The 115343-nt window shown below is 69.1% G+C and carries 104 protein-coding genes, 1 tRNA gene and 4 pseudogenes (1 of these 109 running past the window's edge); 43 read left to right on the top strand and 66 right to left on the bottom strand.

Going from position 1 to position 115343, the window contains the following annotated elements; genetic code table 11:
• Nucleotides 1–16: 16 nt before the first annotated feature.
• Genes murI through clpS form a run of 4 tightly spaced genes read right to left on the bottom strand, consistent with a single transcriptional unit; the run spans nucleotide 17 to nucleotide 2877 of the window.
• On the bottom strand, nucleotides 17–826 hold the full coding sequence (gene murI, locus QM774_RS02200; RefSeq protein WP_414976563.1) for a glutamate racemase: 810 nt from the start codon (nucleotides 824–826) through the stop codon (nucleotides 17–19).
• 52 nt (nucleotides 827–878) lie between these two features.
• A complete protein-coding gene (locus QM774_RS02195; protein WP_414974331.1) occupies nucleotides 879–1997 on the bottom strand; it encodes a P1 family peptidase in 1119 nt (372 codons plus the stop codon).
• A complete protein-coding gene (locus tag QM774_RS02190) occupies nucleotides 1994–2575 on the bottom strand; it encodes a DUF2017 domain-containing protein (RefSeq protein WP_414974330.1) in 582 nt (193 codons plus the stop codon). Before QM774_RS02190 ends, QM774_RS02195 begins: the two co-directional genes overlap by 4 nt.
• Entirely contained in the window at nucleotides 2575–2877 is a 303-nt protein-coding gene (gene clpS / locus QM774_RS02185) for an ATP-dependent Clp protease adapter ClpS (protein WP_414974329.1), read from the bottom strand. The genes QM774_RS02190 and clpS overlap by 1 nt, the downstream gene beginning before the upstream one ends.
• Here clpS and QM774_RS02180 point away from each other — a divergent pair.
• From QM774_RS02180 to QM774_RS02155, 6 genes are read left to right on the top strand one after another with little or no spacing between them, the layout of a single operon-like run.
• Nucleotides 2876–4222, top strand: coding sequence for a nicotinate phosphoribosyltransferase (locus tag QM774_RS02180; protein ID WP_414974328.1), 1347 nt, complete (start codon nucleotides 2876–2878; stop codon nucleotides 4220–4222). The genes clpS and QM774_RS02180 overlap by 2 nt on opposite strands.
• Nucleotides 4223–4268: 46 nt before the next feature.
• Entirely contained in the window at nucleotides 4269–4868 is a 600-nt protein-coding gene (locus QM774_RS02175) for an isochorismatase family protein (protein ID WP_414974327.1), read from the top strand.
• 11 nt (nucleotides 4869–4879) lie between these two features.
• The gene (locus QM774_RS02170) at nucleotides 4880–6964 is read left to right on the top strand and encodes an ATP-dependent DNA helicase (protein ID WP_414974326.1); all 2085 of its coding nucleotides are present in this window, start codon (nucleotides 4880–4882) and stop codon (nucleotides 6962–6964) included.
• Entirely contained in the window at nucleotides 6961–8796 is a 1836-nt protein-coding gene (glgB, locus tag QM774_RS02165; RefSeq protein ID WP_414974325.1) for a 1,4-alpha-glucan branching protein GlgB, read from the top strand. Before QM774_RS02170 ends, glgB begins: the two co-directional genes overlap by 4 nt.
• 33 nt (nucleotides 8797–8829) lie before the next feature.
• A complete protein-coding gene (locus QM774_RS02160) occupies nucleotides 8830–9117 on the top strand; it encodes a MerR family transcriptional regulator (protein WP_414974324.1) in 288 nt (95 codons plus the stop codon).
• Nucleotides 9110–9544 carry a carboxymuconolactone decarboxylase family protein gene (locus QM774_RS02155; RefSeq protein WP_414974323.1) on the top strand — a complete coding sequence of 145 codons (435 nt, stop codon included), beginning with the start codon at nucleotides 9110–9112 and terminating at the stop codon, nucleotides 9542–9544. Before QM774_RS02160 ends, QM774_RS02155 begins: the two co-directional genes overlap by 8 nt.
• Here the strand turns inward: QM774_RS02155 and QM774_RS02150 are convergent.
• From QM774_RS02150 to QM774_RS02140, 3 genes are read right to left on the bottom strand one after another with little or no spacing between them, the layout of a single operon-like run.
• Nucleotides 9538–10434, bottom strand: a complete 897-nt coding sequence (locus tag QM774_RS02150) for a co-chaperone YbbN (protein WP_414976562.1) — start codon at nucleotides 10432–10434, stop codon at nucleotides 9538–9540. The genes QM774_RS02155 and QM774_RS02150 overlap by 7 nt on opposite strands.
• A gap of 53 nt (nucleotides 10435–10487) precedes the next feature.
• Nucleotides 10488–10850 (bottom strand): DUF3817 domain-containing protein, encoded by a 363-nt coding sequence (locus tag QM774_RS02145; RefSeq protein ID WP_414974322.1) that lies wholly within the window; start codon nucleotides 10848–10850, stop codon nucleotides 10488–10490.
• Nucleotides 10851–10855: 5 nt separating this feature from the next.
• A complete protein-coding gene (locus QM774_RS02140) occupies nucleotides 10856–12049 on the bottom strand; it encodes an acetyl-CoA C-acetyltransferase (protein WP_414974321.1) in 1194 nt (397 codons plus the stop codon).
• Between the two features lie 180 nt (nucleotides 12050–12229).
• Between QM774_RS02140 and QM774_RS02135 the strand changes: the two genes are divergently transcribed.
• Nucleotides 12230–13198: a hypothetical protein gene (locus QM774_RS02135; RefSeq protein WP_414974320.1), complete on the top strand. Its 969-nt coding sequence runs from the start codon at nucleotides 12230–12232 to the stop codon at nucleotides 13196–13198.
• 33 nt (nucleotides 13199–13231) lie between these two features.
• On the opposite strand, the gene nucS is transcribed toward QM774_RS02135, so the two are convergent.
• From nucS to rpmE, 21 genes and pseudogenes are all read right to left on the bottom strand, one after another.
• Nucleotides 13232–13915, bottom strand: coding sequence for an endonuclease NucS (nucS, locus tag QM774_RS02130; RefSeq protein WP_414974319.1), 684 nt, complete (start codon nucleotides 13913–13915; stop codon nucleotides 13232–13234).
• Between the two features lie 294 nt (nucleotides 13916–14209).
• Nucleotides 14210–14788 carry a hypothetical protein gene (locus QM774_RS02125; protein ID WP_414974318.1) on the bottom strand — a complete coding sequence of 193 codons (579 nt, stop codon included), beginning with the start codon at nucleotides 14786–14788 and terminating at the stop codon, nucleotides 14210–14212.
• Nucleotides 14789–14922: 134 nt separating this feature from the next.
• Nucleotides 14923–16182 (bottom strand): UDP-N-acetylglucosamine 1-carboxyvinyltransferase, encoded by a 1260-nt coding sequence (gene murA / locus QM774_RS02120; RefSeq protein WP_414974317.1) that lies wholly within the window; start codon nucleotides 16180–16182, stop codon nucleotides 14923–14925.
• Between the two features lie 32 nt (nucleotides 16183–16214).
• Complete coding sequence (locus QM774_RS02115; protein ID WP_414974316.1) at nucleotides 16215–16682, bottom strand: DUF2550 domain-containing protein; 468 nt, start codon at nucleotides 16680–16682, stop codon at nucleotides 16215–16217.
• An 89-nt stretch (nucleotides 16683–16771) separates the two neighbouring features.
• Entirely contained in the window at nucleotides 16772–17149 is a 378-nt protein-coding gene (gene atpC / locus QM774_RS02110) for an ATP synthase F1 subunit epsilon (RefSeq protein WP_414974315.1), read from the bottom strand.
• A gap of 6 nt (nucleotides 17150–17155) precedes the next feature.
• Nucleotides 17156–18604, bottom strand: coding sequence for a F0F1 ATP synthase subunit beta (gene atpD, locus QM774_RS02105; RefSeq protein ID WP_414974314.1), 1449 nt, complete (start codon nucleotides 18602–18604; stop codon nucleotides 17156–17158).
• A gap of 29 nt (nucleotides 18605–18633) precedes the next feature.
• The gene (locus QM774_RS02100; protein ID WP_414974313.1) at nucleotides 18634–19587 is read right to left on the bottom strand and encodes a F0F1 ATP synthase subunit gamma; all 954 of its coding nucleotides are present in this window, start codon (nucleotides 19585–19587) and stop codon (nucleotides 18634–18636) included.
• Nucleotides 19588–19589: 2 nt separating this feature from the next.
• Nucleotides 19590–21224, bottom strand: a complete 1635-nt coding sequence (gene atpA, locus QM774_RS02095) for a F0F1 ATP synthase subunit alpha (RefSeq protein ID WP_414974312.1) — start codon at nucleotides 21222–21224, stop codon at nucleotides 19590–19592.
• 61 nt (nucleotides 21225–21285) lie between these two features.
• Nucleotides 21286–22101: a F0F1 ATP synthase subunit delta gene (locus QM774_RS02090; RefSeq protein WP_414974311.1), complete on the bottom strand. Its 816-nt coding sequence runs from the start codon at nucleotides 22099–22101 to the stop codon at nucleotides 21286–21288.
• 20 nt (nucleotides 22102–22121) lie between these two features.
• A complete protein-coding gene (locus tag QM774_RS02085) occupies nucleotides 22122–22694 on the bottom strand; it encodes a F0F1 ATP synthase subunit B (protein WP_414974310.1) in 573 nt (190 codons plus the stop codon).
• Between the two features lie 14 nt (nucleotides 22695–22708).
• On the bottom strand, nucleotides 22709–22960 hold the full coding sequence (locus tag QM774_RS02080; protein WP_414974309.1) for an ATP synthase F0 subunit C: 252 nt from the start codon (nucleotides 22958–22960) through the stop codon (nucleotides 22709–22711).
• Between the two features lie 82 nt (nucleotides 22961–23042).
• Nucleotides 23043–23912 carry a F0F1 ATP synthase subunit A gene (atpB, locus tag QM774_RS02075; protein WP_414974308.1) on the bottom strand — a complete coding sequence of 290 codons (870 nt, stop codon included), beginning with the start codon at nucleotides 23910–23912 and terminating at the stop codon, nucleotides 23043–23045.
• Nucleotides 23913–24133: 221 nt separating this feature from the next.
• On the bottom strand, nucleotides 24134–24592 hold the full coding sequence (locus QM774_RS02070) for a hypothetical protein (RefSeq protein ID WP_414974307.1): 459 nt from the start codon (nucleotides 24590–24592) through the stop codon (nucleotides 24134–24136).
• Between the two features lie 9 nt (nucleotides 24593–24601).
• Complete coding sequence (locus QM774_RS02065; protein WP_414974306.1) at nucleotides 24602–25759, bottom strand: glycosyltransferase family 4 protein; 1158 nt, start codon at nucleotides 25757–25759, stop codon at nucleotides 24602–24604.
• The gene (locus QM774_RS02060; RefSeq protein WP_414974305.1) at nucleotides 25756–26415 is read right to left on the bottom strand and encodes an L-threonylcarbamoyladenylate synthase; all 660 of its coding nucleotides are present in this window, start codon (nucleotides 26413–26415) and stop codon (nucleotides 25756–25758) included. Before QM774_RS02060 ends, QM774_RS02065 begins: the two co-directional genes overlap by 4 nt.
• Before the next feature lie 37 nt (nucleotides 26416–26452).
• The gene (locus QM774_RS02055) at nucleotides 26453–26785 is read right to left on the bottom strand and encodes a YdeI/OmpD-associated family protein (RefSeq protein ID WP_414974304.1); all 333 of its coding nucleotides are present in this window, start codon (nucleotides 26783–26785) and stop codon (nucleotides 26453–26455) included.
• A gap of 40 nt (nucleotides 26786–26825) precedes the next feature.
• A complete protein-coding gene (locus QM774_RS02050; RefSeq protein WP_414974303.1) occupies nucleotides 26826–26981 on the bottom strand; it encodes a PIN domain-containing protein in 156 nt (51 codons plus the stop codon).
• Between the two features lie 136 nt (nucleotides 26982–27117).
• A pseudogene (locus QM774_RS02045) lies at nucleotides 27118–27240 on the bottom strand (type II toxin-antitoxin system Phd/YefM family antitoxin); the annotation flags it as partial.
• 20 nt (nucleotides 27241–27260) lie between these two features.
• A complete protein-coding gene (gene prmC, locus QM774_RS02040; protein ID WP_414974302.1) occupies nucleotides 27261–28121 on the bottom strand; it encodes a peptide chain release factor N(5)-glutamine methyltransferase in 861 nt (286 codons plus the stop codon).
• Complete coding sequence (gene prfA, locus QM774_RS02035) at nucleotides 28118–29188, bottom strand: peptide chain release factor 1 (protein WP_414974301.1); 1071 nt, start codon at nucleotides 29186–29188, stop codon at nucleotides 28118–28120. Before prfA ends, prmC begins: the two co-directional genes overlap by 4 nt.
• Nucleotides 29189–29279: 91 nt before the next feature.
• Nucleotides 29280–29492, bottom strand: coding sequence for a 50S ribosomal protein L31 (gene rpmE, locus QM774_RS02030; protein ID WP_414974300.1), 213 nt, complete (start codon nucleotides 29490–29492; stop codon nucleotides 29280–29282).
• 247 nt (nucleotides 29493–29739) lie between these two features.
• Between rpmE and QM774_RS02025 the strand changes: the two are divergent.
• The 4 genes and pseudogenes from QM774_RS02025 (at nucleotide 29740) to QM774_RS02010 (ending at nucleotide 38929) form a co-directional block, all read left to right on the top strand.
• A pseudogene (locus QM774_RS02025) lies at nucleotides 29740–35047 on the top strand (glutamate synthase-related protein).
• 1 nt (nucleotide 35048) lies between these two features.
• On the top strand, nucleotides 35049–36827 hold the full coding sequence (locus QM774_RS02020; protein ID WP_414974299.1) for a sulfite reductase subunit alpha: 1779 nt from the start codon (nucleotides 35049–35051) through the stop codon (nucleotides 36825–36827).
• Entirely contained in the window at nucleotides 36828–37769 is a 942-nt protein-coding gene (locus QM774_RS02015) for a heme transporter (RefSeq protein ID WP_414974298.1), read from the top strand.
• The gene (locus QM774_RS02010) at nucleotides 37766–38929 is read left to right on the top strand and encodes a sulfite reductase flavoprotein subunit alpha (RefSeq protein WP_414974297.1); all 1164 of its coding nucleotides are present in this window, start codon (nucleotides 37766–37768) and stop codon (nucleotides 38927–38929) included. Before QM774_RS02015 ends, QM774_RS02010 begins: the two co-directional genes overlap by 4 nt.
• Nucleotides 38930–39063: 134 nt before the next feature.
• On the opposite strand, the gene rho is transcribed toward QM774_RS02010, so the two are convergent.
• The 7 genes from rho to QM774_RS01975 form a co-directional block, all read right to left on the bottom strand.
• Entirely contained in the window at nucleotides 39064–40803 is a 1740-nt protein-coding gene (rho, locus tag QM774_RS02005) for a transcription termination factor Rho (RefSeq protein WP_414974296.1), read from the bottom strand.
• A 173-nt stretch (nucleotides 40804–40976) separates the two neighbouring features.
• The gene (gene thrB, locus QM774_RS02000) at nucleotides 40977–41933 is read right to left on the bottom strand and encodes a homoserine kinase (protein WP_414974295.1); all 957 of its coding nucleotides are present in this window, start codon (nucleotides 41931–41933) and stop codon (nucleotides 40977–40979) included.
• A complete protein-coding gene (gene thrC / locus QM774_RS01995; RefSeq protein ID WP_414974294.1) occupies nucleotides 41933–43024 on the bottom strand; it encodes a threonine synthase in 1092 nt (363 codons plus the stop codon). Before thrC ends, thrB begins: the two co-directional genes overlap by 1 nt.
• Nucleotides 43017–44324 carry a homoserine dehydrogenase gene (locus QM774_RS01990; protein ID WP_414974293.1) on the bottom strand — a complete coding sequence of 436 codons (1308 nt, stop codon included), beginning with the start codon at nucleotides 44322–44324 and terminating at the stop codon, nucleotides 43017–43019. The genes thrC and QM774_RS01990 overlap by 8 nt, the downstream gene beginning before the upstream one ends.
• Nucleotides 44321–45742, bottom strand: coding sequence for a diaminopimelate decarboxylase (gene lysA, locus QM774_RS01985; protein WP_414974292.1), 1422 nt, complete (start codon nucleotides 45740–45742; stop codon nucleotides 44321–44323). Before lysA ends, QM774_RS01990 begins: the two co-directional genes overlap by 4 nt.
• Nucleotides 45743–45747: 5 nt before the next feature.
• Entirely contained in the window at nucleotides 45748–47400 is a 1653-nt protein-coding gene (gene argS / locus QM774_RS01980; protein ID WP_414974291.1) for an arginine--tRNA ligase, read from the bottom strand.
• Nucleotides 47401–47536: 136 nt separating this feature from the next.
• Complete coding sequence (locus tag QM774_RS01975; RefSeq protein WP_414974290.1) at nucleotides 47537–48388, bottom strand: shikimate 5-dehydrogenase; 852 nt, start codon at nucleotides 48386–48388, stop codon at nucleotides 47537–47539.
• Between the two features lie 14 nt (nucleotides 48389–48402).
• On the opposite strand from QM774_RS01975, the gene QM774_RS01970 reads away from it, so the two are divergent.
• Nucleotides 48403–48663 (top strand): hypothetical protein, encoded by a 261-nt coding sequence (locus QM774_RS01970; RefSeq protein WP_414974289.1) that lies wholly within the window; start codon nucleotides 48403–48405, stop codon nucleotides 48661–48663.
• A gap of 37 nt (nucleotides 48664–48700) precedes the next feature.
• On the opposite strand, the gene QM774_RS01965 is transcribed toward QM774_RS01970, so the two are convergent.
• The 5 genes from QM774_RS01965 to QM774_RS01945 form a co-directional block, all read right to left on the bottom strand.
• Nucleotides 48701–48773: transfer RNA gene (locus QM774_RS01965), tRNA-Arg, on the bottom strand.
• Nucleotides 48774–48827: 54 nt separating this feature from the next.
• Complete coding sequence (locus QM774_RS01960; protein ID WP_414974288.1) at nucleotides 48828–51419, bottom strand: AAA family ATPase; 2592 nt, start codon at nucleotides 51417–51419, stop codon at nucleotides 48828–48830.
• The gene (locus QM774_RS01955; RefSeq protein ID WP_414974287.1) at nucleotides 51416–52654 is read right to left on the bottom strand and encodes a metallophosphoesterase family protein; all 1239 of its coding nucleotides are present in this window, start codon (nucleotides 52652–52654) and stop codon (nucleotides 51416–51418) included. Before QM774_RS01955 ends, QM774_RS01960 begins: the two co-directional genes overlap by 4 nt.
• Nucleotides 52655–52717: 63 nt before the next feature.
• Complete coding sequence (locus tag QM774_RS01950) at nucleotides 52718–53902, bottom strand: serine hydrolase domain-containing protein (protein ID WP_414974286.1); 1185 nt, start codon at nucleotides 53900–53902, stop codon at nucleotides 52718–52720.
• 42 nt (nucleotides 53903–53944) lie between these two features.
• Nucleotides 53945–55456: an MFS transporter gene (locus QM774_RS01945; protein ID WP_414974285.1), complete on the bottom strand. Its 1512-nt coding sequence runs from the start codon at nucleotides 55454–55456 to the stop codon at nucleotides 53945–53947.
• A gap of 292 nt (nucleotides 55457–55748) precedes the next feature.
• Between QM774_RS01945 and QM774_RS01940 the strand changes: the two are divergent.
• The 4 genes and pseudogenes from QM774_RS01940 (at nucleotide 55749) to QM774_RS01925 (ending at nucleotide 63203) form a co-directional block, all read left to right on the top strand.
• Nucleotides 55749–56436, top strand: a pseudogene (locus tag QM774_RS01940) (hypothetical protein).
• Entirely contained in the window at nucleotides 56433–56744 is a 312-nt protein-coding gene (locus QM774_RS01935; protein WP_414974284.1) for a hypothetical protein, read from the top strand. The pseudogene QM774_RS01940 and the gene QM774_RS01935 overlap by 4 nt, the downstream one beginning before the upstream one ends.
• Nucleotides 56690–59274 (top strand): annotated as a pseudogene (locus QM774_RS01930) (ABC transporter transmembrane domain-containing protein); the annotation flags it as partial. The gene QM774_RS01935 and the pseudogene QM774_RS01930, both read left to right, overlap by 55 nt.
• Before the next feature lie 176 nt (nucleotides 59275–59450).
• Nucleotides 59451–63203, top strand: coding sequence for a multifunctional oxoglutarate decarboxylase/oxoglutarate dehydrogenase thiamine pyrophosphate-binding subunit/dihydrolipoyllysine-residue succinyltransferase subunit (locus tag QM774_RS01925; protein WP_414974283.1), 3753 nt, complete (start codon nucleotides 59451–59453; stop codon nucleotides 63201–63203).
• 11 nt (nucleotides 63204–63214) lie between these two features.
• Here QM774_RS01925 and QM774_RS01920 read toward each other — a convergent pair whose 3' ends face one another.
• Nucleotides 63215–64810, bottom strand: coding sequence for a DUF222 domain-containing protein (locus QM774_RS01920; protein ID WP_414974282.1), 1596 nt, complete (start codon nucleotides 64808–64810; stop codon nucleotides 63215–63217).
• A gap of 144 nt (nucleotides 64811–64954) precedes the next feature.
• On the bottom strand, nucleotides 64955–65599 hold the full coding sequence (locus QM774_RS01915; protein WP_414974281.1) for a TetR/AcrR family transcriptional regulator: 645 nt from the start codon (nucleotides 65597–65599) through the stop codon (nucleotides 64955–64957).
• Nucleotides 65600–65678: 79 nt separating this feature from the next.
• Here QM774_RS01915 and QM774_RS01910 point away from each other — a divergent pair, with 79 nt between their 5' ends.
• Genes QM774_RS01910 through QM774_RS01900 form a run of 3 tightly spaced genes read left to right on the top strand, consistent with a single transcriptional unit; the run spans nucleotide 65679 to nucleotide 68960 of the window.
• Nucleotides 65679–67211 (top strand): flavin-containing monooxygenase, encoded by a 1533-nt coding sequence (locus tag QM774_RS01910; protein WP_414974280.1) that lies wholly within the window; start codon nucleotides 65679–65681, stop codon nucleotides 67209–67211.
• A 31-nt stretch (nucleotides 67212–67242) separates the two neighbouring features.
• Entirely contained in the window at nucleotides 67243–68070 is an 828-nt protein-coding gene (locus QM774_RS01905) for an SDR family NAD(P)-dependent oxidoreductase (protein ID WP_414974279.1), read from the top strand.
• A gap of 47 nt (nucleotides 68071–68117) precedes the next feature.
• Nucleotides 68118–68960, top strand: a complete 843-nt coding sequence (locus QM774_RS01900) for an SDR family NAD(P)-dependent oxidoreductase (protein ID WP_414974278.1) — start codon at nucleotides 68118–68120, stop codon at nucleotides 68958–68960.
• A gap of 19 nt (nucleotides 68961–68979) precedes the next feature.
• Here QM774_RS01900 and QM774_RS01895 read toward each other — a convergent pair whose 3' ends face one another.
• Together QM774_RS01895 and QM774_RS01890 are read right to left on the bottom strand one after the other, a co-directional pair.
• Nucleotides 68980–69630: a hypothetical protein gene (locus QM774_RS01895; RefSeq protein WP_414974277.1), complete on the bottom strand. Its 651-nt coding sequence runs from the start codon at nucleotides 69628–69630 to the stop codon at nucleotides 68980–68982.
• 10 nt (nucleotides 69631–69640) lie between these two features.
• Complete coding sequence (locus QM774_RS01890) at nucleotides 69641–70285, bottom strand: MarC family protein (protein ID WP_414974276.1); 645 nt, start codon at nucleotides 70283–70285, stop codon at nucleotides 69641–69643.
• A 46-nt stretch (nucleotides 70286–70331) separates the two neighbouring features.
• Here QM774_RS01890 and QM774_RS01885 point away from each other — a divergent pair, with 46 nt between their 5' ends.
• Nucleotides 70332–71471: a magnesium and cobalt transport protein CorA gene (locus QM774_RS01885; protein WP_414974275.1), complete on the top strand. Its 1140-nt coding sequence runs from the start codon at nucleotides 70332–70334 to the stop codon at nucleotides 71469–71471.
• Nucleotides 71472–71527: 56 nt separating this feature from the next.
• Nucleotides 71528–71938, top strand: coding sequence for a hypothetical protein (locus QM774_RS01880; RefSeq protein ID WP_414974274.1), 411 nt, complete (start codon nucleotides 71528–71530; stop codon nucleotides 71936–71938).
• A gap of 15 nt (nucleotides 71939–71953) precedes the next feature.
• Here the strand turns inward: QM774_RS01880 and QM774_RS01875 are convergent, their stop codons facing one another.
• From QM774_RS01875 to QM774_RS01850, 6 genes are all read right to left on the bottom strand, one after another.
• Nucleotides 71954–72517: a suppressor of fused domain protein gene (locus tag QM774_RS01875; protein WP_414976561.1), complete on the bottom strand. Its 564-nt coding sequence runs from the start codon at nucleotides 72515–72517 to the stop codon at nucleotides 71954–71956.
• Nucleotides 72518–72587: 70 nt separating this feature from the next.
• Nucleotides 72588–73757: an ABC transporter ATP-binding protein gene (locus tag QM774_RS01870; protein WP_414974273.1), complete on the bottom strand. Its 1170-nt coding sequence runs from the start codon at nucleotides 73755–73757 to the stop codon at nucleotides 72588–72590.
• A gap of 2 nt (nucleotides 73758–73759) precedes the next feature.
• Entirely contained in the window at nucleotides 73760–74578 is an 819-nt protein-coding gene (locus tag QM774_RS01865) for a carbohydrate ABC transporter permease (RefSeq protein WP_414974272.1), read from the bottom strand.
• A 5-nt stretch (nucleotides 74579–74583) separates the two neighbouring features.
• The gene (locus QM774_RS01860; protein ID WP_414974271.1) at nucleotides 74584–75825 is read right to left on the bottom strand and encodes a carbohydrate ABC transporter permease; all 1242 of its coding nucleotides are present in this window, start codon (nucleotides 75823–75825) and stop codon (nucleotides 74584–74586) included.
• Nucleotides 75822–77285, bottom strand: coding sequence for an ABC transporter substrate-binding protein (locus QM774_RS01855; RefSeq protein ID WP_414976560.1), 1464 nt, complete (start codon nucleotides 77283–77285; stop codon nucleotides 75822–75824). Before QM774_RS01855 ends, QM774_RS01860 begins: the two co-directional genes overlap by 4 nt.
• Nucleotides 77286–77417: 132 nt before the next feature.
• A complete protein-coding gene (locus QM774_RS01850) occupies nucleotides 77418–77903 on the bottom strand; it encodes a general stress protein (protein ID WP_414974270.1) in 486 nt (161 codons plus the stop codon).
• Nucleotides 77904–77971: 68 nt separating this feature from the next.
• On the opposite strand from QM774_RS01850, the gene QM774_RS01845 reads away from it, so the two are divergent.
• The 4 genes from QM774_RS01845 to QM774_RS01830 all read left to right on the top strand — a co-directional run bounded on the left by QM774_RS01845 (nucleotide 77972) and on the right by QM774_RS01830 (nucleotide 82229).
• Nucleotides 77972–79252, top strand: a complete 1281-nt coding sequence (locus QM774_RS01845; RefSeq protein WP_414974269.1) for a magnesium transporter MgtE N-terminal domain-containing protein — start codon at nucleotides 77972–77974, stop codon at nucleotides 79250–79252.
• On the top strand, nucleotides 79249–79776 hold the full coding sequence (locus QM774_RS01840) for a DUF1003 domain-containing protein (protein ID WP_414974268.1): 528 nt from the start codon (nucleotides 79249–79251) through the stop codon (nucleotides 79774–79776). The genes QM774_RS01845 and QM774_RS01840 overlap by 4 nt, the downstream gene beginning before the upstream one ends.
• Before the next feature lie 104 nt (nucleotides 79777–79880).
• A complete protein-coding gene (locus tag QM774_RS01835) occupies nucleotides 79881–81017 on the top strand; it encodes a lytic murein transglycosylase (RefSeq protein ID WP_414976559.1) in 1137 nt (378 codons plus the stop codon).
• Nucleotides 81018–81065: 48 nt separating this feature from the next.
• Entirely contained in the window at nucleotides 81066–82229 is a 1164-nt protein-coding gene (locus QM774_RS01830; RefSeq protein WP_414974267.1) for an Mrp/NBP35 family ATP-binding protein, read from the top strand.
• A 3-nt stretch (nucleotides 82230–82232) separates the two neighbouring features.
• On the opposite strand, the gene tatB is transcribed toward QM774_RS01830, so the two are convergent.
• From tatB to sigE, 4 genes are all read right to left on the bottom strand, one after another.
• Entirely contained in the window at nucleotides 82233–82718 is a 486-nt protein-coding gene (gene tatB / locus QM774_RS01825; RefSeq protein WP_414974266.1) for a Sec-independent protein translocase protein TatB, read from the bottom strand.
• 9 nt (nucleotides 82719–82727) lie between these two features.
• Nucleotides 82728–84227, bottom strand: a complete 1500-nt coding sequence (locus QM774_RS01820; protein WP_414974265.1) for a trypsin-like peptidase domain-containing protein — start codon at nucleotides 84225–84227, stop codon at nucleotides 82728–82730.
• The gene (locus QM774_RS01815) at nucleotides 84224–84589 is read right to left on the bottom strand and encodes a zf-HC2 domain-containing protein (protein WP_414974264.1); all 366 of its coding nucleotides are present in this window, start codon (nucleotides 84587–84589) and stop codon (nucleotides 84224–84226) included. The genes QM774_RS01820 and QM774_RS01815 overlap by 4 nt, the downstream gene beginning before the upstream one ends.
• Before the next feature lie 112 nt (nucleotides 84590–84701).
• Entirely contained in the window at nucleotides 84702–85298 is a 597-nt protein-coding gene (gene sigE / locus QM774_RS01810) for an RNA polymerase sigma factor SigE (RefSeq protein WP_414974263.1), read from the bottom strand.
• 115 nt (nucleotides 85299–85413) lie between these two features.
• Between sigE and QM774_RS01805 the strand changes: the two genes are divergently transcribed.
• Nucleotides 85414–86046, top strand: a complete 633-nt coding sequence (locus QM774_RS01805) for an O-methyltransferase (protein ID WP_414974262.1) — start codon at nucleotides 85414–85416, stop codon at nucleotides 86044–86046.
• A gap of 11 nt (nucleotides 86047–86057) precedes the next feature.
• Here the strand turns inward: QM774_RS01805 and QM774_RS01800 are convergent, their stop codons facing one another.
• The 3 genes from QM774_RS01800 to rfbD are packed head-to-tail and all read right to left on the bottom strand — an operon-like array spanning nucleotide 86058 to nucleotide 88935.
• On the bottom strand, nucleotides 86058–87131 hold the full coding sequence (locus QM774_RS01800) for a sugar phosphate nucleotidyltransferase (protein ID WP_414974261.1): 1074 nt from the start codon (nucleotides 87129–87131) through the stop codon (nucleotides 86058–86060).
• Complete coding sequence (locus QM774_RS01795; protein WP_414974260.1) at nucleotides 87121–88035, bottom strand: glycosyltransferase family 2 protein; 915 nt, start codon at nucleotides 88033–88035, stop codon at nucleotides 87121–87123. Before QM774_RS01795 ends, QM774_RS01800 begins: the two co-directional genes overlap by 11 nt.
• Nucleotides 88036–88044: 9 nt before the next feature.
• Nucleotides 88045–88935: a dTDP-4-dehydrorhamnose reductase gene (rfbD, locus tag QM774_RS01790; RefSeq protein WP_414974259.1), complete on the bottom strand. Its 891-nt coding sequence runs from the start codon at nucleotides 88933–88935 to the stop codon at nucleotides 88045–88047.
• A gap of 124 nt (nucleotides 88936–89059) precedes the next feature.
• On the opposite strand from rfbD, the gene QM774_RS01785 reads away from it, so the two are divergent.
• Together QM774_RS01785 and QM774_RS01780 are read left to right on the top strand one after the other, a co-directional pair.
• Nucleotides 89060–90832: an LCP family protein gene (locus QM774_RS01785; RefSeq protein WP_414974258.1), complete on the top strand. Its 1773-nt coding sequence runs from the start codon at nucleotides 89060–89062 to the stop codon at nucleotides 90830–90832.
• Between the two features lie 4 nt (nucleotides 90833–90836).
• On the top strand, nucleotides 90837–91538 hold the full coding sequence (locus QM774_RS01780) for a TIGR03089 family protein (protein ID WP_414974257.1): 702 nt from the start codon (nucleotides 90837–90839) through the stop codon (nucleotides 91536–91538).
• Between the two features lie 57 nt (nucleotides 91539–91595).
• Here the strand turns inward: QM774_RS01780 and QM774_RS01775 are convergent, their stop codons facing one another.
• Nucleotides 91596–92762 (bottom strand): acyl-CoA dehydrogenase, encoded by a 1167-nt coding sequence (locus QM774_RS01775; RefSeq protein WP_414974256.1) that lies wholly within the window; start codon nucleotides 92760–92762, stop codon nucleotides 91596–91598.
• Between the two features lie 126 nt (nucleotides 92763–92888).
• Complete coding sequence (locus tag QM774_RS01770; RefSeq protein ID WP_414974255.1) at nucleotides 92889–93470, bottom strand: TetR/AcrR family transcriptional regulator; 582 nt, start codon at nucleotides 93468–93470, stop codon at nucleotides 92889–92891.
• Nucleotides 93471–93525: 55 nt separating this feature from the next.
• On the opposite strand from QM774_RS01770, the gene QM774_RS01765 reads away from it, so the two are divergent.
• The 4 genes from QM774_RS01765 to QM774_RS01750 are packed head-to-tail and all read left to right on the top strand — an operon-like array spanning nucleotide 93526 to nucleotide 95806.
• Complete coding sequence (locus tag QM774_RS01765) at nucleotides 93526–93912, top strand: nitroreductase family deazaflavin-dependent oxidoreductase (RefSeq protein ID WP_414974254.1); 387 nt, start codon at nucleotides 93526–93528, stop codon at nucleotides 93910–93912.
• Entirely contained in the window at nucleotides 93909–94736 is an 828-nt protein-coding gene (locus QM774_RS01760; RefSeq protein WP_414974253.1) for a dienelactone hydrolase family protein, read from the top strand. The genes QM774_RS01765 and QM774_RS01760 overlap by 4 nt, the downstream gene beginning before the upstream one ends.
• Nucleotides 94733–95428 (top strand): GNAT family N-acetyltransferase, encoded by a 696-nt coding sequence (locus tag QM774_RS01755; protein ID WP_414974252.1) that lies wholly within the window; start codon nucleotides 94733–94735, stop codon nucleotides 95426–95428. Before QM774_RS01760 ends, QM774_RS01755 begins: the two co-directional genes overlap by 4 nt.
• A gap of 9 nt (nucleotides 95429–95437) precedes the next feature.
• Complete coding sequence (locus tag QM774_RS01750) at nucleotides 95438–95806, top strand: nitronate monooxygenase (RefSeq protein ID WP_414974251.1); 369 nt, start codon at nucleotides 95438–95440, stop codon at nucleotides 95804–95806.
• A gap of 46 nt (nucleotides 95807–95852) precedes the next feature.
• Here QM774_RS01750 and QM774_RS01745 read toward each other — a convergent pair whose 3' ends face one another.
• The 3 genes from QM774_RS01745 to QM774_RS01735 all read right to left on the bottom strand — a co-directional run bounded on the left by QM774_RS01745 (nucleotide 95853) and on the right by QM774_RS01735 (nucleotide 98360).
• On the bottom strand, nucleotides 95853–96323 hold the full coding sequence (locus tag QM774_RS01745; RefSeq protein WP_414974250.1) for a DinB family protein: 471 nt from the start codon (nucleotides 96321–96323) through the stop codon (nucleotides 95853–95855).
• 230 nt (nucleotides 96324–96553) lie between these two features.
• A complete protein-coding gene (gene purE / locus QM774_RS01740) occupies nucleotides 96554–97078 on the bottom strand; it encodes a 5-(carboxyamino)imidazole ribonucleotide mutase (RefSeq protein WP_414976558.1) in 525 nt (174 codons plus the stop codon).
• Between the two features lie 46 nt (nucleotides 97079–97124).
• Nucleotides 97125–98360, bottom strand: a complete 1236-nt coding sequence (locus tag QM774_RS01735) for a 5-(carboxyamino)imidazole ribonucleotide synthase (protein ID WP_414976557.1) — start codon at nucleotides 98358–98360, stop codon at nucleotides 97125–97127.
• A gap of 165 nt (nucleotides 98361–98525) precedes the next feature.
• Between QM774_RS01735 and QM774_RS01730 the strand changes: the two genes are divergently transcribed.
• Entirely contained in the window at nucleotides 98526–99104 is a 579-nt protein-coding gene (locus tag QM774_RS01730; RefSeq protein WP_414974249.1) for a GtrA family protein, read from the top strand.
• A 26-nt stretch (nucleotides 99105–99130) separates the two neighbouring features.
• Here the strand turns inward: QM774_RS01730 and QM774_RS01725 are convergent, their stop codons facing one another.
• The 3 genes from QM774_RS01725 to QM774_RS01715 are packed head-to-tail and all read right to left on the bottom strand — an operon-like array spanning nucleotide 99131 to nucleotide 101646.
• Nucleotides 99131–100417: a sensor histidine kinase gene (locus tag QM774_RS01725; RefSeq protein ID WP_414974248.1), complete on the bottom strand. Its 1287-nt coding sequence runs from the start codon at nucleotides 100415–100417 to the stop codon at nucleotides 99131–99133.
• Between the two features lie 30 nt (nucleotides 100418–100447).
• Nucleotides 100448–101131: a response regulator transcription factor gene (locus QM774_RS01720; protein WP_414974247.1), complete on the bottom strand. Its 684-nt coding sequence runs from the start codon at nucleotides 101129–101131 to the stop codon at nucleotides 100448–100450.
• Nucleotides 101128–101646, bottom strand: coding sequence for a PH domain-containing protein (locus tag QM774_RS01715; RefSeq protein ID WP_414974246.1), 519 nt, complete (start codon nucleotides 101644–101646; stop codon nucleotides 101128–101130). Before QM774_RS01715 ends, QM774_RS01720 begins: the two co-directional genes overlap by 4 nt.
• Nucleotides 101647–101780: 134 nt before the next feature.
• On the opposite strand from QM774_RS01715, the gene QM774_RS01710 reads away from it, so the two are divergent.
• Complete coding sequence (locus QM774_RS01710) at nucleotides 101781–102410, top strand: hypothetical protein (protein ID WP_414976556.1); 630 nt, start codon at nucleotides 101781–101783, stop codon at nucleotides 102408–102410.
• An 11-nt stretch (nucleotides 102411–102421) separates the two neighbouring features.
• On the opposite strand, the gene QM774_RS01705 is transcribed toward QM774_RS01710, so the two are convergent.
• Nucleotides 102422–103228 carry a biotin--[acetyl-CoA-carboxylase] ligase gene (locus QM774_RS01705; RefSeq protein WP_414974245.1) on the bottom strand — a complete coding sequence of 269 codons (807 nt, stop codon included), beginning with the start codon at nucleotides 103226–103228 and terminating at the stop codon, nucleotides 102422–102424.
• 60 nt (nucleotides 103229–103288) lie between these two features.
• Here QM774_RS01705 and QM774_RS01700 point away from each other — a divergent pair, with 60 nt between their 5' ends.
• The 9 genes from QM774_RS01700 to QM774_RS01660 form a co-directional block, all read left to right on the top strand.
• The gene (locus tag QM774_RS01700) at nucleotides 103289–104911 is read left to right on the top strand and encodes an acyl-CoA carboxylase subunit beta (protein WP_414974244.1); all 1623 of its coding nucleotides are present in this window, start codon (nucleotides 103289–103291) and stop codon (nucleotides 104909–104911) included.
• Nucleotides 104908–105102, top strand: a complete 195-nt coding sequence (locus QM774_RS01695; RefSeq protein WP_414974243.1) for an acyl-CoA carboxylase subunit epsilon — start codon at nucleotides 104908–104910, stop codon at nucleotides 105100–105102. The genes QM774_RS01700 and QM774_RS01695 overlap by 4 nt, the downstream gene beginning before the upstream one ends.
• Complete coding sequence (locus tag QM774_RS01690; protein WP_414974242.1) at nucleotides 105102–105755, top strand: Maf family protein; 654 nt, start codon at nucleotides 105102–105104, stop codon at nucleotides 105753–105755. The genes QM774_RS01695 and QM774_RS01690 overlap by 1 nt, the downstream gene beginning before the upstream one ends.
• 82 nt (nucleotides 105756–105837) lie before the next feature.
• A complete protein-coding gene (locus QM774_RS01685) occupies nucleotides 105838–106728 on the top strand; it encodes a sulfurtransferase (RefSeq protein ID WP_414974241.1) in 891 nt (296 codons plus the stop codon).
• 20 nt (nucleotides 106729–106748) lie between these two features.
• Nucleotides 106749–107174 (top strand): SufE family protein, encoded by a 426-nt coding sequence (locus tag QM774_RS01680; RefSeq protein ID WP_414974240.1) that lies wholly within the window; start codon nucleotides 106749–106751, stop codon nucleotides 107172–107174.
• A gap of 1 nt (nucleotide 107175) precedes the next feature.
• Nucleotides 107176–108558, top strand: coding sequence for a condensation domain-containing protein (locus QM774_RS01675; protein WP_414974239.1), 1383 nt, complete (start codon nucleotides 107176–107178; stop codon nucleotides 108556–108558).
• Nucleotides 108559–108650: 92 nt separating this feature from the next.
• A complete protein-coding gene (locus QM774_RS01670; RefSeq protein ID WP_414974238.1) occupies nucleotides 108651–110435 on the top strand; it encodes an acetyl/propionyl/methylcrotonyl-CoA carboxylase subunit alpha in 1785 nt (594 codons plus the stop codon).
• A gap of 31 nt (nucleotides 110436–110466) precedes the next feature.
• The gene (locus tag QM774_RS01665; RefSeq protein WP_414976555.1) at nucleotides 110467–110832 is read left to right on the top strand and encodes a hypothetical protein; all 366 of its coding nucleotides are present in this window, start codon (nucleotides 110467–110469) and stop codon (nucleotides 110830–110832) included.
• Between the two features lie 273 nt (nucleotides 110833–111105).
• Nucleotides 111106–115343, top strand: partial view of a carboxyl transferase domain-containing protein gene (locus tag QM774_RS01660; RefSeq protein WP_414976554.1) — the 5' portion only. 1228 nt of this gene lie beyond the right edge of the window; the window shows 4238 of its 5466 coding nt (coding positions 1–4238); its start codon is at nucleotides 111106–111108; its stop codon lies beyond the right edge, outside the window.

Raw genomic sequence — 115343 nt, 5'->3', positions numbered from 1 at the left:
ACGACGGGACGGACCGTCACAGATGTTCGACGTTGCCGACGCTCGGACCGAGGAATCTCGTCGACAGTTTCCGGAAGGATTCGGGATCGCCTGTGGCAGAGAAGATTCGGGTCGCGTCACGCCCCGAATGGGGATGCAGTGTGTCGGTTTCGGTGAGCACCCGGAAGGTGTCCTTGGCCGTCTCTTCGGCACTCGACACGAGGGTCACCTCGTCACCCATCACCAGCTGGATGACGCCGGCGAGCAACGGGTAGTGCGTACAGCCGAGTACGACGGTGTCGACGCCGGCCTCCTGCAACGGCTCCAGGTACCCCTGGGCCAGACCCAGGATCTGCCGGCCGCTGGTGATGCCCTTCTCCACGAAGTCGACGAAGCGGGGGCAGGCCGCGGCGGTGATCTCCAGGTCCGGCGCGGCGGCGAACGCGTCCTGGTAGGCACGCGAGGCCACCGTCGCCTCGGTGCCCAGAACACCGATCCGGTTGTTCTTGGTGGCCACGACCGCGCGCCGGACCGCCGGCAGCACGACCTCGATCACCGGAATGGGCGCGTACCGCTCGCGGGCGTCGCGCAGACAGGCCGCCGACGCGGTGTTGCAGGCGATCACGATCGCCTTGACGCCGCGCTCGGTCAGCTTGTCGCCGATCGCGAGGGCGTGCTTGCGGATCTCCGGGATCGTCAGCGGCCCGTACGGACCGTTGGCGGTGTCGCCGATATAGAAGATGTCCTCGTCGGGCAGCTGGTCGATGATGGCGCGCGCCACCGTCAGACCGCCGACACCCGAATCGAAGATGCCGATGGGCGCGAGCTTCGTCTCGTCCGCGTCGATGACGCACCTCCCAGCATTGAAGAACCAGCTTGCCAGTATGCCCGGTATCGGTTCAGCCGCCGACAGCGGACGGCACCACGTCCCGGTAGGCGGGCACGTCGGCGACACCGGTCGCCGCCAGCACCGCCGACACGACGGCCCGTTGCACGACGATCGCCGACTGCTCGCACAACGCGGCCACGACGGGCGCGTCCGGGTCCATGCCGGGCGGCATCGGCACGGCGGCATCCGGGTCGGCCGGCGTGGCACCGGTGGCCACCGCGAACAGGGTGTCGCCGTCCATCGGCGAATGCGCCGGCCGGATCGCGCGCCCGAGCCCGTCGTGCCCGGCCATCGCCAGCCGCTTGAGCGAGGCGACCGGCAGCGCCGCGTCGGTGGCGACGACACCGATGGTGGTGTTCAGGACGGTGCCTTTGGCGTTCAGCGCCGCGTAGGCCTCGATCTCGGCGGGATCCGGCGTCGACAGGCCGAAGTGGGCGAGGTCCTCCACGCCCCAGGGCAGACCGGTGGCCGGATCGATCACCGCGCCCACCGGGTTGGCGACGACCACCGCGCCCACGGTCAGGCCGCGGGCGGGTCCGTCGTCGAGGGTCACCGACGCGGTGCCGACGCCGCCCTTGAGGGCTCCTGCGCGGGCGCCGGTGCCGGCACCCACGGTGCCGATCGTGAAGTCGGCGGCGGCCGCCGCGTACGCATCGGCGCCGAAGGTCGCGTCCGGACGGTTCTCCCAGCCGCCGACGGGCAGGTCGTAGACGACGGCGGCCGGAACGATCGGCACCGTGTGGCCGAGCAGATCCATGAACAGGCCACGGCCCTGCTTCTCCAGCGCACCCATCACGCCGTCGGCGGCGGCCAGCCCGTAGGCGCTGCCGCCGGTCAGCACGATGGCGTGCGCCCCGCGCACGGTGTTGGACGCATCGAGCAGATCGGTCTCCCGGGTGCCCGGTCCGCCGCCGCGCACGTCGACGGCGGTGGTCGCCCCGTCCGGCACCGACACCACGGTCGTCCCGGTGGCCCATCCGCTGCCCGGCTCGGTCAGAGTGCCCACGACCACGTGATCGTCGAGCCTGCCCGCATGCCCGACCGTGATCCCGGCGACCTCGGTGATGCGGTCGCCGGACCGGGCCGGAACTCCGCTGCCGACGACACCGCTGCCGACGACACCCGTCACGACGAGCCCATCAAGGCCTCGACGAGGAGTTCCTGCACCACGGTCAACCACTGGTACACGTCGTAGTGGCCGGCGTGGGGATCGTCCGGATCCACCTGGAGCGGTTCGTCACTGATCCCCAGCATGGCGCCCAAGGCCAGCCGGACGTCGTTGAGCGCGGTGAGCCACTCGTCGGCCTGCCCGGCGGTGAGGGCGACGTCGCCGCCGTCGGCGGGCAACGTGTCCAGGACGACGCGTGCGGCGGCCAGCTTGGTGTCGATGATCTTCGGTTCGTTGATGCTGCGGAGACCGCCGTTCAGGTCGGCGGCGACCGGCCCGGCCGTGGGCACGGCGTCCTGGTCGGGGCGGTGGAAGTCCGGCAGCAGCCGGCCGAGGGTCACGTCATCGGGTGCCGACGTGTGCCCGGTGCGTATCCCGGTCAGGTCGGCGAGGTCGTCACGGGGCGCCGAACCGGCCCGCTCGGTGAGCATCTCGCTGGTGGAGTTGACCATCGAGGCGATCAGCGCACACTCGTAGCTCTCCAGATTCGAGCAGATGCGGAGGTCGTCGCCGCTCCCCCTGCGGCTCCACGTTCTCATCAGTCGTCGTGCTGCATCGTCGCCCAGAGCCCCGCCGCGTGCAGCTTGCGGACGTCGCCTTCCACCTTGTCGCGATCGCCGGAGGACACCACGGCTTTGCCTTCGGTGTGGACCTTCATCATCAGTTCGTTCGCCTTGGGCTCGGGATAACCGAAGATCTTCTGGAACACGTACGAGACGTAGTTCATCAGGTTCACCGGATCGTCCCAGACGATCGTCACCCACGGGCGGTCGGTCTGGGACTCCGGTTCGGCCACCGCGGTGCCTGTACTGGTACCGGGAGCCGCTTCCTCGAGCGCCATGACCTATAGGCTAGCGAATGTGACCAGTACCGCGCTGCTGACCGATCAGTACGAACTCACCATGATCTCGGCCGCCCTGCAGGCCGGCACCGCCGACCGCACGTGCGTCTTCGAACTCTTCGCCCGCCGGCTTCCCGACGGCCGCCGCTACGGCGTCGTCGCCGGAACCGAACGCTTCCTCGACGCACTCGACGAGTTCCGGTTCGGTGACGACGAGCTGGCCGTCCTGAAAGAGATCCTCGATCCGGACACCGTCGCCTGGCTCGCCGACTACCGCTTCACCGGCGACATCGATGGCTATCGCGAAGGCGAGCTGTACTTCCCGAACTCCCCCATCCTCACCGTCAAAGGCGGCTTCGCCGAGGCCGTGGTGCTGGAGACGGTGGCTCTGTCCATCCTCAATCACGACAGTGCGATCGCCTCGGCCGCAGCCCGCATGGTGAGCGCGGCGGCCGGTCGCACCGTCATCGAGATGGGGACGCGCCGCACGCACGAGCAGGCCGCCGTCGCCGCCTCGCGCGCCGCCTATCTCGCCGGCTTCACCATGACCAGCAATCTGGAGGCGCACCGCACCTACGGCGTGCCCAGCGGCGGCACCGCGGCGCATGCCTGGACGCTCTCGTTCGCGACCCCCGACGGCTCCGACGAGAAGGCCGCGTTCCGCGCGCAGATCGATCGGCTCGGCGTCGGCACCACCCTGCTGGTCGACACCTACGACATCACCCAGGGTGTGAAGAACGCCGTCGAGGTGGCCGGCCCCGAACTGGGTGCGGTGCGCATCGACTCCGGTGATCTCGGCGTCATCGCCCGTCAGGTGCGTGAACAGCTCGACTCGCTGGGCAATCCGAACACCAAGATCGTGGTCTCCGGCGACCTGGACGAATACGCGATCGCGTCGCTGCGCGCCGAACCCGTCGACAGCTACGGCGTGGGCACCTCCCTGGTCACCGGCAGCGGTGCGCCGACGGCCGGCATGGTCTACAAACTCGTCGAAGTGGACGGCATCCCGGTCGCGAAGCGTTCCAGCCACAAGGAGTCGCACGGCGGTGAGAAGCGGGCGGTGCGCGCCGCCCGGGGCTCGGGCACCATCACCGACGAGATCATCTACTGGGCCGACACCCCGCGCCCCGACCCCGACTCGATCGGGCTCAAGGGCAAGGTGCTGACCGATCTGCAGATCCCGCTGGTCCGCGGCGGCGAGCGCGTCGCCGGCCTGCCCGACCTGCACGACGCCCGCGAGCATCTCGCCCGCGGCCTGGTGACCCTGCCGTGGGAGGGCCTCGGCCTCAGTCACGGCGAGCCGGCCATCACCACCCGTTACGTGAACGAACCCACGGCCCGCTGACCGCCGCGACAGTACCGGCCCCGACGAATCCGATGAGTGAGACCCCATGACCAAGCCCGATCCGACCCGAGCCCTGATCGTCGTCGACGTCCAGAACGACTTCTGCGAGGGTGGTTCCCTCGGCGTCCAGGGCGGCGCCGCGGTGGCCGGGGCGATCACCGGCCTGATGAAGGACTACGCGGTGGTCGTGGGTACCCGCGACTATCACATCGATCCCGGTGACCACTTCTCCGATCATCCCGACTACGTCGATTCCTGGCCGCCGCACTGCGTCGTCCACACCGACGGCGTCGCGTTTCACCCGGCGCTGAACGCCGACGGACTGCAGGCCGTCTTCTCCAAGGGCGAATACAGTGCCGCCTACTCCGGGTTCGAGGGCCACACCGCCGACGGCACCACCCTGGAGGACTGGCTGAAGGCCCACGGCGTGACCGCCGTCGACGTGGTCGGCATCGCGACCGACTACTGCGTGAAGGCGACGGCGCTGGACGCCGTGAAGGACGGCTTCGCCACACGGATCCTGCTCAACTACACCGCCGCCATCTCCCCGGACACCTGGGCGAAGGCCCGGGCCCAGCTCGTCGAGGCGGGTGTCGAGCTCGACGGCGATCTGCTGTACATCGGCTCGCCCGCCGAATCCGAGTGAGACCGGGCCGCGTGAGCCCGGACCCCGAATCGAGTGACGTTCCCGACGTCGCCACGCTCCTCCAGATCGCCGTCGATGCGCTCGGCGGCACCCGGCGCGACGGACAGGTGGTGATGGCCGAGGCCGTCGCCGAGGCGATCGACGATCATCACCACCTCGCCGTCCAAGCCGGCACCGGCACCGGCAAGTCGCTGGCCTATCTGGTCCCGGCGCTCCGGCACGCCGTCACCGAGGACGACACGGTGGTCGTGTCCACCGCGACCATCGCGCTGCAGCGGCAGCTGACCGAGCGCGACCTGCCGCGTCTGGCACAGGCACTGACAGCGCCGTTGCGCCGCGAGCCGTCGTTCGCGATCCTCAAGGGCCGCGCCAACTATCTGTGCCTGCACAAGATCCACGCCGGTGCGGCCGAAGAACCCGACGCCGAGCTGTTCGACGCCTTCGAGGTGTCCCGGATGGGCCGCGACATCACCCGTCTGCGTGACTGGGCCACCGAGACCGAGACCGGCGACCGCGACGATCTGACGCCGGGAGTCGGCGACCGGTCGTGGCGGCAGGTCAGCGTCACGTCCCGCGAATGCCTCGGCGCCGCCGCCTGCGAATACAGCGACGACTGCTTCGCCGAGGCGGCGCGCCGCAAAGCCGGCGACGCCGACGTGGTGGTGACCAACCACGCGATGCTCGCCATCGACGCGATGAGTCCGGCGACGATCCTTCCCGAACACCGGGTGGTGGTGGTCGACGAGGCGCACGAGCTCGTCGACCGGATCACGTCGGTGTCCACCGAGGAGGTGTCGGCGGCCGGCCTGCACTATGTGACGCGGCGGGCGGGCAGACTGATCGACCCGGAGACCGCCGACGCCCTCACCGGTGCGGCGACCCAGCTCGAGGAACTCCTCGACGAGGCACGCACCGGGGAATGGCTGCGCCTGCCCGGCGGTGCCGACGACGTGCTGGCGAGCCTGCGTGATCGTCTCTGGAGCGCCCGTACCGAGATCCGTCCGTCGTCGGACTCCTTTCGACAGGCTCAAGGAGCGGGCGGCGGCCCAGGAGCGGGCGGCGGACGAGGCCAGAAGGGCGGCGACCAGGATGCGGCCGCCGCCCGGCAGATGGCGGTGAGCGCGACCGAGAACCTGCACGACACCGTCGTGCGGATCCTTCAGCACTTCGCCGAACCCGATCCGGCCAAACGCCGTGACGTCGTCTGGCTGGCCGAAGACCGTCTGCGCAACGGCACCACCCGCCGCAGCCTCTACGTGGCGCCCCTGTCGGTGTCCGGGCTCCTTCGGTCGTCACTGTTCGACCAATCCACCGTCATCCTGACCTCGGCGACGCTCACGCTGGGCGGGAACTTCCAGGCCCTCGCCCGCACCTGGGGCCTGCCGACGGACGACGGTTCGGACTCCGCCGACCCGTCGAACGGGTGGCGGGGTCTGGATGCCGGATCGCCGTTCGACTACCCCAACTCGGCGATCCTGTACGTCGCCAAACATCTGCCGCCGCCGGGCCGCGACGGACTGCCCGACGCCACCCTCGACGAGATGACCGAGCTCATCACCGCCGCCGGCGGCCGCACACTCGGGCTCTTCTCCTCGATGCGTGCCGCCAAGCAGGCCGCCGAGGCGCTGCGCGAGCGACTCGATGTTCCGATCCTGTGCCAGGGCGACGAGATGACGTCGACGCTCATCGAGAAGTTCGCCGCCGACGAGAAGACCTGTCTGTTCGGCACGCTCTCGCTGTGGCAGGGCGTCGACGTCCCCGGGTCGTCGCTCAGCCTGGTGCTGATCGACCGGATCCCGTTCCCGCGCCCCGACGATCCCCTGCTGTCGGCCCGTCAGCGCGACATCGACTCCCGGGGCGGCAACGGCTTCCTGTCCGTCTCCGCCAACCACGCGGCCCTGCTGCTGGCGCAGGGCGCCGGGCGGCTGCTGCGATCCACCGGCGACCGCGGCGTGGTCGCGGTCCTCGATCCACGACTGGCGACCGCACGCTACGGCGGCTACCTGGTGGCCGGACTGCCGCCGTTCTGGCGAACCGTCGATCCCGCCGTGGTCCGTTCCGCACTCACCAGGCTCGCACCGGACGACGAACCGTGAGCCTCTGGGAGCGCCAGGGCGCGCACCCGGGCCCGGACGGCACCCGGTTCACGGTGTGGGCACCGAACGCCCGCGCGGTGACCGTCGTCGGCGACTTCGACGGTTGGGCCGGGGAGGCGTATCCGATGACCCGGGGTGCGGACGGACTCTGGGAGACGGTGGTACCGGACGCGGTACCGGGCGACCGCTACAAGTACCGGATCACCGGGGCGGACGGTCTGGTCCGCGACAAGGCCGATCCTCTCGCCCGGTCCACCGAGTGCCCCCCGGACACCGCGTCGGTGATCGCCGCCGCATCGTCGTACGTGTGGGGTGACGGCGAGTGGCTCTCCGCGCGAGGGACCGTCGATCCGGTGACCGGTCCGCTCGCCGTCTACGAGGTGCACCTACCGTCCTGGCGCCCTTCGACGGGCTCAGGGAGAGGAGGAGGCTACCGCGCACTGGCCGACCCGCTCGCCGACCACGCGGCCGGCCTCGGCTTCACACATGTGCAATTGCTGCCGATCACCGAGCACCCGTACGGCGGTTCGTGGGGTTACCAGGTCGGATCGTATTTCGCGCCGACCGCACGCCTCGGTACCCCCGACGACTTCCGGTACTTCGTCGACCGGCTCCATCAGCGCGGTATCGGGGTGCTTCTGGACTGGGTGCCCGCCCACTTCCCGAAGGACGCGCACGCCCTCGAGCGGTTCGACGGCACCCCGCTCTACGAGCACGCCGATCCACTGCGCCGCGAGCAGCCCGACTGGGGCACCTACGCCTTCAACCTGGGCCGCGACGAGATCGCCGACTTCCTGATCGCCTCCGCCCTGTACTGGTGCAGCGAGTTCCATCTGGACGGGATCCGGGTGGACGCGGTGGCCTCGATGCTCTATCTCGACTATTCGCGCGGCCCCGGACAGTGGCGACCCAACGACCGCGGCACCCACGAGAACGACGAGGCCGTCGCCTTCCTCCGCCGCCTCAACGACACCCTGCACACCCACTGCCCGGGCAGCATCAGCATCGCCGAGGAATCCACCGCCTGGCCCGGTGTGACGGCACCGACGTCGCTCGACGGGCTGGGCTTCGACTTCAAGTGGAATCTCGGATGGATGAACGACGTCCTGACGTTCCTGTCCCGTCCGCACGACGAGCGCCGTCACGCCCAGGAGCATCTCGTGTTCTCCCTGACGTACGCCGCCGCCGAACACTTCGTGCTGCCACTCAGTCACGACGAGGTGGTGCACGGAAAGGGCACGCTGTGGAGCCGCCTGCCCGCCGACTCCGATCGCGCCGCCGGCGTGCGGGCGCTTCTGGCGTACCAGTGGGCCCATCCCGGCAAGAAACTCCTGTTCATGGGCTGCGAGTTCGGGCAGGAGACCGAATGGTCCGACGTCGACGGCCCGGCGTGGGATCTGCTCGCCGAGCCCCGGCACGCCGGAATCGCGCACCTGGTGGCCGACCTGAACCGGCTGCATCGGGAGTTGCCCGCACTGCACGAACTGGATTCGGCGACCGCCGGCTTCGACTGGCTCGACGCCGGCGACATCGAGAACACGGTGATCGGCTTCCTGCGCCGGGACTCCGGCGACGGTGTGGTGGCCTGCGTCTTCAACTTCTCCCCACGTGACCTGTACGGCTACCGGATCGGTCTGCCTGCCGGGGGCCGCTGGCGCGAGATCCTCAACACCGGGGCCGTCGACTACGCCGGCCACGGCGTGGGGAACCTGGGCATGGTGACCGCCGAGGACGTGCCGATGCACGGCCGGCCGCACAGTGCGGTGCTGACGCTGCCCGCCGAGTCGGCGGTCTGGTTCGTCCCCGACGATCGGTCGCCGCGCGACGCTTGACTTCGAGCGCGCTCCAACTCGTACGCTCGCGGCATGAACGATCATGCTCCTGCCGACGGCCTCAGCATCGCCGACGTCGCGGCCGCCACCGGGGCCACGGCACACACCCTGCGCTACTACGAACGCGCCGGACTGATTCAGCCGATCGGCCGGACCTCGGCGAACCGGCGCCGGTACTCCCCGTCGGACGTGGCCTGGGTCGAGTTCCTGTTGCGGTTGCGTGCCACCGGGATGCCCATCGCCCGGATGCAGCAGTACGCCGCCTTGCGCGCGCAGGGTCCCGGCACCGGAACCCCGACCGAAGGAGAACACGATGACTGACGCCACCACCCGCGCCCAGCGCTACACCCACGGACGGGCCGTGCTCGATTCGGTCGACGGATCGGCCGGCGCCGCCGTGGTCGACGGACTCGCGGACATCTCTCCCGAGCTCGGCCACCAGGTGGTCTCGTGGGCGTTCGGTGAGATGTACTCGCGCCCCGCCCTCGCCCCGCGGGACCGGCAGTTGGTGACGCTCGGCATGCTGACCGCCCTGGGCGGCTGCGAGCCGCAGCTGGAGGTCCATGTGAACGCGGCACTGAACGTCGGTCTGAGCCCCGACCAGATCGTGGAGGCGATGCTGCATTCGGCCGTCTACTGCGGGTTCCCGCGCGCACTCAACGCGACGTTCACCGCGAAGAAGGTGTTCGGTGAACGCGGCCTACTGCCCCGCAGCGACTCGGCCGCACCGGACGGCGGACCTCAGTAGAGCGCGAGCGCCAGCTTCTTGCGGGCCGCGACCACCACCGGATCGGACGGATCGAAGAGTTCGAACAGCTCGAGCAGGCGGGCGCGGGCACGGTCCCGATCGTCACCGGACGTCGCCTTGACGGCCTCGATGATGCGATCGAACGCCTCATCCGGCTTCTGTCCGAGAAGCAGCACGTCGGCGGCGGCCAGCTGCGCGTCGACGTCCGTCGGGGCCGCCGTGTCGACGATCGACGGGTCGTGCCCGGCGGCGCGATTCATGAACTCCAGGTTCCGGACCACCGACGCGGCCTCGACGTTGTTCGGCTCCGCCTCGGCGATGGCGCGGTACGCCGCCAGGGCTCCGTCCATGTCTCCGGCGTCCATCAGCTTCTCGGCCTCGGCCATCCGTGGATCCTGCGGCGCTTCGGCGGCCGCGGCCGGAGTGTCGGGCAGCGCCGACCCGACCTTGGCGATCACCTCGTCGAGCCAGCCCTGAATCTTGTCCTCCGGCTGCGCGCCGTCGAACGCGGCGACCAGCTGACCGCCCACCACCGCGATCACCATCGGCACACCCTTGGCGCCGAACGCCTGCACGATGCCGGGGGCGGCATCCACGTCGACTTTGGCGAGGACCCAGGCACCGCCGGCCCGCTGGGCCATCGACTCGAGGATGCGGGTCACCTCGACGGCCGGCTGCGCCCACGACGCCCACAGGTCCACCAGCACCAACTGCTGGCGGGAGCGGTCGATGACCTCGGCCTCGAAGGTGGCCTCGGTGACGTCGACGACGGGTCCGGCCGCAACGGGGCCGGCCGGCGCGGGGGCACCGGGCGCGGCCGGCGCCGCGGCGGGAGCCGCCGCCCGCTGGGCCTTCTCCGCGAGGGCCGACAGGTCGACGGCGCCGGACATGGCTGCGGCCGACTGCATCGCGCGGGCCGCCTGCTGACGATCGGTGGGTCTGGTCACGCCTTCAGTGTATCGACGGTCTGCTCGTCGGCGACGGGTGCCGACAGCTCGGCGAGACGACCGTTGCGCGCCGCCCACCACTCGAACACGAGGCTGAAGAACGGCGGGATCGAGGCGACGAGCGCGAGACCGGTGGTCGGCAGCGACCAGCCGAGTTTGCGCGAGGCGTACACGGTCACCACCAGGTAGGCGATGAACGCGGCACCGTGCAGCGAACCGGGGATCATGGTCGCCGATTCCATGCCGCCGGCGTACTTGGCGATCATGCCGAGGATCAGCAGGGCCCAGGTGATCGCCTCGATGACGGCGACCAGTCGGAACAGTCTGGCCGGCGTGGAGACGTCGAAGAGGTTCTTCATCGCGGTCAGGCCTTCGGAACGCGCACGATCAGGGCGTCGCCCTGGCCACCGGCGCCGCACAGGGCGGCCGCACCGATGCCGCCGCCGCGACGCTTCAGCTCCAGCGCGACATGCAGGGCCACACGTGCACCGGACGCACCGAGCGGATGGCCGATCGAGATGGCGCCGCCGTTGACGTTGACCTTGTCCATGTCCAGACCCAGCTTGCCGGCCGAAGCCAGACCGACGGCCGCGAAGGCCTCGTTGATCTCGACCAGGTCGAGATCGGCGGGCGTGATGCCCTCCTTCTGGCAGGCCTGCTCGATCGCGGTCGCCGGCTGCAGCTGCAGGGAGGAGTCGGGGCCGGCGACGTTGCCGTGCGCACCGATCTCGGCCAGCCAGTCCACACCCAGTTCCTGGGCCTTCTGCTTGCTCATCACGACCACGGCGACGGCGCCGTCGGAGATCTGCGAGGCGTTGCCCGCGGTGATCGATCCGTCCTTGCGGAACGCCGGACGCAGTTTGCTGAGCGACTCGGTGGTGGTGTCGCCGCGCACGCCCTCATCGGCGGAGACCACGATCGGGTCGCCCTTGCGCTGCGGGATCTCGACCGGCACGATCTCGTCGTCGAACAGGCCCTTCTCCTGGGCGGCGGCGGCGCGCTGATGACTCTGGGCGGCCACCTCGTCCTGCTGCTCGCGGGTGAAGCCGTGGTCGTCGTTCTTCTGCTCGGTGAGGCCGCCCATCGGCTGATCGGTGAAGACGTCGTGCAGACCGTCGTAGGCGAGGTGATCGACGAGTGCGGTGTCGCCGTACTTGAAGCCTTCGCGGCTGCCGGGCAGGAGGTGCGGCGCCTGCGACATCGACTCCTGGCCGCCGGCGACGATGCAGTCGAACTCGCCGACGCGGATCAGCTGATCGGCGAGCGCGATGGCGTCGATGCCGGACAGACACATCTTGTTGATGGTGAGTGCGGGCACGTCCCAGCCGATGCCGGCCTTGACCGCGGCCTGGCGCGCCGGCATCTGGCCGGCGCCGGCGGTCAGCACCTGACCCATGATCACGTAGCCGACCTCGGACGCCGGAACACCGGACTTCTCGAGGGCTCCCTTGATGGCGACGGCACCCAGGTCGACGCCCGAGAGACCTTTCAGGGAACCGAGCAGGCGACCGTACGGGGTACGCGCGCCGGCGACGATGACGGTGGTGTTGTCGGACATGACGAAAGCGCTCCTTGCGACGAACTCAGGTATCGGTCCTCACGCTACCGCGAGGGGGTCCGGGGCGAGAATCCGAGGCTTCGGCACCGAGTCACATCAGTCACACGTCTACCAAATCGCAGCGCAACACGCCGAACGTGATCCATTCCATCCGCGATGTACGGGCTTACTCTGAGCCACATGTCAGTACCCGGACAGCGTCAAAGCCCCTTCCCCATCGTCATGCGCGGCTATGACCGCGATCAGGTCACCGACCACATCCGCCGGCTCGAAGCCGACCTGCAGATGATGGCCGCCGACCGCGACTCGGCGCACGCCCACGCCGACGAGCTTCTCGGACATCTCGACGACTCCCGCAGCAAGGTACGAGCGCTCCAGCAGCAGGTGGATGCGCTGTCGGTGCCGCCGACCGACGTCGCCGGCATGAGTGAGCGCGTGTCCCGCATGCTGCAGCTCGCCACCGACGAGGCCGCCGAGACACGCTCGCAGGCCAAGGAGGAGGCCGCCGAGACCGTCTCGGTCGCCCGCCAGCAGGCCGACGACATCCGCGCGCAGGCCGACGCCGACGCCGAGCGCACCCTGCAGCTCGCCCAGGACCAGGCCGACAAGTTGATCACCGACGCCGAGGACCGGACGCAGGCCGCCTTCGAGGAGGCCAACGCCACCCGCGCCCAGGCTCAGCAGGAACTGGCCGAAGCGCAGAAGGAGGCCGCCGCGATCATCGAGGCCGCCGAGACCGAGTCCACCCGGGTCCGTGGCGCGACCCATCACATCGCGTCCGCGCGACTGGATCGGTCCCGCGACCTGGCACAGGCCGCCGCCGACGCCCACACCAAGGTCCTCGACCACCTGGACGCGCTTCGCGAGCATCTCGGCGCCCTGCCCGCCGCGCTGGCGCTCACCGATGACGAGAAGTCGCTTCTGGGTGCCACCGACGAGGACGACCTGGCGCTCCTCAACCGCACGCTGGTCGGTCGTGAGCAGTTCGAGGTCCCCGCGGTCCCGCAGGGACGTCGTTCGCCGATGACGATGGAGAACACCGACGTCCTCGACGCGCTCGACGACGAGTACGCCCAGGACGAGGTGGATCGCTTCCTGGCCTCCGCACCGCGTGAGGACAAGGGCGACCACACCCCGAAGTCGGCCTAGTCCCGAAGTCGGCCTAGTCGTCAGGCGTCGTCGTCAGAAGAGCTTGAACTCGTTGTTCTCGGTGCCGCGCAAGCGGTCGTAGTCGAGGGTGACGCAGCGGATCCCGCGATCGGTGGCCAGCGTCTTCGCCTGCGGCTTGATCAACTGGGCCGCGAAGATCCCGGACACCGGCGCGAGCGTCGCGTCCCGGTTCAACAGCTCCAGATAACGCGTCAGCTGCTCCACACCGTCGATCTCGCCGCGCCGCTTGATCTCCACCGCGACCGTCTGGCCGTCGGCATCCCGGCACAGCAGGTCGACCGGGCCGATCGCCGTCATGTATTCGCGGCGGATCAGGGTGTAGCCCTCGCCGAGCGTCGTGACGTGCTCGGCCAGCAACTCCTGCAGGTGGGCCTCCACCCCGTCCTTCACCAGGCCCGGATCGAGTCCCATCTCGTGCACCGAGTCGTGCTCGATCTCGTCGATGGTGATGCGCAGCTGCTCGCCCGCCTTGTTCTCCACGACCCACACCTGCGTGCCCGGCACATCGTCGTCGGCGGCCTCTTCGACCATCCAGCACGGCGGACTCATCCAGTTCAACGGCTTGTAGGCGCGATCGTCGGCGTGAATGCTGACCGAGCCGTCGGACTTGATCAGCAGCAGCCGCTTGGCCATCGGCAGATGGGCGGTCAACCGCCCCACATAGTCGACCTGACAGGTCGCGATCACCAACCGCATGGGGCCACTGTAGCCAGGCGGCGCCGACCGTGAGCGGTCCGGTCCCCTCCCGAAAACGCCCTTGGGTTGTGATTCCGTGTCACCTGATGACACGGAATCACGGGCTAACGGTCTCGGATCTGCCCTCGGCAGAGTGGGCAATCTGTGAACTCGCCCACCCATCCCCGCGATCGGAGCACGTCGGCGATCTTGCGCGCGGTCCGGCACGGGCGGCCCACGACCTGACCCCACCCGATTCGCAGGGTCAGCGCGGTCTCGTGGATGGCCGCGTCGAGGTCCCGTTCGAGGTCGCGATCACGCGGCCCGGATGTCCTCCAGAACCCCCACCAGGAACTGTCGCCGCCTCATCCGGCACCGCCGCCGCGCCGCCGACAGCAGTCGATCGACGGTCGTCGACCGGCCACCGACGACGTCGGACAACACCGCGACCGCGTCCATGTCGTCGGCCGCAGCATCCGCCACGTCCAACGCCGCCTCCTCGACCCGCAAACGCGGCGGACTCGCATTCCACAGCACGCTGGACTCCAACCGCGTACGCCGATGCACCACGACCCCCGCACGCCTCACAACCGTCCGGCCGCTGTCGACGGCGATGTGAATCGGTCCACAACCGGGAGCAAGAACAGATCGATCAGCGAGCGCCGCCGGCTCGGCGGCGAGCACCGCAGCCCAGGCCCGCTGACGCCAGGTCGGCAGACCCGTGTGGTTCACGTATACGCCGGGAACGACCGTCGCCCACTCCCGTCGCCGGAGCAGGCGTCGCACGTCGTTGGCGGTGTGCCCGCATTCGAGCACCTGCCGTCGGCTGATCACACCGCTCTGCTGTTCCAGAACCTCGGCAGCGGCCGCGGCACTCATCCGGTCCGTGTTCATCCGGCCACGATCGTCGCCAACGCGGACCGGTGACGCCCCGACGCCCCCGGCCTGTGAACAGATCCGGGCTTACACAGTGGATCGGTGTCAGGTGTTGACACGAAACCACGGGCTAAGGCCACTCGGAGGGAGCTTCAGTCCCCTGACACTCGCTCGATGGTCGCGCCGAGGCGGGTGAGGATCTCCTCGAAATGGGGGTAGCCGCGGTCGATGTGCTCGATGTCGTGCACCTCGGTCACACCGTCGGCCACGAGCCCGGCCAGCACCAGGCCGGCGCCGGCCCGGATGTCACTGGACCACACGGGGGCACTCGACAACTGCTCACGGCCGCGGACCACGGCGTGGTGGCCGTCGGTGCGGGCATCGGCGCCCAGCCGCACCATCTCCTCGACGAACCGGAAGCGGGCCTCGAAGACGTTCTCGGTGATCACCGACATGCCCTCGGACACGCACGCCAGGCCGATCGCCATCGGCTGCAGATCCGTCGGGTAGCCGGGGAACGGCAGCGTCGCGGTGTTCACCGCCTTCGGCCGGTCGTCCTGCAGCACGCGGAAGCCGTCGGCGAAACGCTCGACGGTCGCGCCGGCCAGTTCGAGCTTCGCCAGCACCAGATTCAGGTGCGCCGGATCGATGCCCTTGATGGTCACGTCGCCGCGCGTCATCGCCGCCGCCACACCCCAGGTGCCGGCCACGATGCGGTCACCGACCACGTGATGGGTGGTCGGGTGCAGTTCGTCGACGCCGGTCACGGTCAGCGTCTCGCTGCCGGCGCCGGAGATCTTGGCGCCCATCTGCTCGAGCATCTCGCACAGGTCGACGATCTCGGGCTCGCGCGCCGCGTTGTCGATGGTGGTGACGCCCTCGGCCAGGACCGCCGCCATCAGGATGTTCTCGGTGGCCCCGACCGACGGGAACTCGAGCGAGACCTCCGCGCCCTTGAGGTGATCGGCCTCGGCGACCACGCAACCGTGCTCGATGGAACTGGTGGCACCCAGGGCACGCAGACCGGACTGGTGCATGTCGAGCGGGCGCGAACCGATGGCGTCGCCACCGGGCAGGGCGACGACGGCCTTGTGGCAGCGACCCATCAGCGGACCCAGCACGCAGACCGATGCCCGGAACTGCTTCACCGCGTCGAAGTCCGCGTGGTATTCGGGCCGGGCCGGCGAATCGATCGTGACGGTGTCGCCCTCGATCTCCACCGTCGCCCCGAGACCACGCAGGACGTCGGCCATCAACGGCACGTCCGCGATCTCCGGCGCATTCGTCAGCATCGTGCGGCCCTCCGCCAGCAAGGCGGCGGCCATCAACTTCAACACGCTGTTCTTGGCGCCCCCGACAAGAACCTCACCGGACAGGCGGACCCCGCCGGTCACCAGATAGCGATCGCTCACGCGACCAGCCTATAGCCTTCGGTCCCGCGTCATCAGGCCGGTCGGCGACGTCGCGAACGACTCGGTGACCGCGCCTCGTACCAGGATAGGAAAGCAGTGGCCACGACCGGCTCCATCGCGATCTCGAACTCCCGGAACGAGCCCGGATCCCGGGAGGTCCGCACACCTTCGGCCACCTTCAGATCGACGATCGTCCAGTCGCCGTCCATGATCTCCAGCTCGGTGCCCGTGGGCTTACGCCGTCCGGTCACCTCCATCCGTCGCCGCGAGATGTCCTCGGTCGGGCCGGGACGCAGCGAGCTGAGGCGGTAGTAGAGCAGGGCGTTGTCGGTGTAGTGCACGGTGCCGTGGCGCCAGCCTTCGTCGTTGCCGGCCGGCAGGCGACGCAGCAGCACCGGGGTACCCGCCCGTCGCACCTCACGAAGCCGGTAGAGCAGGACCAGCGTCACCACCGCTCCACCGACCGCGACGGCCAGAATCAGCCACGCCCACCAATGCACCTGCTCACCTCTTCTCCCCCGATCGGAAAACAGACAGCCGCCCCGATCCGATCGGGGCGGCTGTCTGCGTTGTTCATGACGGTCCGGTGTCAGCTCACGGCTTCGACGGCGCGGATCCGGGAACGCGCACGGAGATGCTCCGGCGACCCTTCCTCCGCGGACTCGAGCGCGGCACGCTCGGCCGCGATGTCGATGTCCTTCGAGAACTGGGCCGAATCGGCCAGCACGACGACCTCGGTACCGGACACCGACAGGAAGCCGCCCTGGACGGCCAGCGCCAGCTTGGTGCCGTCGGCCTCGGTCACGACCACCGAACCACCCGGTGCCAGCTGACCGAACATCGGTGCGTGGCTCGGCAGAATGCCCAGCTCGCCCTCGGTCGTCTGCGCGATGATGAACGTCGCGTCACCCGAGTACAACTGCTCCTCGGGGGACACCACGTCCAGACGGAAGGTCTTGTCAGCCATGACGGACTACTTTCCGGCGATCTTCTTGGCCGCGGCCTCGACGTCGTCGAGTCCACCGCAGCTGTTGAAGGCCTGCTCCGGAAGGTGGTCGAACTCGCCCTTGCAGACGCGATCGAAGGCGTCGATGGTGTCCTTGAGCGGGACGACCGAACCCTTCTGGCCGGTGAACTTCTCGGCGACCAGGAAGTTCTGGCCGAGGAACTGCTGCAGACGACGGGCACGGGCGACCGTGACCTTATCCTCCTCCGACAGCTCGTCCATACCGAGGATGGCGATGATGTCCTGCAGTTCCTTGTACTTCTGCAGGATGCGCTTGACCTCGTTGGCGACGCGGAAGTGCTCGTCACCGACGATCGAGGCCTCCAGGATTCGCGAGGTCGAGGTCAGCGGATCCACGGCCGGGTAGATACCCAGCTGCGAGATCGGGCGGGAGAGCTCGGTGGTCGCGTCCAGGTGGGCGAACGTGGTCGCCGGCGCCGGGTCGGTGTAGTCGTCCGCGGGGACGTAGATCGCCTGCAGCGAGGTGATCGAACGGCCCTTGGTCGAGGTGATGCGCTCCTGGAGCTCACCCATCTCGTCAGCCAGGGTCGGCTGGTAACCCACGGCCGACGGCATACGGCCCAGCAGGGTCGAGACCTCGGAACCGGCCTGGGTGAAGCGGAAGATGTTGTCGATGAACAGCAGCACGTCCTGCTTCTGCACGTCGCGGAAGTACTCGGCCATGGTGAGGGCCGAGAGGGCGACGCGCATACGCGTCCCCGGCGGCTCGTCCATCTGACCGAACACGAGGGCGGTGTCCTGGAGAACGCCCATCTCCTCCATCTCGAGGTGGAGGTCGGTGCCCTCACGGGTACGCTCGCCGACGCCCGCGAACACCGAGGTGCCCGAGAACTCGCGTGCGATACGGGTGATCATCTCCTGGATCAGAACGGTCTTGCCGACACCGGCACCACCGAACAGACCGATCTTGCCGCCCTTGACGTACGGGGTCAGCAGGTCGATGACCTTGATACCGGTCTCGAGGATCTCGGTCTTGCCCTCGAGCTGGTCGAAGGCCGGCGGCTTGCGGTGGATGCCCCACTGCTCGCCGTCGCGGCCGGTGCCCGGGGCGTCCAGGCAGTCGCCCAGCGCGTTGAACACGTGGCCCTTGACGACGTCGCCGACCGGAACCGAGATCGGCTTGCCGGTGTCGGTGACGGCGGCACCGCGGACCAGGCCGTCGGTGGGCTGCATGGAGACGGTGCGCACCACGTTGTCGCCGAGGTGCTGCGCGACCTCGAGGGTCAGCGTCTTCGCCACGGCGGGGAGGGTGACCTCGGTGTGCAGGGCGTTGAACAGCTCGGGAACGGCGCCACGCGGGAACTCGACGTCGACGACCGGGCCGATGACCCGGGCGACGCGACCGGCGGTGGCCGAAGCCGCGCCCTTGGTCTTGTCGGTGACTGCTGCAGTCATGGTTTCTTCTCTTTCCTCGATATGTCTTGTCAGTTCGCGAGCGCTTCGACGCCGCCGACGATCTCGCTGATTTCCTGGGTGATCTGCGCCTGGCGGGCCGCGTTGGCCTGACGGCTCAGGTTCTTTTCGAGCTCGGTGGCGTTGTCGGTGGCCGCCTTCATGGCGGTACGACGTGCCGCGCTCTCCGAGGCGGCCGCGTCGAGCAGTGCCGCGAAGATCCGCGACGCCACGTACTTCGGCAGGAGTGCGCCCAGCAGTTCCTTGGCGTCCGGCTCGAACTCCATCTCGGCGGGCACCACGCCCTCCGGCTGGGCGAGCAGGTCCTCACCGAGGTTCAGGTGCTGGGTCTCGACCTCCACGTCCACCGGAGCCATGCGGCGCACGACCGGCTTCTGGGTCAGCATGGACACGAAGCGGGTGTAGACGATGTAGACCTCGTCGACGCCCTCGATGGAACCGGCGTCCTCGGGCAGATCCACGTTCTCGCCCGAACCGGCGAGGAACGAGTCCACCAGGTGGAACACGGCCTCGTCGACGTCCTCGAACTTCGGCTGCTGCGAGAAGCCCGACCAGGAGGCCGCGATGTCGCGGTCCCGGAAGGTGTAGTAGCCGATGCCCTTGCGGCCCATCACGTAGACGACCGGCTCCTTGCCCTCTTTGCGCAGACGCGAGAGCAGTTCCTCGGTCTCCTTGAGGACATTGGAGTTGTAGCCACCGCACTGGCCGCTGTCACTGGTCACGACCAGGACCGCGGCACGCTTCGGGTTCGGATCCTCGTTCAGCAGACGCACACCGTCGATGGTCGACGCACTCGCGAGGGTGGCCACGACGCGGGTGATCTCGTCGGCGTAGGGACGAGCGGCAGCCACTCGTGCCTGAGCCTTCGTGATCCGCGAGGTCGCGATCAGTTCCTGCGCCTTCGTGATCTTCTTGGTCGACTGGATCGACCGGATCCGCGAGCGCAGCTCCCGAATGGTTGCCATGGCTACTTCTGCTTCTTCGTCACGCGGATCGTCTCGGACTCGACGTCCTCATCGGCCAGCGGGTCGGCGTCGGTCTCGACCACGGAGCTGCCGTCGCTGGCGACGAAGCCCTGCTTGAACTTGTTGGTCTTCTCCTCGAGCGACTTCTTGTCGGCTGCGGAGAGCTCGGCGCCACCGGCGATGTGCTTGTAGACGGTCTTGGCGCTGTGGTGCAGGTCGGCCAGCAGCTCCGACTCGAAGCGGCGGATGTCGTCCACCGGCACCGAGTCCATGAAGCCTTCGCCGCACAGGTACAGCGAGACGATCTGGTCCTCGACCGAGACCGGGCTGTACTGGTCCTGCTTGAGCAGCTCCACCCAGCGGGCACCGCGCTCCAGCTGCGCCTTCGACGCGGCGTCGAGATCCGAAGCGAAGGCCGAGAAGGCCTCCAGCTCACGGAACTGGGCCAGCTCCAGACGCAGCGAACCGGACACCTTCTTGAGGCCCTTGGTCTGTGCGGCGCCGCCGACACGGGAGACCGAGATACCGACGTTGATCGCCGGGCGGACACCCTTGTTGAACAGGTCCGACTCCAGGAAGACCTGGCCGTCGGTGATCGAGATGACGTTGGTCGGGATGAACGCCGAGACGTCGTTGGCCTTGGTCTCGATGATCGGCAGACCGGTCATCGAACCGCCGCCGAGCTCGTCGGACAGCTTCGCGCAACGCTCCAGCAGACGGGAGTGCAGGTAGAAGACGTCGCCCGGGTAGGCCTCGCGGCCCGGCGGGCGGCGCAGCAGCAGCGAGATGGCGCGATAGGCCTCGGCCTGCTTCGACAGGTCGTCGAACACGATCAGAACGTGCTTGCCCTGGTACATCCAGTGCTGGCCGATGGCCGAACCGGTGTAGGGGGCGAGCCACTTGAAGCCGGCCGAATCGGAGGCCGGGGCGGCGACGATGGTGGTGTACTCCATCGCGCCGGCCTCTTCGAGCGCAGCCTTGACGCCGGCGATGGTCGAGCCCTTCTGGCCGATGGCGACGTAGATGCAGCGGACCTGCTTCTCCGGGTCGCCGGTCGCCCAGTTGTCCTTCTGGTTCAGGATGGCGTCGATGCAGACCGCGGTCTTGCCGGTCTTGCGGTCGCCGATCACCAGCTGGCGCTGGCCGCGGCCGATGGCGGTCATGGCGTCGATGGCCTTGATACCGGTGGCCAGCGACTCCTCGACCGGCTGGCGCTCCAGCACGGTGGCGGCCTGCAGTTCGAGGACGCGCTCGTCGTCGGCCTTGATGTCGCCCAGGCCGTCGATCGGCTGTCCGAGCGGATCGACCACGCGGCCGAGGAAGTTGTCGCCGACCGGGACCGACAGGACGTTGCCGGTGCGCTTGACTTCCTGGCCCTCTTCGATGTTCTCGTAGTCACCCAGGATGACCGCGCCCACGTCGTCGAGGTCGAGGTTCAGGGCGACGCCGCGGATGCCGCCGGGGAACTCCAGCAGCTCGTTCGCCATCGCACCGGGCAGGCCGCTGACGTGCGCGATGCCGTCACCGGTGTCGGTCACCAGACCGATCTCTTCGCGAGTGGTCTTGCCACCCACGTCCTGCGTGTTCTTTGCGATCGCACTCCGAATCTCTTCGGAGGAGATGGTCAACTCGGCCATATCTCTGCCTGCTCTTCCTGGGCTTACTTAAGGGGTCTGGGAATCGTTGGGGTGAAGTGGACTACTTCAGGTTGCGGCGAAGTTCCGCCAGTCGGCCTGCGACGCTGCCGTCGATCCGCTCGTCGCCGACGCGGACCACCACGCCGCCGAGCAGGTCGGGGTCGACCTCGACGTGCAGGGTGACCGGCGCGCCGTAGATCGTGGGCAGCTTGGCGGCCAGATCGGTGCGCTGCTTCGCCGACAGCTCCCCCGCGGAGGAGACGTAGGCGACCTTGCGGCCGTTGACGCCCGCGGCCAGCTCCGAGAGCTGGTCCAGGGCGTCACCGGGCGCCTCGTCGGTGGAGGCGACCGTCTCCGCGGCGAGGGCCTCGGTGACCGGATCGACCTTGCCGTTCAGCAGCGTCTTCACGAGCTGCTCACGATCGGCTGCCGTGCGGGTCCGGTCCTTGAGCGCCTGCTCGAGCTCCGGATCACCCTTGACGAGCTGCGCGAATCCGAACAGCTCCTCCTCGACGGTGTCGAGGTTGCCGCTGTCCTTGGCCGACTGCAGCAGGGCCTCGCGACCCAGGGTCCGCAGTCCGCGAGCCAGATCACCGTCGTTCGACCACTGCCGGGCCGCAGCCGAGGCGACGGTGTCCCGGGTGGCCGGGGCGACCTTGCCGTCGAGAAGCGACTTGGCGATGTCCGCCCGTGCGTCGGGTGCCGTGGCCGAGTCGGCCAGGGCGGTACGCAGGGTGCGGTTGTCGGAGACGGTGTCGGCGAACGACAGCAGTTCGGTTCCGACGGTGGTGGCGTCGGCGCCCTTGGCGCCCCGGAGGGCGGCCTCCAGCTCAACGCGGGCCCCGTCGAGGGCCTCCCGGCTAGACGCTGCGTACATCTGGCTACACATTCCTTCTATTACTTCGCGGCGGTGCCGGAGACGTCGTCGAGTTCCGCGAGGAATCGATCGACGGTGCCGGCCTGCGAGACGCCGTCGGACAGCTGCGCACCGACCAGCTTCTCGGCCAGGTCGACCGACATCTGGCCGACGTGGCCACGCAGCTCGGTGACGACCTGCTGGCGCTGGGCCTCGAGCTGGGCGTTGCCGTTGGCGACGATGCGGTCGCTCTCGGACTGGGCCTGATCCTTCATGTCGGCGAGGATCTGGTTGCCCTGAGTGCGTGCATCCTCACGGATGGCGTTGGCCTCTTCCCGGGCGCCGGCCAGCTGCTGCTGGTAGGCGGCCAGGGCCTGGGCGGCCTCGTCCTGAGCGGCCTGGGCGCGCTCGATGCCGCCCTCGATGGCGTCGCGACGCTCGTCGAGAACCTTGCGGTACATCGGGATCACGTACTTCCAGAACACGAAGAGCAGCACCAGGAAGGCGACCAGCGACCACGTGATGTCGTAGATGTACGGGACCAGCGGGTTGGGCGGCGGATCCGGGTTGCCGGTGTCCTGCGCCGCTTCCGCGAGCAGATTGATGTTGATCATGGCTCGAGCCTCGATCAGAAGATGAAGCCGGCGACGATACCGATCAGCGCCAGAGCCTCAGACAGAGCGATACCGAGGAACATGGTGGTACGGATCTGACCGGCCAGCTCGGGCTGACGGGCGATACCCTCGATGGCCTTGCCGGCGACGATGCCGACGCCGATGCCGGGGCCGATGGCGGCGAGGCCGTAGCCGATGGCGCCGTAGCCCTTGCCGGTGACGGTGGATTCAGCGGCCTCGGCCAGAGTCTGGGCGATGTAGCTCATCTTGCGATTCCCTTTCTTGGTGGCTCCCCGCCCGGTCGAGCGAGTGAGTCAGTCTGTGTGTGTTTGGTGGTTGGTCGAGTGGTCAGTGCTGGTCGGCGTGCAGCGACGAGTCGATGTACACCGCGGTCAGCAGCGAGAAGATGTAGGCCTGCAGGCCGATCACCAGGAGTTCGAAGAAGGTGAAGCCCACGGCGGCGATCAGCGAGACGACACCGCCGACCGACCAGAAGCCGCCCTTGGTGACGAAGAAGAACTGGGTGGCCGAGAAGAACAGCGCCAGCATGATGTGACCGGACAGCATGTTGGCCATGAGTCGGACGGTCAGCGTGAAGGGGCGCAGGATGAAGGTCGAGACGAACTCGATCGGCACCAGCAGGAAGTGGATCGGGAGCGGAACGCCCGGCAGCACGATCGACGACTTGATGAAGCCGAAGAAGCCGTATTTGGCGATACCGACCCAGCAGTAGGTGATGTAGGCACAGAGCGCCATCACCAGCGGGAAGCCGATACGGGCGTTCGACGAGATGTTCAGACCCGGGATGATCGAGGTCAGGTTCAGGAAGATCGTCGCGAAGAACATGGTCGCGAGGATCGGCAGGTACTTGCGGCCGTTCTCCTTGCCCAGGATCTCTTCGGCGATGTTGATCCGCACGAAGTCGAGCATGGACTCGGCGACGTTCTGCAGTCCGCTCGGAATGATCTTGGCGCCACGCATGGCCACCACGAAGAAGACGGCGACCAGAGCCGCGACGATCACGCGGATGAGCATGATCCGGTCCATGGCGTAGAAGGCCGGGTGGTCCCACGGCCCGCCCCACAGAAGCGCGGGGTAGAAATCCCACAGGGTCGGCGCATGGAAGCCGTTGTGTTCAGCGGCGAGGATGGCGGCGCTCAGCGGTCTCTCCCCTTCTCGGACCCGGTGTTCCCCGGGTCGATCATCGGTCGGTGGCACGCAGACACGGAGCCGTCGCGGTAGCGAGGTTCCCTGTTCTGATTGGTGCGGTCAAAACTTTATCAAGCCTTGACCTGAATCCCTTAATCAGGGTCTTCCGCCGAGGGAGCCGTGGCGTGCCACACGGCCTACTATCGGCTGTAGTAGCAGGTCCGGGGCGGTTTCGTGGCGTCCGTCACTTCTGCGACGTGCGCCGTGTCGCCCTGAACCCGGGGTTCAGATCAGGCGTCGGTGTAGGGCTGGTTGGTGCGCAGTACGCCCCAGACCTCGGCGCCGAGGACGGCCACGATGGAGCCGATCAGCATGGTGACCAGCGCTCCGGTCGAGTAGAAGCTCATCTGTTTGAGGACGCCGACCACCACCAGCACGACCACCATCTTCAGCACCCACGACCCCATGATCATCGCCATGGTCGATGACGGCGACATGTTGACCGTCGCCATGATGACCACCACCGTGATCAGGATGAAGCCGCCGCCGACGGCGGCACCGATGAGCACACCCCACAGGCCCTTGAGTCCGTCGACCGGCACCCAGATCGCGAGCGCGATCACGGTGAGCGCGATCAGGCCGAGTACGCCGTAGCGCAGCCCCTTCTTCAGCGGAGCGAGGGAATCGAAGTCCTCGAGCTCGTTGAGCGGCGGCAGGTCGGTCCCGGTGGACTCGTCGTTGGAAGACACCCCGAAAGGTTATCGACTCGCGAGGCGGCGACTCAACCGGGGCGCGAAGGTGGCGGCGACCGCGATGAGCAGCGCGACCGCGGTGAACGGGAGCACGACGGCCGGCGAGAACAGCGTGAGCAGGGCGACCGAGAAGGCGAACATGCCGACCCACAGATAGATGAGGAGGGCGACGCGACGCTGGGAGTGGCCGAGTTCGAGCAGACGGTGGTGCAGGTGCATCTTGTCCGGGGTGTAGAAGCCGACGCCCGCGCGCGTGCGGCGGATGACGGCCAGCACCATGTCGAGGATCGGGATGAACATGACCGCCGCGACCAGGATCAGCGGCGACAGGAGCGTGAACAGGTCCGCGGTGCCGTAGGCGCTGCGCGCCGGGCGGCCCGACGCCGACGTCGAGGCCGCGGCCAGCATCAGGCCGATCAGCATCGCCCCGGAGTCGCCCATGAAGATGCGGGCCGGCGAGAAGTTGTGCGGCAGAAAGCCCAGGCAGGCACCCGCGAGCGCCCCGGTGATGAGTGCCGGCGGGTAGTAGCTGACGTCGCCGCCCTGGTCGTGCAGCAGACCGAGGGAGAAGATCATGATCGCGGTGGCCGCGATCAGTCCGAGGCCGGCGGCCAGGCCGTCGAGCCCGTCGACGAAGTTCATCGCGTTGATGGTGGTGACCGTGATGAGCACGGTGAGCAGACCGGCCTGCAGCGGGTCGAGGACCACGGTGCCGATGTCGCCGAACGGCACGTACAGGATGTTCCAGCTGACACCCATCACCACCAGGACACCGGCCGCGGTGACCTGCCCGACGAACTTGGTGAGAGCGTCCAGGCCCCAGCGGTCGTCGATCAGCCCGACCAGGATGATCACGAGTCCGGCGGCGATCACCGCCGTCATGTCGTGGGTGTAGGCGAACGCGCGGTTGAGGGCGGGCAGTTGGGCGGCCAACGCGATCGCGCAGACCAGCCCGATGTACATGCCCAGACCGCCCATGCGAGGGGTCGGGATGACGTGCACGTCGCGCTCACGCGGGACGGCGACGGCGCCGACCCGCACGGCCATCACCCGCACCAGTGAGGTGATCAGGTAGGTGACGCCGGCCGCGGTGAGGCCGATCAGACCGAGCTCGCGGAGCGGGACGCCGGCGCTGCCGACGGCGTCGAGCGCGAGAAAGGTCATGCGCGGACCTGCAGTTCGTCGGGTTCGAGGCCCAACACCTGCGCGATCTCGTCGGTCGGCACGGCACCCTCGCGCAGAACGACCGGGGTCCCGCCGCTCACGTCGACGATGGTCGAGGCCACCGCATGTTCGGCGGGCCCGCCGTCCAGGTACACCGACACCGACTCGCCCAGCTGGTCGCGGGCCTGCTCGACGGTGCTCGACGGCTGGCCGCCGGAGACGTTGGCGCTCGAGACGGCCATCGGCCCGACCTCGCGCAGCACCTCGATGGCCACCGGATGCAGCGGCATCCGCAGCATGACGGTGCCGTCGGTGTCGCCGAGATCCCACGCCAGGGACGGCGCCTGCTGCACGACCAGGCTCAAGCCGCCGGGCCAGAACGCCTCCACCAGAGCACGCATCTGCGGCGTCACCGACAGCACCAGGCCGTCGACGGTGTGCCAGGACCCGACCAGCACCGGGACCGGCATGTCGCGGCCGCGGCCCTTGGCGGCCAGCAACGCGGCGACGGCGTCCGAGTCGAAGGCATCGCAGCCGATGCCGTACAGGGTGTCGGTCGGCATCACGATCAGACGACCGCCCCGGGCGGCACCGACCGCGGCGGTCAGTCCGGCGGCGCGCTCGGCGGGATCACTGCAGTCGTACACGGCACTCACGGATTCGATCCTAGACGGCAGCCTGTTCGCTCGACCGTCAGCGGCCCAGAGCGGTCCGTCCAGCCGGTGTCATCCGGCCTTCGGCTTCAAGCCGATCAGCGATCTCGATGTTGCGGGCCGAGACGGTGCCCTGTGTCCGACGCGGGGTGAACTTCTGAAGGTGGGACGCCGAGTCGTTCGCGCGACGGGTGCTTTCGCTCCACCCGTAGGCGATCCCGGCTTCGAGGAGATCATGGAAGCTGACCGACGGCACCGGACTCGTCGTCTTCTGCAGCACCACCCACAGACCGGGATGCGTGTCGTGGTGCTCCGCGAGCCAAGCCCACAGGTCCTCGGCCGTGGCGAACGCAGCTCGTTCCAGTTCCGCCATGAGGTCGACTCTAGGCGCGGCCACCGACGCACCCGGGGAGTCAGCGGGGCGCGACGACCCGTATGCCGGCCGCAGACGCTGCGCGGCCGAGCTCCTCGTCATACGTGAGCATCTCGTCCACGCCGAGCCGGAGGGCAGTCGCGAGGTGGATCGCGTCGTTGGAACGTAGCGGCGCATGCGTGCCTGCCGCGGACATCCGCCACGATTTCAGTACTCGTCTTGGGTGACGGGACCCGACGGATCTTCGCCAACGCCTCGGCCGGCTTCAGCCGCGCCGGCCGAGCCTCGCCCCGCGCAATCAGGTCCTCGAGAACATCGCCTTCCGCTGGGACGATCACTGCGACCGGACGGCCGTTGTTGCTGATCCGGATGGACTCGCCCGCCTCCACCCTGCGCAGCACATCAGCGCTGTTGTTGCGCATTTCGCGGTGAGTGATCGTCTCCGTACCACTCATCGTAGCGCTGCGTAGCACGCTTAGCGCCGGCGAACGGCGGTGACGAACCGGGGGCGTCCGGCCAGGTCGGACAGGGCCGTGACATCGGTGAACCGGCCGTCGGCGGCGAACACCGCGACGGTCTGGGCCGCGGTGGTGTCGTCGTGTTCGACGGCGACCGCACCGCCGGGCGCCAGGGCGTCCGCGATCAGCGGCACCATCGCCGTGATGACGTCCATTCCGGTGGGACCGGAGAACACGGCCTCAGCCGGATCCTGGTCGACCTCCGGCGGCACCGGCGTCCCCTCGGGCACATACGGCGGGTTCGACACGATCACGTCGCACTCCCCCAGTTCGCCGATCACGGCCGGATCGGTCACGTCGCCGACGATCAGCGAGAGACGCCGGGTCACCGGCTCCGGGAGCGCCGCGATGTTGCGGTCGATGAACTCGACGGCCCGGGTGGACTTCTCGACGAGTGTCACCCGTGCCCGCGGCACCCGCACCGCCAGCGCGATCCCCAATGCACCGCTCCCGGCACACAGGTCGGCGACCCGTACCGGACGGTCGGCCGGCAGCGTGGCAGCAACCTTCTCCGCCCACTCCACCAGCAGTTCGGTCTCCGGCCTCGGAATGAACACCCCCGGCCCGACCGCCAGCTCGACCCCGGCGAAATCGGTCTGCTCGGTCAGATGCTGCAACGGAATCCGCTGCGCACGAGCCGTGATCAACCGGTCGTAGGCCGCACGATCGTCGGCATCGACGTCATCGATCAGCGGCAGCCGGCCCGGCTCGGTTCCCAGTACATGCGCTAGCAGCCACGCCGCGTCGGAGGCCGCCGAGTCGATTCCGGCGGCGGCCAGACGGGCGGCCCCGGCGTCACGAAGCTGGGACGCGGTCACTGTTCGAGGCGGGACTGCTTGTCGGCGTCGATGAGCGCGTCGGTCAGCGCGTCCATGTCGCCGGCCAGCACCGCGTCGAGGTTGTTCGCCTTGTAACCGATCCGGTGATCGGTGATCCGGTTCTCCGGGAAGTTGTAGGTGCGGATGCGTTCGGAACGATCGACGGTGCGGATCTGTGCGGCCCGGCCGGCCGCGGCCTCCGCGGCCGCCTCCTCTTCGGCTGCCGCCTGCAGCCGTGCCGCCAGCACCTGCATGGCGCGCGCCTTGTTCTGCAGCTGCGAACGCTCGTTCTGGCAGGTCACGACGATGCCGGTCGGCTCGTGCGTGATGCGCACCGCCGAATCGGTGGTGTTGACGCCCTGGCCGCCCTTGCCGGAGCTGCGGTAGACGTCGATGCGCAGATCCTTGTCGTCGATCTGCACGTCCTGCGCCTCATCGGGCTCCGGGTACACCAGTACACCGGCCGCCGACGTGTGGATACGGCCCTGCGACTCGGTGACGGGCACACGCTGAACGCGGTGCACTCCGCCCTCGAACTTGAGCCGGTGCCACACACCGTCGCGCGACGCCTCGCGCGCCTTGATCGACAGGGTGGCGTCCTTGTAGCCGCCGAGATCGGACTCGGTGACACCCAGGACGGTGGCCTTCCAGCCCTGCTTCTCGCAGTACTTGGTGTACATGCGGACCAGGTCGGCGGCGAACAGCGCGGACTCTTCGCCGCCGGCACCGGACTTCACCTCGAGGACGATGTCGTCGCCGTCGTGCGGGTCGCGCGGCGCGAGCAGATCGGTCAACTGGGCGTCGAGTTCGTCGACCTGCGCCTGCAGTGCGGGCACCTCCTCGGCGAAAGCCGGGTCGGCGTCGGCCAGCTCACGGGCCGCCTCCAGGTCGTCGCGCGCGGCGGTGAGCTTGGTGTAGGTCGCCATCACCGGCGCCAGCTCGGCGAACCGCTTGCCCACGCGGCGTGCGTTGGCGGGGTCGTCGTGCAGTGCCGGATCGGACAGCTGCTGCTCCAGACCCGCATGCTCGGCGAGGATGTCGTCGATCGCGGACGCCTGCCTGCTCATCCTTCGCTCCTCACTCGGTGGGCCGTCTGTCCAGACAACGACGCCCGGCTCGCGATCGTAGCGATCGCGTGAGCCGGGCGTCGAAGGAGAACTACTTGTCGCGCTTGCCGTACCGCTTCTCGAAGCGGGCGACGCGGCCGCCGGTGTCCAGAATCTTCTGCTTGCCGGTGTAGAACGGGTGGCACTGCGAGCAGACTTCGACGTTGATACGTCCGTCCTTCTTGGTGCTGTGCGTCTCGAAGGTGTTGCCGCAACCGCAGACGACGGTGGTCGGCACGTAGTCGGGGTGGATGCCCTGCTTCATGGAATGTCCTTAACTGTTCGTGGTCGCCGGGTCCCCTCGCCTGGCCGGTGAAGACCTGGGGCGAAAACACGGGGTGAACCGGTACCGGGACTGACCGATCGATTATTCCACAGGCATACGTCGTGCGGCGAATCCGCCGCCGTCGCGAACGTGACGTAGATCGCCTAGTAAGTAAGCCTTACCTAAGATATGTTCAATCCATCTGTGTGCCGCTTCACCGTCGCAGCGTCCACCCACCCCGTACGCCATGAGGAGAGCTGCGTTGCGACGAGAGTTCGAAGCACCCCGGAATCAGTCTGAGCAGGTCACCCTCTGGCGTCCCGACGACGAGAAGAGCAGCTGCGGCGTCGGCTTCATCACGCGTAAGGACGGCGTGCAGAGCCATGAGGTGATCACCCTGGCGGCCGAAGCCCTGTGCTCGGTGCCCCACCGCGGCGGCATCTCCGCCGAAGGAGTCGGTGACGGCGGCGGCGTCTCGATGGATCTGTCCGAGGCCTTCTTCCGCATGATCACCGGCGACGACGAGCTGCGTCTGGGCCGGTTCTGTGTCGGCAACTTCTTCCTGCCGGTCGACGACGCGGCCGCTGCGAAGGCCGCCGCCCTCATCGAGGGCACGATGACCGACCGCGGCTTCACCGTGCTCGCCCAGCGCGAGGTCCCGGTGGACGACTCGGTGCTTCCCCCGGCCGGCCCGGCCCACCAACTGCCGATCCGGCAGTGGGTGTTCGCCGCGCCGGACCCGTGCCCGGCGCCCGAGGCCCTCGACCTGCTGGTGCAGCAGGCGCTGCTGCACATCGAGGCGATCGGCTTCACCGACCCCGGCCTCGCCGGGCTCTACCCGCTGTCACTGTCCGCACGCACCCAAGTGCTCAAGGGCCGGCTGTCCTCGCACGAGGTGATCGGGTACTTCACCGATCTGCACCATCCCGTCCACGCCGTCCACACCCTGTACTTCCACACCCGGTTCTCCACCAATACCGATCCCCACCCGACGATGGCGCAGCCGTTCCGGTACCTCGCGCACAACGGTGAGCTGAACACCGACAAGAAGAACCGGATCGCCCAGGTGACCGCGGCGGCCGCCGCCCGTCGCACCGTCGTGCGTCCGCCCGGCCAATCCGACAGCTGCCGCCTGGATCAGACCGTCGCCACCCGCGTCATCGAAGACCGCCTGGATCTGGTGACCGCGATCGTGTCGATGATGCCGCCGGCCTGGGAGAACGACACCACCCTCTCCCCGCGGGTGCGCGCCATGTTCGAGTACTTCTCCCTCTACGAGGAGAAGAACGACGGCCCGGCCGCGGTCGTGTTCGGCGACGGCACCGTGATCGGCGCCCGTCTGGACCGCCTCGGTCTGCGGCCGCTGCGGACCGTGGAGACCACCGACTATCTGTGCGTGTTCTCCGAGGCCGGACAGATCGACTTCGACCCGGACACGGTGGTCGCGCGCGGCCGGGTGTGCGCCGGCGGGATGGTCTACTTCGATCATCGCGAACAGCGCGCCTACACCGGCGACGAGATCTACGAGCAGTTGGCGGCCGCCGCCGACTATCCGGCGCTGCTCGCCGCCGCCAAGGTCGACCTCGCCGATCTGCCCGAGGCACCCGTCGCCGGCCATGAACCGGCCGGCGGTCTCAGCGACCACCAGCGGTACCGCGCCTACTACCTGGATCAGGAGAGCTTCCGGTTCTTCGTCGACCCGATGCTCGACGACGGTGCCGAACTGGTGTCGGCGATGGGTTTCGGCCTGGCGATCAATCCGCTGACCAACCGGGAGCCGAACGTCGCCCGGTTCTTCTCGCAGCGGTTCGCGCAGGTGACCAATCCTCCGCTGGACAGCATCCGGGAGGCCGACAGCATGTCGTTCCGGGTGGCGCTCGGTCTGCGGCCCCAGGTGTTCGCGTCAGCACGCGAGAGCGGCGGCGACGTCACCGAGTCCCGGCAGATCGTGCTGGAGTCGCCGGTGCTCTCGGCGTCGCAGCTGGCTTCGCTCGCCGGACAGGAGCGGGTACCGGTCCGTGAGTTCACCGCGGTGCGCAGGATCGATCCCGGCCGGCCGGCCGCCGACGACCTGGCCGCCGCGATCGACGCACTGTGCGACGAGGTGGCCGCGTTCGCCCGCACCTCCGGCGGCATCGCGATCCTCTCGGACCGGGCCGTCACCGCCGAGACGATGGCGCTGCCCATGGTGTTCGCGGTCTCCGCGGTCAACCAGCGCCTGATCGCCGACGGCCTGCGGCTACGGGTCAGTCTGGTCGCCGACAGCGGGCAGATCGAGTCCAGTCACCATCTGGCGCTGCTGCTCGGCTTCGGCGCCTCCGCCGTCCACCCGCACACGGTGGATCGCCGCGCCGCCGAACGGTTCGGGGCCGACGGGCGGGCGGACGCCTTCGACCGGTGGCGCAGGGCCGCGCTGAAGTCGTTGGGCAAGACGATGGGCCGCGTCGGCCTGTGCACCGTCGAGAGCTACATCGGCGGCGAGTTCTTCGAACCCAGCTTCCTGGACACCACCGACGAACGTCTGCATCCGTGGTTCGCGACGCTGCGGTCGCCGGCCGGCGGCGTAGGGCTGGAGCCGATCGCCGCACTACTCGACGCCGCGCATGCTGCGGCCGTCGCCGGGCCCATCGACACCGACCGTGACCTGCCGCTGCTCGGCCTGTTCAAGGAGCGTGCCGACGGCGCAGGACACTCGTTCGGCGCGGTCGCGGTGCGGCGTTGGGAGGAGATGAACGAGGCCGGCCCGAGTTACGCCACCGCGGAGCGGCCGTCCGACGAGGCCGACGCCGTCGGCGCCGCGGACGCCCTCGGAAAGCTCACCCTCGCCGAACTCGAGAGCGCGTTCGGCCTGACCGCCGACGCGTACCGGCACAGCAGCTACGACCGGCTCACCGACGACGAGATCGACGCGTTCGCCGTCACCGACGCCTACCGGGCGTTCTCGTCGGATCTCGCGAGGGCCCGCGCCGAACGCCCCAGCGCCCTGCGTGACGTCCTGTCCGTCGCCCCGGCCGGCGATCCGGTGCCGCTGGACGAGGTGATGCCCGCCCACGACGTCACGGCGACGTTCGCGTCCGGCGCGATGAGCCACGGCGCACTGGTGGCGCCCGCTCACGAGGCGGTCGCACACGGCACCAATATGGTCGGCGGGCTGTCCAACAGCGGAGAGGGCGGCGAACATCTGTCGCGCTACGGCACCATCCGGGCGTCGGCGATCAAACAGTTCGCCTCCGGCCGGTTCGGTATCTGGGCCGGTTACCTGGCAGATCCGAACCTGCGGGAACTGGAGATCAAGATCGGCCAGGGCGCCAAGCCCGGTGAAGGCGGCCAGCTGCCGGCCCCCAAGGTGACGGTGGAGATCGCCGCCGCCCGCGGCGGAACGCCGGGCGTCGAACTGGTGTCCCCGCCGCCCCACCACGACACCTATTCGATCGAGGATCTGGCCCAGCTGATCCACGACTGCAAGGCCGCCCGGGTGCGGGTGATCGTGAAGCTGGTGTCCTCGGAAGGCATCGGCACCATCGCCGTGGGTGTCGCGAAGGCCGGCGCCGACGTCATCAACGTCGCCGGGAACACCGGTGGCACCGGTGCGGCGAACGTGACCAGCCTGCGGTACGCGGGCCGGGCCGCCGAGATCGGCCTGGCCGAGGTGCACCAGGCGCTGTGCGCCAACGGTCTGCGCCGCAAGGTGGTTCTGCGAGCCTCCGGCGCTCACCAGACAGGTCACGACGTGGTGACCTCGGCCCTGCTGGGGGCCGACAGTTTCGAGTTCGGCACCGCCGCGCTGATGTCCATCGGCTGCGTGATGGCCAAGAACTGCAACATCAAATGCCCGGCCGGACTGACCACCAATCCGGAGCTGTTCGAGGGCGACCCGCGCGCCATGGCGCAGTACCTGCTGAACGTGGCCGGCGAGGTGCGGGAGGTGCTGGCCGGTCTCGGTCTGCGCAGTCTCGCCGAAGCGCGCGGACGCGCCGACCTGCTCGGTGTGATCGATCATCCCGCCCTGGTCGGCACCATCGACCCGAGCGCCCTGCTGGCCGTGGTTCCGGAGAAGGTGATCACCGAGCCGATCTATTACGAGGCCGATTTCCGCGTCGACCACGACCTCTACCGGCAGGTGCGGGCCGCGCTGATCGAGGACGGCGCCGACTCGGTGACCACCACGCCGGTGCACCTGGGGAACCGGGACAAGAGTGTGTGCGGACGGCTCGCCATCGACCTGGAGCGCCTGCTGAACTGGGACCACGACGACGCGCAGCAGGTGGGAGCGGCACTGACCGACGACCGTGGCCGCCGCTTCCTCCCGCCGGGCACCGTCGCCGTCCCCACCACCGGTTCGGCCGGGCAGTCCTACGGCGCCTTCTGCAACGACGGCATGCATGTCGACGCATCGCGGCACCTGCAATGACGGTGTCGGTAAGTCGATGTCGGGCGGCACGGTCGCGGTGATCTCCCCCGGTGGCGGCTCCCCCGCGGTCGGCGGCAACGTGCTGGTCGGCAATTTCGCCCTGTTCGGCGCGACCGGTGGCCGCCTGTTCGTCGAAGGCGAGGCCGGCGACCGGTTCGCGGTCCGCAACTCGGGTGCGACGGCCGTCGTCGAGGGTGTCGGCGAATACGGCTGCGAGTACATGACCAACGGCGCGGTCCTGAATCTGGGCGCCTATGGAAAGGGCCTCGCGAACGGCATGAGCGGCGGCTTCCTCTACCAGTACGACCCGGCCTGCCGGGTCCAGGATTTCGTGAGCGCGGATTCGGTGATCCTCGGTTCGATCACCGGCGTCGACGATCCGTTCGCCCCGCTGCACCACGAGGCCGTCCTGCAGTTGCTGGGACGGCACGCCGAGGAGACCGGTTCGGCGCTCGCGACGCGGCTCCTGCAGAACTGGGAGACCGAACGGCACTACTTCGTGTACGCGATGCCGCGGGCTCTGCTGGCCCACCAGGATTCGGCGACCATCATGGCCGCCCTGGACCGGCGGACCCTGCTGGACGAACTGTCCGGCGCGATCGCCGTCGACCAGGTGCGGTCGCTGAAGCGCAGCGCCCGGATGGCGTCGCCGGTGCTCGACGGAGCCGTCCCGGAGCTCGGCCGGACCGACGACGAGACCACGTACCGGCTGATCAACGCATTCACCGTCTTCGAGCTGGCCCGCGAGGTGGCGGCCGCCCGGCTCACGAAGGCCCGGCACGGCACTCGCCTACCGGTCACCGAGCAGACGGTCGGGATCGCCGCCCGCAATCTGGTGCTCACCGAGGACTTCGATCTGCTCGGCAAGGTCGCCCGGTACGCGCGCGACATCCTCGCCGACTACTCGGACGATCAGCTGGCGGCGCTGATCGGCGCCAAGCGGGTCGCCGACTACAAGCGGGCTCTCGCCCTGAGGAACGTCCTGTCGATGGATGCCCCCGCCACCTACGGCTGGCTGCTGTTGCAGGACGCCCGCAACCGGGAGGTGCTGGGCGAGGTGCCGAGTTTCGCGGCCCTGTTCGCCTCCCGCGCACTCCCCGACATCGCGGCCGCGCACGCCGCCCCGACCGTGAAAGCCGGCTGATATGGAACTCCCCTACATCCCGCAGGACATCCCGTTCACCGGCGAACAGAAGGCCTGGTTCGCCGGCTTCCTCGCCGGACTCAACACCCGGATGGGCCTACCCACCGCCGGTGCCGCCGGAGACGCCGTCGCCGGGCAGGGCGCATTGCCCGCCGCCCCGGGTCTGCTGATCGCCTACGGCACCCAGACCGGCAACGCCGAGAGGATCGCCGAACAGGCCGTCGACGCGGCCGCCGAACACGGCCTGACCGCGCGGCTCGCCGAGATGAGCGATCTGACGGTCGCCGACCTCGCTGCGGCCGGTCGTCTCCTGGTCGTGGTGTCGACCTACGGCGAGGGCGACATGCCCGACGACGCCGACGACCTGTGGAGCGAGCTGGCCGACGCCTCCGCGCCGCGCCTGGAGGGAGTGAGCTTCGCGGTGTGCGGTCTCGGCGACACCGCCTACGACGGCTTCTGCCAGGCCGCCAAGAACTTCGACGCCCGGCTCGCCGAACTGGGGGCCGAACGGGTGACCGACCGGGTGGACTGCGACGTCGACTTCCAGCGTCCGGCCGACGCCTGGCTGCCCGGCGCCCTGACCTCGCTGTCGCAGGCCGCCACCGAGGCGACCGCGGTGACCACCGCTCCGCCGGCGGCCGCGTCCGACGCGGCACCGGCCGCCTGGGGTCGCAAGAACCCGTATCCGGCGACCATTCTGGCCAACACGATCCTGTCCGGTCCGACATCGGCCAAGGAGGTGCGCCATCTGGTGTTCTCCCTCGGCGACAGCGGCCTGGAGTACGCCCCCGGCGACGGCATCAGCGTCGTGCCGGTCAACGATCCCGCCCTGGTGGACCTGCTGCTGGCGCGCGTCGGCGCCACCGGGACCGAACCCGTCACCGACCGCAAGAACACGTACACGCTGAGAGAAGCGCTGACCCACCACTACGAGATCTCGACGCCGTCGAAGTATCTCGTCGACTGGGTCGCCTCGCGCACCGGCGACCCGGAGATCACCCATCTCGCCGAGACCGGTGACCCGGAGGCCCTGGACGCCTGGCTGTGGGGCAAGGACGTCCTCGACCTGCTCGACGTCGACCCGGACATGACGGTGACCGCGGACGAGCTGATCGCCGAACTGCGGCCCCTCGCCCCGCGCGTGTACTCGATCTCGTCGTCGCCGCACGCCCACAACGACACCGTGCACGTCACGATGGCTGCGGTCCGCTACACCTCCGGTGACCGTCGTCGCGGCGGCGTCTGCTCCACCTACCTCGCCGACCGCACCGCCGAAGACGACCGGGTCGGAGTGTTCATCACCCCGAACAAGGCCTTCCGGCTGCCGGCCGACGACGTTCCGGTGATCATGATCGGTCCGGGAACCGGTATCGCGCCGTTCCGGTCGTTCCTCCACGAGCGGTCCGCACGGCGGGCCGCCGGCGACAACTGGCTGTTCTTCGGCGACCAGCACCGCGACAGCGACTTCCTGTATCAGGCGGAACTGGAGCAGTTCGTCACCGACGGACTGCTCACCCGGCTCGATCTCGCCTTCTCACGCGATCAGGAGCACAAGGTGTACGTGCAGGACCGGATGCGTGAACACGGTGAGCAGCTGTACCGATGGCTCGAGCGCGGTGCGCACGTCTACGTGTGCGGCGACGCGACCCGAATGGCCCATGACGTCGATGTCGCGCTGCAGGAGATCGTCGCCGAACACGGCGGTCTGGACGCCGACAAGGCCGGCCTATATCTGGACGGACTCAAGCAGGACAAGCGCTACCTCAGGGACGTGTACTGAGTGACTCACGAATCCGAAGCCTGCGAGAGCGATCGCTGCCGTCGCTGTCCGCGCAGCGACCTCGCTCGCCTGCTCGCCGCCCCCGACCTGTCGTGCTCGGCGCTGCAGGCGCCGGTCGCCGACGTGCTGGGCGCACTGCCGCTGCTCGGTGAGGTGGCCGGGGTGGCCGCAGCCGGTCCGGTGCTGTCGAACGTGATCGGTACGCATCGCGAGCCCGTGCATCGTCGCGGGCCGCTCAGCTGCCCGGGCGGACCGATCTCGCTTCGTGTGCATCCGGAGGCGCTGGGCACCGCCGTGGTGACCGATCCCGGTGCGGGGGCACCGCCCACCCTGCGGTTCTTCGATACGGACGGGCAGGCCGCCTACGCCGCCTACCTGCTGCACCTGTCGGACCGGCTGGCGTTCGAGGCACTGTCGCTGATCGGCCCCGCCGGCAGCGGTATGCACACCGTCCACGACTACCCGTCCGACCCCGGCGTGCCCGTCGACCAGATCGGGCTGTTCGACGAGATTCTGTCCGACGGCGGCCGGACCCGGTCCGCGGCCCTGGCCGACGGTTCCCGGACGGGCTCGGCGCGGGTGGGGCCCGACGCCGTGATCGCAACGCTCACGCACGCCGCGCTGACGGCGATGCCGGTGACGACCTGTACTGCGGCCGCCGGCTGCCTGCAGTTGCGCCACGACCGGCTCGACGGCGTCCGTGAGCACGAGGGGACGTTGCTGCTGGCTTCCGGCCCGGCACGGACCCGGATCGATTTCGGCGGGATCACCGACTGCTGGCTGACCCGGTCCGACGGCGGCTTCGGGTCCACCGGGGCGCTGGAGCTGTATGACGGCGGGGGCCGGTGCCGGTTCGTCGTGACGGTGACCGGTGCGGTGGAGCCGCCCGTGTGGGAAGCCTGGGAGCACCTGATCGCCGGCATGGCAGAATCCGAGACATGAGCGAAGACAAGCGCGCGGCGCGCAAGCCGCGCTGGTCGCGGCGCAATCCCTACGAGGCGACGGTGGTGGAGAACACCCTGCTCACCACGCCGGGAACCGACAAGGAGGTCCGGCATCTGGTGCTGGACATCGCCGACTCGGGTATCGACTACGAGCCGGGCGACGCGGTGAACGTGATGCCGACCAACGATCCGACTCTGGTCGCCGCCATCATCGAACGCCTGGGGGTGCCCGCCGACACCGAGATCACCGACCGCAAGGGATCGCAGTCGCTGGAGAACGCCCTCACGCACGGTTTCGAAATCACCTCGGTGTCGCAGTACCTGCTCGCTCACCTCGCCGAGGCGCGAGGCAACGCGCGGGCACAGGAGCTTCTCGCCGGCGACAAGGACGTCCTCGAGCAGTGGTCCCGCGGTCGTGACGTGCTGGATCTACTGAATCTGGAGCCGGAGTGGCAGCCCACCCCGGAGGCCTTCCTGGCCGAGCTCAAGCCCCTGGCGGCCCGCACGTATTCGATCTCGTCGGCGCCGGACGTCCACCAGGGCACCGTGCATCTGACGCCGGCCACCGTCCGGCACTTCGCCACCGACGACTGGGGTGACGGTCGCGATCGTGGCGGCGCCGCGTCGACCTATCTGGCCGACCGGGTGGTCCCGGGCGACACCGTCGGCATCGATCTGACCCCGAACAAGTCGTTCCGTCTGCCCGAGCCGGACACCGACATCATCATGATCGGCCCCGGCACCGGCATCGCGCCGTTCCGCAGCTTCCTGCATCAGCGTTCGGTGCAGGGCGCGACCGGCCGCAACTGGCTGTTCCACGGCGCCCGCCACCGCGACCACGACTTCCTCTACCGCGACGAGATCGTCAATCTGCATGAAGACGGCGTCCTGGATCGTCTCGACGTCGCCTTCTCCCGCGAGCAGGAGGAGAAGGTGTACGTCCAGCACCTGATGGACGGTCACGGCGAAGACATCTACCACTGGCTGCGTGACGGCGCCGTCCTCTACGTGTGCGGCGACGCCGATGCGATGGCCAAGGACGTCGACGATGCGATCGTGGCGATCCTGCAGCAGTACGGAGACCTCGACGACGAGGCGGCGCGCGCCGAGGTGGAGAACCTCCGCGAGACGGGGCGTTACAAGCGCGACGTGTACTGAGCCGACAACGCTCCCTGACGCCCGCAACGCTCCTTGAGCTTGTCGAAAGGAGCTCGCTTCGACAGGCTCAACGAGCGTGGGTGGCTCGCTTCGACAGGCTCGACGAGCGTGAACTCGACGAGCGTGCGTGACGATCAGTCGTTCTCGGGCAGAGCTCCCGGAGCGTTGGACTGCACCTGCATGAGGAACTCGACGTTGGTCTTCGTCTTCTTCAGCTGCGCGATGAGCAGGTCGATCGCGGCCTGGCTGTCGAGACCCGAGAGCAGGCGGCGCAGCTTGTGCACGATCGCGAACTCGTCCGGGCTGAGCAGCAGCTCGTCCTTACGAGTGCTCGACAGGTTGACGTCGACGGCCGGGAACACGCGGCGTTCGGCGATCTTGCGGTCGAGCTTGAGCTCGGCGTTGCCGGTGCCCTTGAACTCCTCGAAGATCACCGTGTCGCCGGTCGAACCCGTCTCGACCAGCGCCGAGGCGATGATGGTCAGCGAGCCGCCGTTCTCGATGTTGCGGGCGGCGCCGAGGAAACGCTTCGGCGGGTAGAGGGCGGTCGAGTCGACACCGCCGGACAGGATGCGGCCCGACGCCGGCGAGGCGTTGTTGTAGGCGCGACCCAGGCGGGTGATCGAGTCGAGGAGGACGACGACGTCCTTGCCCTGCTCCACCAGGCGCTTGGCGCGCTCGATGGCGAGCTCGGAAACACTGGTGTGGTCCGACGGCGGCCGGTCGAAGGTGGAGGCGATGACCTCACCCTTGACGCTGCGCTGCATGTCGGTGACCTCTTCCGGACGCTCGTCCACCAGGACGACCATCAGGTGGCATTCCGGATTGTTGGTGGCGATCGCGTTGGCGATGTCCTGCAGGATCGTGGTCTTACCGGCCTTGGGCGGCGACACGATCAGTGCGCGCTGCCCCTTGCCGATCGGCATGATCAGGTCGATGACGCGGGTGTCGAGACGCTCCGGAGTGGTCTCCAGACGCAGACGCTGGTTCGGGTACAGCGGGGTCAGCTTGGAGAACTCGGGACGCTTCTTGGCGGTCTCGGGATCCATGCCGTTCACCGTGTCCAGCCGGACCATCGGATTGAACTTCTGACGGTTGCTCTGGTTGCCGCCGCCGGAGTTCTCCCCCTCGCGCGGCACCTTCACCGCACCGGTGATGGCGTCACCGCGACGCAGGCCGTAGCGACGCACCATGTTCATCGACACGTAGACGTCGTTGGGGCCGGCCAGGTAGCCGGAGGTCCGGACGAAGGCGTAGTTGTCGAGCACGTCGAGGATGCCGGCGACCGGGGCGACGGCGTCGCCCTCGTTCAGCTGGGGCTCGGCGTCGTTGTTGCGGTCACCGCGATTGCCGCGGCGACGCTCGCGACGGCGACGGCCGCGGCGGCCGCCGCCCTCACCGTCGTCGTCGTTGTTGTTGTTCTTCGGGCCGTTGTTGTTCTGCCCGTTGTTCTGGTTCTTCTGCTGGCCGTCGTTCTTCGAGCGCTGCTCGTTCCCTTCGGCAGAATCCGAACGGCGCTTGGTCTCACCGTTCTTGGTGTCGCCGTTCTTGGCCTCGCCGGTCTTGGCCTCACCGTTCCCGTCGGAGGGCTCGGTGCGGCGCTGCTCACCGCGGTCGCGCTGACGGCGCTCGCCGCGGTCGTCGGACTGCGCGGCGTCGGCGGGTGCGTTCTGCTCGGCGGGGGCCTGCGCGGCCTGCTTGCGGGATGCGCCGCCGGACTGCTGAGAGCGGATCGCCTCGATCAGCTCGCCCTTGCGCATGCCCGAGATGCCCTTGATTCCCAGGTCACCGGCGACTCCCCGCAGTTCGGGGAGCAGCATGGAGGCGAGTCCGCGCTTCTGGGTGTCGGGAGTGGTCAGGTCCGTATCGGTCACGGATGTCCTTTCGTTGCCCGGGGCAGACGCCACCGGGCCCACCTGATGACAAGTGGTGTGGAGATTCTCATTGTTCGGCCGCGGCGGTGAATACCGGAGAACTGGGATTCCCGATCAGAGAGTCGGGAGCCTGCGCGGCGTGAACGCGCTCAGTATATCACCCGACGTCGAGGTCAGGAGTGAACCTCGACACCCCCGGCGACCGGAAGGGGTCGCATCACGAATCCGTGCGTGGCCGCAAGCGCCGATTCGGCGTCGCCGAGCTCCGCTGTTCCCAGGACGACCACCGACGGTCCGGCACCGGACACGGTGGCCGCGTGACCGGCCTTGCGCAGGTCGGCGACCAGGGCGGCGGTCTCCGGCATGGACGGAGCGCGGTATCCCTGATGGAGCCGGTCCTCGGTGGCGTCGAACAGGCACGACGGGTCCGTGGTCAGGGCGACGACGCCCAGGGCGACCCGGCTGACATTGAAGACGGCGTCGGCGCGCGGCACCGAGTCGGGCAACAGACCGCGGGTGACGTGCGTCGACGACTCGCGGTCGGGAACGAATGCGGTCACGACGATCGACGGATGCAGGTCCAGGTGGCGGGCGAAGTAGCCGCCGTCGGCCGACATCCAGGTGACCACTCCCCCGCCGAGAACGCTGGCGGCGGCGTTGTCGGGGTGACCCTCGAACTCACCGGACAGCTGCACCAGCTCGGTGTCGGTCAGGGCCGGACGGCGCCCGTCGGCGGCGATCAGCCCGGAGGCGGCGGCCAGTCCACCGACCACGGCGGCGGCCGACGAACCCAGGCCCCGCGAATGCGGGATGACGTTGGTGCAGTCCAGGTGGAGTCCGGGCGCGCCGACGCCGGCGGCCTCCAGACCGCGGATCACCGCGCGCGCCACCAGATGCCGGGCGTCACGCGGCACGTCGTCGCACGCCTGCCCGGACACGTCGACGCTCACACCGGACTCGGTGACGGTCACGGCGACCTCGTCGTACAGGCCCAGGGCCAGTCCGAGGCAGTCGAAACCGGGCCCGAGGTTGGCGGTCGACGCCGGCACCCGCACCCGAGAGGTCAGGCCGGGTGCGAGAGTCAGTTCCGCGTCGGGGGCGCCGAGAACCGGCGTGGCGTCGGTGGACATCAGGACTCGTTGACTCCGAGGGCGGTGGCGACTGCGACCGGATCGACCGGGATGGCCTTCACCTCGGGCATGTCCTTCAGAGCGGTGTCGGGGTCCTTCAGACCGTTGCCGGTGACCGTGCACACCACCGTCTCGCCGGCGGTGACCCAGCCTTCCTCGCGCGCGGCGAGCAGGCCCGCGACCGAGGCCGCCGAGGCGGGCTCCACGAAGACGCCCTCCTTGCCGGCGATCAGGCGGTAGGCCTCCAGCAGCTTCTCGTCGGTGGCGGCGCGGAACTGGCCGCTGGACTCCTCCTTGGCTGCGACGGCCTGATTCCAGCTGGCCGGCGAACCGATCCGGATCGCGGTGGCGATGGTCTCCGGATTGCTGACCGGCTCCCCGAGCACCAGCGGGGCCGCACCGGCGGCCTGGGTGCCCAGCATGCGCGGCAGGGTGTCGATGATGCCGTCGGCGTGGTACTCGGTGTAGCCCTTCCAGTACGCGGTGATGTTGCCTGCGTTGCCGACCGGCAGCGAGTGCACGTCGGGGGCGCGGCCCAGAACGTCGCAGATCTCGAACGATGCGGTCTTCTGGCCCTCGATGCGGGCCGGGTTCACCGAGTTGACCAGTTCGATCTCCGGGAACTCCGAGGTCACCTTGCGGGCCAGTTCCAGGCAGTCGTCGAAGTTGCCTTCGACCTGGATCACCTGGGCGCCGTGCATGACGGCCTGGGCGAGCTTGCCCATGGCGATCTTGCCCTCCGGGATCAGGACGGCGCAGGTGATGCCCGCACGCGTGGCGTAGGCCGCGGCCGACGCCGACGTGTTGCCGGTGGAGGCGCACAGCACGGCGCGCTTGCCGTTGTTGACGGCGGTGGTGACGGCCATCGTCATACCGCGGTCCTTGAACGACCCGGTCGGGTTGAGGCCCTCGACCTTCAGGTACACCTCGCAGCCGGTCATCTCGGAGATGACCGGTGCCGAGATCAGCGGGGTGCCGCCCTCGAGGAGGGTGACGATCTTCCAGTCGTCGCCGACCGGCATGCGATCGCGGTAGGCCTCGATCAGGCCGGGCCAGGCGCGGTGGACCGGGGTGTGTGCGGTGTCAGTCATCGGTACCTTCCAGGCGGAGCACGCTGGACACCTTGACGACGGAGTCCAGCGATTCGAGTGCGGCGACGGTCTCCGACTGGGCGCGGTCGGAGGCGCGATGGGTCACGACGATCAGCTTGGCGTCGTCGCCGGCGCCCTCCTGCCGCATGGCGGAGATGCTGACGCCGTGGCGGGCGAACTCGCCGGCGAGCTGCTGGAGCACACCGGGACGGTCCTGAACCTGCATGGCGATGTAGTAGCGGGTCGGCACGTCGTCGATCGGGGCGACCGGCAGGTCCGCGTACGTCGATTCGAGCGGTCCACGACCGCTGAACACACGGTTGCGGGCCGCCATCACCAGGTCGCCCATGACGGCGGCGGCCGTCGGTGCGCCACCGGCACCGGCACCGTAGAACATGAGACGTCCCGCGTTCTCGGACTCGACGACGACGGCGTTGTAGGCGCCGTTCACCGAGGCCAGCGGATGTTCGAGCGGGATGAGGGCCGGGTACACGCGGGCCGAGATCTTCTCGACGCCGCCGTCGTCGAAGCGTTCGCAGATGGCGAGCAGCTTGACGGTGCAGTCGAACTTGCGGGCGGCGTCCAGATCCTCCGGGGTGATCTTGGTGATGCCTTCGCGGTACACGTCGTCGGCGGTCACCCGCGAGTGGAACGCGATGGAGGCGAGGATCGCGGCCTTGGCGGCGGCGTCGTAGCCCTCCACGTCGGCGGTCGGGTCGGCCTCGGCGTATCCCAGGCGGCCGGCCTCGGCCAGCACGTCCGAATAGTCGGCGCCGGTCTCGGCCATCTCCGAGAGGATGAAGTTGGTGGTGCCGTTGACGATGCCCGCGACCCGGTTCACCGAGTCTCCGGCGAGGGACTGCGTGAGCGGGCGGATCACCGGGATGGCGCCGGCGACGGCCGCCTCGAAGTAGAGGTCCACACGGTTGCGGGCCGCGGCGTCGGACAGTTCGCCGGCATGCGCGGCCATCAGCGCCTTGTTGGCGGTGACCACCGACTTGCCGGATTCGAGGGCACTGAGGATCAGGGTGCGCGGCGGCTCGATGCCGCCGATCAGCTCGACCACCACGTCCACGTCGTCGCGGTCGATCAGCGACTGCGGGTCGTCGGTCAGCAGCGACGCGTCCACGTCGCGAGGCTTCGACGTGTCGCGCACCGCGACGCCGCGCAGCACGACGGGCGCACCGACGCGGGCCTGGAGGTCGTCGGCGTCCTCGGTGAGGATCCGCACCACCTCGGCACCGACATTGCCCATGCCGAGAACGGCGACGCCGATCGGCTTCTCCACGGGGTGGTTCATTCCCCACTCACCTCCAAGGTCAGGAAGTCCTCGACGGTCTCACGTCGCAGGATCAGACGCGAGTCGCCGTCGTGCACGGCGGCGACCGCGGGACGGGCCAGCATGTTGTACCGGCTGGACATCGAGTAGCAGTAGGCGCCGGTGGCGCCGACGATCAGCAGGTCGCCGGGACCGACGTCCTCGGGCAGCCAGCAGTCGCGGATCACGATGTCGCCGCTCTCGCAGTGCTTGCCGACGACGCGGCAGACCACGGCGCGGGCCTGCGATTCGCGGTTGGCGAGCCGCACGTCGTATTCGGCGTCGTACAGCGCGGTGCGGATGTTGTCGCTCATGCCGCCGTCGACCGAGACGTAGCGGCGGGTGGCGCCGCCGTCGAGGGCGACGTCCTTGATGGTGCCCACCGTGTACAGGGTCACGCCGGCCGGTCCGGCGATGGCGCGGCCCGGCTCGACGGCGATGGTCGGCATCGGCAGGCCGAGCGCCTCGGATTCGCGGCGCACGATGGCGGCCAGCGACTCGGCGAGCACGTGCACCGGCAGCGGGTCGTCGCTGGGCAGATACGAGATGCCCAGGCCGCCGCCGAGGTCGAGGACCTCGATCTGCTTGGTCTTCTCGACGCCGAACTCCTCGACCACATCGGCCAGCAGCGACAGGACGCGGCGGGCGGCGAGCTCGAAGCCGTCGATCTCGAAGATCTGCGAGCCGATGTGGCTGTGCAGGCCGACCAGGCGAAGATTCTCGGTGGCGAACACGGCGCGCACCGCGTTCATGGCGACGTCGCCGACGATGGCGAATCCGAACTTCTGGTCCTCGTGGGCGGTGGAGATGAACTCGTGGGTGTGGGCTTCGACACCGGAGGTGACGCGGATCAGGACGTCGGCGACCACCCCGCGCCGGCCGGCGACGCGGTCGAGCCGTTCGATCTCCATCATCGAATCCAGGACGATGTCGCCGACGCCGGCTTCCAGCGCCGCCGCCAGCTCGTCCTCGCTCTTGTTGTTGCCGTGCATGGCGATCCGCTCGGCCGGGAAGCCGGCGGCGAGCGCGATGGCGAGTTCGCCGCCGCTCGCGACGTCCAGCGACAGGCCTTCGGATTCGACCCACTGGGCGACCTGCACCGACAGGAACGCCTTCGACGCGTAGTGCACGCGGCCGTAGCGGCCGAACGCCGACTGGATCTCGGCGCAGCGGGCACGGAAGTCGTCCTCGTCGTACACGAACAGCGGGGTGCCGTACCGCGCGGCGAGATCGATGACCGTCACGCCGTTCAGCGTCACCACACCGCCGGCGTTGCGGGCCGTGTTGCGCGGATAGACCTCGGCCGGGATCTCGGCCATCGCCTCGGGACTGCTGGGCCGCTCCGCGAGGTGCGGGGCGGCGAGGATCTCGGCATGCCGGGGGCCTGCGGGGTGAGCCATTCTCATCACATCCGTTCGGGGGCGCTGACGCCGATGAGGTCGAGGCCGTTGGCCAGCACCTGGCGGGTGGCCTCGCACAGGGCGAGACGTGCGGCGTGGACGTCGCCGGGCTGTTCGTCGCCCTGAGGCAGCACGCGGCACCGGCCGTAGAAGCGGTGGTAGGCGCCGGCCAGATTCTCCAGGTATCGCGGGATCCGGTGCGGTTCGCGCAGTTCGGCGGCGGTGGCGACCACGTCGCCGAAGTCGCCGAGGGTGCGGATCAGTTCGCCCTCGGCGTCGTCGGTGAGCAGGTCGAGATGGTCGTCGGACGGCGTGATGCCCAGTTCGGCGGCGTTGCGGGCCAGCGCCGACAGGCGGGCGTGCGCGTACTGCACGTAATACACCGGGTTGTCGGCGGACTGCTTGCGCAGCAGATCCAGGTCGATGTCGATGTTGACGTCGATCGACGAGCGGATCAGCGCGTACCGCGCGGCGTCGACGCCGACGGCCTCGACGAGGTCGTCGAGGGTGATGACGGTGCCGGCACGCTTGCTCATGCGGACGGGCTTACCGTCGCGCACCAGGTTCACCATCTGGCCGATCAGCACCTCGACGCTGTCCGCCGGGTGGCCGAGCGCCTGCGCAGCCGCCTTCAGACGCACCACGTAGCCGTGGTGGTCGGCGCCCAGCATGTAGACGAGGTGGTTGAAGCCGCGGTCGAACTTGTCCTGCAGGTAGGCGATGTCGCCGGCGATGTAGGCGGCGTTGCCGTCGCTCTTGACGACGACGCGGTCCTTGTCGTCGCCGTAGTCGGTGGTGCGCAGCCACCAGGCACCGTCGGCCTCGTACATGGCGCCGTCGGCCTTGAGCTTGTCCAGGCACTTGTCCACGAGGCCGCGGTCGAACATCGAGTTCTCGTGCGTGTAGACGTCGAAGTCGGTGTGGAAGTCGTGGAGGGTGCTCTTGATGTGGCCGAACATCAGGTCCACACCCTGGGCACGGAAGGTCTCCAGCCGGTCGGCCTCGGGCAGGTCCAGGACGCCCGGGTTGGCCTCGACGACGGTCGCGGCGATGTCGTCGATGTATTCGCCGGCGTAGCCGTCCTCGGGGACCGGCCGGCCGAGCGCCGAGGCTTCGAGGGATTTCGCGAAGCGGTTGATCTGCTCGCCGTGGTCGTTGAAGTAGTACTCGCGGGTGACCTCGGCGCCGCGCGCGGCCAGCACCCGGCCGAGGGCATCGCCGACGGCGGCCCAGCGGGTGCCGCCGAGATGGATCGGTCCGGTGGGGTTGGCGGAGACGAACTCGAGGTTCACCACCGAGTCGGCGAGCTCGTCGCCGCGGCCGTACTTCTCCCCTGCGGCCCGGATGGTGGCGACGGTGGCGTTCTGGGCGGCTGCGGCCAGTCGCAGATTCACGAAACCGGGGCCGGCGATGTCGGCGTCGGCGATGCCCTCTGAGCTGCGCAGTTCGTCCACCAGCCAGGTGGCCAGTTCACGCGGATTGACTCCGGCGCGCTTGCCCAGCTGCAGGGCGATGTTGGTGGCGTAATCGCCGTGCTCGGGATTGCGCGGACGCTCCACCACGACGGTCTCGGGCACGAGTGACGTGTCCAGGTCGTGAGCCTGGAAGATCGTCAGCGTCGCGGCACGGATCAATGCAGCGAGATCGGTGGGAGTCACGGCTATTCATCCTAGGGTCCGCGGCGGGTCCGTGGATAACCGGTATCCGTCCCGGCCACACGGAAATGGCAGCCACAGCGAGTCCCGGGGCAAATAGCCCCCGGAGGCCCGCTCACTGCCACTTCTGTGGACCGGCCTACTGAGTCCGCGAATACTCCGACGCTTTACGCACCAGCTCCGGTGACGGCGTGACGCCGGTGTAGAGCGTGAACTGGGCTGCCGCCTGACCTGCGATCACGACGTCGCCGCTGATGGCCGGCCGACCGCTGTCGCGGAAGGCGCGCACGAGCGGCGTGTCGGGCGGCATCGCGACCACGTCGAAGCAGGCTTTCGCCGCCGCCACCGTGTCGGCGGGAAACGGGAGCCGATCGTCGGGGTCGCCGTTGGGCCCGGCCATGCCGATCGGTGTGGCGTTGACCAGCAGCGACGGACGGTCGTCGGCGGTCAGATGACTGCGGTAGCCGTACCCGTAGGCGGCGGCCAGTTCGGGGCCGGTGTCGGTGTTCCGGGCGACCACCAGACCATCGGTGAACCCCGAGTTCTTGAGTGCCGCGACGACCGCCTTGGCCATCCCGCCGCTGCCGGCGACCGCGACCGGCCAGGACGTGTCGAATCCCGAGTCGGCGAGGAGGTCGGCGACGGCCTGATAGTCGGTGTTGTACGCGTGAAGCACTCCGTCGTCGTTGACGATCGTGTTGACCGAGCCGATGGCCCGGGCCGACGGCTCCATCACGTCGACCAGATCGATGACCGCTTCCTTGTACGGCATGGACACCGCGGCCCCGCGGATCGGCAGTCCGCGGATTCCGGCGACCGCCGCCTCGATGCCCTTCGGCGCGAACGCCTTGTAGACGTAGTTCAGGCCGAGCGCGTTGTACAGGTAGTTGTGGAAACGCGTCCCGATGTTCGACGGCCGGGCCGCCAGCGAGATGCACAGGACGGTGTCCTTGTCGAGTGCCCGCGCGTGCGGGACGGCGTCATCGGTCATGACATCATCGAAGCATGAAGCGTGTGAGTACGAGCCTGATCCTGTTGGTCGTCGTCGGCCTGATCGGTGTGGTCTGGATGATCGCCGACGTCGTGCGCGAAGGCGCCTCGAATGTGCCCGGCAGCACCTGGTTCTGCGGCGTCCTCGGCGCCGTCCTCGCGATCAGCGCGATCTACCGCGAGTTCGGCGGACAGCCGATCATCACGGTGAACCCGGATCACGAGAGCGAGAAGGACCAGTTCGAGGATCAGAAGCGCCGCGACGGCCTCGTCTGACGAGCACACCGGCCGGAGGCCGGCAGGAATTTCACTGTGCCCCCCGTAGGATTCGAACCTACGACCTTCTGCTCCGGAGGCAGACGCTCTATCCCCTGAGCTAGGGGGGCGGACCAAGCGAAAGCAACATTAGCGCACACCGCAACCGACCCCAACACCGGTGGTCAGACCGCGATCGTGGTGGCGTCCGGAACCAATGCGTAGCGGTCCGGATCGCAGGTCAGGACGATGATCTGCGCGCTGGTGGCCGCCTGGCCGAGGACCGCGGTCATCGAGGCGAGCCGATCCGGGTCCGAGTAGCCGAGAGCGTCGTCGACGATCACCGGAACACCGTCGGCGGCATCGACGATCCGGGCGCAGGCCAGGCGGGCGATCAGACCCAGCTGTTCGCGTGCACCGCCGGACAGATCCGACACCGGAACCGTGGTCCCGTCGAGGGTGCGGGAAGTGATCGTGAAGTCGTCGTCGACCTCGAAGCGGACCGACTCACCGAACACCGGCGCGGCGAGCTCTTCGAGGCATGCGGTGAACGGTGCCACGTACCGCGATCGGCTCTCCGTCCGCTTCCGGTTCAGCGTCTCGTGCAGCACCCGGGCACCCTGCGCACGCTCACTCACCCGGCGAAGGTCGTCATGCGCGGCCGACGCGGCCGCCTCGGCATCGGCGAGCTCGTCCAGGCGATTCTCGGTCCGGAACAACTCCAGCTGAGTGCGCAGCGCCACCTTCCGGTTCTCCAGCGTCCGCTCGCGCTCACGCAGCCGTGCCACGCGATCCTCGGCCTCGGCACACACCGCCTCCAGACGGGCGATGTCGGCGCACTCGGCCTCGGTCTCGGCAGCGTCCAGCTCACCCTCCACATGATCGAGATCCGCGCGGGCCGTCGCGACCGCACCGTCGAGGGCCTCGTCGGAGTATTTCGCCCGGTCGGTCAGCAGAGTCTCACGACCCTCACTCAAGTCCGCGCGAAGCCGCTCCAGGCCCGCCGCCAGCAGTTCCGCGCGGGTTCGGGCGTTGTCGGCGGCGGCGCGGCGATCGGCCGCGGTCCGCTCGGCCTTGGCGATCAGGTCACTCAGGTCACGCTCGGCCACCCGCAGTTCAGCGGCCGATAGCTCCGGTACGGATTCGTCGTCCGGGAGAGCGGCGGCGAGCTGGTCACGCATCGCCGTCAGCTTCTCCGGCGTCGAGCCGTCCAGGAGGCGCCGGATGGCGGTCTCGATCTCGGTGGCCGCACGTCCGGCGGCGGCACGTGCCTCTGCTCGATCGGCGATCTCATCGAGCGAGGCGACGCCGCAGCGTGAGATCAGCACGTCGGCGGCCCGGCGGGCGGCAGCGAGTTCGTCGGCGAGAGCCTGCGTGCTCGCCGCCCCCTGCACGACCACCCGAACCACGCCGGGCACCTCGACCACGCTCTGCCCGACCGCGGTCAGCTCGACCGTGCCGTCGATCGCGGCGCCGTCGACCTCGACCGGCCGATCGGACAGTGCCGTCACCTCGATCAGCGCGGCGGCCGCATCGACGGTGGCCTGGGCCGCGGTGATCGCATGACTGAGACGGTTGGCCTCGGCCACCTCCGCAGCGGTCACCGGGTTCTTCGCCACCTCGGCGTCGAACGCTTCACGGCGAGTGGTCGCGGCGGTCACCTCTGCGAGAATCCTGTCGATCCGCTCGATGCGCTCACGAACCGACGCGGCGGCCTCAGCGGCCACCGCGGCGTCGAGTTCACTGCGGCGCCGATCCCGTTCGGTCCGGGAGCCGTGCAGCGACGTCTCCAGCTCGGCGGCCTCGCGATCGGCGGTCTCGGCGGCCGACACGGTGTCAGCGAGGGTGGCCTCGTCGGCGGTGACGCGGGCGGCGAGCTCGTTCACCTGGCGGTCTCGTTCGGTGCGCTCTTCGCGCCGGCGCTCGACCAGTTGCAGAGCCGACTGCTTCTGCGCCACCTTCGTCCGGGCGTGCTCGACCGTCGCGACGAGTTCGCGCGCCTGCGCCCGGGCCGCGACGGCGGAGGCCACCTCTTCGTTCGCATGCAGCAGATCGTCGGTGAGGGCGCGCAGTTCGGCGTCCACCGCAGGGAGTTCGTCGGCCGCCTCGGCGACCGCGTCCCGGGCGGCGCGCCGCGCCGTCACCTCGGCGTCGGCCTCGGCGGCGGCCTGCCGTGCGGTGGCCAGCTCGCCCGTCTCGCGGCCGGTCGCCGTGAAATACCTGCGGTACTCGCTTTCGACCGCGTCGACGAGGGCGGTGTCGTCGTCAGCGGTTCCGGACGAATCCTGTCCGGACCCGACCGCGAGGTCGAGAGCACGGGACAGTGCCGAGGAGTCCGCGAGGCCGCCGATATCCGGATCGGTGGTCTGCAGCAGCCGCAACGCGTCGAACAGGGCGTTGTCCAGTGACGCGTCCAGGATCTGCTGCACGCGCTCGTGCGCGGCCCGGCCGGTCAGCTGCTCACGACGTGGTTCGAGGATGGTCAGGGTGGTCTCGGGCCGGGAGTTGAACCGCTTGAAGTACCGGAACCGGTGGTCGCCGCACGTCAGCTCGGCGGTCACTTCGGAACCGACGTCGCGCCCCGACGGCTGAACGGCCTTCACGGACTTCTTCTTGCTGTCCGCCCGCTCTCCGAGAAGCAGATCGAGGGCCTCGATCATCGAGGACTTGCCGGCCTCGTTGGCGCCGTTGACGACCGTGACGCCGGTGTCGGCGAACGACACCTCGCGGTGGTCGATGCCCTTGAAGTCGGTGATCTCGAGCCGGTGCAGCCTCATCGGCGATCACCGGCCAGCCGGAACAGCAGGGCCAGTGCCGACGATGCCGCGGCGGCGTCGTCGGGATCGTCGGCGGCGGCGCGGGCCACCAGCTCGTCGGCCGCCTGCGCCGCATAGCCCTGCAGGTCCAGCGAGTTCACGTCGGTCGGGTCGGCGACGACCGCGACATCGTGGTGCCGCTCCCAGATCTGCAGTGCCGCGAACCGGTCGGCGTAGTCGTCGAGCAGGGCCTCCAGGTCGGCGTGATCGAACAGTCCGAGAGTGCCTTGCAGGGCGAGCTTGACGACGGTGCGCGACTTGTCGGGCAGTGCGTCGAACGCGGCACGCAGCGCGGCGAGGTCCGCGGCGCCGTTCATGTCCCGCTGCACGGTCGCGAAGGTCCACTTCCCCACCCGATGCTCGGCGACGTCGACGGCGGGCTGCTCACCGCCGCGCGACAGGGTCACCTGCAGAACCGAGCCGGAGGCCTTCTCCACGTGATCGAAGTCGGTCACCTCGGGGGCACCCGAATACCGGATCCGGTCCGAGCCGGCCACCCGCGTCGCCGAGTGGCGGTCGCCGAGCGCCACATAGTCCACCAGCCCGGAGTCGACGGCGGCCCGCAGCCCGTCGACACCGACGATCGACGGATCGTCGGCGGGACTGAACTCGTCGACGATGCCGTGTCCGACGACGATCCGGATGTCGTCGCCGGCGGTCAGGCGGCTCAGCTGTGCCGTGACCAGATCGGTGTCCGGAGACTTGGTGGTCCAGGGTGCCGCGACCAGCACGATGCCGTCCCGCACGCGGTGGGGTCCGGCCTGGTCGAGCACGTGCACATTGTCCGGGCAGGCGGCGCGGAAGGTGTCGCTCGAGTAGACGCTCGTCGCGTCGAGCGGGTCGTGGTTGCCGGGCAGCAGGTACACCGGCACCGGGTAGCGTCCCAGCGCATCGAGGGTGCGCCGGATGATGCGCGAGGACACCCGCGGATCGTCGAAGACGTCGCCGCACACCACCACGAATTCGGCGCCGGTGGAACGCGCGAGCGCACCAATCGCCTCGACCGCGTCCTCGCGCGCCGCGTTGTAGGTGTGCTGTGCCTCCCCGGCCAGGAAGTGCCTGGTCATTCCGAGCTGCCAGTCGGCCGTGTGCAGGAAGGTGACCGTGCGCTCGGCTCCGGACTCCGGCGGCGTCGCCGACGCCGGACCCCGGTCTTCGGGGCCCGGGTCGGGCAGATCGAACAGTGCGGCCGTCATCGGTCCCCCTTCCTCGGTTCGACTCGTCGAGACGAGCCTACGAAGGGGGTCCGACAGAATCGGTCAGGACGCGCCGTGGATCAGCGTGTCGGCGACCGCACGGTAGGCGGTGATCGCCTCCTCCATGTTGGCGTCGGCGTCGAGATCCTCGCTGTTCTGGGAGATCACGATGTTCTTCGCCGGCCACACGTACGTGTACTGGCCGAGGATGCCGACGGCCATGAAGTCGCCGCGGTCGCCGTCGCCGACCCACCACTGGTAGCCGTAGCCGTAGCGCGAACCCTGGTAGAGGTGGCCCGGCTGCACCTGCGGGCCGGTGGCGCGGGTCGCGTCGTGCACCCAGTCGGCCGGAACGATCTGCTTGCCGAAGGCCTTGCCGCCGGTGGCGAACAGTTCACCGAAGCGGGCGAAGTCGCGGGTGGTGGCGTGGTACGACGCGTAGGCCATGGCGGCCCCGGAGTAGTCCTCGCCGACCAGCGCCGACGACGCCATGCCCGCCGGATGCCAGATCTTGTTCTGCACGTACACCGGCAGCGGCTGCCCGGTGACACGGGTGACCAGCGCGCCCAGCACGAAGGTGTCGATGGACGCGTAGTTGAACTCGGTGCCCGACGTGCGGGCCTTCTGCGACTTCTCCGCCTGGTCCATCAGCGGTTCTCCGAGCACCATCCGGATGGTGGTGCCGGTCGCGCCGTCGGTGACGTTGGCGTAGTTCGACTCGTCGTACTTCTGGCCGGACGACATCTGCAGGATGTGTTTGATCGGCACCCCGTTGTAGCCGGACTTCTTGAGTTCGGGCAGGTACTTGGTGATCGGGTCGTCGACCGACGCGATCTTGCCTTCACCGAGGGCGATGCCGACCGCCGTCGAGGTGATGGACTTGCCCATCGACCACGAGTTGAAGCGACTGTTCTCGGTGTAGCCGTTCCAGTACTTCTGGGTGACCATCCGGCCGTCGCGCAGCACCACCAGGCCACGCGCCGACGTCCGTTGCAGATAGCTGTCGAAGGTGGTGCGCCGGCCCCGGTAGACGTACGACGTGTCGATCGCGTGCTGTGCCGCGGGCGGCAGGGCCAGCGGGTGCGAGGACGGCGTCATGGTGGCCGTCGTATAGAAGACGACGTGCGGCAGCACCGGCAGCGGGTCGGCGGGTGCGGCGTGGGCGACGCCGGTCACCGCGGACAGCGATACGGTCGCCAGAGCGGCCGCGGTCAGCAGACGACGACGGGTGGGGAAAGAACCGGACACGGAACAGGACTCCTCGACACTGTGGCCGGAGCCCCCGACGGCCTACTTCACCGGCGACTTTTCGGCCGGTGCCCCCGACGGACCGGTCTGGTGACTCGGGCGCGCCAGGAAAAGCGTAGCGATCGCACCGACGAAAAGGACCGCGGCGGCCAAATAGATCGATTGACCCATCGCATCGGCGAATCCGGGGCGGATGGGCGCGGGCAGCTGCGCGGCCACCGAGCCTTCCGCGTGGTCGACGTCGATGCCCGGCAGTTCCCGGGCCAGGCGCGTCATCATGAGCGCGCCGATCGCGGCGGTACCGATGACGGCGCCGATCACCCGGGTGGTGTTGTACACGCCGGCTCCGGCACCGGCGACCTGCCACGGCAGGTTGCGGGTGGCGGTGGCGGCGAGCGGCGCCCAGATTCCCGCGCTGGCCAGACCCATCAGGCTGACCGGGATCAGCAGCTTCCACACGGGGGTGTCCGGGTGGAGCCACAGCGCCGCCAGCAGGGTGGCGACGGCGTACAGCCCGAGGCCCACCGAGACGACGTTGCGCGGATGCACCTTGTCGAGGATCCAGCCGACGATCGGCGCACAGATGCCGGTCAGGACGGCCATCGGCACCATCATCAGCGCCGAGCGGGTCGGCGACATGCCACCCACCAGCTGCAGGAAGAACATGAGCGGGATCATCATGCCGGACACCGCGAAGCCCATCGTCGCGATGCCGACGCTCGACAGCGAGAAGTTGCGGTCCCGGAACAGGCCGAGCGGCACCAGCGGCTCGGTGGTCGTCTTGGCCTCCCACAGGACGAACAGGCCCATCACGGCGCCGCCGCCGAAGATCAGCAGCCACACCCAGAGCGCCCAGTCGTAGGTCTGTCCCTCCTGGATACCGAAGACCAGGGCGGCCAGGCCGATGCCGGACAGGATCACGCCGATCCAGTCGAACTTGTGATCGTGGGTCTCGACGGTGGGCACCAGCATCTGAGCCATCACGAGTCCGATGAGGCCGACCGGCAGGTTGATGAAGAAGATCCACTCCCAGCCGAAGCTGTCGGTCAGAACGCCACCGAGCAGCGGTCCGACGAGGGTCGCGACACCGGCGACGGTGCCCCAGATGCCCATGGCGGCGCCGCGCTTCTCCGGCGGGAACATGCGGCTGATCAGCGCCATCGTCTGCGGGGTGATGAGTGCGGCACCGACACCCTGCACGGCGCGGGCGATGATCAGCATGGTGATCGACCCGGACAGGCCGCACCACAGGCTGGCGAGGGTGAAGACGACCAGACCGATCTGGTAGATCAGTTTCGGCCCGAACTTGTCGCCCAGCCGGCCGGCGATCAGCAGCGGCACCGCGTAGGTGAGCAGGTAGGCGCTGGAGACCCAGACGATCGAGTTCACGTCGGCGTGCAGCGCCGCCATGATGTGCGGCTGCGCGACCGCGACGATCGACATGTCCACGAGGATCATGAAGAAGCCGACGCACAACGAGATGAGCGCTGCCCAGGGGCGGTCGGTGACCGGCGTGAACTGCGGTGTGGCAGCCGGCGGAGCGGTTTCGGTCATATCGGACAGCCTTACGTTCGTAGGATCGGCCAGGCGACACTAGCACCGGCATCCGACGCCGCTGAAACCGTTTCCCGTCGCCCGCGCATCGTGATCCACGTCATAGTCTGGACGGGAAACAACCGCGTCCACCGCGACGTTGAACCGATGTTGTCCATGGGAAGGTTCGGCCTTCTGAGGAACGGAGACAGACATGCGGAAGAACAAGACCACCGCGGCGCAGCTGCCGGTGCACTACGACGAGGTCGCGGTACCCGAGACCGTCTCCCCCGCCTCCACGGCCGCAGCCCAGGTGCCGTCGGCGGCGGTCAAGCTCGTGACGCGCATCCTGGAGAAGGCGCAGCGGCTCCAGCAGCCGGCTGTCGCCAAGTACGTCGCGAGTCTGCGTGAGAAGTACCCGGACGATTCGCCCGAGCAGCTCATCCGCCGTCTGGAGAAGCGCTACCTGAACGCGGTGACCGCCACCGGTTCGGCCGTCGGCGCCACCGCCGCCATTCCCGGTGTCGGCACCATCACGGCACTGTCCGCGGTCACCGCCGACACCGCCGCCTTCATCGAGGCCTCCGCGTTGCTCGCTCTGGCGACCGCCGAGGTCCACGGCATCTCCGCCCGCCGACACCGACCGCCGCCGCGCCCTGGTGCTGTCGGTCGCGCTCGGCGAGGAAGGCATCGCCGCCCTCGGCAAGGTCGCCGGTGTCCGGGGCAGCGAGGCACTCGGCAAGCTCGCGGTGCCCGGCTTCGAAGCACTCAGCCTGGCCCGCCTGAACAAGGCCCTCACCAGCAAACTGATCAAGAAGTTCGCGATCCGCCGCGCGCCGGTGATGGCCGGCAAACTGCTGCCGGGCGGTATCGGCGCCGTGATCGGCGGCGCCGGCAACCGGGCGCTGGGCACCATGGTGCTGCGCAACTCGCGCCAGGCCTTCGGGCCGCCGCCACGCTTCTGGGACGTCGACGGCACCGTCCTCCCGTTCACCGGTTGAGCGGCTGGGTCGCCCGCCTCGCGGGGTGCTGCTGGGAGCACCGCCGCCTCGCCGTCGTCACCGTCGCGGTGACGCTCGGTGCGGTGGCGGTCGATCTGGTGACCCCGCTGCTGGCCAAGGCTGCGCTCGACCACGCGGTGTCGACCGATGCGGCAGCGGTGGGCCGTTACGGCCTGCCGGTGCTGATCGGACTGCTGCTGATCGCCGCGGCGGTCCGCTACGCGTGCCAGTTCGGGCGCCGGCTGTTCGCCGGCCGGCTCTCGCTCGTCGTGCAGTCACCGACGCCGACGGCCGCTCCTACGACGTGACGGCCCTGGATCCGGAGTCGCTGCGGTCGGCACTGACCCTGGTGTTCGACGAACCGTTCCTCTACTCCGATTCGATCGCCGCCAACGTCGCCCTCGGGCCCACGCCGCCTCCTGCACCGACCGACCCCCGGCTCTCCGCCGCCACCGACCGTGCCGCGGCGACCGGCTTCATCGACGCGTTGCCGGACGGTTTCGGCGCCGAGGTCGGGGAACGCGGCCTCACGCTGTCGGGCGGTCAGCGGCAGCGGATCGCTCTGGCCCGCGCCTTGTACGACCACCCGCGTGTTCTGGTCCTCGACGACGCCACGTCGGCAGTCGATGCGGTCACCGAGGGACGCATCCTGTCCGGGCTGCGCACCGCCGGCACCACCATGCTGGTGCTCGCGCACCGCAGCTCCACCCTCGCCATCGCCGACCGGGTCGCCGAACTCGACGGCGGCCGCATCATCGACATCGGCACCCCCGCCGAGCTCGAGGAGCGGTGCAGCCGGTTCCGCGAACTGATGGCGCCTCCGGGCACCGACGATCGGCGCAAGGCCATCGACGCGGGTCTGCGCCGCCAGCAGGCGATCGGCGTCGACGACCTGTGGCGCGACGACGCCCCGATCGCCGCAGAACGGGCGCGCACGTCCGTCACGGCCCGTCCCGGCGGATTCGGCGGCGGAGGTGGTCGCGGCGGTGGCGGCATGAACAACGCCCTCGGCGCCATGCCGGCGACGCCCGAGATCGAGGCGGCGGTCGCCGCCCTCCCGCCGGCCACCGAGGATCCGGACGTGGACGTCGCCCAGGCCCGCGCCGAACGTCCCGGATTCGGCCTCGCCCAGATCCTGCGTCCGGTCCGCGGCCTGCTGATCCTGGTGCTGATCGCCGTCGTCGCGGACACTCTGATCTCGCTGGCGTTCCCGTCGCTGGCCCGCACCGCGCTCAATGCGGGCGCACAGGGGCACGCCGCGGTGCTGTGGGGCACGCTCGCGGTCGGCCTGCTCCTGGTGACCGCCGGCTGGTTCGCCGACGCGGCGAACACCCTGTATTCGGCGTGGGCCGGCGAGCGGGTGCTGTACGGACTGCGGATCCGCAGCTATGCCCACCTGCAGCGGCTCGGCCTGGACTACTACGAGCGGGAACTGTCCGGACGCATCATGACGCGCATGACGACCGACATCGACGCCCTCTCGAACTTCCTGCAGTCAGGGCTCGCCTCGGCGGTGGTGGCGGTGTTCGCGGTGTTCGGCGTCTTCGCCGCCCTGCTGGTCACCGACTGGGAGCTCGGGCTGACGGTGATGCCGGTGCTTCCGATCCTGCTGGTGGCCACCTACTTCTTCCGGAAGGTGGCGGCCGCCGCCTACACCCGGTCCCGCACGCTGGTGTCCATCGTGAACGCCGACTTCCAGGAGAACGTCGCCGGCATCACCACCACGACGGCCTACCGGCACGCCCCGGTCGCCCTGGCCGCGTTCGGCCGACGGTCCGACGACTGGGTGGCCGCCCGCATGCGCTCGCAGACCGCGATCGCCGTGTACTTCCCGTTCATCACGTTCTGTGCGGACGTCGCGTCGGCCGTCGCGCTCGGTGTCGGCGCGCACCGCATCTCCGGGGGTGGTCTTGCGGCGGGCACCTTGGTCGCCTTCCTGCTGTACCTGTCCATGTTGTTCGGACCGGTTCAGCAGCTGACCACCGTGTTCGACGGCTATCAGCAGGCGGCGGTCGGCCTGCGCCGTATCCGCGAGCTGCTGGCCACCGCCAGTTCGCTGGTCGAGGCGGCCGACGGCCAGGTGCCGGTCCCCGATCCCGGTCACGCCGACGTCCGCCTGGACGACGTCTCGTTCCGCTATTCCGGTGCCGACGCCGACGCGCTGACGGACATCGATCTGCATCTGCCGTCGGGAACGTCGTTGGCCCTGGTCGGTCCGACCGGCGCGGGCGCTTCTACAACCCGGTCGCCGGTGCCGTCCGCTACAACGGCGCCGACCTTCGCTCGCTGGATCTGCACGCCTACCGCACCCGGCTGGGGGTTGTTCCGCAGGAACCGCACCTGTTCGCGGGCACCGTCGCCGACAACATCGCCTACGGCCGGCCGGGAGCGAGCCGCGAGGAGATCGCCGATGCGGCCCGCAGGGTCGGTGCGGCCGAGATGATCGCGAACCTTCCCGGCGGCATGAACTTCGCCATCTCCGAACGCGGCCGCAGCCTCTCGTCCGGTCAGCGGCAGCTGATCGCTCTGGCCCGCGCCGAACTGACCGAGCCCGAACTGATCCTTCTCGATGAGGCGACCGCCACGCTCGATCAGGCGACCGAGGCCCAGGTGCTGGCCGCCGGCGACGCCCTCACCCGGCGGCGCACCAGCGTGATCGTCGCCCATCGACTGGGTACCGCCGCCCGCGCCGACACCATCGCCGTCGTGTCCGGCGGAGCCATCGTCGAACGCGGCTCCCATGACGATCTGCTGGCCGACGACGGCGCCTACGCACAGCTGTGGCGGGCGGGTGTGGAGCCGGACGAATCGTCGCCGGTTCCGGCCCGCTCATCGTGATTTCCGGGCCGCTCGCCGACCGCCGTCCGACAGGCCGACGTATCCGGGCACGACCTGCGGTGAGGGCGTACCATCGGAAAACGGCCGGGTGCCCGCGAGAACCGTGACGCGCCCGGTGACCGATCGAGCAGATCACATACGTGAACAACACAGGTGAATCGAGGCGAATTAGCGCTGTGAGCAGTACGACATCCGAGACCGACTACGGGCAGAACGAGTGGCTGGTCGAGGAGATGTACCAGCGATTTCAGAAGGACCCCAGTTCGGTCGATCCGAGTTGGCACGACCTGCTGAAGAACTACAAGCCCGGCGATTCGGCCCCCGCGGCGACCCAGCCCGCGGCCCAGCAGCCCACCGCCTCACAGCCGGCCGCCGCCCCCGTCGTCCCCACCTCCGCACCGAACGACGAGAAGCCGGCGATCACCCTCGACTCGGAGCCCGATCCCGCGCCCCGCAACCCGGCCCCGGCGCCCGCGCGTGAAGCCGCCGCCACCAAGGCCGCCGGCGGTGTCAGCCGCACCGCGCAGCCGGCCAAGCCGGTCGCCGGCAGCGGCACCGAGGAGTCCAAGGTGCTCCGCGGTCCGGCCGCCGCCATCGTCAAGAACATGGACAAGTCGCTGGAGGTGCCGACCGCCACCAGCGTGCGCGCCATCCCGGTGAAGCTGATGATCGACAACCGGACGGTCATCAACAACCATCTCGCCCGCACCCGCGGCGGCAAGGTCAGCTTCACGCACATCCTGGGCTACGCGATCGTCCAGGCGGTGAACGCGTTCCCGACCATGAACAAGCACTTCGCCGAGATCGACGGCAAGCCGAACGTCGTCACCCCGGCGCACACCAATCTCGGCCTGGCCATCGACCTGCCCGGCAAGGACGGCGCCCGCACCCTGGTCGTCGCCGCCATCAAGGGCTGCGAGTCGATGGGCTTCTCCGACTTCTGGCAGGCCTACGAGGACATCGTCCGTCGTGCCCGCGAGGGCAAGCTGGGCGCCGACGACTTCAGCGGCGTCACCATCTCGCTCACCAACCCCGGCACCATCGGCACCGTGCACTCGGTGCCCCGCCTCATGCCGGGGCAGGGCGCCATCATCGGCGCCGGCGCGATGGAGTACCCGGCCGAGTTCCAGGGCGCCAGCGAGGAGCAGCTCGCCGCGATGGGCGTCGGCAAGCTGATGACGCTGACCTCCACCTACGATCACCGGATCATCCAGGGCGCCGAGTCCGGCGACTTCCTGCGCACCATCCATCATCTGCTGCTCGACGACGGCTTCTGGGACGACATCTTCACGGCCCTGCACATTCCGTACGAGCCGATCCGCTGGCGCCAGGACATCCCGGCCGGCATCGTCGACAAGAACACCCGCGTCCTCGAGCTGATCGCCGCCTACCGGGCGCGCGGCCATCTGATGGCCGACACCGATCCGCTGAACATGGAGAGCGACGCCCGCGCCGCCCACCCGGATCTGGACGTTCTGACCTACGGCCTCACTCTCTGGGATCTGGACCGCACCTTCAACGTCGGCGGCTTCCACGGCCAGGAGAAGATGAAGCTCCGCGACGTGCTGTCGGTGCTGCGCGATGCCTACTGCCGGCACGTCGGCGTGGAGTACACCCACATCCTCGACCCGGATCAGCAGCGCTGGCTGCAGGAGCGGGTGGAGATCAAGCACGTCAAGCCGCCGGTCGCCGAGCAGAAGTACATTCTGAGCAAGCTCAACGCCGCCGAGGCCTTCGAGACCTTCCTGCAGACCAAGTACGTCGGCCAGAAGCGGTTCTCGCTGGAGGGCGCCGAGTCGGTGATCCCGATGATGGACGCGGTGATCGACCGGTCCGCCGACCACGGGCTCCAGGAGGTCGTGATCGGCATGCCGCACCGCGGCCGCCTGAACGTCCTGGCGAACATCGTCGGCAAGCCGTACTCGAAGATCTTCACCGAGTTCGAGGGCAATCTCGGCAACTCGCAGATGCACGGTTCGGGTGACGTCAAGTACCACCTGGGCGCGGAGGGCAAGTACTACCAGATGTTCGGCGACAACGAGATCACCGTCTCGCTGACCGCCAACCCCAGCCACCTGGAGGCCGTCGACCCGGTCCTGGAGGGCATCGTCCGCGCCAAGCAGGACCAGCTCGACGAGGAGCACCGCTTCGACATCATGCCGCTCATGCTGCACGGCGACGCCGCGTTCGCCGGCCAGGGCGTGGTGGCCGAGACGCTCAACATGTCGCGTCTGCTCGGCTACCAGACCGGCGGCACCGTCCACATCGTGGTCAACAATCAGGTCGGCTTCACCACGGCACCGGAGTACTCGCGGTCGTCGCAGTACTGCACCGACGTGGCGAAGATGGTCGGCGCGCCGATCCTGCACGTCAACGGCGACGACCCGGAGGCCTGCGTGTGGGCCGCCCAGCTGGCGGTCGACTACCGCGAGCAGTACCACGGCGACGTGGTGATCGACATGGTCTGCTACCGCCGCCGCGGTCACAACGAGGGCGACGATCCGTCGATGACCCAGCCGGCCATGTACGACGTGATCGACAATCTGCGCAGCGTCCGCAAGAGCTACACCGAGTCGCTGATCGGTCGTGGTGACATCTCCACCAAGGAGGCCGAGGACGCCCTGCGCGACTACCAGGGACAGCTCGAGCAGGTGTTCGTGGAGGTGAAGGAGCTCGAACGGTTCACCCCCGAGCCCTCGCCGTCGATCGAGGAGGACCAGGCGCTGCCGACGAAGGTCGTCACCGCGGTCCCGCAGGAGGCGCTGACCAAGATCGGCGACGCCTTCATGAACGTCCCGGAGGGCTTCACTCCGCATCCGCGGGTCAAGCCGGTGCTCAAGCGCCGCCAGGAGATGGCGCGCAACGGCGACATCGATTGGGCGTTCGCCGAGCTGCTGGCTTTCGGCACCCTGGTCGAGCAGGGCCGCACCGTCCGCCTGTCCGGCCAGGACTCGCGGCGCGGCACCTTCACCCAGCGCCATTCGGTGCTCATCGACCGCCAGAACGGGTCCGAGTACACCCCGCTGAACACCCTCGCACCGGAGGGTCCGGGCCGCTTCATGGTCTACGACTCCCCGCTCTCGGAGTACGCGGTCCTCGGTTTCGAGTACGGCTACGCCGTCGGCGATCCGGAGGCGCTGGTGCTGTGGGAGGGCCAGTTCGGCGACTTCGTGAACGGCGCCCAGTCGATCATCGACGAGTTCATCAGTTCCGGTGAGGCCAAGTGGGGTCAGCGCAGCGACGTCGTCCTGCTGCTTCCGCACGGCCATGAGGGCCAGGGACCGGACCACACCTCGGGCCGGATCGAGCGGTTCCTGCAGCTGTGCGCCGAGGGTTCGATGACCGTGGCGCTGCCGTCGACTCCGGCCAGCTACTTCCATCTGCTGCGCCGGCACGTGCTGGCCGGGATCGACCGTCCGCTGGTGGTCTTCACCCCGAAGTCGATGCTGCGCAACAAGGCGGCCGTCTCACCGGTCGAGGAGTTCACCGAGGGCAAGTTCCTGTCGGTGCGCGACGATCCGCGCTTCGCCGGGGACTTCTCCGGCCAGGGTGCGGTCGGCGATCGTTCCAAGGTCACTCGGGTGCTGCTGACCTCGGGCAAGCTCTACTACGAGCTGGCCGCCAAGCAGGCCAAGGAGAACCGCGACGACGTCGCCATCATCCGTATCGAGCAGCTGTACCCGGTGCCGTACCGCCGTCTGGCGCGGACATTGGAGCAGTACCCGAACGCCACCGACTTCGTCTGGGTCCAGGAGGAGCCGGCGAATCAGGGTCCGTGGCCGTTCCTGGGACTGTGGCTGCCCGAGCAGGTGCCGGCGCTGCAGGGTCTGCGCCGCGTCTCGCGCCGCCCGATGTCGGCTCCGTCGTCGGGTTCGTCGAAGGTGCATGCCGTGGAGCAGGCCGAGATCGTCGACACCGCGTTCGCCTGATCGAGGATTCCTCAGAACGGCGGTGGCCCGTCGTCGGCGAATGCCGGGATCGTCGTCTGCTCATCGGTTCGCACGTTGAGCTGGTTCGTCCGCTCGTTGAGCCTGTCGAAGCGAGCTCGCCGGTTCAGGGCACGCAGGTGCATCCGGTAGGCGTGTTTGGCCTCCGTGCGGGTGCGGGTGCGTGTGGGTTCGGCTCCTTTCGACAGGCTCAAGGAGCGGGGCGGCACGCTCCTTGAGCCTGTCGAAAGGAGATCCTGGGGCGGTCCATGCCGGCACGGAATCAACCCGAGACCAGGCAACAGCCAGGTGTTGGCTGCCCGGGTTCGGGCGGTGAATCCCTCGGGAGTGGTGATCTCGGTCCAGATCTGGCCGTTCGCGTCGATGACCTGATCATCGAGGAATCCGTCGGCGAAGGTCTTGATCTGATGGTGGAACACGCATTTGGGGTTGAGGTTGCACCAACACGTCGGGCCACCGGTTTCGGGATCGTGGTGGTTGTACTCGGTCACGTGATCGAGCTGGCACCGCGAAGCCGGGCGTGAACAACCCGGCCAGGTGCAGGTTCCGAACAAACCACGCACCACCGTGTCCAACAGGGCAGTAGGCCGATACGGATCCGCCGCCTGCGCAGTGTGATCAGCCAGTCGCGTCAGGTCGAGGGGCCGCACGACAGTGCCGGGCGTCGACGCGATGTCGCGCACATGATCGGCAGAGATCGTTCCGTGCCCGTCGAGGTGCCCGGGCTTATCCCCGCCCTCAAGCGTGGACCCGTCGGTGATGACGTTGACGACGACCTTCGCTCCAGGCCCACTCCCGTCCCCGGTGAGTAGGTCGTAGGCGGCGTCAGCACGGCGGCGGCCACTACTGCGGGTGTCGGTCTCGCCGGTCTTTTGAGCTGCGGCGGTGATCGCGGCGTCCATGACCGCAATCCGTTCTGCGGTGTCGGTGACTTCCAGAACCGCCATGCCCCCGCGGATCGGATAACTCACCACTCCGGCGTTCTTCTTGGCTGCTTCGCGTTCGGCGCGGGCTGCGTCGGCATCGACGTCGGCGACGATCCGCCGTGCCAGATCGGCCACGGCGGTGACGGTGCGTATGCCGGAGGCGGTGAGTTCGTCGGCGATCCGGTGATCGATCTGCACCATCAGAGCCGCGTCGACGACCGCGGTGGTCTCGAACACCACCGCAGAGAACGCTCGCGGACTCACAATCCCGTCCCGCAACAACACCCCGGTCTGCGGCAGGCGGTGGCGCAGGGCTTCACCTTCGGTCACCAGCTTCTCAGCCAGGTACGTACTGACCGCCAGGGTGGTGGCGATACTGGTGGCCAGTTTCGTACGCGGATCGCACAAACGGGTGAACTCGACCGAGTCTTCCGCGGTTGCTGGATCAATCGGTGCTCGTCGTTCAAGGAGGTCAGCGACCGCGTTCAGGCGCCGCCACACCAGATACGACTCACCCTCGGTGGTCGCGACCAGTTGATTGATCGCGGCCACGTCAGCATCGTGATCAGACAGGCCGTCCGGTACCGGTCCTAAACCCAGGGGTGTCAGGTCGGCATCGCGCCAGCGCTTCGGGCTACGTGAGGCCTTGCGTCGCCGACTCATGCCCACACCCCCTTTTCATCGACTAGAACAGGTGTTCGACTACCTTCTAGTTTACGCAGGCCTACGACAATTTCCAGGCCATGCGGGGAGGGGGTTTCTCCAACGTTTCAATCGAAACTTTGGAGGGTATTGAGGGAACCGCTCTCAGGCGTCGACCAGGGCGGCCGCGCCGGCGACGGCGAGCAGCGAGGTGGTGAGCAGTCCGAGGATCTCGTCGCGGGTCAGCGTCGGTTCTTCGATCCAGCGGGTCATCACGTCCTCGGTGAGCGCGATCCACCCCATGGTGGCGGCACGGACCACCGGCGTCACCTCCAGACCCATCGTGGGCGCGAAGGACAGCACCCGCTGGGCGACGGCGCCGCGCGTGGCCTCGGTGACCTCCCGGAGGGCCGGGTCGGTGCTGAGTCCGCCGCGCAGGACCGACGAGTACGCCGCAGGGTTCTCCTCGACGTAATCGACATAGGCGCCGATGGCGGCGAGTGCCGCCTCGTTGGGATCGGCGATCCCCTCCGGCGGCCGCGTGCGTTCGAGCATCTCGGCGGCCTGTTCCCGCAGGATGGCGAGCTGGAAGTCCTGCGTGGATTCGAAGTAGTGGAACACCAGGCCACGGGAGACGCCGACGTTCTCGGCGACCGCTTCCATGGTCACGTCCTCGGGCGGAAGCTCACGCGCCATCCGCACACCGGCGTCGAGCAGCTGCTGTCGCCGTTCGGCCGGGCTCATCCGCCGACGGCGGCCCGCGGCGGGGGCCTGCCCGGTCGCGGTCGCGTCGTCGTCGAGTGCGGTCATGCCAGTCACCGTAAGCCACTATTGACTGGTTTTCAATAACTATTGACGAACAGTCAGCAACTGCCCTACTGTAGCAATCATGACATCAGACGTTGTAGAGGTCGCTATCGTCGGCGCCGGTTTCTCCGGCCTGGGCGCAGCCATCAAGCTCAGCCAGAACGGATTCGACGACTACGTCGTTCTGGACCGCGGCTCGGACTTCGGCGGCACCTGGCGGGACAACACCTACCCCGGCGCCGCGTGCGACGTGCCCTCGCATTCGTACTCGTACTCGTTCGCGCTGAACCCCGAGTGGAGCCGCTCCTACTCGCACCAGCCGGAGATCCACCGCTACATCAACAAGGTCGCCGACGAACACCGCATCGGCGAGCGCACCCTGTTCGGCAGCGACGTCACCCAGGCCACCTGGGACGAGGACTCCGACACCTGGAAGATCGAGTACACCCGGGACGGGAAGAAGCAGACCTTGAGCGCCCGCCACCTGATCGGCGGCGTCGGCCCGCTGTGCGAGCCGAACCTCCCCGACATCGCCGGCATCGGCGACTTCCAGGGCGAGATCATGCACTCGGCCCGGTGGGATCACGACTACGACCTGACCGGCAAGCGCGTCGCCGTCATCGGCACCGGCGCCTCGGCCATCCAGATCGTGCCGCAGGTCGGCAAGATCGCCGGCCATCTGGACGTCTACCAGCGCACCGCGCCGTGGATCATCCCGCGTACCGAGCGTCCCTACGCCAAGGCGGAGAACTGGGCGTTCAAGCACGTACCCGGCCTGCAGGCCGCCATCCGCGGCAGCATCTACACCGCCAACGAGTCGGTGGCCGCGGGCATGACCTACGCCCCCAAGGCCCTCAAGCCCGTCGAGGCGCTGTGCAAGGCCAACATCTTCCGCGGTATCCGCGACCCCGAGCTGCGCAAGAAGGTCACCCCGACCTTCGCCGTCGGCTGCAAGCGGATCCTCAAGTCCAACGAGTGGTACCCGACGCTGGACCGCCCGAACGTCGATCTGGTGACCGACGGCATCGACCACATCACCGCGAAGGGCATCGTCACCAAGGACGGCACCGAGCGCGACGTGGACGTCATCGTCGTCGCCACCGGCTTCCACGTGACCGACTCCCCCGTCTTCGACACCATCCACGGCGCTGACGGCCGCAGCCTGGCGCAGGTCTGGGACGAGATCGGCATGCAGGCCTACAAGGGCTCGTTCGTCCACGGCTTCCCGAACATGATGCTGCTGATCGGCCCGTCGACCGGCCTGGGCCACACCTCGATGGTCTACATGATCGAGTCGCAGCTGAACTACCTGGTCGACTACCTGAAGAAGACGACGGCCGCGGGCATCGTCCGCACCGACGTCAAGGCCGACGCCCAGAAGAAGTTCAACGACGAGATCCAGCACAAGCTCGCCAAGAGCGTGTGGGAGACCGGCGGCTGCGCGTCCTGGTACAAGGACGTCCACGGCAACATCACCACCCTGTGGCCGGGCTTCACGTTCAGCTTCCGCAACGCGACCCGCCGGTTCGACATCGACGCCTACGACACCACCGTCGGCGGCCGTCGGTCCGCACCGGCCGGCAAGCACGGGGACAGCGTCCCCGCCGCACTCTGATCACCGTCGCCCCACTCAGCCCAGGGAACTCATGAAGAACTTCCACGACAAGGTCGTCGTCGTCACCGGCGCCGGCTCCGGCATGGGTCGTGACATGTCGATCCAGCTGGCCCGCGCCGGCGCCCGGCTCGCCATCTCCGACGTGAATCCGGACGGCCTCGCCGAGACCGAGAAACTGATCGCCGATACCGGCGCCCAGGTGCACTCGCAGCTGCTCAACGTCGCCGAACGGGAAGCCGTCCTCGAATACGCCGACACGGTGGCGCAGCATTACGGCACCGTGAACGCCGTCATCAACAACGCCGGCATCGCCCACAACGGCGAAGTCGAGTCGATGGAGTTCAAGGACATCGAACGCATCATGGACGTCGACTACTGGGGCGTGGTGAACGGCACCAAGGCGTTCCTGCCGTACATCATCGCCTCCGGCGACGGTGCGATCGTCAACGTCTCGTCGCTGTTCGGCATCCTCTCGCAGCCGGGGCAGAGCGCCTACAACTCGGCCAAGTTCGCCGTCCGCGGCTTCACCGAGTCGCTGCGCCAGGAGATGCTGATCAGCCACCCGTCGGTGAAGGTCACCTGCGTGCACCCCGGCGGCATCAAGACCGCCATCGCCCGCAACGCCACGGCGTCGGGCGGCAACGACGCGAAGGCCGGCGCCGACTTCTTCGACAAGTACCTCGCCAACACCTCGTCCGAGAAGGCCGCCGAGATCATCCTGACCGCGGTCCGCAAGGAGCACGCTCGCGTGCTCGTGGGTGCCGATGCGAAGACCCTCGACGTCCTCACACGTCTCAGCGGTTCGGCCTACCAGGGCATCTCCGCCCGCCTCACCAAGCTCACCGAGAGGCTGCGCTGACCCGCGCACGCCGCTCACGCAACAATCCACCGAACAGAAGGAACCCGATGAAGAACTTCCGCGACAAGGTCTGTGTCGTCACCGGCGCCGGTTCCGGCATGGGCCGCACCATGTCGATCAGGCTCGCCCGCCAGGGCGCGAAGGTCGCCATCTCCGACGTCGATCCGGAGGGCCTGTCCACCACCGAACGGCTCATCAAAGAGGCCGCGCCGGGCGCCGAGGTGCACTCCCAGTTGCTGAACGTCGCCGAACGCGAAGCGGTCCTCGAGTACGCCGACACCGTCGCCAAGCACTTCGGCGGCGTGAACGCGATCTTCAACAACGCCGGCATCGCCCACCACGGTGAAGTCGAGTCGATGGAGTTCAAGGACATCGAACGCATCATGGACGTCGACTACTGGGGCGTGGTGAACGGCACCAAGGCCTTCATGCCGTACATCATCGCCTCCGGCGACGGTGCGATCGTCAACACCTCGTCACTGTTCGGTCTGCTGTCCGAACCCGGCCAGAGCGCCTACAACTCGGCCAAGTTCGCGGTCCGCGGCTTCACCGAGTCGCTGCGCCAGGAGATGCTGATCAGCCACCCGTCGGTGAAGGTCACCTGCGTGCACCCCGGCGGCATCAAGACCGCCGTCGCCCGCAACGCCACCACCTCCGGCGGCTACGACCAGAAGGCGGCCGCCGAGTTCTTCGACAAGTACCTGGCGTCGATGTCGCCGGAGAAGGCTGCCGACGTCATCCTGCACGGCGTGAGCAAGGAGAAGGCCCGTGTGCTGGTCGGCATGGACGCGAAGGTCCTCGACCTGTTCGTCCGCGTCACCGGATCGGCCTACCAGGGCGTCGTCGCCCGCGTCACCAAGCTCGGTACCGCCAAGCTCAAGAGCCACTGACTCGCTTCGACCCACGCTCTTACGCCGAGGCGTGGGTGGAGAGCCAATCGGCGGCCACCGACCGGGGATCCTCGCCGGCGGCGACGCGGTCACCGAGGGCATCCAGGTCTTCGGTCGACAGGTCGCCGGCGATCCGGGACAGCGCGGCCAGCGCCGGCTTGTCCAGTTCCGCGCTGCGGTAGACCGGCACCAGGTCCTGACCGAGCCCACGCGGATCGGTACGCGCCGCCCCGGTCGGATCGCCGATGGCCACGCCCTGGGGCAGCGACCTGCTGACCTGGGCCTGCAACTCGTCGCCGGTGAGCGCCGGCGGTGACGGCGTCAGGTCGGTGAGGACATCGCCGGTGAACGCCGGGAAGAGGTCGATGTCGCCGGCGGCGATCGCGTCGAGCAGCCGTGCGTCGTCGCCGGTGGGGGCGCCGTCCGTGGTGGCAGGAGTGCCCGCGCGGGTGAGCGCGACGGCGTAGAGCGCGGCGGCCGCCTTCATCTGGGGCGTGCCCGAGGACGCGACGTGCAGTTCCTTGGTGTCGGACGCTTCACCGCAGGCGGCGAGCACCGCGATCAGGGCGGTCAGGACGGCCAGCAGAAGCAGCACCCGGGTCACCAGCGCACCGCGCGTGTGCAGTGCATGCGTGTCGAGGACGCTCTGCGTGTCGCCCGGCCGATTCATGCCTGTCAATCTAGCCCAGGAGGCCGAGGGCCTGATCATGCGCCTGGTCGACGAAGCCCATCACCGAGGTCGCGATCAGCTGGACGGCGATGGCCGCCAGCAGCAGGCCGGCGATCTTGGCGAGCAGCGTGATACCGCTGACCTTGAGTATCCGGATGAGCGAGGTCGAGTACAGCAGGGCCAGGCAGACCACGAGATGCGCGGTGACGATGCCCGCGGCGATGGCCAGGTATGCGCCGGCGTCGCCGTGCGCTCCCGCGACCGCGACGATCACGGCGGCGATGGCACCGGGTCCGGCCAGCAGCGGCGTGCCGAGCGGCACCAACGCGACGTTCACCTGTTCGTCGGCCTTGGCGGTCGACGGCTCCCCGCTCCCGGTCAGCAGCTGCAGTGCGACGAGGAGGAGCAGCAGACCGCCGGCACCCTGCAGAGCGGGAATCGACACGTGCAGATAGTCCAGGATCCAGCGGCCGGCGATCGCGAACACCGAGATCACGAACAGTGACACCAGCGGCGCCTGCCAGGCGGCCCGCCGCCGGTACTCGGGTGACCGTTTCCCGACGAGTGACAGGAACACCGGAATCTGTCCGGGCGGGTCCATGATCACGATCAGCGTGATGGCCGTGGTCGTGTAGACGGCGAGGTCGAAGGGCACGTGAAGAGTGTAGGCGCGCCGAATGCATGATCGGTACGATCACCTGGTGCCTTCGCTCCCCCGTGTCCCGCGCCTGCCGGGACTTCCCGGTCTGCACGGCGCGCAGCCGGCCCCGCCGCTGCCGCCCGTGCCGGCGACGCGCGCCGTCGTCGACTGCGGTGTGTACGTCGACGGTGTCCGCCAGCCCGGCTTCACCGACTACCGCACCGCGTTGGAGGAGGTTCGGCGCACCGGTCGCGGCTTCGTATGGATGGGTCTGCACGCTCCCACCGAAGACCAGATGAACTCGGTCGGCGAGACCTTCGGGCTGCATTCACTGCTGATCGAGGACGCCGTGCACGCCCACCAACGTCCCAAGCTGGAGTTGTACGACGGCATCATGCTGGTGGTGCTGCGCTCCATCAAGTACGTCGATCACGACGACCTGGAGAAGGCCAACGACATCGTCGACGTCGGCGAGATCCAGATCATGGCCGGGGACGACTTCGTGATCACCGTCCGGCACGGCGACCACACGCAGCTGGCCGGGGTCCGCCAGAACCTGGAGGCCCATCCGGAGCTGCTGGCCCTCGGTCCCGCCTCGGTGGTCCACGCGATCGCCGACCACGTCGTCGACCGCTACCAGGAGGTGGCGCTCGAGATGGAGAGCGACGTCGACGAGATCGAGGAGCGCACCTTCGCGTCACCGTCGAGCAAGATGGACATCGACGTGGTCTACCTGTTCAAACGGGAGATCCTGCAGATGCGCCGGGCCGTGCTGCCCCTGGCCGTCCCGCTCGCCTGGCTCGCCGACGACGATGACGAGTCCACCGACGACGACCCGTCCCCGATCCGGGCCGAGAAGACCGGTTCGTTCAGCGAGAAGGAGATACGCCGGCATTTCCGCGACGTCTCCGACCATCTGAAGCAGACCGTCGACCTCGTCACCGAGTACGACGAACGTCTGAGCTCGCTGATCGACGCCGCAGCCACCAAGGTGAGCATTCAGCAGAACACCGACATGCGGAAGATCTCGGCGTGGGCGGCGGTCGCCGCGGTGCCGACCGCGGTGGCCGGCATCTACGGCATGAACTTCGACTACATGCCCGAACTGCACTGGCATTGGAGCTATCCGGTGCTGCTGGTCCTCCTGCTGGTCGCCTGCATCACGCTGTGGCGGGTGCTGCACCGCAACCACTGGCTCTGAGAGACCTAGGTAGTTTTTCGCATCCGCCGGGCCGGACGGGGCTCGATAGTGGAGTCATGACGCATCCCAGCCCGTTCGACGCCTTCCCGACGCAGCCCGGCCCGCCGGTCCGGCGACCGGACCGTCCGCGTGGACAGAACGCACGCATCGCCGACATCGTGGTGTCGCTGCTGCTCTGGCTGGTCCAGGCCCTCCTCGTGGGAGTCGGCGTCCTGTACGCGCCCCTCATGGCGATGGGCACCGACGCGTGCTCCTATCAGTCGTGCGGATCGGAGAACTGGATCTGGGTCGGCATCCTGATCGCCTGGATCGCCGGACCGCTGGCGCTGCTGACCGTCGGCGGCGTCACGCTCTACCGGATCATCGGGAACCGCCCGGCCTGGTTCATCGTCGTGGCCGGCATCGCGATCCAGGTCCTCGTCCTGGCCCTGGCCGTCGGCACCGCGGCGCAAGCCGGTCCTTCATAGACGCCCGGCGATCGCTCAGTTCGGCGTCACACCGCCGCGCGTCGGATCGGCGGTGTCCACACCGCCCTCGTCCCAGGCCTCCCGGAGCGCTTGAGCACCCTTCAACCGCACCCATGCCGCCTCGTTCGCGGTGATCGGCACGGCGCGCAGAAAGCGGACCGGCTCGGCCGGCGGGTCCAGCGGAAGGTCGGCGACGTCCCCCGGCTCATCGAGCAGGAACGCCGAACAGACCGCGCCGGTCCACAGCGGCTCCCCCAGATCGATCAGGGAATCCGGCGCCAGGACGAGTCCCTCGACCGCCGGGGCCGCCGCCACCGTCGCCAGCGACCGATGCAGACCGGTCAGCGGTGTGTCCGGGCGCATGCGCACCAGCAGTTCGGCCCGCGGACCCTTCACCGGGTCGGGCGCGAAGTCCGACGGGTCGTGCATCGGGTGGCGGGAGCAGCCGGCGGTCACGAAGACCACCTCCCCCGCCTCGGCATCCGGGAAACGCAGGACGTCGATCGGTTCCACGCCGAGGAACGTGACACTCGCCTTCTGCGGCTCCACGCCGAAATGCTCCGTCACGTGCGCGGACACAGAGGGCACGACGGCACCTTTCGGCAGGTGGTTCCCGAGCTCCGTCGAAGGGCTCAGGGAGCGGACCGGCTCAGCGTAGAGCAGTTCCCGTCGCGGTGTCGAAGACGTGCAGGAGGCGCGGCTCCATCGCCAGGTGAAGCACCCCGCCGGCCGGAACCTGCGTGTTGGGCAGCAGCCGGGCCACCTTCTGGCCACCGGACGTCGAGGCGCCCACGTCCTCGGCCAGCTGCGACAGCACCGCGTGCGCCTGCCCCGGCGCGTCGAGGGTGAAGTAGTAGTACTTGTCCGATCCCATCGACTCCACGAAGTCGGCCTTCACATCGAAGGTCTTCATGTGCGGCAGCTGTGCCGGATCCATCAGCGAGGCGTCGGCCATGTGCTCGGGACGGATACCGACCAGCACCTCGCCGTTCGACTTCACCTGCTGCGCGTTCGCCGCGATCTGCGCCTGATCGGGCAGGTCGATCTGACCGATGACGGTGCTGACGCCGGCGGCGTTGAGCGTGCCCGGAATGAAGTTCATGGCCGGTGAACCGATGAAGCCCGCCACGAACAGGTTGACGGGGTGGTCGTACAGGTCCTGCGGAGCGCCGGCCTGCTGCACCACGCCACCACGCATCACGACCACCCGATCGCCGAGGGTCATCGCCTCGGTCTGGTCGTGGGTCACATAGACGGTGGTGGTCTTCAGGCGCGCCTGCAGCTGGGCGATCTCGCTGCGCATCTGCACGCGCAGCTTGGCGTCCAGGTTCGACAACGGCTCATCCATCAGGAACGCCTTCGGCGACCGCACGATGGCGCGGCCCATCGCGACACGCTGACGCTGACCGCCGGACAGGTTCGCCGGCTTGCGGTCGAGGTAGTCGGTCAGATCCAGGATGCGGGCCGCGTCGTCGACCTTCGCCTTGATCTGATCCTTCGGCAGCTTCTGCAGCGTCAGAGGGAAGGCGATGTTCTCGCGCACGTTCATGTGCGGGTAGAGCGCGTAGCTCTGGAACACCATGGCGATGTCCCGGTCCTTCGGCGCCACCTCGTTCATCCGCTGACCGCCGATCCGCAGCTCGCCGGAGGAGATGTCCTCCAGGCCCGCGATCATGTTCAGCGTCGTCGACTTGCCACAGCCCGACGGACCCACCAGGATCACGAACTCGCCGTCCGCGATCTGCAGGTTGACGTCACTCACCGCCGTCGAGCCATCCGGGTACTGCTTGGAGACGTGGTCCAGAACGATGTCTGCCATTTCTATCCCTTCACGGCGCCGGAGGTCAGGCCGGCCACGATACGACGTTGGAAGATGAGGACGAAGATGATGATCGGAATGGTGATCACCACGGCGGCCGCGGCGATCGAGCCCGTGGGCTCCTCGAACTGACTGCTGCCGGTGAAGTTGGCGATCGCCACCGGCGCCGTGATGGCCCGTTGCGTCGACGTCAACGACAACGCCAGGAGCAGGTCGTTCCAGGCGAAGATGAACACCAGGATGGCGGCGGTCACCACACCGGGCGCCGCGAGCGGCACGATGACCCGGCGGAACGCCTGGGCCGGGGTGGCGCCGTCCATCTGCGCGGCCTTCTCCAGATCCCACGGGATCTCCCGGAAGAACGCCGACAGCGTGTAGATGGCCAGCGGCAGGGCGAAGGCGACGTACGGGATCACCAGACCGCCCCAGGTGTCGAACAGGCCGATCCGACGCTCGATGTTGAACAGCGGCGTCACCAGCGACACCTGCGGGAACATCGCGATCAGCAGGGCGGCGCCGACCAGCAACTTCTTGCCGCGGAACTCCAGCCGCGCGATCGCGTACGCGGCCATCGTGCCCAGCACCACCGCGATGAGCGTGGTGATCAGGCCGATGCCGATCGAGTTGATCAGCGCCGAGGTGAAGGCGTCGGTCTTGAAGATGCCCTTGTAGTTGTCCAACGTCCACTGCTTCGGGAAGAAGCTGCCGTCGGTGACGCTGCCCGTGGGCTTGAACGAAAGACTGATGATCCACCACAGCGGGATGATCGCGTACAGGACCACGATCAGGTTGGCGATGGTCCAGCCGAACTTGCGCTTCACCGTGCCTACCTCCCCTCGTTGTCGGAGCCGGGCGCGGCGGCACCGAATCCCTTGATGAACACGAACGCGATGAGCGCGACGCAGATGAAGATCAGAATGCTGATCGCCGATCCGACGCCCAGGTTGAACGCCTTGAACAGGTTGTCGTAGCCGAGCATCGACACCGAGCCCGTCTGGTTGTTGCCGGCGGTCAGGATGTAGATGTTGTCGAAGATCCGGAAGGCGTCGAGCGTGCGGAACAGCAGCGCGACCAGGATCGCCGGCTTCATCATCGGCAGGATGATCCGCCACAGGCGGGTCCAGGGCCCGGCGCCGTCCACCTGGGCGGCCTTCAGCAGATCGTCGGGCACCAGCGCGAGACCGGCCAGCAGCAGCAGCGCCATGAACGGGGTGGTCTTCCACACCTCGGCGAGAATGATGATGAACAGCGACGGCCAGTGCTCGGTGAGCGGCGCGGTGCCGTCCGGCAGCAGGTTGGCCAGGTAGCCGGTGCCGGGCGTCCAGGCGTAGTACCAGGAGAAGGCCGCGGCCACGGTGACGATGCCGTACGGGATGAGGACGACGGTGCGGATGGTGCCGCGACCGAAGATCGTCCGGTGCATGACCAGGGCGATCGCCATACCGAGGACGAACTCGATGGCCACCGAGATCACCGTGATGAACACCGTGACCCACAAGGCGTTCCACCAGTAGTGGTCCGACAGCACCGTGCCGTAGTTGCCGAGGCCGACGAACGAGCTCTCGCCCGGCGCGGACAGCGACGACTTGTTCAGCGAAAGCCAGAACGCGTAGACGATCGGATAGCCGGTGACCAGTGCCATGACGATCGCCGCGGGGGCGATCAGCCAGTACGCCAGCCGGCGTTCGGACGACTTGCGGCCGGTCGCCGCATTCTTGCTCTTGCCGCGCTTGTCCTTGGCCTCCGGCGCCGTGGTGGTGCGCGCGGCGACGGCGGTGCCTGCCGCAGCGATGGCGGGTGCGGCGGCCGCAGCCGGGCGTGCCGGGGCGGCCGGAGGTGCAGCGGGCGGGGCCGGAGGCGCGGCCTGCGGCAGCACGGAGGGCGCCGCGGGAGCCGGCGTGGGCGCCTGCACCGGAGGCGGTGTCGGAGCGGGCGGCGGGGTCGGCGAGGGAGGCGGCGTCGGGGCACGACCCGCGCCCGGCGGACGCCACGCATCCGAGTGCACCGGATCCGCGGCGTGCCGGCCCTGCCGGCCCGGATCCGGGGTCTGATCGTCACCGGTCGTCATGGGATGATCCCCTCCCCGTCGATCGCGCGTTGGACCTGCTTGGCGAGCTCGTCGACCATCGACTTCGGATCCCAGCTGCCGACCGGGCTCAGCGTCGCCGTCACCAGCGTCGAGATCGCCTGATACTGGGGCGACGCCGGGCGCGGTGCCGCGTGATCGGCCTCCATCTGCTCGCGGATCACATCCCCCATCGGGTACGCGTCCTTGAAATCCGGGTCGTCGTAGACCGACTCGAGAGTCGGCGGCGTCCCGCCGTCCACCGCATACACCTTCTGCGAATCCTCACTGGTCAGACACTTGACGGCGTCCCAGGCCAGATCGGGGTGCTGCGAGGTCGACGCGACCGCCAGGTTGATGCCGCCCAGCGTCGACTTGGCCGGCTTGTCCGGGTAGACGCCCGGGTACGGTGCGAAATCGAAGTACTGGCGGACCACCTTGTTGATGGGACCCAGTTCCTTGTTGGTCGGCGGATTGTCTTCGTCGGTCAGCCGTGACGCGTACTGCGCGAGCGGCGCCTTGAGGAAGTCGACGTCGCCGGTCGCACCGTTGGAACGGGCCGAGGCGAACACGAACGGCCAGTTGATCTCGAACGCCGCCTCACCCTTCTCCATGCCGAGGCGTGCGCTGCCCTCGTCGGAGTTGGTGATCGACGGATCGTGACCGGGCGCGGTCGCGACCGACTTCAGGATCTGCAGAGCCTTGTAGGTGGCCGCCCGATGTTCGGAGGTGTCGTTCAGGGTCTGCTTGGACGCGTCGTTCGGGTCCAGGATCGAGCCGCCGGCGCTGGCCAGCACCGAGTTGAACCAGACCATCAGGCCCTCGTACTGCTTGCCCTGCACCAGGATCTGGGCCGGACCGTTCGCTTTGACCGCGTCACCGGAGTCCGAGAGCATCTGATCCCAGGTCTCCGGGGCCTGCGCCTTGGCGCCCGAGTACTTCTTCAGCTGGTCGGGGCGGTACCAGAGCAGCTCGGTGTTGGTCCAGGTCGGGACGGCGTACAGCCGCTTCTCCTGGTCGTCCGGGCGCTTCCACATCGCCGTCTCCAGCGGACCGGGCAACTGGTCGGCCTCCGCCTCGGCCGCCATGTCCGACGGCACCGGGCGGATCCATCCGGCGTTGGCGAACTCGGCGGTCCACACCACGTCCATGCCCATCACGTCCAGGCCGTGGTCGTTGCCGGCGAGACGGCGCGCGAGCTGCAGGCGCTGATCGTCGGCGCTCTTGGGCAGCGAGGTCACCTTGATCGTGTACCTGCCGCCGGACTCCTTGGAGCAGACGTCGCCCCGCTGCTCGATGAAGCTGGCGCCGTCGGCCGGCGGATACACGTTGATGACCTTCGCCTGCGACGCCGAACCACAGGCGCTCAGGACCGGGACGAGGGCGCTCGTCGCGACCGCCGCAGCGGCCAACCGGGTGCCCAGGGCACGTCTACCGGGAAACCGATCTCTGCCTCGGACCATCTCGGTGACCGCCTCCTCGAACATCGCTCGACACGTTGCTGTGCGGATCAGGTTAGCCCATGCTGCGTGACCCGGAACACAAGAACGCTCCGGTGCCAGGTGGCACCGGAGCGTCGTGTTCGCGAAGTTCTTCTACAGAGCCAGTTTCGCGAGCAGGTCGCGGGCCTGCTCGGCGTTGCCCGGCTCGCACAGGACGTCGTAGCGGCCGGCCACCAGCTGCATGGTCGAGGAGAAATCGCGCTGTCCCCGAGTCGCCGCATAAGGGATGGCCGCCGAGATCAGGCCGAACACCATGCCGAACACCACGCAGTACGCGATCGGCACCCACATGTGCTCGACCGTGGTGAACAGGGTGACCAGGAGGCCGAAGAACAGGCCGAGCCAGGCGCCGGACACCAGACCACCGGCCAGCACCTTGCCCCACGTCAGACGGCCGATCACGCGTTCGACCTGCATCAGGTCGACACCGACGATGGTGAGTTTCTCCACCGCGAACTGGTTGTCGGACAGATAGTCGACCGCCTTCTGCGCCTGCTCGTAGGTGTCGTAGGAGCCCACCGGCCAGCCGGTCGGCTTGGTCGGCAGACCGGGCGTCGGTCGCTGCATGGGATTGGTCACGGATTCTCCCTGGCTGGGTTCGGTGTCGGTGTCGTCTCACGACGGCACCTGCTTCTAGGCTTGAGACCATGACGCCAACGCTCAAGGTCTTCGTAGCCAGATTAGTCGGTCTGGTCGTCTTGGGTCCCGACGGCGAATCGATCGGCCGGGTGCGCGACGTGGTCGTCTCCATGGCGCTGCCCGGCCAGCGTCCCCGCGCTCTCGGTCTGGTGGTCGAACTGACCACCCGCCGACGCATCTTCGTGCCCATGCTGCGCGTCACCAGCATCGAGGCCGACGCCGTCACCCTGACCACCGGCCGCGTCAACCTGCGCGCCATCCATCTGCGGCCCAACGAGGCACTCGCGGTCGGCCAGGTGCTCGACAGCCGGGTGCGCACCGACGATCCCGACCATCCGGAACTGCACGACGTCGACCTGGACGTCCTGGATCTGGAGATCGAACAGTCGCGCACCAAGGACTGGGTGGTCACCCGCGTCGCCCTGCGCAGCAACACCCGTCGCGGTCTGCGGCGGCGCGGCGAGACCGTGGTGGTGCCGTGGCATCACGTGATCGGCCTGACCTCACTGAACCTGAACCAGCCCGGCCACGGCGTGGAGCTGGCGCTGAGCCAGTTCGAGGGCATGCGGCCGGCCGACGTCGCCAACCTGCTGCGCGAGCTGCCGGCGGTGCGGCGCGAAGAACTCGCGAACGCCCTCGACGACGAGCGCCTGGCCGACGTCCTGCAGGAGATGCCCGAAGGCGACCAGACGGCCCTGCTGGCGAAGATGAAGCCGGCACGCGCCGCCGACATCCTCGAAGCCATGGACCCCGACGACGTGGCCGACCTGCTCGGCGAGATGCCCGCGGCGGAGGCCGAAGCGCTGCTGTCGCGGATGGATCCCGAAGAGTCGGCACCGGTCCGCCGACTGCTGGAACACTCCCCCGACACCGCGGGCGGTGTGATGACCCCCGAGCCGTTGATCGTGTCGGCCGGAGCCACCGTCGCCGAGGCCCTCGCCCGCACCGCCAACCCGGACATCACGCCGGGCACCGCCAGCATGGTGTTCGTCGTGAGGCCACCCACCAGCACTCCCACCGGCCGCTTCCTCGGCTGCGTGCACACGCAGGCACTGCTGCGCGAACCGCCGGCCGAACTGGTCGCCGGCATCCTCGACAGCGACGTGCCGCGCCTGACCCCCGATGACCCCCTGGAGACCGTCGCCCGCTACTTCGCCAGCTACAACCTCGTCCTGGCCCCGGTGGTCGACGATGACGGGCACCTGCTGGGCGCCGTCGCCGTCGATGACCTGCTGGATGCGTTGCTGCCGCGCGGCTGGCGCGATCAGGAAGCCGAGGCCGACCTGTGAGCCCCCGCCGTCTCGACACCCCCAGTGAGCGCCGCCGGCTTCCGCACTGGCTGAAGTTCGACGCCGACAACATCGGCGTGTACGCCGAGAAGGTCGCGCGGTTCCTCGGCACCGGCCGCTACCTCGCGATCCAGACCGTGATCGTGGTCGTCTGGATCGCCTTGAACATCGGCGCCTTCGCGTGGTCGTGGGATCCGTACCCGTTCATCCTGCTGAACCTGGCGTTCTCCACCCAGGCGGCCTATGCGGCACCGCTCATCCTGCTGGCGCAGAACCGGCAGGAGAACCGCGACCGCGTCGCACTCGAGGAGGATCGGCGCCGGGCGGCACAGACCAAGGCCGACACCGAATACCTCGCCCGCGAGCTCGCCGCCGTCCGTCTGGCGGTCGGCGACACGGCCACCCGCGACTATCTGCGTCGTGAACTCGACGACCTGGTCGAAGAGATCGTCGAGCGCCTCGCACCCCCGAGCGACGATGAGCCGGGAGGAGATCGCGGAGTCGACGTAGCGGAACAGAGGTAGTTGTGACCACTGGGGTCACGCACTGTATGCTGGGTCACAGTCGTCATCCGGAGCTCACGCTTCGGATGATTTCGCGACAGTACGAACTGGAGTTGCAGGGATCAATGGGGATCGGATTCCGACGGGGGCCTCGTCGTAGCGACGGCGTCGTGCCGTGGCGCGGCATCGCACTGACCACCGGCGTGACCGCCGTGGGTGCCGCCATGCTGGTCGGCACCACCTCGAGCACGTCGCTCGCCGCGAGCGGATCGCAGGATCCGTCCGTCTCGAACGAGGCCACCGTGCTGACCGCCGAACAGGCCGCCGTCATCGCCCAGTCCGTCCCGGCCAGCGTCACCACGCTGCAGGGATTCGCTCCCCCCGCCAACGGCACGTCGCTCGACGGTCTCGATCCCCAGTTCCGGATCGCCGCCGACCTGCCCAGCGGCCCCCTCGGCATCCCCGGCGTCGTGCTGCAGGCCTACAAGCTGGCCGCCACCCGCGTCGCCACCGACGACCCGCAGTGCAAACTGCCCTGGTACCTGCTGGCCGGCATCGGCCGCATCGAGTCCGGGCATGCCGGCGACGGTAACGTCGACGACACCGGCGAGACCCGCACCCCCATCCGCGGACCGGTGCTCGACGGCTCCCTCGCCGGCAACGAGGTCATCCACGACACCGACGGCGGCGCCCTCGACGGCGATCCTGCACACGACCGCGCGATGGGTCCGATGCAGTTCATCCCGAGCACCTGGAAGACCTGGGGCGCGGACGGCAACGGCGACGGCAAAGCCGACCCGGACAACATCTTCGATGCCACCTACACGGCCGGCAAGTACCTGTGCTCGGGCGTCACCGACATCATGAGCGGCCAGAACAAGGTGGCCGCCGTCCTGCGCTACAACCATTCGATGGCGTACGTGAACAACGTCCTCGGCTGGGCCGCCGCGTACGCGACCGGCACCGTGCCGACCGGCGGCATTCCGGAGATGGCCGACAGTCCCGCCGACAACAACGGCAGCAAGACGACGGCCAAGAAGAAGGACGACAAGAAGACCCCGAAGCCGGGCGAGACCACTCCGGCCGATCCGTCGGGCGCCCCGCAGTCGACCGCGCCGTCCAAGACCAAGCAGCCCGGCCAGTGCCTGGGCACCCTGTGCCTGCCCGACGGCGTTCTGCCGACCGCCCCGTCGCCGCAGCAGAAGAAGGCGCCGCAGCAGAGCCCGCAGAAGCAGCCGACCGTCAAGACCACTCCCCGCTAGGCTCGACGCCGCGCGAGGCCGTCCGGGCCGCAGCGATACCCTGGACGGGTGACGACTGCAGGCACTCCCACCGAATCCGCCGTCCGCTCGGCGCTGTCCAAGGTCTCCGATCCGGAGATCGGGAAGCCGCTCACCGATCTGGACATGGTGAAATCCGTCGTCGTCGGCGACGACGGCAGTGTCGACGTGGGCGTCTACCTGACCACCTCCGGCTGCCCCATGCGCAACGAGATCGCCGACAAGGTGCGCACCGCGGTGTCCGACGTCCCCGGTGTCGGCGAGGTGCGGGTGGAGCTCGACGTGATGAACGACGAGCAGCGCACCGAGCTCCGCAAGAAGCTGCGCGGTGACCGCGCCGAACCGGAGATCCCGTTCTCCAAGCCCGGCAACCTGACCCGCGTGTACGCGATCGCGTCCGGCAAGGGCGGTGTCGGCAAGTCGAGCGTCACCGTCAATCTGGCCGCCGCACTCGCCGATCGCGGCCTGTCGGTGGGGGTGCTGGACGCCGACATCTACGGCCACTCGGTGCCGCGCATGCTGGGCAGCGACGCCAAGCCGACGCAGGTCGAGCAGATGATCATGCCGCCCAACAGTCACGGCGTGAAGTTCATCTCGATCGGTCAGTTCACCGACGGCAACACCCCGGTCACCTGGCGTGGCCCCATGCTGCACCGGGCACTGCAGCAGTTCCTGGCCGACGTCTACTGGGGCGACCTGGACGTCCTGCTGCTCGATCTGCCGCCGGGCACCGGTGACGTAGCCATCTCCATCGCACAGCTCATCCCGGGCGCCGAGATCCTGGTGGTGACCACACCGCAGCAGGCGGCCGCCGAGGTCGCCGAGCGTGCCGGAGCCATCGCCCTGCAGACCCGTCAGAAGATTCTGGGCGTGGTGGAGAACATGTCGTGGCTGCAGCTGCCCGACGGCACCCGGATGGAACCGTTCGGTTCCGGCGGCGGCGCGATGGTCGCCGAACGTCTCACCCGCGCCGTCGGTGCCCCGGTCGAGCTGCTCGGCCAGGTGCCGCTGGAACAGGATCTGCGCGAGGGCGGCGACGAGGGTGTGCCGGTGGTGCTGTCCAAGCCCGACTCGGCCGCCGGAGCCGCTCTCCGTGCGATCGCCGACAAGCTGGCCGTCCGCAAACGCGGCCTGGCCGGTATGAGCCTGGGCATCGACACCGTCCGCAACCAGGACAAGAACAGCCTGCTCTAGCGTCTAGGTGGCGTCCCAGTCGGTGACGTCGTGCTTGCGGGCGGGGGTCGCCGGGGCCGGGGTGTGTGGCGCGGCCACGCCGCCGTCGAGGCGGGACGGATCGGCCTGCGTCGCCCCGTCGCTCACCGAGGTGGGCCGGGAGGTGACCGGCTGCGAGGGGCCGAACGGGTCGATGTCGACGGCACCGCGGACCGAGTTCTCCAGCGAATCCATGGTCGACGAGTCCCCGTCGAACAGGTGCTTGGTGATCATCGCTTTCGGCGTCATGCCGCGCAGTTCGTTCAACTGCTGCAGCGGTTCCCGGATCGAATCGAAATCGGTGCCCAACTGTTCCTGCAGTTCGTTGGACGCACCGTTCGCGTAGTCACGCACCTTCTTCAGTGAGCCCATCACCCACGAAATGGCGCCGGGAAGACGCTCGGGACCGAGAACGACGAGCGCGACGACCACCAGGACGAGGACCTCGCCCCAGCCGACACTGCTGAACATCGCTCGCCTCTAGTCGCTCTCGGGCGTGATCTCACCGTGGAAGGTGCGGCCGTCACGCCAGTAGGTGAACTTCACCTTGTCACCGATCTTCGACCGCTGGATCGCGACCGTCAATTCGTCGGCGCCCTGGATGTCCTTGCCGTTCCACTCGGTGATGACGTCGTTCTCCTTGAGCCCCGCCTTCGCGGCCGGGCCGCCGGCGGCGACGTCCTTGAGCTGCGCGCCGTACACCTGATCGTTGCGGACCGTCGACGCGGTGACCCCGACCTGCGGGTGGTTCACCTTGCCGTCCTTGATCAGCTTCTGGCTGACCGGAACGACCTCATCGATCGGAATGGCGAAACCGAGACCGATGGAGCCGCCGCCGGCCGCCGCGATCGCCGTGTTCACACCGATCACGCGGCCGTCGCCGTCCACCAGCGGGCCACCCGAGTTGCCCGGGTTGATCGCCGCGTCGGTCTGGATGGCGTTGATCACCGCATCGGTGTCGGAGGTGGCGTCCGGACGCAGCGGCACAGCGCGGTCGAGGGCGCTGACGATGCCGGTGGTGACCGTGCGGTCCAGGCCGAGCGGGGCACCGAAGGCAATCACCGGTTCACCGATCTGCAGCTTGGACGAGTCGCCCAGCTTGGAGACGGTCAGATTGTTCACATCGTCGACCTTGATGACCGCCAGATCCGTCTTCGGGTCACGGCCGGCGATCCGGGCGGGCACCCGCTTGTGGTCGGAGAAGACCACTTCGAGCTTGGCCTCCTTGTCGTTGGCCGCCATCGACACCACATGGTTGTTGGTGACGATGTAACCCATCTTGTCGACCACGAAACCGGAACCCGACTCGCCGCCGCCGGCCGTCCGCGCCTCGATCATCACGACCGACGGGGCCACGGCCTGCGCCACCTTGGCGACGTCCGAGGTGGCCTCGGTGTCGGAGTGGTCGACGTTCAGGCTCACCGAGTTCGAGTTGACCGGCGGCACCACCTCGGCCGTCCATCGGCCCATCAGGCCGCCGACCACGCCGATGAGCAGGGCGACCATGCCGAGTGTGGCCAGGGCCCACCACTGGACGCGGCCGCCGAACAGGGTGTCGCGGATGCCCAGCTTCGGGCCCGCCACGGTGGGTGTCGCGGCCTCCGGATCGGTCAGTGCCGGGCCGTCGAGCGCGGCGACGCTCGACGGGTCGCGCCACGGATCGGCGGGTGCGTCGTCGTCGGGCTCGGTGCCGTAGGTGGCGTACGGGTCGCGCTGCAGGGTCTGCGTGGCACCGGCCGGGCGGCCGAACGCCTCGGCGAGTACCGGATCCGGTGCCCGGACCTCCGGCTGCGGCGCGTCCGACGGCGTCGTGGTGAACGAGCCGGTCACCCCGGCGGGGCGGCCGAACACGGCCGTGGTCTCCGGCGACACCGGCGGGATCGCGGGCCGCGAGTCGGGCAGCACCGGGCGCGGGGACGCCGCATGCCGCCCACCGCCGTCTCCCGACCACTCGTCGGCGGCCGTCGTCTGATCGGTCACCGCTCGGTGGCCTCACCGTCGGTGCGTTCGCCGACCGCGCGCAGGTCGATCTCGTTGGTGGGAATGCTGTTCAGCCGGCCGCGCAGGGTCTGTGGAGCGGGAACGTCGGTGGAGCACGACCGCAGTGCGGCGCGCGCGGCCTCCTGGGCCGCCACCTCCGACGAGCACGCCTCACACAGATCCAGGTGTGCCTGGGCGCGGGATCGTGCGGTCGGGCTCAACACGCCGTCGACGTAGGCCACGACCGCGTCGGCGGCCAGGTGATCGGTCGAGGCGAAGGCCCGTCCGGTACGGAAGTCGGGATTGGGGGCGAAGGAGGCGGCCGCCGGCGACCAACGGCGGGAACGACGAGGTGAAGCCACGTTTCCCACCTCGCTTCCGGCTCGCGTCCTCCGGCCCCGATGACCTCCGCGGAACGGAGGGGGACCGCCGGTGTCCCAGCTTATCGGACCGCGCCGCCGCGGGTGGCCGAGCTCAGGCGTCGGCACCGACCGCCACCGAGCGACTGTCGGTGTAGCCGCGGGCGGCCAGGAAGTCGCGGATGCCCTGGCGGCCGCGGTGGATTCGGCTGCGCACGGTGCCCATCTTGACGCCCAGCGTCGCCGCCACCTCCTCGTACGACAGTCCCTCGATGTCGCACAGGACGACGGCGGCACGGAACTCCGGGGCCAGCGAGTCCAGGGCCTGCTGCAGGTCGGGGTCCAGGTTGGCGTCGGCGAACGCCTGCTGCGGGTCGGGCGTGCCGTCGCTCAGCCGTTCGTAGCCGGTCTCGAGGGCCTCCATCCGGATCTTGTTCCGGCGGCGCACCATGTCCAGGAACAGGTTCGTGGTGATGCGGTGCAGCCAGCCCTCGAAGGTTCCCGGCTTGTAGTTGTTCAGGGAACGGAACACACGGATGAAGGTGTCCTGGGTCAGGTCCTCGGCGTCGTGCTGATTGCCGCACAGGCGGTACGCGAGCCGGTAGACGCGGTCGGCGTGCTCGGCGACCAGGTCGTCCCACGACGGCATGAGCGTGTGGTCACCGGTCGCGTCGAATCCGGCGGTCCCCGAATACCCAGCAGTGTTCGACATGAACACACCCTCGCGCATGGGAGTGTGGCGGCGCTGTTATCGGGCTGAGTGTTACCTGAGGATGTCGCGGCGCGTTGACGTCGCCGCGCGCGCCCACCGTGGGATGCTCGACCTCATGAGCAAGAAGACCGACCTGGCCGCCTATGCCGACGCCGCCATCGTCGAGGACGACGCCCTGCGTGCGGCCCGCACCCGGGCCGACGAACTGGGTGCCCCCAGCGTGTCGCCGGCCACCGGCGCCCTGCTGTCGCTGTTCACCCGGATCTCCGACGCCAAGCATGTCGTGGAGATCGGCACGGGCGGCGGGGTGAGCGGCCTGTGGCTGCTGGCGGGCATGCCGTCGGACGGAGTCCTCACCACCATCGACCCCGAGTCCGAGCACCATCGGGCCGCCAAGCAGGCGTTCGCCGACGCCGGGATTCCGGCGAGCCGCACCCGCATGATCACCGGCAGCCCGGCCGACGTGCTGACCCGGCTGGCCGACGCGTCGTACGACGTGGTGTTCGTGGACGGCACGCTGCTCAACTACCCGTCGTATGTGACCGAGGCGGTCCGGATTCTGCGTCCGGGCGGCGTGGTGGTGCTGAACAACGCGTCGGCGGACGGCACCATCGCCGACCGCGACAGCACCGATGCCCGCACCCTCGCCGCGCGCGAGGCGGCCGGCATCATCGCCGGGAACGACGATCTGATCCCGGCGGTCGTGCCGGTCGGCTCGGGTCTGCTGGCGGCCGCGAAGGCCCGCTGAGGCGTGGTCGATCACACGTCGGTGGAGAAGCGGACCCCGCCGTCGGGGATCTGCACACCGGGCCAGACGCGCGCGCCGCCGAGCAGTTCGCAGCGGCTGCCGATACTGGCCGAGTCGCCGATCACCGTGTCACGGATCAGCGCGCCGTGGCCGATCCGCGCACCGAAGCCCACGATCGAGCGCTCCACGACGGCGCCCTCCTCGATGATCGCGCCGTCGAAGATCACCGCGCCGTCCAGGCGCGCCAGCGGACCGATCTGAGCGTTCGCACCCACCACGGTGCCGCCGATCAGCACGGCATCCGGAGCGACGGTGGCACCGTCCTTGATCAGCGACTCGCCTTTGACGCCGTCGAGCGCCGGCGACGGCGCGATGCCGCGCACCAGGTCCGCCGACCCGCGGACGAAGTCCTCCGGAGTGCCCATGTCGCGCCAGTACGCCTTGTCGACGTAGGCCTGGATGTGGCGGCCCTCGGCGAGCAGCTTCGGAAACACCTCACGCTCCACCGAGACGGCACGGCCGGCCGGGATCTCCCCGATCACCTCACGCTTGAACACGTAGGTGCCGGCGTTGATCTGATTGGTGGGCGGGTCCTGAGTCTTCTCCAGGAACGCGGTGACCCGGCCCTTCTTGTCGGTGGGCACGCAGCCGAACGCGCGCGGATCGCCGACCCGGACCAGGTGCAGCGTCACCTCGGCGCCCGACTTCTCGTGCATGGCCAGCACCTTGCGGATGTCGGTGCCGCCGAGCACGTCCCCGTTGAAGACGAGCACGTTGTCGGCGGTCAGGACGTCGTAGACGTTGCGGATGCCGCCGCCGGTGCCCAGCGCCTCGTCCTCGGTGACGTAGGTCAGCTTCACGCCGAGGTCGGAGCCGTCGCCGTAGTACTCGGAGAACGTCTCCGCCTTGAACGACGTGCCGAGCACGATGTCGGTGATGCCGGCGTCGCGGATGCGCGAGATGAGATGCGTCAGGAACGGCAGCCCGGCGGTGGGCAGCATCGGTTTGGGGGCCGACAGCGTCAACGGACGCAGACGCGTGCCCTTGCCGCCGACCAGGATCAGAGCCTGTACGTCAGGAGCCACCGTGGGACCTTTCCTCGTTCTCACGCCGTTGTTCACGCAGTGCTGCGGTGACCGCGATCTTCGCACGAACGGTCAGGCCCGCGCGCAACGCCACCCGGACCGGCGCCCACTGCGGGCCCCGGTGACGGTCGGCCAGGAAGCGATAGGCGCTGTCGTGGTGCGCGGGGATCATCTTCTCCGGATGCTTGGACACCGAGTGGCTCTTGGCGTGCACCGCCGTCGCCGTCGGCACGAACACGTTGAGCCAGCCGGCCGCGCCGAGCCGGTCGCCGAGGTCCACGTCCTCCATGAACATGAAGTACCGGGAGTCGAATCCGCCGATGGCGTCGAAGGCCTCACGCCGCAGCAGCAGGCACGAGCCGGACAGCCAGCCGACGGGCCGTTCGCTGACCTGCGCATCCTCGTTGCGGTAGGCGACGGTCCACGGATTGCTCTTCCACACCGCGCCGAGGACGGCGTGCCCGGTCCCGGAGACCAGGTCCGGGACGCGCCGCGCCGACGGATAGACGGTGCCGTCCGGCTCGGTGATCAGCGGCCCGAGCGCCCCGGCGCGCGGCCAGCGCTCGGCGGCCGCGAGCAGCTCGTCGAGGCAGCCGGGCGTCCATTCGATGTCCGGGTTGGCGATGACGATGAACTCCGACGGCGGCTCATCGCCGGAGAGTCTGCTCAGTTCGGCCACGCCCCGGTTGACCGCCCCGCCGTAGCCGATGTTGCCGCCGGTGTGCACCAGGGTCACGTCGTCGCGGTCGGCGGCCGCCTTCTCCGGCGCACCGTCGACCGATCCGTTGTCGGCGATCACCACCTGCACCGGACGGCTGGTCGCGTCGTCCAGGGTGCGCAGGAACTCGTGCAGGTAGTCACCGGACGAATAGGTCACGGTCACCACGGCGATCGGTGAAGTCACGGCCTCAGATTAGCCGGAGGTCGCCGGCGGCCCGGCCAGTGCCGCGGTCAGGGCGTCGTGCCAGTCCCGGAGCGGCGTCAGACCGGCCTGCGCCCAGGACCGGCCGGACAGGACCGAGTAGCGCGGGCGCGGCGCCGGGCGCGGGAACTCGTCGGTGGTGCACGGCCGGACGCGCTGCGGGTCGGCGCCGAGCCCGGTGAACACGCCGCAGGCGAGGTCGTACCAGGTGCCGTCGCCGGCGTTGACGGCGTGCAGGACGGTGCCGTGGACGTCCGAGCCCGCCAGTTCCCACAGGCCGGCGGCCAGATCGGGGGCATAGGTCGGTGAGCCGCGCTGGTCGTCGACGACGGACACGGTGTCCCGTTCGCGTTCCAGGCGGCGCATGGTGCCGACGAAGTCCGGCGCCCCGTCGTAGCCGGTGTAGACCCAGGCCGTGCGGACGATCACTGCGCCGGGGTCGCGGTCGGTGATCGCGGTCTCGCCGGCGAGTTTGCTCGCGCCGTAGACGGTGGCGGGTGGATCGGCCGGATCCAGATCGCCGGGTTCGAGCGGTGCGGCGGCCGGGGTGTGCGGTCCGAAGACGTAGTCGGTGGACACGTGGATCAGGCGGGCGCCGGCGGCCCCGGTGACCGTCGCGAGGTGGGCCGCTCCTTCGGCGTTGACGGCGAAGGCCGCGTCCCGGTCGGTTTCGGCGGCGTCGACGTTCGTGTAGGCGGCGGCGTTGATCACCACGTCGCCGGCCCGCAGGCCGCTCAGGGCGGCACGCAACGACGCCGGGTCGGTCAGGTCGGCCTCGCGGGAGGTGAGTGCGATCATCGGCGCGGTGTCCGGGCGGGTGCCGGCCAGGGCCCGGCCGAGCTGGCCGCCCGCACCGAGGACGTACACCGTCGGGGTCTGCATGGGTCCATCGTGCCGTATCGGGTGCGCGACACGGCCCTCGAGCGCCACGGAAGTCGCCGTGTGCACCAGTAGGCTGCGGAAGACAACACTTTTCACACCAGCACCATCGAAGGGATCCGCGAGAGTGGACGCACGACGTGATGGCCAGGCCCGGCCGGCTCCGGCGCAGGGGCGCAAGCGCCGCCCGTCGCCCGTCGACGCCGCCACCCCGCCGCGACCCGCCGGACCCCAGCGGTCCCAGCCGGTGCGCACGCCGGGAGCCAATCCCCGCAAGGGCACCCGCACCAGCTCCTCGGAGATCCACACCCGCCCACGCCGCCCGGACGGGCGTCCGCAGCAGCGCACCCCCGGAACCGCTCGGCCCACAGCCGCGCGCACACGTCCGGCCACCGCCGGGGCACCGGTCCGCCGGCGCACCTCGGGCCTGCTGAAGGCACTGCCGCTCACCCCGCGCACCGTCGGTCGCGGCATCGTGGTGTTCCTGACCGTCATGGTGCTGCTGATCACCGGCCTGGCCTGGGGCAAGGTCAACAGCCTGAACTCCAGCGTCACCCTGCTCGGCGGCCTCGGGCTGGGCGGCAGCACCGACGGCGCCACCGACATCCTGCTGGTGGGCACCGACTCGCGCGTCGACGCCAAAGGCAACCCGCTCTCGCCCGACGAACTCAAGTGGCTGCGCGTGGGCGACGACGTCACCACGTCGACCGACACCATCCTGCTGATCCGCATCCCCGACGACGGTTCGGCGGCCACCGCCATCTCGATCCCCCGCGACTCGTACGTCGACGTCCCGGGGATCGGCAAGACCAAGATCAACTCGGCCTACGGCACCACCAAGGAAGGCGTGCGCCGGCGCGCCGTCGAATCGGGCAAGAGCGAGAAGCAGGCCGAGCAGATGGGCGAGGAGGCCGGCCGCCGGGCCCTCATCGAAACGGTCGGCAACCTCACCGGCGTCACCGTCGACCACTACGCGGAAGTCGGTCTGCTCGGCTTCGCGCTGCTCACCGACGCCGTCGGCGGCGTCGACGTCTGTCTGAAGAACGCGGTCAACGAGCCTCTGTCGGGCGCCCGCTTCCGGGCCGGCAAGCAGACGCTGACCGGACCGAAGGCCCTGAGCTTCGTGCGTCAGCGCCACGATCTGCCGCGCGGCGATCTCGACCGCATCAAGCGCCAGCAGGTCTACATGGCGTCCCTGGCGCAGAAGATCCTGTCGGCGGGCACCCTGACCAATCCGACCAAGCTCAAAGAGCTCGAAGGCGCCGTCTCCCGATCCGTCGTGATGGACGACGGCTGGGACGTGGTGAGCCTGGCCGACCAGATGAAGAATCTGACCGGCGGCAACGTCAAGTTCACGACCATCCCGGTGGTCACCGATCACGGCTGGAGCGACGACGGTACGCAGAGCGTGGTCGAGGTCGATCCGACCCAGGTCAAGAACTATGTGAGCGGACAGCTCGGCAAGACCGATCCGAAGGCCAACGACGGCCGGGGCGCCTATCACGTGGACGTGGTCAACGCAGGCACCGTGGACGGTCTCGCCACCAATGTCGAGGGACTGCTGATGGGCAAGGGCTATCTGGACGGCACCACCTCCACCAAGCCGATGAACTCGCGTGACTCGATCGTCTTCGCCCGCAAGGTCGACAGCGAGGGCGCCAAGCAGCTGGTCAAGGATCTCGGCGGCGACATCACCATCCAGGCCGATCCGTCGCTGCCCGACGACCGCCTGCGCGCCGTGCTGACCAACACGTACACCGGTATGGGCGCCCTGTCGGACACCGGAGATCAGGGCGAGAACGCCAACGACGGTTCCTCGCAGTCCGGAGCCGATCGGGCCGCCGCCGCGGCGTCCGCCCCGATCAAGGCCGACACCAACGGCCCCGTCTGCGTGAACTAGGACCATGGCCGACGCGACGGTGACCGGTGCCGTACTGGGGGCGATCGGCGACCGCGCCCGTCCGCTCCTGACCTATTACGGACGCGATCAGCGGATCGGGCTGTCCGGTATCACGCTCGAGAACTGGGCCGCCAAGATCGCGAACTATCTGCGTGACGAGGCCGGCGTGATGCCCGGCGACACGGTGCTGGTCGATCTGCCCGAGCACTGGCAGTCGGCGGCGATCCTGCTCGGTGCGTGGTGGTCCGGTGCCCGGGTGGCCGTCGGCACGGATCCGGACGCCCTGGTCACGTTCACCTCGATCGACCGCGCCGAGGATCACGGCGACGCCCAGGATCTGGTCGTCGTGCCTCTGGATCCGTTCGCCGGCCGGGTGCCCGGCCTGCCGCCCCATGCCCTCGATTTCGGTGACACCGTCCGCCCGCACGGCGACGGCTACCTGCCCAACGGGGTCCCGGCCGCCGGACTGAACGAGCTGTCGGCCGACGCGGTCCTGGCCGGCGCGCGCACAGCCGCCGCGGGCGACGGGATCACCGCCGGACGCCGGGTGCTCAGCGCACGCGAGTGGCATACGGCGGACGGGATCGTGTCGAACCTGCTCGCTCCCCTGGTGGCCGGTGCCGCGCTGGTCTGGTCCGACGATCCGTCGACGGACTCGCTGACGGCGATCGCGGCCACCGAACACACCGACCTCACGCTCACTTAGGAGACGACGACGCCCCCACCGGATTCCGGCGGGGGCGTCGTGGCGTTTCGGGGCGGATCAGCCCTTCAGCAGCGCGCGGCTCATGACGACACGCTGGATCTGGTTGGTGCCCTCGTAGATCTGGGTGATCTTGGCGTCGCGCATCATGCGCTCGACCGGGAAGTCGGTGGTGTAACCGGCGCCGCCGAACAGCTGGACGGCGTCGGTGGTGACCTCCATGGCCACGTCCGAGGCCATGCACTTGGACGCCGAGCTGATGAAGCCCAGGTTCTTCTCGCCGCGCTCGGCTCGGGCGGCGGCCGTGTAGACCATGAGGCGCGCGGCCTCCACCTTCATCGCCATGTCGGCGATCATGAACTCGACACCCTGGAACTGGCTGATGGTCTTGCCGAACTGCTTGCGGTCCTTGACGTAGGCGATGGCCGCGTCGAGCGCGCCCTGCGCGACGCCGACGGCCTGCGCGCCGATGGTCGGCCGGGTGTGGTCGAGGGTGGCGAGAGCGGTCTTGAAGCCGGTGCCCTCGTCGCCGATGATCCGGTCCTCGGGGATGGTGCAGTCTTCGAAGTACAGCTCGGCGGTGGGGCTGCCCTTGATGCCCAGCTTGTGCTCGAGGGGGCCGACGGTGAAGCCGGGGTCGTCCTTGTGGACCATGAACGCCGAGATGCCGTTGGCGCCCTTCTCGGGGTCGGTGACGGCCATGACGGTGTACCAGGTGGACTGACCACCGTTGGTGATCCAGCACTTGGAGCCGTTGATGACCCAGTTGCCGCCGTCCTTGCGGGCGCGGGTCTTCATCGACGCCGCATCCGAGCCGGCCTCACGCTCGGACAGCGCGTAGGAGGCCATCGCCTCACCGGAGGCGATGGACGGCAGCACCTTCGACTTGAGGGCGTCGTCACCGGACAGGATCAGGCCCATGGTGCCGAGCTTGTTGACTGCGGGGATCAGCGATGCGGAGACGTCGACGCGGGCGACCTCTTCGATGACGATGCAGGCGGCGACCGAGTCGGCGCCCTGGCCGTCGAACTGTTCGGGGACGTGGACGGCGTTGAAGCCGGCGTCCACGAGGGCCTTGCGGGCCTCCTCCGGGAAGCGGGCGTTCTCGTCGACGTCCTTGGCGTAGGGGGCGATCTGCTTCTCGGACAGGTCGCGGATCGCCTCGCGCAGCGCCTGGTGCTCCTCGGGAAGCTGGAACAGATCGAAGTCGGGATTGCCGAAGGCCATGCTTTTCTCCTCGTGCGTGGGGCCGGGTCGGCCCACAGGGGCGGCACCGCAGCGGTGGCACTGAGTGCCACCCGGTGGTCGGCTACAAGTTCACCAGGTCCGGCCGGTCAGGTCAACCCGTGGACCTCAGCCGGCGAGCGCACACCGAAGCCGGCTCAACTCCTCGTTCAGGGCGGCCGCCGTCGCTGCCGCATCCCCGCGGCTCATGCGCCGCAACAGATGATTGTGGGCACCGGTGACCGCTGCCGCGAACGACACGGTCTGCACGCGCGGTACCCCCGGCAGCCGTTGTTGCAGAAACCTCTCGAAGAGACGCTGGTACCGGGACGCGGTCACCCGCTCACGGTCGGCGAGCGCCGGCGTCTGGGACACCACCGCGTACCGGCGTGCCGCGAGATCGGAGTTGGCGGCGAAATGCGCGAACACCAGCTCGGCGCCCTCGCAGACGGCCCACCAGGGGTCCTCGTCACCGGCCGAGTCCAGACGTTGCGACACCTGATCGAGCAGCGACTCGTGATCGGCGAAGATCAGATCCTCCTTGGACCCGAAATGCCGGAACAGCGTGCGCCGCGAGGTTCCCGCCGCCGCCGCGACGTCGTCGACGGTGGTGGCGTCGTAGCCGTTCTCACTGAACAGCCGGATCGACTCGGCGACCACGTGCACGCGGAAGTCGGCCGGGTCGGCGGCGGTCTGTTCGATGGTCGCCATGGATTCAGTATCCCTTTCGATGTGCCCATGCCGTGAAGAGGGCACACTGAGAGCCGTGAGAGTGCCACGAGCCGTCGCGCGAGCGAACAAGTACGTCACCAACCCCATCCAGAGCGCCTGGGCGCCCCGGCTGAAGCCGTGGGCCGTCGTGCAGCACGTGGGCCGCAATTCCGGCACCGCCTACTCGACGCCGGTTCTGGCCTGGATCGACGACGACCGGCTGTCGATCCCGCTCGTCTACGGCGCCGACAGCGACTGGGTCCGCAACGTCCTGGCCGCCGGCCACTTCGACCTGGTGCGCGAAGGCGCGACCCTGCACGTCGCGGGTGCGCGGATCCTTCCGCCGGACTCCCCCGACGTCGTCGGCTTCGCCCGGTGGATCGGCCGGCCGTTCGAGGGCGTCCTGTTCGGCCGGATCGTGGATGGGGCCGACGCGTCGTGACCGACCTGTTCGACGGCTTCACCACGCACACCTTCACCGACGACGGCATCACGCACCCGTACTACCGGACCGGTAGCGGGCCGGCCGTCATCGTGATCGCCGAGGTCCCGGGGATCACACCGAAGGTCATCGACTTCGCCCGCCGCGTCGCCGACGCCGGCCTGACCGTCTACCTGCCGTCGCTGTTCGGCACCGACGGTGCTTCCCCGGTGCCGGCCGGCCCCACCGACATGCCGCGAGTGGCGGCCACCATGTCGAAGGCGTTCGGCACCATCTGTGTGTCTCGCGAGTTCACCTGGTGGGCGACCGGCAAGAGCTCACCGGTGGTCGTGTGGCTGCGGGCGCTGGCCGCCCGCGCCCACGACGAATGCGGCGGACCGGGCGTGGGAGCCATCGGCATGTGCGTGACCGGAGGGTTCGCCCTCGCCATGTCCGTCGACGACCGGATGGTCGCACCGGTCCTCTCACAGCCGTCCCTGCCGCTCGGCCTGACGCCCGGCCGGCGCCGCGGTATCGACATCAGCCCCGACGATCTCGAGACCGTCAAGGTGCGCTGCGCGAAGGGGCTGCAGGTGATGGGCGCCCGGTTCGAGGGCGACAGGCTGGTGCCGGCCGAACGCTTCGAATTCCTGCGCGAGCAGCTGGGTGACGCGTTCATCGCCGTCGAGCTGCCCGATTCGGCCGCCAACCCGGACGCCCTGATCCCACCGCATTCGGTGGTCACCGAGCATCTGATCGACGAGCCGGGCCAGCCGACCCGCGACACCCTGGATCGGGTCATCGCGTTCTTCCAGGACAAGTTGGGGGTCTCGGGCGCGCAGTGACCGACCTCGACCTAGCCCCACTCGACGACCCGTTCGGTTCGGCGCTGCGCGGCCGTCAACGCCGGTTCGCCCGCCATCGCGGGCGCGTCTGCGCGTACGACCCGGAGGTATCGGTCTTCTACGCCCATCCCCGCGACCTGACCGCCGGCGACTGGGATGACCTCGCCGTCCTCGCCGGACCCGGCGGCACCATCGGACTGCGCGACCGTCAGAGTCCGCTCCCGGACGGCTGGGAACCGCTCACGACGTTCGATCTGGTGCTGTATTCGGGTGAGGATCTGGCCACCGCACCCGATCCCGAACTCGTCCGGCTGGGTCCGGGCGACGTCCCCGAGATCATCGAGCTGATCGCCGCGACCGAACCGGGTCCGTTCCTGCCGCGCACCCTCGATCTGGGCACCTATCTGGGCTATCGCGATCCGGACGACGGCCGGCTCCTGGCCATGGCCGGGGAGCGATCCAAGCCGGACGGCTGGACCGAGATCAGCGCGGTCTGCACCCACCCGGCGGCCCGGGGCGCCGGTCTGGCGACCCGTCTCATCCGGGCGGTCGGCGACGGGGTCGTCGCCGCGGGCGACCGGCCGTTCCTGCACACCACCGCCGACAATCCGGCGCGATCGTTGTACGAGAACCTCGGCTTCGTCCGGCGCGCGCAGATACCGCTCGACATCGTCCGTGTACCCACCTCATAGGGAGACCCCATGCTCGATCTGACCACCCTGCCCGTCCCCGTCGTCGGCGCCCCCATGGCGGGCGGTCCGTCCCTGCGTTGTCCGGAGGCCGGCACCCGGCCCGCACACCGCGCGGCCCTCACCAACGCGGGCTTCACCCGGACCGTCACGACGCGCGCCTACTCGGGCCGCCTGGCGCGCGGCCTGATCAACGACTTCATCCGCGACTTCACCGACATCGCCCCGCCGGTCTATCCGCAGATCAACACGCTGACCGGCCCGCTGCGCAAGGCTGCCGCCGCCGATCCCCAGGTGATCAACCTGTGGGCCGGCACCGGCTTTCGTCAAGCACAGGAACGTGCAGCCGCCGAGGTCGTCGCCGCTCTGAACCCGCGGTGAACCGGTGCCGCCTGCTGTCGTGTACGGGCAGCAGGCCACACCACATTCACAGGGCGCGAGGGCAGACCAGATCGCGGCAGATCTGCAGATGACCCGTGTGCTGGGTCAGCTCACGCAACAGGTGCAGCACCGCGAATTCGGGAGTCGCATCAGCGGCTCCGGGACGAGTCGAGGCGATGGTGACGTCGCGATCGGTGATCCCCCGCGTCAGGGCGAGGTGGACGTAACGCGGCAGACGTTCGCGCATACGATCCAGAAGCACCCGGGCCTGGGCGACGGTCCCGGTCGCGGTGAACTCGGCGTCCCGGTCACGCGGAATCCCCTCACCGGCCACGAGGTTGCCACCCCAATCGGCGATCACCCCATCCAGGTGTGTCACCAGAGCGAACACCGAGTTGACGCCCGGAGCATCCGGCACCGCGTTGACGGTCGTGTCGTCACAGTCGTCCAGAACCGCGGCGATCGCGTCGAACGTCTCGGCGACGATCGTGTCGTAGGCGTCCTCGAGCTCGTTCACGCTATGACTGCGCTGCGCATCCAGCGGTCCAGCCGGTCGTTCCGTCCGTGAACAACGTGGTGACGAGCACCCTGTTCGTAGTCATACCGCGCGACCCTACCGACCGGTCAGCAGCACTGCCCGGGGATCAACGCGACTCCACGAACCGCATACCCCTCGACGAGCTCGCGGACTGCTGATTTCGTGCTCGTGGCGGACACAAAATCAACAGTCGAGGTCCGGGGCCGGTGTCACTCGCCGAGCAGGGTCTTCCGGAGCTTCTCGTCCTTCTCGGCGACCATGCTCTCCAGGCTGGCCTGGAAGGTCGCCATCTTGTCGCGGAGCGCGGGTTCAGCAGCCGCCAGAATGCGCACGGCGAGCAGTCCGGCGTTGCGGGCGCCGCCGATCGACACGGTGGCCACCGGCACACCGGCCGGCATCTGCACGATCGACAGCAGCGAATCCATGCCGTCGAGATACTTCAGCGGCACCGGGACACCGATCACCGGAAGCGGTGTGGCCGAGGCGACCATGCCCGGAAGGTGCGCGGCACCGCCGGCGCCGGCGATGATCACCTGGATCCCCCGATCGGCGGCACCCTGCGCGTAATCGATCATGCGCTGCGGCGTGCGATGCGCCGAGACCACACCGACCTCGAACGGGACACCGAACTCGGCGAGCGCCTTCGCGGCCTCCTCCATCACCGGCCAATCCGAATCGCTGCCCATGATCAGGCCGACCCGCGGCCCCTTCGGGGTTTCGACAGGCTCAACCATCGGGTCGGACTCAACCATCGGGTCGGACTCAACCATCGGGTCGGACTCAACCATCGTTTCGCTCCCTTTCGGCGGCGGTCGTATCGGTGTGCGGATCCCAGCCGTCTGACCAGACCGCGGTGCTCATCCACTGTGCCGCACGCTCCGCACGTTCGCGTACCGCTTCGACGTCCTCGCCCGGCTTGCCGACGATGTTGACATGGCCGACCTTCCGGTCCGGGCGCTCGGACTTGCCGTACAGATGGACCTTCGCGTCGGGCATGCGCGCCATCAGATGGTGCAGACGCTCGTCCATCGACATCGCGGGCGCTTCCCCGGCGCCCAGGACGTTGGCCATCACGATCACCTCGGCGCGCGCCGTCGTCTCACCCAGCGGGTAGTCGAGCACGGCGCGCAGATGCTGCTCGAACTGCGAGGTCACCGCGCCGTCCATGGTCCAGTGGCCACTGTTGTGCGGACGCATCGCCAGCTCGTTCACCATCAGCGCACCGTCGGTGGTCTCGAACAGCTCCATCGCCATATCGCCGACCACCCCGAGCTGATCGGCCAGACCGAGCGCCATCTGCTGGGCGCGCTGCGCCACCTCGTCGTCCAGATCCGGGGCCGGCGCCAGCACGACCGCGCACTGCCCGTTGCGCTGAACGGTCTCCACCACCGGCCATGCGGCGCCCTGCCCGTGCGGTGAGCGGGCGATCATCGCCGACAACTCGCGTCGCATGGCGACCTTCTGCTCGGCCATCAACACGGTGTCGGTGCCCGCGCGATCGTCGAACACCTGCAGGGCGGCGTCGGCGTCGCCGTCGATCAGCCACACGCCGCGACCGTCGTAGCCGCCGCGCACCGCCTTGAGAACGATCTGCCAGTCGTGCCGGTCACCGAAGGCCTGCAGGGCGGACCGCGCCGCCGCCGTGTCACCGGACAGATCGACGAAGTCGGGAACGGGCAGACCGAGCTCGGCCAGCCGCTGCCGCATCGACATCTTGTCCTGCGCGTACTGCAGCGCCGCCGACGGCGGACGCACCGCCACGCCCTGCGCCTCCAGCGCCTTCAGATGCTCGAGCGGCACACCCTCGTGATCGAAGGTCACCGCCACGGCACCCTGGGCGGCGCGCAGCAGATCCGCGAGCTCGTCATGCGACCCCAGCACGACATCCGCGCTCACCGCCGCCGCCGGCTCCTCGGCGGAGGCGGCCAGCACCCGCAGGCACTGGCCCAGCGCGATCGCCGACTGATGCGTCATGCGGGCGAGCTGACCACCGCCGATCATGGTGACGGTCGGCATGGTCTTCGCGGGATCGGGGCTGGCACTCACGACGTCAATCCTGGCATCCCCGGGCCCGATCCCTCCATCGCGGGCTGCAGGTTTCCGGTCACCGGCGTGGCACGCCGTACACTGGGACCTTGTGCCGCCCCAGCCCCGTGGCGGCCACGACGAGAAATGGACACGATGGCCGACCTCACCGCCGAACGAATGAAGCGCACCGTGCGCCAGTTCATCCGGTTCGCCGCAATCGGCGCCTCCGGCGTCGTGGTGAACATGGTGGTCGCGATCATCATGAACAAGATGCACGGCGGCACCGCCAACGCGCAGAGCATCGTCTGGGACATCCCGGGCACCGCGTTCAACGTCCGTTTCACCGCCCTGGTGTGGATCGTGGGCTTCCTGGTCGCCAACATGTACAACTTCCAGCTGAACCGGACGTTCACGTTCAAAACCGCCCAGCATGCGAGCTGGTGGAGCGAGTTCTGGCCGTTCCTGGTGGTGGGCAGCGTCGCGGCGGCCGTCGGCCTGGTCCTCAAGATCGCGCTGACCAATCCGACGTCGCCGATCTACCTGCCGACGCCCCCGTTCCATGAGAACGCCGGCTTCGCCTCCCGCGAATACTGGTCGCAGCTGATCGCGATCATCGTGACCATGCCCATCAACTTCCTGGTCAACAAGTTCTGGACCTTCCGCGCGGTCCGGCATCGCCCCATCGTCGAGGAGAAGGTCGACCTCGACGACACCGTCGGCGCCCAGGACTGACGCCCTGCCCGCTGCGGCCCGGCCGGTTAGCGGTGCGGTACCCGGTCCTGACGGACCGGTTCCTCATCCGACGGGTCGGCGTCACGGCCCTCGGGACGCACCGGCGCCACCACCGCGAACACCGGCGGCCGCCGCGAACTCAGATCCAGTCGCCCGCCGTCGGCCTCGATGAGGGCACGCGCCAGCGACAGTCCCAGTCCCGTGCTGGACGTGCCGGAGAAGCCGCGGCGGAAGATGTCCGGTGCCAGATCGTCGGGGACGCCCGGACCGTCATCGCTCACCGCGATACGCACCATGTCGGCCGACCCCAGATCGTCGACGGTCACCCGCGCATCACCGGCCCCGTGCTGCAGCGCGTTGTGCAGAAGCACGCTCAGGGCCTCCCGCAGCCGGCCCGGGCGTCCGGACACCGCGCGCGGATGTCCGTTGATCTGCGCGTGCAGGGTCCGCCCCTGCGCGTCGAAGGCCGGTTCGAAGTCGTCCATCAGGGTGTCGATCGTCTCCTCGACGTCGATGCCGCTGCGGGGTCCGCTCTCCTCGCGGGAGGCCGCGACCAGTTGGTCGAGCTCGGCGGACAGCCGCTCCACCTGCGCGACGCCCTCCGACGCCTCGGCGACCACATCCGGGTCGGGGTGCAGGGTCAGTTCGTCCAGGCGCAGACCGATCGCGGTGAGCCGGCTCCGCAACTGATGCGAGACGTCGCCGATGATCTGCCCTTCGCGTTCCAGGCGGTCCGCGATCTCGGCGTTCGCCTCCGACAACGCCTCCGACACCCGATCCAGCTCGTCGATCCCGTAGCGCGGCCACTCGGTGGACAGGTCACCGCGGCCCATCCGCGCCGCCCGGTCGGCGACCTGGGTCAACGGTTCGCTGAGACGTCGTGCGGTGAGCACCGCCACCAGCGCTCCGCCGCCCACCGATCCCAGGATCACCATGATCAGCACGCCGACCGCCAGCCATTGCGACGGCCGGATCTCCGACGCCGGAATCGACAGGGTCAGCGTCGAGTCCTCGCCGAGGTCCACCGACTGCGACAGGCTCTTGCCGGCCCGCGGCACCCCGATCTCCCGGCTCCCCTTCGGCGACTGCAGCGTCAGGTTGCCGTGGGCCGGCACCAGCAGCCGGAACTGGGCGAGATCCAGGTCGTCGGGGCTCCCCAGGGCGCCCGTCGCCTCCTCGTCGAGCACGTGCTCGGAGATGGTCTTGACCCGCGACGACAGGTCGCGGTTCGCCGAATCGGCGATCCACCGCCACGTGAGCACCGTCAGCGGCACACCCAGCAGCACGCTCATCGCCAGCAGCGCGGCGATCATCGTCTTCAGAATCCGGCGACGCACGGCGGCCTACGGGTCGAACCGGAAGCCGACACCGCGCACCGTCGCGATGTGCTTGGCCCGGCCCGGCTGGTCGTCGCCGATCTTGCGGCGCAGCCACGAGATGTGCATGTCGAGGGTCTTGGACGACCGCAGGTCCGTCGACCCCCACACCTCGCTCATGATGTCGTCGCGCGTGACCACCTGGCCCTGGTGTTCCATCAGGCAGCGCAGCAGATCGAACTCACGGTTCGCGAGCGTCAGTTCCTCGCCGTCGACCACCACCCGGCGGGCCCGGGCATCCAGCTGGATACCACCGCCGTCGAGGACCACGTCGTCGCCGCCCGCACTCCGGCGCAACAGGGCGCGGACCCGCGCCAGCAGCTCGGCCAGCCGGAACGGTTTGCCGACGTAGTCGTCGGCCCCGGCATCCAGCCCGACCACGAAGTCGACCTCGTCGGTCCGGGCGGTCAGCATCAGAACGGCGAGCTGCGGACGTTCCGCACGAACCCGGCGGCACACCTCCAGACCGTCCATGCCGGGCAGCCCCAGATCCAGGATCAGCAGCCCGTAGGCACCCGAGAGCGCCTCCAGCAGGGCCTCCGGCCCGGTGGCGGCGATCGTGCATTCATTGCCCTCACGATTGAGGGCGCGGGCCAGCGGTTCGGCGATCGCCGGATCGTCCTCGGCGAGCAGAACCGCGCGTCCGGTCATCGCCACGTCGCCTCCTCCTGAGCATGGTCGAGCACCTGTTCGTACAGCAGGGCGTGCACGGCCTGCACATGCGGGATCGCGTGGAAGACCAGCGGATCCTCGACGGCCGACTGGATCTCCAGCGACCCGGTGCCCAGCATGCGGTCGATCAGGCCGTGCCGGAACTCCACGGTGTTGATGCGCGAGATCGGCAGATCGATCCCCGAGCGGGTGACCACGCCGTGCCGGTAGACGACGCGGCGGTCGGTCACCACGAAGTGGGTGGTCCGCCAGACGACCATCGGGCGCACGAACCACCAGCCGAACGCCAGCAGCCAGAACACGCCGATCGTCGCCAGCCCCCAGGTGCGGACGGCGCCCGGCTCCGACGACCCGGTCAGCAGTCCACCCAGGACTCCGGCGACCGCCGACGCCAGCACGAACGCCGTCAGCGGAACCACCAGCGTCTTCCAGTGCGGATGCCGGTGCACGACGACGTGTTCGCCGGGCGCCAGGTTCTCGCGGGGGTAGGCCATGCCGCCAGGTTAGTCCGCCCGGTGTGGTGCGCAGTCGAGCCCGGGGCCGCGTCGCGCCAGTACACTGGCCTCAAGTGACCACCGCTGAGTGTTCGTCGCGTATCGACGAGGCTCCGATGACGAGGCAGGGCCAGATGACGTACCCCGACCCGAACCGCCAGAACCCGGCGACCCGCGCGTACAGCGAGCAGTACCCGGAGTACCCGCAGACGCAGTACACCGACCAGTACGGCCAGACGCAGTACAGCCAGGCCCAGTACGGTCAGCCCGACTACCCGCCCACCCAGTACGGCGCCGCGCCGGCACCGGCCAAGCCGTCCCGCGGCCCCGACGTCGACCCGGTGATGTTCACCGGCGGCGTCCTGATGACCGGCGTGGTCACCGGTCTCGCCGCCTGGCTGGTCGCCTGGATCATCCGCACCGTCGCCCAGCAGATCAACGACTCCGGCAAGCTCGGCATCTGGAATCCGTTGGGCGAGTCGGAGTTCTGGTACGCGATCGTCGGCTTCCTGGCCGCTCTGTTCGCCGGAGCCCTCTGGTACGTGCTGCAGATGATCACGCCGACGCCGAACAGCTTCTACCGCTGGGTGGTGGGCCTGCTGGTGGCGGCCGCCGCGATCATCCCGCTGGTCGCCTCGCTGAGCTCGGAGGTCTCGCAGGGCATCGCCACCGCGATCATCCACCTGACGATCGGCCTGCCGGTACTCGCTCTCATCCCGCAGATGGGCGCGCAGAGCTCCAAGCGCCGGCGCCAGCACCACTGACCGCGCCGCGGCTACGCCGGCCGCAGATGCGTGACGTCGCCGGCCGCCGCCGTCACCGGGCCGTCCGGTCCATCGACCACGATGCGGCCCTGTTCGTCGACCGCTGACGCGGTCCCGATCACTTCGACGTCACCGGGCAGGATCAGTCGCACCGGCCGGCCCAGCGTCGCGCTGGCGGACCGGTAGTCGTCGGCGAGTCCGGGCAGATCGTCCTGCCAGCGGTCCAGCAGCCGGGACAACGCCGACAGATAGGCGACCACCACCGCGGTCGCGTCGACCGGCGTCCCCGCCACCGAACGCAGGCAGGCGGCCGTCGGGATGGCCGGCTCGGCGGCGGTCAGGTCGAGATTGAGCCCGGTGCCGATCACCGCGATCCCCCCGGGACCGGTGGGCCGGAACTCCGAGAGGATGCCGGACAGCTTCTTGCCCGCATCCGGGCCGTCGGCCACCAGGATGTCGTTGGGCCATTTGAGTTCCACCGCCGCACCGGCGACCCCGGCGACGGCCTCCCGCACCGCCAGGCCGGTCAGCAACGACAGCCAGCCCAGCGACGGGGCGTCCTCCGCCCGCACCGCGACGGCCGCCGACACCGCCAGCTGACCGTCCGGGGTCTGCCACACCCGGGCGTGGCGCCCGCGTCCGGCGGTCTGCCGGCCGGCGATACGGCCGGTGCCGTCGAGATCCTCGCCCGCCCCGGCCCGTGCCACGAGGTCCGCATTGGTCGAGCCCGTCTCGGACACCACCTCGATGCGGCGCCAGCGGGTACCCGCCAGAGCGGTGCGGACGGATGCGGCGTCGGGAAGGTTCGTCTCGGTCACGCCGACGACCCTACGTGTCGGTTGACGCGTCGCGCCGAGACCTCGATAGCATGAATGGTCATGAGCACTGCTGAGCGCGGCGACGGCGCCGCCCCCGACCTGAAGACCACCGCCGGCAAACTGGCGGATCTGCGCAACCGGCTCGCCGACGCGCAGCACCCGGTCGGACCCGGCGTCGCGGACACTCTGCACGAACAGGGCCGGCTGACCGCCCGGGAGCGGGTGCAGGAACTGCTCGACGAGGGCTCGTTCACCGAGGTGGATGCGCTCGCCAAGCACCGCAGCAACGAGTTCTCGATGCCCGGCAACAAGCCTTACGGCGACGGCGTGGTGGTCGGGTACGGCACCGTCGACGGCCGTGAGGTGTGCGTCTACAGCCAGGACGCCTCGGTCTACGACGGCGCGCTCGGCGAGGTCCACGGCGAGAAGATCCTCAAGACGATGGATCTGGCGGTCAAGACCGGACGCCCGCTCATCGGCATCGTCGACGGCTCCGGCGTCCGCGTCGAAGAGGGTGTGGTGGCGCTCGGCCTGGCCGGCGACATCTTCCAGCGCGCCGTCCGCGCGTCCGGCGTGATCCCGCAGATCTCCCTGGTGGTCGGCCCGACGACCGGTGCCGCCGCTTACGCCACCGCCCTGAGCGACTTCACCGTGATGGTGTCCGGCCCGGCCCAGCTGTACGTGATGGCGCCCGAGGTCATCACGACCGTCACCGGCGACGACGTCACCGCCGAGGAACTGGGTGGTGCACACGCCCAGGTGACCCGGTCCGGTGTCGCCCACCACATCGCCGACGACGAGAAGTCGGCGATCGGCTACATCAAGGAACTGCTGGGCTTTCTGCCGAGCAACAACCGCGCCGAGGCGCCGCGCGAGCCGGCCGCCCCGCGTGAGGGTTCCATCGAGGACGCGGTCACCGACACCGACCGCGAACTCGACGGCCTGGTCCCCGACTCCACGCACGAGCCGTACGACGTGCACGGCGTGATCGATCGTCTGCTCGACGACGAGTTCTTCGAGGTGCAGGCCGATCGGGCCGCGAACATCGTGATCGGCTTCGGCCGCATCGACGGCCGCAGCGTCGGGATCGTGGCCAACCAGCCGACCGTGGTCGCCGGCTGCCTGGACATCGACGCCGCCGAGAAGGCCGCCCGCTTCGTCCGCACCTGCGACGCCTTCAACATCCCGATCGTCACGCTGGTCGACGTGCCGGGGTTCCTGCCGGACACCGCCCAGGAGCACGGCGGGCTGCTGCGCCGCGGCGCCAAGCTCCTCTACGCGTACGGCGAGGCCACCGTCGGCAAGGTCACCGTGGTGATCGGCAAGGCGTTCGGTCCCGCCTACGACATCATGGGCTCCAAACATCTGGGTGCCGACGTCAACCTGGCCTGGCCGACCGCTCAGATCGCGGTCACCGATCCGGCCGCGGCCGCGAACGTCGTGTACCGCGGCAAGCTGGCCAAGGCCGCCGAGGAGGGCGAGGACGTGGATGCGCTCACCCTGCAGCTGCGGCAGCAGTACGAGGACGCGCTGGTCACCCCGTACGTGGCGGCCGAGCGCGGCTACATCGACGCGGTGATCCCGCCGAGTCACACCCGCGGTCAGGTCGCCAACGCGCTCGGCCTGCTCGAGCGCAAGTTCGTGCAGACCCCGCCCCGCAAGCACGGGAACATTCCGCTGTGAGCGCGCCGGAGCCCTTCGTCACGGTCGTCAAGGGAGACCCGACCGACGTCGAGACGGCGGCCATCATTCAGGTCTTCACCGCTGCCAAGGCCGCCCACACCGACACCGCGCCGCGCGATCTGTGGGGGCGGGCGACCGACCTGCACCGGCAGTCCTGGGGTCTGCCTACCGGCTACAACAACCGCGGTTGATGACCCGGGTCGTCCTGGGCTCCGCGTCGCCGGCACGCCGGCGCATCCTGACCGCCGCCGGTGTGGCACCGCTCGTCCTGGTCTCCGACGTCGACGAGGACGCACTGCTGGACCGCTTGACCGGAGCCGCGCCCGAGGACGTCGTGGTGACGCTGGCGCAGGCGAAGGCCGACGCCGTCCTCTCCCGGCTCCTGAGCGATCCGCAGTGGCGGGAGACCGCCGCCGACGCCCTCGTGCTCACCTGCGATTCGATGCTGCTGTTCGACGGGGCCCTCGCCGGCAAGCCGCACACCGCCGATGTCGCGATCGAGCGCTGGAAGCGGATGCGCGGCCGCAGCGGACATCTCCTCACCGGCCACACCGTCACCCGGCTCAGCGACGGCGCGGTCACCGGTGCCGCCACCGGCACGGTGTCCACCGAGATCCGTTTCTCCGACGTGTCCGACGCCGTGATCGAGGCGTACGCCGCCTCCGGAGAACCCCTCGAAGTGGCGGGCGCGTTCACCCTCGACGGTCTGGGCGGATGGCTGCTGGACGGCATCGACGGCGACCCGTCGTCGGTGATCGGCATCAGCCTGCCGCTGGTCCGTCGCCTCGCCGATCAGGTCGGCGTCTCGGTGACCGACCTGTGGCACGGCGGCGGAGCCGCCTGAGTCGACGGTCACGGGCCCTGCGGCCGTATGCTGTATCCGGTGGCCCGCATCCGGCGGCGTCGCGCCTGAGAACGGAGCAATTGTGGCAGTCGATGTCGATCCGAATCCGGCGTTCGCGTCGTACGCGCACCCGGAGCGCCTGGTCAGCAACGAATGGCTGTCCGCCCACCTCGGCGCGCCGGGTCTGAAGATCATCGAGTCCGACGAGGACGTGCTGCTGTACGACATCGGCCACATCCCGACCGCGCAGAAGATCGACTGGCATCTGCACCTGAACGACCCGGTGACCCGCGACTACATCGACGGCGAGCAGTTCGCCGAACTGATGCGCAGCAAGGGCATCGAACGCGACGACACCATCGTCGTCTACGGCGACAAGAACAACTGGTGGGCCGCCTACGCGATGTGGGTGTTCACCCTGTTCGGCCACCCCGATGTGCGTCTCCTCGACGGCGGCCGCACCGCCTGGATGGACGAGCAGCGCGAGACCTCGTTCGAGGTCCCCGACTATCCGCGCAGCGACTACCCGGTGGTCGAGCGCGACGACTCCACCATCCGCGCCTTCGCCGACGAGGTGCTGTCCGCTCTCGGCACCGAGCCGCTCGTCGACGTCCGGTCGCCCGAGGAGTACACCGGCGCACGCACCCACATGCCGGACTATCCGGAGGAGGGTGCCCTGCGCGGCGGCCACATCCCCACCGCGGTGTCCATTCCGTGGGCCAAGGCGGCCGCCCCCGACTCGCGTTTCCGCACCCGTGCAGAGCTCGACGAGATCTACTCGGGTCTGGACCCGCACACACCGACCATCGCGTACTGCCGGATCGGCGAGCGTTCGAGCCACACCTGGTTCGTCCTCACCTATCTGCTGGGCTTCGACGCCGTCCGCAACTACGACGGTTCGTGGACCGAGTGGGGCAACAAGGTGCGGGCACCCATCGCGGTCGGCGACGCGCCCGGCACCGTCGGCGCCTGACGCCGGGGAGTCAACAGCCCATGACTCTGACCCCGGCCCTGACCGAGATCGTCGACGACTTCGCCGCACTCGGCGACTCCGATCGCACCACCCTGCTGCTGGAGTTCGCCGACGAACTGCCCGACCTGCCCGAGCATCTGCAGACGGCGGCGATGGAACCGGTTCCCGAATGCCAGTCGCCGATCTTCCTGTCGGTGGACGCATCCGACCCGCAGCACGTGAAGCTCTACTTCAGTGCGCCCCGGGAGGCACCGACCACTCGCGGATTCGCGTCGATCCTGCATCAGGGACTCGACGGTGCGACCGCCGCCGAGATCGCGGCGGTGCCCGGCGACTTCGCGCACAGCCTGAACCTGGACTCGGTGGTGAGCCCGCTGCGGCTGCGCGGCATGGCCGGGATGCTCGCCCGGATCAAGCGTCAGGTCGCAGAGCAGACCGCCGCCTGAGATGGAGTTCGTCCAGATCCTCGACGCGCCGATCCGGCCCGGCGGCCTGGTGGAGTGGACCCCGTCGACGCCCGGCGGCTTCGGCGACTGGCACCGCGATCCCCGCGCCACCTCGCACAATCACGAGCATCATCTGCGGTCCGCACACGAGTACCGGGAGCGCACCAATCAGGCCGGCGGCCGGGAGGCCTGGCTGGGCGTGTCCGTCGAATTCGACGAGCCGTTCTCCGTGCCGGCCGTCCGCGCCATGCTGACCGCGTACATCAACCGGCACGAGGTGCTGCGCACCCACGTCGCCCTGTCGGGGTCCACGACCACCCGGTACACCGCCGATCCGGGCACCGTGCGCGTCACCATGCGGCGGATCGGCTGGTACACCGAGACCGATCTGCTGACCGAACAGATCGCCGGATCCCTGGACCGGGCGACCGCGCCGCTGCTGTGGCCGGCGTACCGTTTCGCCACGGTCTCCCGGCCGGGCGGCTTCACCCTGCTCTTCGCAGCCGACCATTCCCTGGTCGACGGCTATTCACTGGCGAACGCCCCGCACGAGTTCCGTGAGCTGTATCAGGCGGCGCGGGACCGCACCGCCGGACGTCTGCCGCGGACCGGCAGCTACATCGACTTCTCCGGGACCGAACGGGTCGCCGCCGATGAGGCCGGCGACGACCATCCCGCGGTCGCCGTCTGGCGCGGATTCCTGGACGGCGACACCGCCCTGCCCCGTTTCGAGGCGCTCCCGGAGCGTGATCGCCCCGAGACCCGGATTCCGCAGCGCTCCCACAACGATCTGCTGCTCGACGCCGACCGCACCGCCGCCTTCGAACGCGCCTGCGCCGGACACGGCGGTGCGACGGTGGTCGGCGGGCTTCTCGCGGCGGCCGCGATCGTCTACCGGGCGCAGACCGGCGCCGACCGGTTCGCCACCCTCATGCCCCGGCACACCCGCACCTCCGAACGCTTCCAGACCGCGCTCGGCTGGTTCGTCGGCCTGGCGCCGGTGGCCGTCGACGTCGCCGACGATCCCGGCTTCCCGGTCGCACTCGACCGCGCGATGGACTCCCTGGACTCGGCGCGGGCCGGGGCGTCCCTTCCCCTGCTGCGGCTCGCCGAGATCCTCGGCTTCGATCCGGCACCCCGATTCGTCGTGTCCTACATGGATCTGCGCCGCGTCCCCGGGAACGCCGCGTCGGCTGCTGCCGGGGATCTGGCGCTGCGCAGTCACGCCTACTCCGACGACGAGGTCTACGTCTGGGTCAACCGGACCGACGTGGGTCTTCTGCTGCACACGCGGTTCCCGGCCGACGACGCGGACGGTGCCGCCCTCGCGGCGTTCCTCACCGACTTCGCGGACCTACTCGCGAGTATCGCCGCCGGAGAGTAGACACCTTGAGGGGTGATCAGCCCCGCGTCGAATAGACTCGACGCCGTTGACCACGACGACGCCCGTCCCGCGGGCCACAGCCAGGAGTGTCAGTGCCGAAGCCGAAGATCGCCCAGAAGACCATCCAGAAGGTCCTCGTCGCCAACCGCGGTGAGATCGCTGTACGGGTCATCCGGGCCGCCCGGGACGCGGGCATCGCCAGCGTCGCCGTCTACGCCGAGCCCGACGCCGACGCCCTGTTCGTCGAACTCGCCGACGAGGCCTTCGCGCTGGGCGGTCAGACGTCCGCCGAGTCGTACCTGGTGTTCGACAAGATCCTCGATGCCGCTGCCCGGGCCGGCGCCGACGCCATCCACCCCGGCTACGGCTTCCTGTCCGAGAACGCCGACTTCGCCCAGGCCGTCCTGGACGCCGGGCTCACCTGGATCGGCCCCTCCCCGCAGTCCATCCGCGACCTCGGCGACAAGGTGACCGCGCGCCACATCGCCGAGAAGGCGAAGGCGCCGATGGCCGCCGGCACCCAGGATCCGGTGAAGGATGCCGACGAGGTGGTCGCGTTCGCCGAGCAGTACGGCGTCCCCGTCGCCATCAAGGCGGCGTTCGGCGGCGGCGGACGCGGCATGAAGGTGGCCCAGTCCATCGACGAGATCCCCGAACTCTTCGAATCCGCCACCCGTGAGGCCACCGCCGCCTTCGGGCGCGGCGAATGCTTCGTCGAGCAGTACCTGGACAAGGCCCGCCACGTGGAGGCCCAGGTGATCGCCGACCAGCACGGCAACGTCGTGGTCGCCGGCACCCGCGACTGTTCACTGCAGCGCCGCTTCCAGAAGCTGGTCGAGGAGGCGCCCGCGCCGTTCCTGACCGATGAGCAGCGTGCCCGCATCCACGCCTCCGCGAAGGCCATCTGCCGGGAGGCGAACTACTACGGCGCCGGCACCGTCGAATACCTGGTGCAGGGCGACACCGTGTCGTTCCTGGAGGTGAACACCCGCCTCCAGGTGGAGCATCCGGTCACCGAGGAGACCTCCGGCATCGATCTGGTGCGCCAGCAGTTCCGCATCGCCGAAGGCAAGGAACTCGAGTTCACCGACGATCCCGCTCCGCGCGGCCACTCGATCGAGTTCCGCATCAACGGCGAGGACGCCGGCCGCAACTTCCTGCCCGCCCCCGGCCCGGTCTCGGTGTACCGGGAGCCTGCCGGTCCCGGCGTGCGCGTCGACTCCGGTGTCCGTCAGGGCGACGTCATCGGCGGCCAGTTCGACTCGATGCTCGCCAAGCTGATCGTGACCGGCGAGGACCGGACGCAGGCGATCGAGCGGGCCCGTCGTGCTCTCGCCGAGTACAAGGTCGAGGGCCTGGCCACCGTCATTCCGTTCCATCGCGCCGTGCTCGACGATCCCGCGTTCGTCGGCGACGGCTCCTCCTTCGAGGTCTACACCAAGTGGATCGAGGACGACTGGGCGGGCACCGTCGCACCGTTCGAAGGTTCCGGTGACGGCGCAGACGACACCCTCCCTCGCCAGAACGTGGTCGTCGAGGTCGACGGCCGCCGTGTCGAGGTGTCGCTGCCCGGTGAGCTGAACCTGGCCGGCGGAACCGGTCCGGTGGTCCGCCGCAAGCCGGCCTCCCGCACCCGCAAGAAGGCCGCCGGCGCGGCCGCCTCGGGTGACGCCGTCGCCGCACCCATGCAGGGCACCGTCGTCAAGGTCGCCGTCGCCGACGGCGACACCGTGGCGGCCGGCGACCTGGTGGTGGTGCTGGAGGCCATGAAGATGGAGAACCCGGTCACCGCCCACAAGGACGGCACCGTCACCGGCCTGTCCGTCGAAGCCGGTGCCGCCGTCACCCAGGGCACCGTTCTCCTCGAGATCAAGTAGCCCGGGCGTGCCGCCGGCCGAGAGCCGCCGTCTGGAACCCGTCGAGGTGAACGCCGGCGCCTGGTATCTGCGCGGCCTGCGCGCCGACGATCGGCTGTCCGACGTCGCCGCGCTGACCGATCTGGGTGCCGCCGACCCCGCAGGGTATGTGGCCGGCACCGAGGACGGCTGGCGGGCCGGCGATCGTTGTGTGTGGGCCGTCTGCGAACCGACCACCGGGGAACTCCTGGCCGTCGTCGGTGTCCGCGCGCCCGCCGGCTCCGCAAGCCGGATGACCGGCCGCGCCCGGTCCGGCGGCACCGAGGCACTCGCTGCGGCCGTCGGACCGGTACGCCGTTTCGCCCGCGAAGCCCTGGACTGGGACGTCGACGACCGTCTCGACGACCGCTGGCCCTAGACGCCGGCCTCGACGCCGGCCACCCGAAACCGGACTTTTCGGCCGGCTCCGGACAGTTGTCTGAGTCACTTCGCGAAGGTTACGGGAGAGTAGGCGTTTCGGGTCGCGGCGGACATCCCTAGGATGGAGAGGATGTCCCGGATCCGGTACCCGCCGGATCCGGCCCCGTGCCGCCGTGTGCATCGACCGTTCAGCCCGGACGGTGGACCCGGCACGAAGCTTGAGACCGCCGCCGCGGCACCGACGCCGCGGCACGACGCAGAGAGGGCGTACGTGTTCCGCCGTATCGCGATTGTCAACCGGGGTGAGGCCGCCATGCGCCTCATCAACGCCGTTCGAGATCTGAACGCGGAGACCGGCGACTCGGTGCAGACCATCGCTCTGCACACCGACGTGGACCGCAACGCCACCTTCGTCCGCGAAGCCGACATCACCTACGACCTCGGCCCCGCCGCCGAGCGCCCGTACCTCAACTACGACCTCCTCGAGAAGGCCCTCACCGAGACCGGCGCCGACGCGGCGTGGGTCGGCTGGGGCTTCGTCGCCGAGGACCCTGTGTTCGCCGAGGTGTGCGAGAAGATCGGCGTCACCTTCATCGGCCCGTCCCCCGAGGCCATGCGCCAGCTGGGCGACAAGATCGGCGCCAAGCTGATCGCCGAAGAGGTCGGCGTCCCCGTCGCACCGTGGAGCGGCGGCGAAGTCGAGACCCAGGAGCAGGCCGTCGCGGCCGCCGAGAAGATCGGCTACCCGCTGATGCTCAAGGCCACCGCCGGCGGCGGTGGACGCGGTATCCGACGCGTCGACAACGAAGCCGATCTGGTGGACGCCTATCAGCGCACCCGCGACGAGGCCGAGCGCGCCTTCGGCAGCGGCATCGTCTTCCTCGAACGCCTGGTGACCGGTGCCCGCCACGTCGAGGTCCAGGTGATCTCCGACGGCGAGACCGCATGGGCCCTGGGTGTGCGCGACTGCTCGGTGCAGCGCCGCAACCAGAAGGTCATCGAGGAGTCCGCCTCCCCCGTGCTCTCCCCCGAGCAGGTCGCCGAGGTCAAGGCCGCCGCCGAGCGACTGGCCGTCAAGGTCGGCTATCAGGGCGCGGCGACCGTCGAGTTCCTGTACCACCCGGGCGAGAAGCTGTTCGCCTTCCTCGAGGTCAACACCCGGCTGCAGGTGGAGCACCCGATCACCGAGGCCACCACCGACACCGACCTGGTGCGCGCCCAGATCCATGTCGCGGGTGGCGGCAAGCTGGAGGGCGAGCGTCCCGCCGAACGCGGCCACGCCGTCGAGGCCCGCCTCAACGCCGAGGATCCCGATCGGGACTTCGCGCCGTCGCCCGGCCACATCGCCCGCCTCGAACTGCCGACCGGCCCGGGTATCCGTGTCGACACCGGCGTCAGCGAGGGCGACACGATCCCCGCCGACTTCGACTCGATGATCGCCAAGATCATCGCCTACGGCAGCACCCGCGAAGAGGCGCTCGGCCGGCTGCGCCGCGCCATGTCCCGGACCAGCGTGGTCATCGAGGGCGGCGCCACCAACAGCAGCTTCATCATCGATCTGCTCAACCAGCCCGAGGTGATCGACGGCAGCGCCGACACCGGCTGGATCGACCGCGTCCGTGAAGAAGGCCGTCTGGTCTCCACGAAGAACTCCTCCATCGCGCTGGCCGCCGCCGCCATCGACGCCTATCTGGAAGAGGAGGAGGCCGAGCTCAATCACCTCCTGTCCACCGCCCGCGGCGGACGCCCTCAGGTGCGTCACGAGAGCGGCCGGCCGATCGACTTCAAGCTGCGCGGTGTGTCGTACCGGGTGCGGGTCGCCCGGATCGGCGCCCACACCTTCCGCGTCGTCATCGAGGCCGGCGACGCCTCGCAGACCGCCGACGTCGAACTCGAGCGCTACGACCAGTACGCCGGTCGTCTCACCGTCAACGGTGAGCGTTACCGCCTGCTGACCGACACCCACGGCCCCACCCACCTCGTCGAGGTCGACGGCATCACGCACCGCGTCAGCCGCGACGAGGGCGGCGTCGTGCGCTCCCCCGCACCCGCCCTGGTGATCGCCACTCCGCTGGAGGTCGGCGCCGAGGTGGAGGCCGGCGACCCGGTGCTGGTCCTGGAGAGCATGAAGATGGAGACGGTGCTGCGCGCACCGTTCAAGGCCCGACTCAAGGAGTGCGTCGTCAGCGTCGGCGCCCAGGTCGAGACCGGTGCGCCGCTGCTGCGCCTCGAGCCGCTGGCCGACGACGCCGACGAGGCGGCCGGCGACGATGCCGCCGATGCCGTGCTCGATCTGCCCGAGTCCACCGAGGAACTGACCGTCCACGATCAGGCCGAACGGTACCGCGACGAGCTGCGCAGCCGGATCCTCGGTTTCGACGTCGACCCCGACGACGAGCGCGATCTGCTGTCCGAGTACTCCGATGCCCGTCAGGCCGAGGAGGACGCCGGTGACCGTCCGATCGCCGAGGAGGTCGAGCTGATCGACGTCTTCACCGATCTGGCCGAGCTCGCTCGCCGCCGGCCCGGCGACGACGACGACGTCGATGAGCGCGTGCACAGCGCCCGCGAATACCTGCACACCTACCTGCAGAGCCTGGACGTCGAGGCCGCCGCCCTGCCCGAGCAGTTCCGCAACAAGCTGTCCGCGGCCCTCGCGGACTACGGGGTGACCGACCTCGAACGCACCGACGAGCTCGAATCGGCGGTGTTCCGGATCTTCCTGGCACTGCAGCGTCTGGACACCACCGCCTCGGCCGTCTCGCTGCTGCTGCGCCGCTGGCTCAAGGAGCCGACCCCCGACCCGGAGATCCGCGATCGGGTGGGCCACAGCCTGGAACGTCTCGTCACCGCCTCCCAGGCCCGCTTCCCCGCGGTCGCCGATCTGGGCCGCGGCGTGCTGTACCACTGGTTCGGTCTGCCCGAGCTGCAGGCGAGCCGCGAAAAGCTGTACGACCAGGTGAACGCTCACCTGGAGTACCTGGACGCCCACCCGGACGCCGAGGACAGCGCCGACCGCATCCAGCAGATGGTGCGCGGCACCGAGCCGCTGGTGCGCGTCCTCAGCCAGCGCCTGACCGACGACTCGCTCGACAACACCGTGATGCTGGAGGTCCTGACCCGCCGCTACTACGGCAACAAGGGTCTGGAGCACATCACCGTGCACCGCGCCGGCGGCTGCACGTTCGTCACCGCCACCCGCGGCCACTCGCGGGTCGTGTCGGTGGCCACCAGCTTCGACAAGCTCGACACCGCGCTGGTCGGGCTGGCAGAACTGGCCGACGGTTCGGGATCGATCGACGCCGACCTGTACCTCCGCTGGGACGAACAGCCCGAGGATCTCGACGAGATGGCCGAGAAGCTGCACGAGGTGGTGAGCGGCCGCGCGCTGCCCGCCCAGGTCCACCGCGTCACCTTCACCGTCGCCGGCGCCGGCAACGACGCCATCCACCACCACGTCACCTTCCGCCCGTCCTCGACGGGTCTGGAGGAGGATCGCCTGATCCGCGGCCTGCACCCGTTCATCGCGCAGCGCATGCAGTTCGAGCGGCTCCGCAAGTTCGACGTCCAGCGACTGCCGTCGTCCGACGACGAAGAGGTGTACCTGTACCGCGCCGTCGCCAAGGCCAATCCGGCCGACGACCGCCTCATCGCGTTCGCTCAGGTCCGCGACCTGACCGCGGTGATGGAGAAGGACGGCCGTCTGCTGTCGCTGCCGACCGCCGAGCGCACCCTCGAGGCGTGCGTCGACTCGATCCGCCGCGTTCACGCCCGTCGCCCGCGCAACAAGCGTCTCGACACCAACCGCATCGTCATGTACATCTGGCCGACGCTGGACGTCACCGACAAGCAGCTGGCGAGCGTCGTGGGCCACACCCTCGGCACCGCGCTCACCGAGGGCGCCGGTCTCGAGCAGATCCTGCTCATCGCCCGCCAGCGGGATCAGAAGAGCGGCGAGCTCCGCAAGGTGGCCGTCAAGATCACCTTCGACGCCGCCGGCCGGTCGCAGATCAGCGTCGGCGAGCCCAGCGACACCCCGCTGGAGCCGGTCGACGAGTACCGCCAGAAGGTGCTGCGCGCCAGCAGCCGCGGCAACGTGTACCCGTACGAGCTGGTGGACCTGCTCGGCGAGTTCACCGAATACGACCTGAACGCGAAGAACGAGCTCGTCGCCGTCGAGCGTCCGAAGGGTGAGAACACCGCGGCCGTCGTGATCGGCGTCGTGACCACCACGACCGACAAGTATCCGGAGGGTGTCACCCGCGTGGTGATGCTCGGTGACCCGACCAAGTCTTTGGGTGCGCTCACCGAACCGGAGTGCCGCCGCTACATCGCCGCGCTCGATCTGGCCGAGAAGATGGGTGTGCCGGTCGAGTGGTACGCACTGTCGTCCGGTGCCGCCGTCGAGATGGATTCGGGCACCGAGAACCTCGACTGGGTGGCCGCCGCGCTGCGCCGCATCGTCGAGTTCACCCAGGACGGCCACGAGATCAACATCGTCGTCACCGG

It is taken from the genome of Gordonia sp. (in: high G+C Gram-positive bacteria) (genome assembly GCF_047600565.1).
Lineage (GTDB): Bacteria > Actinomycetota > Actinomycetes > Mycobacteriales > Mycobacteriaceae > Gordonia.
This window is presented reverse-complemented; position numbering and strand designations above follow the sequence as displayed.

Coding starts and splice junctions, on each gene's coding strand:
- QM774_RS01880 (WP_414974274.1), top strand. CDS start 71,528: ATGACGCATCCCAGCCCGTTCGACGCCTTCCCGACGCAGCCCGGCCCG.
- atpA (WP_414974312.1), bottom strand. CDS start 21,224: ATGGCCGAGTTGACCATCTCCTCCGAAGAGATTCGGAGTGCGATCGCA.
- QM774_RS01730 (WP_414974249.1), top strand. CDS start 98,526: ATGGCCGACCTCACCGCCGAACGAATGAAGCGCACCGTGCGCCAGTTC.
- QM774_RS01835 (WP_414976559.1), top strand. CDS start 79,881: ATGGGGATCGGATTCCGACGGGGGCCTCGTCGTAGCGACGGCGTCGTG.
- QM774_RS01910 (WP_414974280.1), top strand. CDS start 65,679: ATGACATCAGACGTTGTAGAGGTCGCTATCGTCGGCGCCGGTTTCTCC.
- thrB (WP_414974295.1), bottom strand. CDS start 41,933: ATGTCCACCGACGCCACGCCGGTTCTCGGCGCCCCCGACGCGGAACTG.
- QM774_RS02100 (WP_414974313.1), bottom strand. CDS start 19,587: ATGGCAACCATTCGGGAGCTGCGCTCGCGGATCCGGTCGATCCAGTCG.
- rfbD (WP_414974259.1), bottom strand. CDS start 88,935: ATGCAGACCCCGACGGTGTACGTCCTCGGTGCGGGCGGCCAGCTCGGC.
- QM774_RS01675 (WP_414974239.1), top strand. CDS start 107,176: ATGGAGTTCGTCCAGATCCTCGACGCGCCGATCCGGCCCGGCGGCCTG.
- QM774_RS01770 (WP_414974255.1), bottom strand. CDS start 93,470: ATGGCGACCATCGAACAGACCGCCGCCGACCCGGCCGACTTCCGCGTG.
- QM774_RS01805 (WP_414974262.1), top strand. CDS start 85,414: ATGAGCAAGAAGACCGACCTGGCCGCCTATGCCGACGCCGCCATCGTC.
- atpC (WP_414974315.1), bottom strand. CDS start 17,149: ATGGCTGACAAGACCTTCCGTCTGGACGTGGTGTCCCCCGAGGAGCAG.
- rpmE (WP_414974300.1), bottom strand. CDS start 29,492: ATGAAGCAGGGCATCCACCCCGACTACGTGCCGACCACCGTCGTCTGC.
- QM774_RS01845 (WP_414974269.1), top strand. CDS start 77,972: ATGACGCCAACGCTCAAGGTCTTCGTAGCCAGATTAGTCGGTCTGGTC.
- QM774_RS02010 (WP_414974297.1), top strand. CDS start 37,766: ATGAGCGAAGACAAGCGCGCGGCGCGCAAGCCGCGCTGGTCGCGGCGC.
- QM774_RS01680 (WP_414974240.1), top strand. CDS start 106,749: ATGACTCTGACCCCGGCCCTGACCGAGATCGTCGACGACTTCGCCGCA.
- atpD (WP_414974314.1), bottom strand. CDS start 18,604: ATGACTGCAGCAGTCACCGACAAGACCAAGGGCGCGGCTTCGGCCACC.
- lysA (WP_414974292.1), bottom strand. CDS start 45,742: ATGGCTCACCCCGCAGGCCCCCGGCATGCCGAGATCCTCGCCGCCCCG.
- nucS (WP_414974319.1), bottom strand. CDS start 13,915: ATGCGGTTGGTGATCGCGACCTGTCAGGTCGACTATGTGGGGCGGTTG.
- QM774_RS02065 (WP_414974306.1), bottom strand. CDS start 25,759: ATGACCTTTCTCGCGCTCGACGCCGTCGGCAGCGCCGGCGTCCCGCTC.
- QM774_RS01735 (WP_414976557.1), bottom strand. CDS start 98,360: ATGCCGACCGTCACCATGATCGGCGGTGGTCAGCTCGCCCGCATGACG.
- QM774_RS02175 (WP_414974327.1), top strand. CDS start 4,269: ATGACCAAGCCCGATCCGACCCGAGCCCTGATCGTCGTCGACGTCCAG.
- QM774_RS01720 (WP_414974247.1), bottom strand. CDS start 101,131: ATGACCGGACGCGCGGTTCTGCTCGCCGAGGACGATCCGGCGATCGCC.
- QM774_RS01915 (WP_414974281.1), bottom strand. CDS start 65,599: ATGACCGCACTCGACGACGACGCGACCGCGACCGGGCAGGCCCCCGCC.
- QM774_RS01715 (WP_414974246.1), bottom strand. CDS start 101,646: ATGGCCTACCCCCGCGAGAACCTGGCGCCCGGCGAACACGTCGTCGTG.
- QM774_RS01990 (WP_414974293.1), bottom strand. CDS start 44,324: ATGAACCACCCCGTGGAGAAGCCGATCGGCGTCGCCGTTCTCGGCATG.
- QM774_RS02080 (WP_414974309.1), bottom strand. CDS start 22,960: ATGAGCTACATCGCCCAGACTCTGGCCGAGGCCGCTGAATCCACCGTC.
- QM774_RS01750 (WP_414974251.1), top strand. CDS start 95,438: ATGCTCGATCTGACCACCCTGCCCGTCCCCGTCGTCGGCGCCCCCATG.
- QM774_RS01905 (WP_414974279.1), top strand. CDS start 67,243: ATGAAGAACTTCCACGACAAGGTCGTCGTCGTCACCGGCGCCGGCTCC.
- QM774_RS02180 (WP_414974328.1), top strand. CDS start 2,876: ATGACCTATAGGCTAGCGAATGTGACCAGTACCGCGCTGCTGACCGAT.
- QM774_RS02190 (WP_414974330.1), bottom strand. CDS start 2,575: ATGAGAACGTGGAGCCGCAGGGGGAGCGGCGACGACCTCCGCATCTGC.
- QM774_RS02020 (WP_414974299.1), top strand. CDS start 35,049: ATGGAACTCCCCTACATCCCGCAGGACATCCCGTTCACCGGCGAACAG.
- QM774_RS02090 (WP_414974311.1), bottom strand. CDS start 22,101: ATGTACGCAGCGTCTAGCCGGGAGGCCCTCGACGGGGCCCGCGTTGAG.
- QM774_RS02160 (WP_414974324.1), top strand. CDS start 8,830: ATGAACGATCATGCTCCTGCCGACGGCCTCAGCATCGCCGACGTCGCG.
- sigE (WP_414974263.1), bottom strand. CDS start 85,298: ATGTCGAACACTGCTGGGTATTCGGGGACCGCCGGATTCGACGCGACC.
- QM774_RS01700 (WP_414974244.1), top strand. CDS start 103,289: ATGAGCACTGCTGAGCGCGGCGACGGCGCCGCCCCCGACCTGAAGACC.
- QM774_RS01895 (WP_414974277.1), bottom strand. CDS start 69,630: ATGAATCGGCCGGGCGACACGCAGAGCGTCCTCGACACGCATGCACTG.
- QM774_RS02140 (WP_414974321.1), bottom strand. CDS start 12,049: ATGTCCGACAACACCACCGTCATCGTCGCCGGCGCGCGTACCCCGTAC.
- QM774_RS02055 (WP_414974304.1), bottom strand. CDS start 26,785: ATGGCGGAACTGGAACGAGCTGCGTTCGCCACGGCCGAGGACCTGTGG.
- QM774_RS01710 (WP_414976556.1), top strand. CDS start 101,781: ATGACGTACCCCGACCCGAACCGCCAGAACCCGGCGACCCGCGCGTAC.
- QM774_RS01870 (WP_414974273.1), bottom strand. CDS start 73,757: ATGGCAGACATCGTTCTGGACCACGTCTCCAAGCAGTACCCGGATGGC.
- QM774_RS01780 (WP_414974257.1), top strand. CDS start 90,837: ATGGCCGACGCGACGGTGACCGGTGCCGTACTGGGGGCGATCGGCGAC.
- QM774_RS01900 (WP_414974278.1), top strand. CDS start 68,118: ATGAAGAACTTCCGCGACAAGGTCTGTGTCGTCACCGGCGCCGGTTCC.
- QM774_RS02085 (WP_414974310.1), bottom strand. CDS start 22,694: ATGATCAACATCAATCTGCTCGCGGAAGCGGCGCAGGACACCGGCAAC.
- QM774_RS01955 (WP_414974287.1), bottom strand. CDS start 52,654: ATGACGGCCGCACTGTTCGATCTGCCCGACCCGGGCCCCGAAGACCGG.
- QM774_RS01860 (WP_414974271.1), bottom strand. CDS start 75,825: ATGACGACCGGTGACGATCAGACCCCGGATCCGGGCCGGCAGGGCCGG.
- QM774_RS01945 (WP_414974285.1), bottom strand. CDS start 55,456: ATGACCGAAACCGCTCCGCCGGCTGCCACACCGCAGTTCACGCCGGTC.
- QM774_RS02050 (WP_414974303.1), bottom strand. CDS start 26,981: ATGTCCGCGGCAGGCACGCATGCGCCGCTACGTTCCAACGACGCGATC.
- thrC (WP_414974294.1), bottom strand. CDS start 43,024: ATGACTGACACCGCACACACCCCGGTCCACCGCGCCTGGCCCGGCCTG.
- QM774_RS02125 (WP_414974318.1), bottom strand. CDS start 14,788: ATGAACACGGACCGGATGAGTGCCGCGGCCGCTGCCGAGGTTCTGGAA.
- QM774_RS01920 (WP_414974282.1), bottom strand. CDS start 64,810: ATGAGTCGGCGACGCAAGGCCTCACGTAGCCCGAAGCGCTGGCGCGAT.
- QM774_RS02155 (WP_414974323.1), top strand. CDS start 9,110: ATGACTGACGCCACCACCCGCGCCCAGCGCTACACCCACGGACGGGCC.
- QM774_RS01960 (WP_414974288.1), bottom strand. CDS start 51,419: ATGAGGCTGCACCGGCTCGAGATCACCGACTTCAAGGGCATCGACCAC.
- prfA (WP_414974301.1), bottom strand. CDS start 29,188: ATGAGCAGGCAGGCGTCCGCGATCGACGACATCCTCGCCGAGCATGCG.
- QM774_RS01855 (WP_414976560.1), bottom strand. CDS start 77,285: ATGGTCCGAGGCAGAGATCGGTTTCCCGGTAGACGTGCCCTGGGCACC.
- QM774_RS01725 (WP_414974248.1), bottom strand. CDS start 100,417: ATGATCGCCGCGCTGCTGGCGATGAGCGTGCTGCTGGGTGTGCCGCTG.
- QM774_RS02135 (WP_414974320.1), top strand. CDS start 12,230: ATGTCAGTACCCGGACAGCGTCAAAGCCCCTTCCCCATCGTCATGCGC.
- QM774_RS01775 (WP_414974256.1), bottom strand. CDS start 92,762: ATGGCCTTCGGCAATCCCGACTTCGATCTGTTCCAGCTTCCCGAGGAG.
- clpS (WP_414974329.1), bottom strand. CDS start 2,877: ATGGCGCTCGAGGAAGCGGCTCCCGGTACCAGTACAGGCACCGCGGTG.
- tatB (WP_414974266.1), bottom strand. CDS start 82,718: ATGTTCAGCAGTGTCGGCTGGGGCGAGGTCCTCGTCCTGGTGGTCGTC.
- QM774_RS01970 (WP_414974289.1), top strand. CDS start 48,403: ATGAAGCGTGTGAGTACGAGCCTGATCCTGTTGGTCGTCGTCGGCCTG.
- QM774_RS02145 (WP_414974322.1), bottom strand. CDS start 10,850: ATGAAGAACCTCTTCGACGTCTCCACGCCGGCCAGACTGTTCCGACTG.
- QM774_RS02150 (WP_414976562.1), bottom strand. CDS start 10,434: ATGTCCGGCGCCGTCGACCTGTCGGCCCTCGCGGAGAAGGCCCAGCGG.
- purE (WP_414976558.1), bottom strand. CDS start 97,078: ATGGTTGAGCCTGTCGAAACCCCGAAGGGGCCGCGGGTCGGCCTGATC.
- QM774_RS01690 (WP_414974242.1), top strand. CDS start 105,102: ATGACCCGGGTCGTCCTGGGCTCCGCGTCGCCGGCACGCCGGCGCATC.
- QM774_RS01975 (WP_414974290.1), bottom strand. CDS start 48,388: ATGACCGATGACGCCGTCCCGCACGCGCGGGCACTCGACAAGGACACC.